The sequence below is a fragment of the Amycolatopsis jejuensis genome, assembly GCF_000717335.1.
Taxonomy (GTDB): domain Bacteria; phylum Actinomycetota; class Actinomycetes; order Mycobacteriales; family Pseudonocardiaceae; genus Amycolatopsis; species Amycolatopsis jejuensis.
Genome location: NZ_JNYZ01000001.1, coordinates 1 through 114460, shown reverse-complemented (window position 1 = coordinate 114460; position 114460 = coordinate 1). Strand labels below are relative to the sequence as shown.

Sequence of the window (114460 nt, the reverse complement as noted above, 5' to 3'; positions counted from 1 at the left end):
CGAGCGAGCCGTCGCGGGGCTCCGGCGGTGCGTTCGGGGCTGCTCCGGGTGCCCAGCCCGGCCCTGGCGACGGGGTGCACCGTCGCCCGGACTACCTCGTCGAGCCCGATCCGGAGGGCACGTTCGGCCCCGGCCCCGGCGCGACCCCGCCGGTACTCGGCGACGAGGGGGAGTAGCCGGTGGCGGATCCGGCGGGCCGGGTGGACGTCCCGGTCGAAGCGCTCGCGGCGCTGGCCGAACGCGAGCAGGTGGGCCGGCTGCACGTCACGCTGCGGCCCGATCCGCTGTGGCTGTCCGAAACCGAGCGGGACGAGGCCGCCAAACGGGTGGACGACGCGCTCGCCGTCGCCGGTCTCGTCGATGCCCGCGGCCGGGCGACCGTCGACTTCCTCGACTGGCTGCCACTGCTGGTTCGGCCGGTGGTCGAGTACTACGGCTGGGTCGCCACCGGTGATCGCACGTATGGCGTGCTGGCCGCGGCGAGCGGGTTGCAGGCGGTGCTCGCGGTGTCCGACGGCGAGCAGGTCGGCGTGCAGGAGATCGACCGCGGACGCGTACTGGAGACGCTGGTCGAGCAGCTGCCGGTGGTCGGCCCGGGCGGCGGGTTCGCCCGGAGCGTCCGGGTGGCGGACCTCGCCGACGCCGCCCGTCTGGGTGCATCGGCGTACCCGCTCGACCCGGTGCTGTCCGACGTGCTCACCCTGGTCCAACGGCCGGTACACGGCAGTGGCGAGCTGTACGCAGCCCGCCGTGACGAGGTCGGGCGGTATGTGCGGCTGGAGGAACCACTGCATTACGCGGACACGGATTGGGGCCGGTACTTGAGTTATACCGTCGGCGCCGGGCCGGACGCGGAAATCCGGATCGGTCCCGCCGGTCCGGCCGAGCTGTGCGGGGCGCTGCGGATGCTGGAGCGCACGCTGAACTGAAGGGGAAGCCTTGCGGTATCCGGAAATCGAGCCGTACGACCACGGCATGCTGGACGTCGGCGACGGGCACCGGGTGTACTGGGAGACGTGCGGTAATCCGGACGGGAAACCGGCGGTGGTGCTGCACGGCGGGCCGGGAAGCGGGTGCCGGCCGGGGATGCGGCAGTTCTTCGATCCTGCGCGGTATCGGGTGGTGCTGGTGGATCAGCGTGGTTCCGGGCGCAGTACTCCGCATGCGGGTGATTCCGTTGCCGGTCTTGCGGCCAATACCACGGCGCATGTGATCGGTGATCTGGAGTTGCTGCGTCGTGCGCTGGGGATCGGGAAGTGGCTGGTGTTCGGGGGGTCTTGGGGGACGGTGCTCGGGCTGGCCTATGCCGAGCGGTATCCGGAGCGGGTCAGTGAGCTGGTTCTGACGGGGTTGGCGACTGACCGCCGGGAGGAGATCGCGCTTCTGACGGGTGGGCTTGGGGGGATGTTTCCGGAGGCGTTCGCGGAGTTCCGCGAGGGGGTCCCGGTGGAGGAACGGGACGGTGATCTGGCGGCTGCGTATCATCGGCTGCTGATTGATCCGGACCCGGTGGTGCACACGGCGGCTGCGAAACGGTGGTGTGACTGGGAAACGGCGATGCAGCCGGGGGTTCCGCCGTTGCCGCGGTTCGAGGAGCCGCGGTTTCGGCTGGCGTTTGCGAGGATCGTGACCCATTACTTCTCGAATGGCTGTTTTCTGCCCGATGGGGGGATTCTGCGGGAGGCGCATCGGCTGGCGGGGATTCCGGCGGTTCTTGCGCAGGGTTTACTGGACTTGAGCAGTCTCGTTGGGACGCCTTGGCTGTTGGATGCTGCGTTGCCGGATGCTGAGTTGGTGCTGGTGGACGGTGTGGGGCATACGACTACGGCGTCTTCGATGGAGGATGTGCTGGTTGGTGCTACTGATCGGTTTGCCCGTGTTCCGTGAGGTTCTGTGGTGGCCGGAACTGTTGCGTGGGGGCACCCCGAAGGTGGAGTGTCACGACGGTCTGAACGGCTTGTCAAGGCGGGAAAGATGCCTTGACAAGCCGTTCAGGCCGTGTGCGGGCTTCGGATCGGGGTGCAGGGCGGGGGCTGGGTGCTCGGTCCCGGTGGGTGCGTCGGCTGCGGTGGGGTGGTGGGGGAAGTCCGTGAAGGGAACCTTCACGGAATGTAGGTCCGTGAAGGGAACCATGAGGGAATCTGCTTCCGTGAAGGTTCCCTTCACGGAATGGTTAGTGCGGGGGTGGTGCTGGCGACGTCCGACGTCGGCCGATTTTGGCTGGCCAAGTGTAGTGCGGTCAGTCGTGCGGGTACGCGGTCCAAGGTCCACGCTGCCAGTACCAAGGCGACTTTTGCCTGCATTTCCGTGCGGAGCCGCAAGAATGAGTCCGCTGGGTCTGCGCCGACTTCGCCCAGTAGCAGCCACCATGCCCAAGCGGCGGCTCCTGCATTCGCGATGAAGTCCGGGATCACTGCGACTCCACGGGCCGACAATGCAGCCTCTGCTTCCGGGGTCGTCGCCGCGTTGGCGGCCTCTACCACGACTTTTGCCTTCACCAGGTTCTCGTTGTCCACTCGCAGGGCATACGAAATCGCTGCAGGGACGAAGATGTCGGCGGCTGTCGAAACGATGGACTCCCGAGGCAAGAGCTGGATCCCGGTAGGCAAGCGGTCGCGGTCGATCTCTCCGAAGCGATCACGCAGGTCGAGGAGGGTAGGTACGTCGAGGCCGTCCGGGGCATAGAGAGTGCCCGCCGCATCTGCGACTGCTACGACCTTCATGCCTGCCTCATGCAGGTACCAGGCTGCTCCGCCGCCCATGGTGCCGATGCCTTGGATGGCGACGGTCGTCTCCGGGACCGTCCAGCCCCACGTGTTCGCTGCGCCCAGGCAGGCTTGCGCCACGCCGTATCCGCCGATCACGTCGCCGAGCAGCTGGCCGCCCGGTACCGGGGCGTTGAGTCCCGCCTGCACGCGCCGGAGTGTCCGCGCGGGATCGGCTGAGCGGTGGATTGCTGCGTGGTACGACTGTTCGAGGCCCAGCTGGGCGAAGACGTCGTCGACGAGGTGCTGCGGTACCCCGAGGTCCTCGGCGGTCACCCAGCTGTCTTCGAGCCACGGGCGGAGGAACTGGCAGAACCGGGTGAGGACGCCGGTGGCGCGCGGGTCCTTCGGGTCGAAGTCGAGGCCGCCCTTGGCGCCGCCGACCGGGAGGTTGAACGTGGCCGTCTTGTTCGCCATGCCGCGGGCGAGGTCGGCTACCTCGTCGATCGTGCAGCCGGCGCGCATCCGCGTGCCGCCGGTCGCGATGCCGGACACCAGGCTGTGCACGACCAGGTAGCCGTGCGCGCCCGTGACGGGGTCGGTCCACGTGAGCTTCATCAGCGGTTCGGCGTTGCGCGGGTCCATCGAGCCACTCACCTCCTCGGGTCTTGGGCGGCGCCGGTCGCCCCCTGCCTTCGAGAGTGCGGCCGGGGCCGGGTCCGCGTCCATTTACCGAACCTGCACGAAGTTGTTTAGGGTTCGTACATGGAGCTTTCGTTGCACCGCTTGCGGATGCTCCGCGAGCTGCGCCGCCGGGGCACGGTCACGGCGGCCGCCGCTGCGCTGCACTACACCGTGTCGGCCGTGTCGCAGCAGCTCGCGCAGCTCGAACGCGACGTCGGGGCGAAGCTGTTCGAACGGCTCGGCCGCCGCGTGCAGCTCACCGAGCTCGGCATCCTCCTCACCGAGCACGCCGAGGAAATCCTGGGCAGCGTCGAACGCGCGACGCTCGCCCTGGAGGAAGCACAGGGCACCATGTCCGCGCGGCTCACCGCGGGCGTGTGGGCGTCGGTCGCGTCCGGTCTGCTGCCGACCGCGCTCACGTCGCTGGCCGCGGACTACCCGGGAATCCAGGTCCGAACGAAGGAACTGGCGCCGGAGGCCACCGCGGACGCCGTGCGCGACGGTGCGCTCGACCTGTCCTTCGTCATCGACTACTCCGACGCGCCGATGGAGTGGGACCGCGGCCTGGAACGCGCGGTCGTGGCAGTGGAACGGATGCACGCGGCGGTGCCGGTGGGAGCGGTGCCGTCGACCGGGGTGTCGCTGGACGACCTCGCGGTGCACCCGTGGATCCTGGCGAGCCCGAAGTCCCACTTCGGCCGCGCGATCCGCACGGCCTGCCACCGGCACGGCTTCCAGCCGAAGATCAACCACGAGGTGGAGGAACAGTCGACGGCGATGGCGATGGTCGGTGCCGGGCTCGGGGTGACCTTGGTGTCGGACCTCGGCCTGCGCTTGCTGCGGCCCCCGGGGATCGACGTGGTGGCCCTGACGACGCCGTTGCTGCGAACGGTGTCGATCGCCTACCGCCGAACGGAGATCCGCCGTCCGGCGTTGCACCTGGTGATCGGGGCGGTGCAGGACGCGGCCGCTGAGCTCGGGCTGGGTACGGAGGCTGCGTTGCCGTGAGCTCGGCTCTGGCACAGCGGATTCGTTGCTGCTTGGAGTGTCGTGGCCGCAGCTGGTGCTTTCCCGCGTTCCGGTGCGCTGCCGTCGAAGTCCCCGTGCCCCGGATGGAGCAGCGCATCACCGTGTGTCGAATGCGTGAACTCCCAGGTCAGCGCACCTTACGAGGTTCTTATCGATCCCTGGCCGACGTTCGTAGCCCTGTTTTTGTCAGACCCCGCGTGTAGCGTCGCGAAGCGACGAGGTCCCGCCCCGGGAGCCTCCTGACGTGGACGGCGACAGATGACTGCAGTGCACGACTTTCCGGACAAATCCGGGAGTGCGGCGAACCTGTCCGCGCGGGTGCTTGCCGACCGCGCGGAAGGGGAACAGTACGTGGCTTCGGTGTGTTTCAAGCACGGGCCGCCGAGACTGCTCGGCGTGGAGCTCGAGTTCACCGTGCACCACGGCGACGACCCGGCTCGCCCGCTCGATCCCGATGTCCTGGCCACGGCGCTGGGTCCGCACACCCCGCGGACGCTGCGCCCCGACAGCCCCGCGGTCCCGCTCCCGGCCGGTGCGCCGGTGAGCCTCGAACCCGGGTGCCAGGTGGAGATTTCCGCTCTGCCACAGGCCTCGCTGCGTGTCCTGCACGCGGCTGTGGAGGCCGACCTCTCCCATCTCACTTCCCTCCTCTCCCGGCACGGGCTCGAACTGGGCACGGCGGGGATCGACGAGCACCGCCCGCCACGGCGGATCCTGCGCACGCCTCGCTACGCCGCGATGGAGCGCCGGTTCGCGCCGATCGGCGAGGGCGGCATCACGATGATGTGCAGTACCGCGGGCCTGCAGGTCTGCGTGGACGCGGGCGAACCCCACGAGGTCGCGGCGCGCTGGGCGGCCGCGCACGCGATGGGTCCGCCGCTGCTGGCTCTCTTTGCGAATTCGCGCGTCCATGCGGGTCGCGACACCGGATTCGAGTCGGCGCGGTGGCTTGCGGTGCTGGAAACCGAACCGGTGCGCTCGCAGTCGCCCCCTCCGAGGGGAGATCCGGCAGGCGAATGGGGCCGCCGGATGATGGACACGCCGCTCATGGTGCTGCCGCGCGGCGAGCGGCCGTGGGACGCGCCGGAGGGGCTCACGTTCGCCGACTGGATCGGCGGCCGCGGCGCGGCCGGGGTGCTGCGCCGTCCCACGGTCGCCGACCTCGACTACCACCTCACCACGATGTTCACCCCGGTGCGGCCACAGGGATACCTCGAGCTGAGGTACCTCGACGGCCAGCCGCCGGGGGAGTGGCTGCCGCCGGTCGCGCTGGTCACCGCGCTGCTGGCGAGTCCGTCCACAGTGGACGCTGTCCGGCGGGTGTGTGCGCCGGTCGCCGGGCGCTGGGCCGACGCGGCCCGGTGCGGCCTTGCCGATGCGGCGCTGGCCGCGACCGCGCGGGAGCTGGTGGAGCTCGGCATCGCCGCGCTCCCGGCCACCGGGCTGCCGGCGAGCACCGTCACGGACATCACCGCCGGGCTGCGGGCCCGCGTCACCGGATCGAGGAGTCTGCACCGATGACCACCGAGCACAACCCGTTGCTGGAGCTGAGCCCGCAGAACCTGCGGGCGCACGCCGCCGAAGCGCTCACCAGGGCCCGCGAGCGCAGCGTGGCCCTCACCGACGCGGTCGACGACGAGGACCTGGTGCGCCAGCATTCGAAACTGATGTCACCGCTGGTGTGGGACCTCGCGCACATCGGCAGCCAGGAGGAGCTGTGGCTGGTCCGCGACGTCGGCGGCCGGGAGCCGCTGCGCCCGGACATCGACGACCTGTACGACGCCTTCCAGCACCCGCGGGCCGACCGTCCGGCGCTGCCGTTGCTGGGGCCTGCCGAAGCGCGTGCGTACGTCAAAGAGGTCCGCGAGAAAGCGTTCGACGTCCTCGAAAAGGCGCCGCTGGAGGGACGGCGGCTCACCGAGAGCGCGTTCGCGTTCGGCATGATCACCCAGCACGAGCAGCAGCACGACGAGACCATGCTGGCCACGCACCAGCTCCGGCAGGGCGAACCGGTACTGCACGCGCCGGAGCCACCACGGGCGCCTGCCGTCCGGCTGCCTGCCGAGGTCCTCGTCCCCGGCGGCCGTTTCACCATGGGCACCACGGCGGAACCGTGGGCGCTGGACAACGAACGGCCCGCGCACGAGGTCGATGTACCCGCGTTCGTGCTCGACACCACCCCGGTCACCTGCGGCGCGTACGGGGAGTTCCTCGAATCCGGCGGCTACCAGGACCGGCGGTTCTGGAGCGAACCCGGCTGGGCGTACCGGCAGGAGCACGACATCACCGCGCCGCGGTTCTGGCACCGCGAGCCGGACGGCTGGTGGCGCACTCGGTTCGGCGTGCGGGAGCGGGTGCCGGAGCACGAGCCGGTGGTGCACGTGTCGTATTACGAAGCCGAGGCGTACACGCGCTGGGCGGGCAAGCGACTGCCCACCGAGGCGGAGTGGGAGAAGGCGGCCCGCCACGACCCGGCGAGCGGCCGATCCCGCCGGTTCCCGTGGGGTGACGAGGAACCGACTGCCGAGCACGCCAACCTGGGCCAGCGCCACCTGCGCCCGGCCGAGGCAGGCGCGTATCCGGCAGGCGCGTCGCCGCTGGGCGTGCACCAGCTGATCGGGGACGTCTGGGAGTGGACGAGCACCGACTTCCACGGCTACCCGGGGTTTTCCGCGTTCCCGTACCGGGAGTACTCGGAGGTGTTCTTCGGGCCGGAGTGCAAGGTGCTGCGCGGCGGGTCGTTCGGCACCGACGCGGCCGCCATCCGGGCCACGTTCCGCAACTGGGACTACCCGATCCGGCGGCAGATCTTCTCCGGTTTCCGGTGCGCGCGAGACCCGCGTCCGGGCGAGGCGGGGTAGCGGATGTGCCGTCACCTCGCCTATCTCGGCGCGCCGGTGTCCCCGGCGGAGCTGATGTTCGCCGCCCCGCATGCGCTGCTGGTGCAGTCGTACGCGCCGCTCGACATGCGCGGCGGCGGTTCGGTGAACGCCGACGGCTTCGGCCTCGGCTGGTATCCGGAGCCGGGTGCGCCGCCGCAGCGGTACCGGCGCCGCGAGCCACTGTGGACAGACCAGACGCTGCCCGCATTGGCCGCTTCGGCGCGCACCACGGCGTTCGTCGCGGCGGTGCGCAATGGCACCACCGGAATGCCGGTCACCGAAGCCGCGGCGGCGCCGTTCACCGACGGGCGCTGGCTGTTCAGCCACAACGGCGTCGTCCGCGGCTGGCCGGGTTCGATGCGCGGGCTCGCCGGCCGGGTCGACGTCACCGAGCTGCTCACGCTGGAGGCGCCCACGGATTCCGCGCTCCTGTGGGCGTTGCTCCGCGCGCGGCTGCGGGCGGGGGAGGAGCCGCTCGCCGCGGTCACCGCGCTCGTGCGTGAGGTCGAGGCGGTCGCCCCCGGCTCGCGGCTCAATTTCCTGCTCACCGACGGCGAAACGCTGGTCGGCACCACCTGGACGCACGCCTTGTCGTTGCGCCGCACCGAAACCGGCGTCGTACTGGCGTCGGAGCCGTGTGATCCGGACCCGGCGTGGACCGCCGTACCGGAGCACCACGCGGTGCACGTCACCGCGGCCGGCGTCGACGTCCTTCCCCTGAACCTGGAACGGAGCACCGCCCGATGACCGAAGCAGACCTGGAGAGCCATCGCAACGACGTCGCCGCCGAGCTGCGCGCCGACGTCCGCGAAGGGCTCACCGCGGCACAGAAGTGGCTGCCGCCCAAGTGGTTTTACGACGCCGAGGGCAGCGAGCTGTTCGAGAAGATCACCGTGCTGCCGGAGTACTACCCCACGCGCAGCGAGCGGGAGGTGCTGGCCGCGCGGGCAGTCGAGATCGCCGAGCTCACCGGCGCACACACGCTCGTCGAGCTGGGGTCGGGGTCGAGCGAGAAGACCCGGCTGCTGCTCAATGCGCTCACCGCGCACGGCACGCTCGAATCGTTCGTGCCGATGGACGTGTCGGAGACCGCGCTGGCAGAGGCGGCCTCGGCGATCTCGGCGGACTACCCGAAGCTCGAAGTCCGCGGGGTCGTCGGCGATTTCACCCGGCATCTGCAGCTGCTGCCGGGCACCGCGCCGCGGGTGGTCGCGTTCCTGGGCGGCACGATCGGGAACTTCCTGCCTGCCGAGCGCACGGAGTTTCTGCGGTCGGTACGGGAGGTGCTCGACGAGGGTGAATGGCTGCTGCTCGGCACGGATCTGGTGAAGGACCGCGAAATCCTGGAGCGCGCGTACGACGACGCGGCGGGGGTCACGGCGGCGTTCAACCGCAACGTGCTGCGGGTGATCAACGCCGAGCTGGGCGCGGACTTCGACCCGGACGCGTTCGAGCACGTCTCGTACTGGGACCCCGGCCACGAGTGGATCGAAATGCGGCTGCGCGCGCGGCGCCGGTTGGAGGTGCACATCCCGGGTGCGGATCTCGTGGTGTCGTTCGCCGAGGGCGAGCACATCCGCACCGAGGTGTCGGCGAAGTTCCGGCCGTCGGGGGTGGAAGCGGAACTGGCCGCGGCCGGATTCGAGGTCACGCGCTGGTGGACCGACTCGCAGCAGCGGTTCGGGGTGAGTTTGGCAAGATCAGTGCGTGCGTAACCCACTCGCGGCCCTCGCCCGCAAGCTCGGCACCCAGCCCCGGCTGATGGGCGCGTCGCGGGCCGTCATCGCCACCGACCGCAGGCTGCACCGGTGGTTCGGCGGCCGGATCAGCCTGGTCGGCCTTGCCGGGCTCCCCTCGCTGCGGCTCACCACCACCGGCCGCCGCAGTGGCCTGCCGCGGAGCACGAACTTGCTGTACTACCCACACGGCAGCGAGTTCGTGCTCACCGGCTCCAACTGGGGCCGCCCGCAGAACCCGGCCTGGACGTACAACCTGCGCGCGAACCCACAGGCAGTCGTCGCCCTGCGCGGCCGCGAGGTCGAGGTGAAGGCGCGCGAGCTGGAAGGCGACGAGTACGCCCGGATGTGGGCCGAACTGCTGGAATTCTGGCCGGGGTACGAGATGGAACGCGCTGCGGCCGGGCGCGAGCTACCGGTTTTCGTCCTCACTCTTCGCCTTGATGCCGAGTCCCGGTAGGGCGTCGGGCGGTGGCCGGTCTCGAATGCAGGCGGGATGCGAGCAGGTGACCTGTTCTCGGCTGGTGGGCTGGCCGGTCCGCCGGGGTGAGTCGTACGAGCGGGTCCTGCTCCGCGGAGAGATCCGGAAATCGTCGAGTGTTCACTCGATGAAGGCAGGCAGAGCCAGCAGATAGGTCATGGAAACCGCGGCGATGACGGCGTCGGGTCCGGCGACGTACGAGTGCGGGACGTCTGCCCGGTAGCTGATGAAGTCCCCGGCGGTCATTTCGTGCAGGTTGTCCGTCGGGCCGGTCTTCAGGGTTCCCGTGATCACGGTGATGTGCTCGGTGGTGCCGGTGGCGTGCGGCTGCCGGTCGAGGCGTTGTCCCGGGCCGAGGCGCAGGCGCCAGAACTCGGTCATCCCGCTGCCGCCGACGCGGGCGAGCAGGTGCTGGGTGGGCGTCGGGGCGGAGGCGGGCGGGCTGCGGTCGAGCCGGACGGCAGGCGTCGTCAGCTCGGCGAGCAGGTCGATGAGCGGCAGGCGGAGCGCGGCCGCGAGCGCACCGATCGTGTCCAGGGTGGGATTGCCCTGGCCTGCTTCGAGTTTCGACAGGGTCGCTCGCGCGACGCCGGACGCGCGGGCCAGCTCGGCGGCGTTCATCGCGCGTTCCTCGCGGAGCCGGCGGACCCGCTTGCCGAACGTCTCTTGCAAGTTCGAACCTTCCATGTGTCTACTATAGCGAACGTATGGTTCGTTAAAGTAGGCATCCGGGAGGATTCGTGGACGCTCTGACAGCGGCGGGGGCGACAGTCCGGGCGGCAGTCGCCCAGGCCACGCCCGTCATCTTCGATTCGGCGGCGACGCTCGACGTGGTGGCCGGCTGGTCGGCGCGGGCCGCCGAAGCCGGTGCCAGGCTGCTCGTGTTCCCGGAGGCGTTCGTCGGCGGCTACCCCAAGGGCAGTACCTTCGGCGGCGTCGTCGGGGACCGGACGACGGCCGGCCGCGACGCCTTCCGCCGCTACCTCCAGGCGGCCATCACCGTGCCTGGACCCGAGTGCGACCGGCTGGGTCAGCTGGCCCGGCAGTCCGGCCTGCACCTGGTCATCGGCATCGTCGAGCGCGATGGCGGAACTCTGTACTGCACCGTGCTCTTCTTCTCGCCCGGCGGTGACCTGCTGGGCAAGCGCCGCAAGCTGATGCCGACCGGCGCCGAGCGCATGATCTGGGGCTTCGGCGACGGCTCGACCATGGACGTCCACCCGACCCCGATCGGGCGGCTGGGTGCGGTGATCTGCTGGGAGAACCTGATGCCGGCGGCCCGGCTTGCCATGTACGCCAAGGGAATCGAGCTCTACTGCGCGCCGACCGCCGACGGACGCGAGAGCCACCACGCGACCATGCGTCACATCGCACAGGAAGGCAGGTGCTTCGTCTTGGCGGCGAACCAGGTCACCCGCGTGCGTGATTTCCCCGCCGACCATTTCGACAGTGCTGCCACCACCACGCCGGAGCAGGTCGTGTCCCGGGGCGGGAGCAGCATCATCGGTCCGCTCGGGCAGGTTCTCGCCGGGCCGGTGTACGACGAGGAAGCGCTGCTGGTCGCGGACCTCGACCTGGACGAGATCGCCAGGGCCAAGTACGACTTCGACGCCGTGGGCCACTATGCCCGCCCCGACGTCTTCCGCCTCCTCGTGGACGAAAGCCCGAAGCCGCCCGTCACGACGACAGCGGGCGACTGGCAACCGGCGGGGAGTGTCGCGTGATCCCCACCGGCGAAGACCTGACCCAGGCCCACGCCCGCCTGCGCCCCCACATCCGGCACACCCCGATCTTGTGCATCGACCAGGCGGACGTGGGCTCGGTTACCTTGAAACTGGAGCAACTGCAGCACACCGGCTCGTTCAAGGCCCGAGGCGCACTGAACGCCGTGCTGACCATGCCCGCCACGGCGACCTCCGTCACTGCGGCCTCCGGTGGAAACCACGGTGCCGCGGTCGCCTGGGCCGCCCGCCGGGCAGGCGTCCACGCGACCGTCTTCGTCCCGTCGTTCTCGCCGCAGATCAAGCAGGACGCCATCCGTCGGCACGGCGCGGACCTCCGCGTTGTCGACGGCTTCTACGCCGACGCGTTGGAAGCGAGCCAGAAGTTCGCGGCCGACCAGGGCGCGGTCCACATCGACGCCTACGACGACATCGCCACCGTCGCGGGGCAGTCGTCCGTCGGAGCCGAACTGGCCGAGCAAATCCCCGCCGGTGACGTCGTCATCGTCAGTTGCGGTGGAGGCAGCCTGTTCGCCGGTGTTTCCCTCGCCCTGCGTGGGCGCAACACCGTCATCGCCGCGGAACCCGAAACGGCGCCTTCGCTCGCCTCGGCAGTCGCCGCCGGTCGCCCGGTCGATATCGACGTCGACCGCACCGGTGTCGCCGTGGACAGCCTCGGTGCCCGCCGGGCCGGTGCCATCGCCACCGCAGTCGCGCTGGACCTGCGCTCCACGGTCCTGCTCGTTCCCGACCAGGCGATCCGCAATGCGCAAAAGCACCTGTGGGACAACCTCCGCCTCTCGGTCGAACCCGGCGGCGCCACCGCACTGGCGGCTGCCGTTCATCACGCTCGCGATTTGGCTGACCAGCGCATCACCGTGGTGATCAGCGGCGCGAACTCGTAGCCCGCACCGCGCACCTCGATGGCTCTGTCGATCTTCCTCCTTTCGGCCGGTGTCCGGGTTGGCGGGATTGTGCGAGTCTCGGTGACGCCCCGTGATCGGGCGGGTGCGCAAACAGGGGAGGTTCGACGTGCGGGGATCGAGAAGAACTAGCGGGGGTGTGCTGGTCACCGCGCTCGCGACGGCACTGGCCGGGCTGGCGGGCACAGCGTCGGCGGCACCAGCGGGGGCTGGGGAAGCCCAAGCTGCCGACATCGCACAGACGACACCCGTGAAATGGGCCGAGTGCAGTAAGGACCAGTTGAAGGGAGTACCGCCCGAACAGGCAACCCAGTACAGCTGCGCCCGGTACCGCGTCCCGATCGACCACGATGACGCGTCGCTCGGCACCATCGACATCGCGCTGATGAAGCGGGCGGCCAAGGTGCCCGGGCAGCGGATCGGGTCGCTGTTCCTCAACCCGGGCGGGCCGGGTGGCTCCGGGCTGCGGATGCCGATCGCGGGGGACCGGCTCTTCCGCCCGCAGGTGCTCGACCGCTTCGATCTCGTCGGGTTCGATCCGCGCGGGGTCGGCGACAGCAACCCGCTGCGCTGCTTCACCACCGCCGAGGACGCTCAGGACGTACAGAGCCAGCTGCTCCCGCTTCCGTTGTCCCGCAAGGAAATCTCCGGCACGCTCGCCGGGTACCGGGACTACGGGCAGTTCTGCCGCCGCAATGCCGGTGCGCTGCTCGACCACATGTCCACGCGCGACGTCGTCCGTGATCTCGACCAGCTGCGCGCCGCGGTCGGCGACCGGCAGCTCACCTACACCGGGTTCTCGTACGGCACCCTCGTCGGCTCGACCTACGCGGCGATGTTCCCGAAGCAGACGCGGGCGATCGTGATCGACGGGAACGTCGACCCGAAGCTGCGCACCAACGATGGCGTCAGCTACGACCTCCAGCGCGCGCAGGGCTTCGAAATCGCGCTCGACGCGTTCCTCAAACGTTGTGCCCAGGTCGGCGACAAGTGCGCGTTCAGCAAGGGCGGCGACCCGCGGGCGAAGTTCGACGAGCTGCGCGAGCACGTCCGCACCGAGCCGATCACGCTCCCCGGCGGCAGCCGCCTGGACCTCGCCTCGCTCACCAACGCGGTGTCGGGGGCGCTGTACTCGCCCGATGGGTTCGGTCAGCTGGCCAAGGGCCTGCAGCAGGCGTACGACGCGCTGCATCCGTCGGCGCAGAGCCAGTCGGCCGGGCCGTCTCTCCTTCGCCCCGGTCGCGGCGGGCTCGTGGACCTGCGGCCGGACAGCCCGTACACCGGCAACGACTCGTATCTCGGGGTGAACTGCGCGGACAAGCCGATGCGCATCGACCAGGCACAGGTACCGCGGATTGCCGCGGCGGCCGATCGGGAGTCGCCGACTTTCGGGCGCTACCAGGTGTTTTCCGACATTGCCGCGTGCCCGGTGTGGCCGGCGGCGAAGACGTCCGACCCGTACCGCGGGCCGTGGCGCGTGCGCACCGCGACGCCGGTGCTGGTGGTCAGCAACTTCTACGACCCGGCCACGCAGTACCGGTTCGGGCAGCGGATGGCCGACGAGCTCGGTAACGCGCGGCTGCTGTCGGTGGACGCGTTCGGCCACTGCATCCTCGGCGCCGCCCGAGGGGTGGACGACGCGGCGGCCGCGTACCTGATCGACCTGAAGGTGCCCGCAGACGGGCAGGTGTTCCAGCCCGACCGGCAGCCTTTCACCAATCCGGCACAGGGCTGAACCGGTTGATCTTGAGGTCGTAAACCGGGCATAACCGGACAGCGCTCTTGTCAGGTGTCGACGGATCCGTGAAAGTGTCCGCCAGATGTTCACCTGAGGGGAGTTGACGTGCGGCGCTGGGTGAGCGGCGTGGCGCTGGGCGTCGTGCTGGCCGGATGTGCTGCGCCGGCCGGCCCGGTTGCGGTGTCGCGCTCGGCCTGCGGGGACGGCTGGACCGCCCCGCCGGCCGGGCCGCAGACGCTGCAGATTCGCAACAACGCCGCGGTCACCATGGAGGTCGAGGTCGTCGACCCGGCCACCGGCACGGTGTTCGGCGAGCTGGAGGGCGTCGGCCCCGGCACGACGCGAGCGCTACCGGTGAACTTCGGCAACGGCGCGTATGCCCTGCGTTGCGCGCCCGAGGACGGTACGCCGTTCGTGGGACCGACAGTCCAGGTCACCGGCGGCACCGACCGTCCCGGACCCGCAGTGGTGCCGGTGACCAACGCCGACCTGTTGGGGCCACTGAAGCAGTACCACGCGTACGTCGCCGATGGGCTCGCCACGCTCACCGGCCAGACCGCGGCCTTGGCGCAGACGATTCACTCGGGCGATCGATCCGCGGCCCAGCAGGCTTGGCTCACCGCGCACCTCACGTACGAGCGGCTCGGCGCCGCCTACGACGCGTTCGGCGACTCCGACGGCGTGATCAACGGCACCACCGCGGGCCAGCCCGACACCGGCTTCCACCGGCTCGAAAACGGCTTGTGGCACAACGAATCGCTACCCGAATTGGAGCCGATCGCGGCCCAGCTCGACCAGGCGGTGCGGCAGCTGCGCACGTCGTTCGCCGACGCCCAGATCGACCAGAACGACCTCGGCCTGCGCGCACACGAGATCATGGAGAACACGCTGCAGTTCGAACTCACCGGACGTACTGACTACGGCAGCGGCTCCAACCTCGCGACCGCCGGAGCGAACCTCTCCGGTACCCGCGCGGTGCTCGACGTCCTGCGTCCGCTGCTGACCACTCGCTTCCCGGGGCTGCCGGACCTGGACGCGTGGATCACCCGCACCGAGCGGGACCTTCGTGCGGTGGCGGGCAAGCCGCTGTCCGCGCTGGATCGGCGGCAGCGGGAGCGCGTGAACGGCGATGTCGCGGAGCTGACCGAACGCCTGGCCCCGATCGCCGCCATCACGGAACCGAGGAGAATCTCTTGAGGCGGCGGGCATTCCTCCGGACTGCCGCGGCCGCTGGTGCCGGGGTAGCGGGTCTCGCCGGAAGTGCCGCCGCACCGCCACGGTACGAACGCACGGGAACCTTCCATGGCAGCAGGCAAACAGCCCTCCTGGCCGAACCCGCGAGACATTCCATCGTCGCAGCCTTCGACGTCATCGCCGAAAACCGCGCAGAACTCACCACCTTGCTCCGCGAGCTGACCGACCGCGCGAGATCGCTCACCACCGGCGGCGCGCCCGCGGCAGTGGGGATCACCGGCCCGCCCGCGGACTCCGGCGTGCTCGGGCCCGAGGTCCCGAAAGGACAGTTGTCCGTGCTGGTCGGCGCCGGGGCATCACTTTTCGACGAGCGGTACGGCCTCGCCGCACGCAAACCGGCCAAGCTCAAGCCGATGCCGACGTTCCCCGACGATGTACTCGATCCCGGATGGTGCCACGGAGATCTCAGCCTCGTCCTCAACGCGGCCGAGCCGGACACCGTGCTCCACGCGCTCCGCGACATCGCCCGCGCGACCAGGGGCGGGATGCAGCTGCGGTGGAAGATCGACGGCTTCAGCTCGCCACCGCGACCGGCCGGAACCCCGCGCAACCTCCTCGGCTTCAAGGATGGCACCGCGAATCCCGAACCGGACAGTCTCGTGTGGACGGACGACGGCGGCAGCTACCAGGTGATCCGGCTGATCCGGATGCTCGTGGAGTTCTGGGACCGGGTCTCGCTGTCCGAACAGGAGAACATGATCGGCCGCCGCCGCGACACCGGCGCACCGCTCGACGGCGCCGCCGAGCACGACGTACCCCGTTACGACGAGGACCCGGTCGGCACCGTCATCCCGCTGACCAGCCACATCCGGCTGGCCAACCCACGCACCCCGCAGACCGATGGCGAGCGGATCCTGCGCCGCGCGGTGAACTACGACCGCGGGGTCGATGCGAACGGGAACCTCGACATGGGCCTCGTCTTCACGTGTTACCAGCGCGACCTCGAGCGGCAGTTCGAAGCCGTGCAGAAGCGGCTCGCAGGGGAGCCGCTCACCGACTACGTCTCGCCGTTCGGGGGCGGGTACTTCCACCTGTTCCCCGGTGTGACGGACCCGGCCGACCACTACGGCCAGGCACTGCTGAACTGAAGGGAGCACGGGGTGGAGCGGACCAGGAGACGCGCAACCGGGGCGGTCGCGCTGGCAGCGACGGCAGCTTTGACGGCGGCGTGCGCGAGCAGTTCGGCGGCACCACCGCCGGCGGCATTGCCCGCACCCGACACCATCACCACGGCGACGCCGATCAAACACGTGGTGGTGCTCTTCGGCGAGAACATTTCCTTCGACCACTATTTCGGCACATATCCCCACGCCACCAACGAAAACGGCACCCCATTCCACGCCAAGCCGGACACGCCGAAGGTCAACGGCCTCACCCCCGAACTCCTGCAGCACAACCCGAACGCCTACAACCCGAAGCGGCTCAGCCCGGACCAGGCGCTCACCTGCGACCAGTCCCACGACTACAACAAAGAGCAAGCCGCATTCAACGGCGGCAAAATGGACAAGTTCGTCGAGAACACCGAGCGGGGCAAATGCACCGGGCAGCCCGTTCTCTTCGGCGAGCCGGGTCTGGTCATGGATTATTTCGACGGCAACACCGTCACCGCGATGTGGAATTACGCCCAGCATTACGCGCTCAACGACAATTCCTTCGACACCGTTTTCGGCCCGTCCAGCCCGGGCGCGATCAACCTCGTTTCCGGGCAGACCCACGGCCTCCAGCCGGTCGATTCGGTCACCGGGGAGCCGAAGGTCGACCCGCACACCGCGGCGTCGCCGGACTCCCGCGGCGTCGGCACGATGATCACCGACCCGGACCCGGCGTTCGACGACTGTTCCGGCAAGAACCACACCGCCACCGACAACCTGGGCGCGTTCGAGGGCCGCAACGTCGGCGACCTGCTGAACGCCCGCGGCGTCACGTGGGGCTGGTTCGAGGGCGGCTTCCGGCCGACCGGTGAGGCGAACGGGTACGCCGTCTGCGGCACGAAGCACCCGAACGTGGGCGGCCAGGCGTCGGTCGACTACAGCCCGCACCATCAGCCGTTCCAGTACTACCGATCGACTTCGAATGCCAAGCACCGGCCACCGTCGTCACTGCGCGCGGTGGGCCAGCACGACCAGGCGAACCACCAGTACGACGTGCGCGATTTCAACGACGCCCTCGCCGCGGGCACCATGCCGGCGGTGAGTTTCCTGAAGGCGCCGGAGTACCAGGACGGGCACGCCGGGTACTCCGACCCACTCGACGAGCAGGCGTTCGTGGCCGACGAGATCAACCGTATCCAGGCGTCGCCGCAGTGGCGGAACACCGCGATCATCCTGGCGTACGACGATTCCGACGGCTGGTACGACCACGTCCCGTCGACGATCGTCAACGGCTCGCACGACGCGCAGCAAGACTCGCCGGTGTGCAGTTCGCGCCCGGTGAAGCTGGGCGGTTCCGCCGACCGCTGCGGGTACGGCCCGCGCCTGCCGCTGCTGGTGATTTCGCCGTACAGCAAGGTGAACCACGTCGACCACACGCTGACCGACCAGACGTCGGTGCTCCGGTTCATCGAGGACAACTGGCACCTCGGCCGCATCGGCGGCGGATCGTACGACGCGCTGGCCGCGCCGATCACCGGAATGTTCGACTTCTCCCACCCGGCGGCGAAACCGCTGAAGCTCGACCCGAAAACCGGGGCGGTGATCGGCTAGGCTGACCGGATGGGGTCGGTGAGGCAAGTCCAGGTCACTTTCGATTGCGCGGAACCCGAGCGCGTCGCCCGGTTCTGGTGCGAGGTGCTCGGGTACGTCGTGCCGCCGCCCCCACCGGGCTTCGCCTCATGGGGTGACTTCGACCGCTCGCTGCCGCCCGAGCGCCAGGGTGCGGCATTCGCCTGCGTCGACCCGACGGGGGCCGGACCGCGGCTGTTCTTCCAGCGGGTGCCCGAGGGCAAGGTGGTGAAGAACCGGGTACACCTCGACGTGCGCGTCGGCACCGGGTTGGCGGGCGCGGAACGGGTCGCCGCGTTCGAAGCCGAATGCGCCCGGTTGGTCCAACTCGGTGCGACCCGCGTGCACCTGCTCGAGGCGGACGAGGAAAACGAGTCGTGCCTGGTGATGCAGGACGTCGAGGGCAACGAATTCTGCCTGGACTGAGTCCCCGCACCGGCCGGTCGGAGGTCCGTGAAGGGAACCATCACGGAATCAGATTCCCTCATGGTTCCCTTCACGGACTTCGGCAAGCAGGGTGCGCGAACGGGAAAGTCCGGGCGAAGGCCCTACCCCTGACCCAGCTGCCGGGCCACCGACTCGCGGTCGATCAGCGACCACACCTCCTCGATCCGCCCTTCCCGGAAGCGGTAGAACACGTTCTCCGCGAACGAGATCCGCTCTCCGGTCGGGGGGTGGCCGAAGAACGGGCGGGCCGGGGTGCAGTCGAACCACAGGCGGCAGGCCACGAGGTCGCCGTCGGTGGTCAGGAGCTGGGGGTCGAACCTGAGGTCCGGGATGGCTTGGCTGTCGCCGTCGATCATGGCTGCGTACTGCTGCCGCGTCAGGACCTCGCCGTTGTAGGTGACCTCGGCGTGCACGAAGTCGTCCAGGTCGCCGAAGCGGCGTTCGTTCAGGGCGGCCAGGTAGCCGAGGTAGATCGTCTTCAGGTCCACGGTTTCCTTCCCCGGTAAGCAAAAAGTGGCCCGCCCCGGGGATGCCGGGGCGGGCCACCAACCTGCGATCAGGAGCGGGTCATCTTGCGCAGCACGTACTGCAGGATGCCGCCGTTGCGGTAGTAGTCGGCCTCACCCGGGGTGTCGATCCGGACGACGCCGTCGAACTCCACGTTCGTGCCGTCCTCCTTCGTGGCGGTCACGCGCACCGTCCGCGGCGTCTCGCCATCGTTCAGCTTCGTGATGCCCGCGATCGCGAACGTCTCGGTGCCGTCCAGCTTCAGCGTCGACGCGGACTCGCCCTCCGGGAACTGCAGCGGGATCACGCCCATGCCGATCAGGTTCGACCGGTGGATCCGCTCGAACGACTCGGCGATCACCGCGCGCACCCCGAGCAGCGACGTGCCCTTCGCCGCCCAGTCCCGCGACGACCCGGAGCCGTACTCCTTGCCGCCCAGCACGACCAGCGGGGTGCCCGCCGCCGCGTAGTTCTGCGCCGCGTCGTAGATGAACGCCTGCGGGGCGCCCTCGACGGTGAAGTCGCGGGTGTAGCCGCCCTGCACGTCGTCCAGCAGCTGGTTGCGCAGCCGGATGTTCGCGAACGTCCCGCGGATCATCACCTCGTGGTTGCCGCGGCGCGAGCCGTAGGAGTTGAAGTCCTTGCGGTCGATGCCGTGCTCGGTGAGGTACCGGCCGGCGGGGGAGTCGGCCTTGATCGCGCCGGCGGGGGAGATGTGGTCGGTGGTGACCGAGTCGCCCAGCTTCGCCAGCACGCGTGCGCCCGCGATGTCCTCGACCGGTGACGGCTCGGCGGCCATCCCGTCGAAGTACGGTGGCTTGCGCACGTAGGTGGAGTCCGCGGCCCACTCGAAGGTCTTGCCGGTCGGCGTCGGCAGCGACTTCCAGCGCTCGCCGCCGTCGAACACGTCGGCGTAGTCCTTGGTGAACATCTCCTGCGTGATCGCCGAGTCGATGGTCTCCTGGATCTCCTGCGGCGACGGCCAGATGTCCTTCAGGAACACGTCGGTGCCGTCGGCGTCCTGCCCGAGCGGCTGGTTCTCGAAGTCGAAGTCCATCGTGCCGGCGAGCGCGTACGCGATCACCAGCGGCGGCGACGCCAGGTAGTTCATCTTGACGTCCGGGTTGATCCGGCCCTCGAAGTTCCGGTTGCCCGAGAGCACCGACACCACGGTGAGGTCGTTCTCCTGCACCGCGGCCGAGATCTCCTCGGGCAGCGGCCCGGAGTTGCCGATGCAGGTGGTGCAGCCGTAGCCGACCAGGTGGTAGCCCAGCTTCTCCAGGTACGGCCAGAGCCCGGCCTTCTCGTAGTAGTCGGTGACGACCTGCGAGCCCGGCGCCATCGACGTCTTGACCCACGGCTTCACCGACAGGCCCTTGTCCACCGCGTTGCGCGCGAGCAGCGCCGCGCCGAGCATCACCGACGGGTTGGACGTGTTGGTGCAGGACGTGATCGACGCGATCACCACGGCGCCGTGGTCGAGGATGAACTCGCCGCGCTCGGCACTCGTCACCTTCACCGGCTTGCTCGGCCGCCCGGTCGCGCCGTTGGCCGCGGACTGCAGCTCGACGGCGTCCTCGTCCTTGAACGACAGCGCCGCCGGGTCGGAAGCCGGGAACGTCTCCTCGACCGTCTCGTCGAGGTTCGTGTGCGGCGTGGGCAGCTCGTCCTCGGCGTAGTCGTGCACCGACTTGCGGAACGACGACTTCGCGTCCGACAGCTCGATCCGGTCCTGCGGGCGCTTCGGTCCGGCGATCGACGGGACGACCGTGGACAGGTCCAGCTCGATGTACTCGGAGTACTGCGCCTCGTGCGAGGGGTCGTGCCAGAGGCCCTGCTCCTTCGCATACGCCTCGACCAGCGCGACCTGCTCGGGCGAGCGGCCGGTGAGCTTGAGGTAGCGCACGGTCTCGTCGTCGATCGGGAAGATCGCCGCGGTGGAGCCGAATTCCGGGCTCATGTTGCCGATGGTGGCGCGGTTGGCCAGCGGCACCTGGGCGACGCTCTTGCCGTAGAACTCGACGAACTTGCCGACCACGCCGTGCCGGCGCAGCATCTCGGTGATCGTGAGGACGACGTCGGTGGCGGTGACGCCGGCCGGGATCTCGCCGGTGAGCTTGAAGCCCACGACGCGCGGGATGAGCATCGACACCGGCTGGCCCAGCATGGCCGCCTCGGCCTCGATGCCGCCGACGCCCCAGCCCAGCACGCCGAGCCCGTTGACCATGGTGGTGTGCGAGTCGGTGCCGACGCAGGAGTCGGGGTAGGCCTGCCCGTTCCGCGACATCACGGTGCGGGCGAGGTGCTCGATGTTGACCTGGTGCACGATGCCGGTGCCCGGCGGGACGACCTTGAACTCGTCGAAGGCGCCCTGGCCCCAGCGCAGGAACTGGTAGCGCTCGCGGTTGCGCTCGTACTCGATCTCCACGTTGCGCTCGAAGGCGTCCGCGCGGCCGAAGACGTCGATGATCACCGAGTGGTCGATGACCAGCTCGGCCGGCGCCAGCGGGTTGACCTTGTCCGGGTCGCCGCCGAGGTCGGTGACCGCCTCGCGCATCGTCGCCAGGTCCACGACGCAGGGCACGCCGGTGAAGTCCTGCATGATCACCCGGGCGGGCGTGAACTGGATTTCGATCGACGGGTCCGCGTTCGGATCCCAGCCGCCGAGCGCCCGGATGTGGCCGGCGGTGATGTTCGCGCCGTCCTCGGTGCGCAGCAGGTTTTCGAGCAGGATCTTCAAGCTGTAAGGCAGCCGCGCGGCGCCGTCGACCTTGCCGAGGCGGAAGATCTCGTACGAGTTCTCGCCCACCTTCAACGTGTCTTTGGCGCCGAAGCTGTCCTTGCTGGCAGGTGCAGTCACGTCCAACTCCAGTGGCATGGAATCCACGCCGCCTGGCGTGGCCTCCCGGGTCAGTTCGGTGTGTCGCTCTCGCCGCCGCGCACCGTCGGGCCGGGCGCGGCGGGGTTTTCTGCAGTGTCGCGCACCCTCACCGTAGGGCCGGAGCCGGGAGGGCACACCTCGTTCTTCGTCCCAAACAGTACGCGTGTCCTGTATTTCGTTCAAGCCGCCACGCGGGGTGACGTGGGCCATCCGGGACGCGCCGGGGCCCGCGGGTCCCCCGATCAGGGGAAATGATGTCTACGGTGTGTAAGTTCTTCCTGAGGCTTGTGATAGTGGTGTGACTACAGTGGCACGGGGTGTGACCGAGACCAGCCGGGACGGCAGGTGCCGGGCCGGGGGAGGGCCCGGAATGCGGGCCGGACCAGGGGACCCGGCAGGTCGCAGGCACACCGGTGAGCGGAGGTGGCGGGTCGTGAAGGTCCGGTGGGGACGGTCCGGTACGGCAGGCACGTCAGGCACGGCCGACCGGTCCGGCGCCGAAGGCACGGCAAGCACGTCCGGCTTGCCCGGTACCGAAGGTGCGTTCGGCGCCCAAGGCCAGTCCGGCGTTGACTGCGCGTTCGGCACCCGCGGCACGTCCGGCATCGACGGCATGGCGCGAACGGCTGACTGGTCGGTTCTCGACAGCGCGTCGGACATGGACGGCACACCCGGCACCGGACGCAGGGCGGCCTGGGCGCGGCGTGGTCTCACGGCCGCCGCGGTCACCCTGGTGGCGCTGCTCGGCATCACGAGCCCCGGGCTCGCCGTGCCCCCGCCGCCGCCCAACCCCAGCGACTCCGACCTCAGCTCCGCCAAGGGGGCCGCCGACGCGAAGGCCGGGGAGGTCGGCCGGCTCACCAACCAGCTCGCGCAGGCCGAGCAGAAGCTCGCGTCGCTGCAGGACACTGTCGAGCTCAAGCAGGAACAGGCCATGAAGGCGCTGGTCGACCTGCAGACCGCACAGGACGCCGCCACCCAGGCGGAGGGCGACGCGCAGTCGGCCCGCCGGGAAGCCGACGCCGCGGCGGGCGCGATCGAGCAGGCCCGTGCGGACGCCAAGAAGTTCGCCGCCGCCAGCTTCGAGCAGGGCAGCACCATCGGCTCCGTATCGGCGTACCTCACCTCCGACAGCCCGAAGGACCTGCTCGCGCGCGCTCAGCTGCTCGACGCCATCGGCGGGTCGCGGCTCAACGCGATGGAGCGGCTCGAACAGGCGCAGACCGAGAAGTCCAACAAGGACTCCGCGGCCCGCAAGGCGCTGGAAATCGCGGAGCAGAAGCAGGCCGCGGCCACCCGGGCGAAGGGCAGCGCCGACGCCGCGCAAGCTGCTGCGGTCTCCGCGCAGCAGACGCAGGCCGCGCAGAACACCCAGCTCGAAGCCAGCAAGAGCTCCGTCGAACAGCAGCTGTACGCCGCGCAGTCGAAGGTCAGCGGGCTTCAGGGACAGCGCCAGCGGTACCAGGACTGGCTCGCGCAGAAGCAACGTGAGGACGAGGAACGCGCCCGCCAGGCCGCGCTGAAGGCGAGCGGCGGCGGAGATGGCCCAGGGGACAACGGCGGGGGCCGGGCGCGTCCGTCCCCGGCGGCGGGCAGCTCCATCGAGGCCGTGATCGCGCGGGCTTTGGCGCAGCGCGGCATGCCCTACGCGTGGGGCGGCGGCAACGGCAGCGGCCCGACCCGCGGTATCCGCGACGGCGGCGTGGCCGACAGCTACGGCGACTACCGCAAGATCGGCTTCGACTGCTCCGGCCTGATGATCTACGCCTTCGCGGGAGTGAAGTCGCTGCCGCACTACAGCGGGTACCAGTACACGTCCGGCCGCCGTGTGCCGCTGTCGCAGATGCGCCGCGGGGACATGCTCTTCTGGGGCGGCTCGGGCGGGATCCACCACGTCGCGCTGTACCTGGGCAACGGCCAGATGGTCGAGGCACCGCAGTCGGGTTCGTTCGTGCGGGTGACGTCGGTCCGCTACGGCGGGATCATGCCGTACGCGACCCGGTTGATCGGCTGACCGGGCGCCACACGTACGGCGTCGTTCCGGTCACCGGCGTGAAGCCGAGCCGTTCGAGAATCGGGCGGCTCGTCGGCAGGGCGTCCACCTGCAGGTAGGCGACTCCGCGGGTCCGCGCGGCTTCGACCCGGCGGGCGACCAGCGCCCGGTACAGGCCCCGGCCGCGCCAGGCGGGAAGCGTTGCGCCGCCCCACAAACCGGCGAACGACGTGCCGGGGACCAGCTCCAGCCGCGAAGCCGCGACGAACCGGCCGTCCGCTTCGGCGACGACGTGCGTGGTCGTGCCGGGGTCGGCCCTCGCCCGGGCGAGCAGGTCCGAGGCGACGGCGGCCTCGTCACTCCCGAAAACCGCCGCGCTGAGGGTCGCGATGCGCAGCAGATCGTCGTGCCCGGCGGCCTCCCGGACGACGACCTCCCCAGCTGGTGGCGGCGGAACGGCGATCGCACCGACCTGCCCGAGCGGCGCGACCAGCACGGTTTCGGGGTCCTCCGCGGTGAATCCGGCGGCGAGCAGCCGCTCGGGCAGGTCGGCGGGACGGTCGTGGCTGCGGGTCTTCCACTCGAACTCCTCGCCCCTGGCGGCGAAGAACGCCGTCTGCCGGGCGATGAGCGCGTCGAGGACGGGACCGGTCACGCCCAGGTCCGGCGGGCCGGAGACGAATCCGCGGCGGCCGCCGGTGGCGCGTGTGAGCGGTGGGTCGGTGGTCAGGTGCTGCCCCGGTTCGGGGCTGGTGAGCTCGGCGTGACGGACTTCGCGGTCGTAGGCGGCCAGCAGCCGCTCGGCGTCGGGCACCCCGGAAACCTAACCCGCGCGACCCCGATGCGCGCGCGGGTTCCGCGGCGGGCATCCTGGGCCGATGAGCGGGTTCGCGGGGATCGTGCTGGCCGGCGGCTCCGCGCGGCGGCTGTCCGGAGTGGACAAGCCGGAGCTGCGGGTCGGCGGGATTTCCTTGCTGGGGCGGGCGGTCGAGGCACTGGCCGGGGCAAGTCCGGTCGTGGTGTGCGGGCCGGAGCGGCCGGGGTACGACGGGGTCGTCTGGACGCGGGAAGCAGTGCCCGGCACGGGTCCGGTCGCCGGGCTGGCAGCCGGGCTGGCGGCAATCGAGCAGGACACCGTCGTGGTGCTGGCCGCGGATCTGCCCGGGATCCGGCAGTCCACAGTGGACCGGCTGCGCGCCGCGGTGACCGAGGAGATCGACGGCGCGGTGCTCGTGGACGACACCGGGCACCGGCAGTGGCTCGTCGGCGCGTGGCGTACCGCGGCCTTGCGCGCGGCGATGCCGTCCAGTCCCGAGAACGCGTCGCTACGGCGCACCCTGGGCGGTCTGCGCATTGCCGAGGTCCCCTCGGAGCCTGGCGAAAGCGCGGATATCGACACACCTGACGACCTCGAAAAGCACCGTAAGCACTACTGACAACGGCTTCACAGCTGTCACACCGGTGATGGGGTTGGCTACCGTGCGGGACGCTGGTGACCCAGTAGGGTCGTGGGGCAGCCCGCAGACGTGCGACCACTGGAGGAAAGAGTGACCGAGCCCGGCTTCGCCGAGGGCGCGAACGGGCAGCAGCCCGGCACCCCGGCGCGGGACGCCCAGCTGCTGGAACGCACCGTGTTCGAGGTGAAGCGCGTCATCGTCGGGCAGGACCGGCTGGTGGAGCGCATGCTCGTCGGGCTGCTGGCGAAGGGGCACCTGCTGCTCGAGGGCGTGCCCGGGGTCGCGAAGACGCTGGCGGTCGAGACGTTCGCGCGGGTCGTCGGCGGATCGTTCTCCCGGGTGCAGTTCACTCCCGACCTGGTGCCCGCCGACATCCTCGGTACGCGCATCTACCGCCAGGGTGCCGAGCGCTTCGACGTCGAGCTGGGTCCGGTGGTGGCCAACTTCGTGCTCGCCGACGAGATCAACCGGGCACCGGCGAAGGTGCAGTCGGCGATGCTCGAGGTGATGGCCGAGCGGCACGTGTCGATCGGCGGCCAGACCTTCCCGATGCCCGACCCGTTCCTCGTGCTCGCCACGCAGAACCCGATCGAGAACGAGGGCGTGTACCCGCTGCCGGAGGCGCAGCGCGACCGGTTCCTGTTCAAGATCGTGGTCGAGTACCCCACCGCCGAAGAAGAGCGCGAGATCATCTACCGGATGGGCGTCACGCCGCCGAGCCCGCACGAGGTGCTGAGCCCGGGCGAGCTGGTGCGGCTGCAGGGGGTCGCGGCGCAGGTGTTCGTGCACCACGCGCTGGTCGACTACGTCGTGCGGCTCGTGCTCACCACGCGGACGCCGAACGACCACGGCCTCGCCGACGTGGCCGGGTGGGTGTCCTACGGCGCCTCGCCCCGCGCGAGCCTCGGCATCATCGCCGCGGCGCGGGCGCTCGCTCTCGTGCGCGGCCGGGATTACGTGCTCCCGCAGGACGTGGTCGACGTGGTGCCGGACGTGCTGCGACACCGGCTCGTGCTGTCCTACGACGCGCTCGCCGACGGCGTCCCGGTGGACCACATCATCACCCGCGTGCTGCAGACCGTGCCGCTGCCGCAGGTTTCGGCCCGGCCGCAGGGCGGCACCGGTCCGGTGCCCGCGGGCGCGCCCGTCAGGTAGCGGCGTGGCCGGCAAAACCTCGCGCGACGGGCGCCCGGGCTGGGCGCCGCCGATCCTCCGCGGCGACCGGATGGAAGCGGGACTGCGCACGCTCGAACTCGACGTCCGGCGCCGTCTCGACGGGCTCCTGCAGGGCAACCACCTCGGTCTCGTGCCAGGTCCGGGTTCCGAACCCGGCGAGGCGCGGCCGTACCAGCCGGGCGACGACGTGCGCCGGATGGACTGGGCGGTCACCGCGCGCACCACCACGCCGCACATTCGCGAGACGGTGGCCGATCGCGAGCTCGAAACCTGGGTCGTCGCAGACCTGTCGGCGAGCCTCGATTTCGGCACTGCGCTCTGCGAGAAGCGTGACCTGGTGGTGTGTGCAACCGCTGCGGTCGCGCACCTGACCGGTGGCGGTGGCAACCGGATCGGCGCGCTGGTGTCGAACGGGCAGGGCATCACGCGGCTACCGGCTCGCGGCGGTCTCGCGCACGCCCGCGGGCTGGTCCGGCGGCTGGCCGAAACGCCGCGCGCGCCGGAGGGCGTCCGCGGCGATTTCTCCGGTGCGCTGGAAAAACTGCGCCGTCCGCCGCGGCGGCGCGGCCTGGCCGTGGCGATCTCGGACTTCCTCGGCCCGCTGGACTGGGAACGTCCGCTGCGGGCACTGGGCGGGCAGCACGAGCTGATCGCCATCGAGATCCTCGACCCGCGGGACGTCGACCTGCCGGACGTCGGCACGGTCGTGCTGGCCGACCCGGAGACCGGACGGCAGCGCGAGGTCCACGCGTCGGCATTGCTGCGCAAGGAATTCGGTGCCGCGGCGAACGCGCACCGGCAGGCCGTCGCGTCCGGTTTGCGCCGGGCCGGGGCGGCGCATCTGGTGCTGCGCACGGATTCCGACTGGATCGCCGACGTGGTGCGGTTCGTCGTGGCCCGTAAGCGCCGCTGGTCGGGAGGTGCCGCGTGAGCCTCACCGGGTTCAGCTCGCCGTGGTGGTTCCTGCTGCTGATCGCGGTGGCCGCGGTGGCGGTGGCGTACGTGCTGGCGCAGCGGGCCCGCCGCCGCCGCGTGATGCGGTTCGCGAACCTCGAACTGCTGGACAAGATCGCCCCGAAGACCCAAGGCTGGGTCCGGCACCTGCCCGCGATGCTGATCGTGTTGTCGCTGCTGGTGCTTACGGTCTCGCTGGCGGGTCCGACAGCCGAGCAGAAGGTACCGCGCAACCGCGCGACGGTGATGCTGGTGATCGACGTTTCCCTGTCGATGGAGGCCACCGACGTCGCACCCACGCGGCTCAAGGCAGCGCAGGACGCGGCCAAGCAGTTCGCGCAGAACATGACGCCGGGGATCAACCTTGGCCTGATCTCGTTCGCGGGGACGGCAACGGTGCTGGTCAACCCGACCACGGACCGCGCAGGCGTGACGAAGGCGATCGACAACCTGAAGCTGGCCCAGTCCACCGCCACCGGCGAAGGCATTTTCGCGGCCATGCAGTCGATCCAGAGCTTCTCCGCGGTAGTCGGCGGCGCAGAGGGACCACCACCGGCGCGGATCGTGCTGATGAGCGACGGAAAGCAAACGGTGCCGGAAGACCTGTACGCACCACGGGGCGCGTACACCGCAGCGCAGGCGGCGAAGCAGGCGCAAATGCCGATCTCGTCGATCTCCTTCGGCACCACGCACGGGTCGGTCGACATCGAGGGCAAACAGCAGGACGTCCGCGTGGACGACGAGTCCCTGCGCGAAATCGCCCGGCTGTCCGGCGGCGAGTTCTACAAGGCAGCAAGCGCGGACGAGCTGAAACGGGTGTACGCCGACCTCGGCGAGCAGATCGGCTTCGAGCTGAAGAACGCCGACGCAAGCAAACCGTGGGTGGTACTGGGCACGCTGGTCTTGATGGCGGGCGCGGCCACGGCGCTGTTGGTCGGCCAGAGACTTCCCTAGGTAACGTCCGTGAAGGGAACCATCACGGAGTCAGATTCCGTGATGGTTCCCTTCACGGACGGCCGAACCCGTTCTGCCGCCAAGCTTCGTACAGGGTGATTGCCGCAGTGTTGGCCAGGTTCAGCGACCGGCTGGTCGGCAGCATCGGCAGCCGGAGCCGGTCGGTGATCTCCGGAGCATGCTGGACCTCCTCGGGGAGGCCAGCGGATTCCGGCCCGAACATCAGCACGTCACCGGGGGCGTAGGACACCTCGGTGTACAGGCGGGTCGCCGACGCACTGAACGCATACACCGAGGCAGGCAGCAGAACCTCCCACGCAGCGGCGAGATCGGCGTGCACGTGGACCCGCGCAAGGTCGTGGTAATCGAGCCCGGCCCGGCGGAGCTGCTTGTCCGCCAAGGTGAATCCGAGCGGTTCGACCAAGTGCAGCTCGCAGCCGGTGTTCGCGGCCAGCCGGATCGCGTTGCCGGTGTTCGGCGGGATTTCGGGGTGGTAGAAGAGCACGCGGAACACGGACGGCCTCACTCCGGCTCGGGGAGGTACGCCGTGTAGGCCTTGCGGACTTCCGGCGGCGGCGCGGTTTTCCGCAGCGTGGCCGGGTCGATGAACACATAACGCATCCGGATTTCCGTGGTGACCACATCACCACATCGGATCTCGCAGTCGAACTGCATCGACGTCGTCCCGAAACGCACCAGATACATCGAGACCACCAGCTCGTCGTCGAACCGGCACGGCGCCAGGAACCGCAGGTTCGACTCGGCAACCACCAGGTCGACCCCGGTGGCGAGCATCGCCTCATGGGACCCGAACAGTGTTCTCTCGACCTCGAACGAGGCCATGTCCGCGTACGCCAGATAATGCGCGTTGAACACGATCCCCTGGGCATCGCATTCGTGGTAACGCACTCGCAGGGGCAGTTCGGCGACAGGTCGGCGGTCGGGCACGGGACCAATCCTAGAGATCACCCGTGCAGGGCCTGGTAGGTGGCTGCGGCGCCGGGATGCAGCGGGACGGGCTGGGTGCCGATCAGGGTGCGGACGTCGAGGAACTGCGTACCGACGGCTTGCGCGGGTACGAGCTGGGCAGCGCGTCCGGCGAGCACGCGCACCACGGCGGCGGCGACGTCGGTGGGCAGCGCGGGGGAGCAGACCAGCAGGTTCGCGACCCCGATGGTGCCGAGCGCGCCGACCCCGCGGTACGCCCCGGCCGGGACTTGCACCTGCTCGTACAGCGGTCCGTAGATCTTCCGCAGCTGAGGAAGCACCGACGTCAGCGGGATGAGCGCGAGCGGTGTGGTGCGGTTGAGGTCCGCGAGCGCGGGTGTCGGAATTCCGCCGGACCACAGGAAGGCGTCGATCCGCCGGTCGTGCAGCGCGGCGACTGCGTCGCCCAAGGGCAGGTGCAGCTGCTCGACCGGGACGTTGTTCACCGCAAACAGCCGTTCGCCCAGTTGCGCCGCCCCGGACCGCGCGGCGCCGACCGACACCGGACGTCCGGCGAGCGCTTGCAGGTCGCTGAGGTGGTCCTCGGCACGGACGACGAGCTGGAGGTAGTTCTCGTAAACGCGGCCGAGCGCCTGCAGCGGCACCGGTTTCCCGAACGGCGCACCACCGCTGAGTGCGGATTGCGCGATGTCGGCGAGCGCGAGGCCCAGGTCGGCCGTCCCGTCACGAACCCGCTGGACGTTCTCGACGCTCGCCTCGGTGCGCACTGCGGTGCAACGCAGCTGCGGCTCGGCGCGGGTCAGCTCCGCGGCCAGGACCTCGGCAAACGCCAGGTAGAAGCCACCGGGTTCCCCGGCCGCGATGGTGAGCGTGCGTTCCGGGCCGCGGTACGCGTCGTCGCATCCGGCGAGTGCGAAGGCGAGGCCGCCGAGAAGCGCGGTCCGACGGGTGATGGTCATGGGGCCACCGCCGGGAGCGTGATCCGCACCTGGAGCCCGTGCGGTTCGACGGCGCGTAGGTCCAGAATCCCGCCCCGGGCCCGGGTTTGCTCCCGAGCGATGGCGAGGCCGAGCCCGGTACCCCGAGGCGCACCGTCGCCGCCCGCACGCCAGAAACGCTCGGTGGCGCGGGTGAGGTCCTCGGGTCGCAGGCCGGGGCCGTCATCGGTGACGACCAGGGTGACCGTGCTCGGCGTGGACTCCCAGCTCGCGGTGATGGTCGCGCCGCGGCCGGCGTGGTGGACGGCGTTGTCCAGGAGGACGTCGAGAATCTGCGCGAGTTCGCCTTCCGGCGTGCGCACGAGCAGCGGTTCGGTGTGCCCGGCGCAGGGGAGGAGCGTCGCCCCGGCGTCTTCGGCGGACAACCGCCACGCATCAACACGTTCGGCGACGACGGCGGCAAGGTCGGCGGGTTCGTTGTCGGCCCGGGCGGCGAGCCGGGTCGACGTGCTTTCCGCGGTGGCGAGGGCGAGGAGACCGTCGAGAATCCGTTCCAGCCGTTCGACTTCCGCGACGGCCGCCTCGTACGCGGGCCGGTTTTCGACCTCCGTACCCAGCGAATCGAGCCGGAGCCGCAACGCCGCCATGGGGTTGCGCAGCTGGTGCGAGGTGTCCGCGACGAGCCGCTCCTGCTGGTTCGCCGACTCGACCACGGCGTCCGACATCCGGTTCACCGACGCGGCGAGCGACCGCAGCTCACGCGGCCCGGACCGCTCCGGTACCTGTGCCCGCCGCCCGCCCGCGACAGCCAGCACCCCGGTTTCCAGCTCCACCAGCGGCCGCACCATCCACCGCGCCAGCAACACCGCGAGCAGCACGAACAACGCCGCGACGACCAGCGCCCCCGCCGCGATCGCGCCCCACTCGGCGGCGACGTCCGAGGCCGCGGCCGCGACCGAAGCCCGCAGCAACACCACGCCGGACACCCGCGTACCCGTGCCGACCGGCCGCGAGAACAGCACCGGAGTGTCCGACCACGGCGTGATCGTTGCGACCTGCGGGCCGGGCTGGTTCCGCAGCGTCGCGTCGCTGAGGGTCCGCGCGCTGGGGTCGGCAGCGGTGAGACCGCCGGTTTGCACGAGCGGCGTGCCCTGCGCGTCCACGACCAGCACACTCTCGCTGTATAACGACGAATACCGCTGCGCATCGGCCGCGAGCGCGGCCGGGTCACCGGAATCGACGGCCTGCTGGGCCAGCACCACGAAGCGGTCGACGTCGCTGCTGCGCGAAATCACCAGCTCCTGGGTCCGCTGATCGGCGGTCGCAGACAGCAGCGGCACGGCGAACGCGGCCACGACGGCCAGCGCGAGCGTGACGAGAACGGCCAGCAGGCGGGTGCGCACCGGTCAGCCCCGGCCGAGCCGGTAACCGAACCCGCGGATCGTGGTGAGCAGCCCGGGCCGGTCGAGTTTCGCGCGCAGCTGGGTCATGTGGACGTCGAGCGACCGCGACACCGCGAGGTACGCGTCGCCCCAGACCTCGTCCATCAGCTGCTGGCGGCTCACCGCGGTCCCGGGCCGCGCGGCCAGCACCGCGAGCACCGCGAACTCCTTCGTGGTCAGCCCGGCATCCCGCCCGCCGACGAGCACGCGGCGGGCACCGAGGTCGATCTCGACGTCCTCGACGTGCACCACCTCGGGGGTGGTGGCGGGCGACCCGGCGCGCCGGGCGACCGCGTCCATCCGGGCCAGCAATTCGGCCAGCCGCACCGGTTTCGCGAGGTAGTCGTCGGCACCGAGGCGCAGCGCGCGGACGACCGACCGCTCGTCGTCGCGCGCGGTGAGCACGATCAACGGCACCCCGGACACCTGCCGGATCTTGCGCAGGACGTCCAGCCCGTCGAGGTCGGGCAGCCCGAGGTCGAGCAGCAGGAGGTCGGCGTCGCGATGCCGGGTGAGGGCATCGGCGCCGCGGCCGACCGCGGTGACGGAATGGCCGCGCGCGTCCAGCGTTTCGGCGAGCGCCCTGGCGACCCCGGTGTCGTCCTCCACCAGCAGCACGCGCACGGCCGTCCTCCAGATCAGTCCTCGCCGCGCTCGAGGGCGGACGAACGCGAAGTCTCCCGCATTGTGGCGTACACGACGAGCGACACGAGGACACAGCCCGCGACATACCAGAAGAACAGCGACTCGTGCCCGGCCTTCTTCAGCGCCTGGGCGATGAGCTCCGCGGTCCCGCCGAAGATCGCGACCGTGAGCGCGTACGGCAGCCCGACGCCGAGCGCACGGATCCGGGTGGGGAACAGCTCGGCCTTCACGATGGCGTTGATCGAGGTGTACCCGGTGACGATCACCAGTGCGCCGAGCAGCAGCAGGAACGCGAGGACCGGCTGGCTGGTGTGCGCGAGGAGGGTCATGATCGGCACGGTCAGCAAAGTGCCTGCGATGCCGAAGAACATCAGCAGCTTCCGGCGTCCGATGCGGTCCGAAAGCCGTCCGGCCAGCGGCTGCAGGATGGCGAAGACCAGCAGGGCCAGGAACATGATCACGGTGACTGTGCGGCGTGGGATACCGGCGGTGTTCTCCAGGAACTTCTGGGTGTAGGTGGCGTAGGTGTAGAAGGCGACGGTGCCGCCGAGCGTGAGGCCGACGACGAGCAGGATCTCCCGCGGGTACTTCACCAGCTGGCGCAGCGTGCCGCGTTCGTTCCCACTGCCTTCGGCGGCTCGCTCGTAGCTCTCGGACTCGTCCATCGACCGCCGCAGCACCATCACGACCACCGCCGCGACCGCGCCGACCACGAACGCGATCCGCCAGCCCCAGTCGCCCATCTGCTTGTCGGTGAGCACGCTCTGCAGGATCAGCTGCAGCCCGAGCGCGAGCAGCTGACCGCCGACGAGGGTCACGTACTGGAAGCTGGAGTAGAACCCGCGCTTGCCCGGAGTGGCCACTTCGGACAGATACGTCGCCGAGGTCGAGTACTCACCGCCGACGGAAAGACCTTGCAGCAGCCGGGAAAACACCAGCAGGATCGGGGCGGCGACGCCGATCGTGGCGTACCCCGGGGTCACCGCGATGAGCAGCGAACCGCACGCCATCATCGACACCGACAGCACGAGCGCGGACCGCCGTCCGTACCGGTCGGCGAACCGGCCGAGCAGCCACCCGCCGAGCGGCCGCATGAGGAACCCGACGGCGAACACCGCCGCGGTGTTGAGGAACTGCAGCGTGGCGTCGCCGCCGGGGAAGAACGACTTCGCGAAATAGACGGTGAACGCCGAATAGGCGTACCAGTCGTACCACTCGACGAGGTTGCCCACCGAGCCGCGCAGCACGTTGCCGACCACGCGCCGCTCGTCGCGTGCCGTGCTCTGTATCCGGGTAGTCATCCTTGACCTCCTGTGTTGCGACTCACGGTGACCAACCGGTGGGTAACCATCAAGGTCGAGGCGCGGTTCCTTACCGTCGCTTAGGACGGCAGTGCCGGATACATGCCGGATGCGCGCACCGGCTGCGCAGCCGATAGCCTCATGCGGGCGCGAACACCGAAGACGAGGAGAGTGGCAGTGGGACGGTCGGTCTTGGTCACCGGCGGCAACCGGGGCATCGGGCTGGCGATCGCCCGCGATCTCGCGGAGCAGGGGCACCAGGTCGCGGTCACGCACCGCGGATCGGGTGCGCCGGACGGGCTCTTCGGCGTCCAGGCGGACGTCACCGACTCCGAGCAGATCGACGCCGCGTTCAAGCTCGTCGAGGAGCACCAGGGGCCGGTCGAGGTGCTGGTGTCCAACGCCGGGCTCACCGACGACACGCTGCTGATGCGGATGTCGGAGGAGCAGTTCGAGCGGGTGCTGAACGCCAACCTCACCGGCGCGTTCCGCGTCGCGAAGCGGGCCTCGCGCGGGATGCTGCGCGCTCGCTGGGGACGGTTCGTGTTCATCTCGTCGGTGGTCGGGCTGTCGGGTTCGGCGGGCCAGACGAACTATGCGGCGTCGAAGGCGGGTCTCGTCGGGTTCGCGCGCTCGCTCGCGCGGGAGATGGGGTCGCGCAACATCACCGCGAACGTGGTCGCCCCCGGCTTCGTGCGCACCGACATGACCGACGTGCTGAGCGACGACCAGCGGAAGAAGATCCTCGCGAACGTGCCCGCCGGCCGTTACGCCGAACCGGCCGAAATCGCCGCCGCAGTGCGGTATCTGGCTTCCGATGACGCGGCCTACGTCAACGGCGCGGTGCTGCCCGTCGACGGCGGCCTCGGCCTCGGCCACTGACCCCCCCCGACCGATACCAGGACCTGGAGGACGCGTTGCCCGGACTGCTCGAAGGCAAGCGGCTGCTCATCACCGGCATCATCACCGACGCCTCGCTCGCGTTCCACGCGGCCCGCATCGCCCAGCAGGAGGGCGCGAAGGTCGTGCTCACCGGGTTCGGGCGGCTGTCGCTCGTGGAGCGGATCGCGAAGCGGCTGCCGGAACCGGCGCCGGTGCTCGAACTGGACGTGACGAACCAGGAGCACCTCGACTCGCTCGCCGACCGCGTACGCGAACACGTCGACGGCCTCGACGGCGTCGTGCACTCGATCGGCTTCGCGCCGCAGAGCTGCCTCGGCGCGCCATTCCTGGACGCCCCAAGCGAGGACGTGAAGGTCGCCGTCGACGTTTCGGCGTTCTCGTTCAAGTCGCTCGCCGTCGCCACGCTGCCGCTGCTGGACCGTGGCGCGTCGATCGTCGGGATGGACTTCGACGCGCGTGTGGCGTGGCCGGTCTACAACTGGATGGGCGTTGCGAAGGCGGCGCTGGAGTCGGTGAACCGGTACCTGGCCAAGGAACTCGGGCCGCGCGGCATCCGGGTCAACCTGGTCAGCGCCGGTCCGGGCAAGACGATGGCCGCGAAGTCGATCCCCGGCTTCGAGGAGCTGGAAAGCGGCTGGGACGCCCGCGCGCCGCTCGGCTGGGACTCGTCGGACCCGGAGCCGACCGCGAAGACGGTGTGCGCGGTGCTGTCCGACTGGCTGCCCGCCACCACCGGGTCGATGATCATGGTCGACGGTGGGGTGCACGCGCTCGGGGTGTGATGGCGGTGCGCCGGTCGCTGTGGTGGAGGCTGAGCGCGAAGGTGAGCGCGGCGAGGGCGGCTGCCCCGAGCCCGACGCTCACCCACGCCACGCTTGAGAACCCGAGCCCGGCGCTGATCGTCGTCCCGCCGAGCCACGGGCCGACGGTGTTGCCGACGTTGAACGCAGACGTCGTACTCGCGCCGACGAGCGTCGAACTGCCTCCGGCGACGGCGTATGCGCGGACGTTGAGCGCCGGGTTCGCGGCGAATCCGGCTGCGCCCAGGACGAGCACCGCGGTCACGGCCACGACGGGGTCGCTCGCGAAGGCCAGCGCGACGAGCGCGGCGACGGCGATGCCGAGGCTGCCGTAGAGGGTCGCGAAGGGATGGGCGTCGGCGAGTTTCCCGCCGGTGAAGATGCCGATCATCGCGCCGCCGCCGAACAACGCGAGCACCACCGGTACGGCGGATTCGGGCAGCCCGGCGACCTCGACGAGCAGGGGAGCGAGGTAGCTGAACGTCGCGAAGACCATGGCCTGCAGCAGTGCGATCACGCCGAGCGCGAGCCACAACCGGTTGCGGCGGAACACTTTCAGCTCCTCGGCGATTCTTGGTGGTGCTGCGTTTTCTGCTGTGCGCGGTACGGACAGCAGGACTCCCACCGCCGCGACGAGGGTCAGCGCGGCGACCGCCCAGAACGCGCTCCGCCATCCCGCGTGCTGCCCGAGGAAGGTCCCCGCGGGCACCCCGACGACGTTCGCAACCGTGAGCCCGCCGACGAGTACCGCCAGTGCCCGCCCGCGTTGTTCTGCGCTGACCATGCTGACGGTGGCCGCCGCCGCGACGGCCCAGAAGCCAGCGCAGGCGAGCGCACTCACGACCCGGGTGGCGAAGAGGAGCGGGTACCCGGTGCCGGTGGCGCCGACGACGTGCGCGGCGGCGAACACTGTGAGCAATCCGAGCAGGGTGGCCCTTCGGGGAAGCTTCAGCGTGGCGACGGCCAGCACCGGCGCCCCGACCACCATGCCGACGGCGAAGGCGGAGATGAGCAACCCGGCGTCGGGGATGGTGACCCCGAGGTCGGCAGCCATCCCGGGGAGGAGGCCGGTGATCATGAACTCGGAGGTCCCGAGCGCGAAGATACTGAGCCCGAGAACCCAGACAGCGAGGGGCATGGATGGTCTCCTTTTGTAACGTTCGGTCCAAAATGTGGGCGAGTGGGTGGTTGGTGTGTGCAGGGCGCCGCTCGTAGCTTCACGGGTGCGTTGACGCTGTTGCCCACCCCGGCTGACCTCTGGCCCAGCGACCCCGCGACCTGTCGGGCCGCTGTAGCGAATCGTGCGGGGCCCGTGACCCGGCAACTCGCAACTCGTGACCCGGCGGCCCGTGACTCGGCACCTCGCAACCCGGCACCGCGCGACGCGCGACGTGGCGGCTTAAGGCTGCCGCTGCGAATCGCCCTCCCGCGAGCCCGCTTGCCACGTCACCCGGCGACCCTTGGGCGACCCGCTGCGCGGCGGCCCAAGCCGCTGCTGTGAATCGTGCAGCCCGCGAGGTCACGCCGCCCGCGACTTCGCCGCTCGGCAACACTCGGCGGCCCAGCGTCTCAACCCACGGCTCGGCTCAACCCGCAGCCCTGCTCAACCCGCAGCCCGTGCCAGCCGCCGACCAAATCCGCAGCCGCAGCCCCGGTTCACCGGCGCGCAACCGCCGCGATCGCGATCTCCGCCACCCCGTTCAGCGCGGCCCGCTCGGCTCCCCTCCGGGACATCACCCGCAACCCCGAAATCGTGCTGTGGATGAAGTCCGCGATCTCCCCCGCATCGCGGTCGCGGGTCACGCTGCCGTCGGCCTGGCCGGTTCGGGCGACGTGCGCCAGTTCGGACAAATGTGCCTCCGTATCGACCCTGACCTGCGCGGACACCTCCGGATCGCTCGTCCCGAACTCGGCGATCGTGTTCACCACCAGACATCCCCGGCGGTGGTGGCCGAGTTCGTCGTCGATCGTTGCGGTGAGGAGCAGGCGGAGGGCGCCGAGGCCGTCCGGCGCACGGCCGACGACGGCCGACCGTTGCCGTACTCCTCGTTCCGTGTAATGGCCCAACGCGCGCCGGAACAGTTCGTGCTTGCTGCTGAACGTGTTGTAGATACTGCTGCGCCCGAGACCGGTGGCAGCACACAACTCCTCAGTGGACGTCGCCTCATACCCCCGTGCCCAGAAGGCGTTCATCGCTCCTTCGAGGGCTTCGGTTTCGTCGAACTCCCGTGGTCTCGGCATGCCGGTCACGCTACCATGTTTTGGACAGGTCGATCCAGAATGAGGCCGCTGCCGCGTGGGAAGCGCCACAGGGGCAGGATGAGCCCGTGGGTTACGACGCGTTGCTGTGGCTTTCCTTCGGCGGTCCCGAGGGGCCGGACGAGGTGATGCCGTTCCTGGAGAACGTCACCCGCGGCCGGGGCGTGCCGCGCGAGCGGCTGCTCGAGGTCGCCGAGCATTACCAGCACTTCGGCGGGGTGTCGCCGATCAACCGGCTCAACCGGGTGGCGATCGCGGCGGTCGAGAAGCAGCTCGCCGCCGAGGGGATCGACCTTCCGGTGCACTTCGGCAACCGCAACTGGACGCCGATGGTCGAGGACACCCTCGCCGGGATGAAGGACGCGGGCGTGCGCCGGGCGCTGGTGTTCCCGACGAGCGCGTACGGCGGGTATTCCGCCTGCCGCCAGTACGACGAGGACATCGTGCGCGCCCGCGCCGCGCTGGGCGACGACGCGCCGGACCTGGTGAAGCTGCGGCAGTTCTTCGATCACCCGTTGTTCGTGTCCGCGGTCGCCGACGCCGTCCGCGCGGCCCACGCCGAGCTCGGCAACCGGCCGGGTACCCGGACCGTTTTCACCGCCCACTCCATCCCGGAGAGTGCCGACCTCGCGTCCGGCCCCCCGGATGAAGGTGGCCGCCGGTATTCGCACCAGATTGCCGAGGCCGCGCGGCTGGTGGCAGCTGAGGCGGGGGTCGCGGAGTACGACGTGGTGTGGCAGTCACGGTCGGGTCCGCCGCAGATCCCGTGGCTGGAGCCGGACATCGTCGACCATCTCGATGCCCTGCACGCGCAGGGCGTGGAATCCGTGGTGGTGAGCCCGATCGGCTTCGTCGCGGACCATCTCGAGGTGATCTGGGACCTCGACAACGAGGCTGCCGAACGCGCCGCCGAGCACGGCATGGCCTTCGCCCGCGCCGCGACCCCGGACGCCGACCCGCGGTTCGCCGAGCTGGTGGTGGAACTGGTCCGCGAGCACCTCGAAGACGTCCCGCCGCGCAAGCTGTCCCCGTTCCCGGCCGCGGGCTGCACGCTCAACGGCGCGCCGTGCGCCGTCGCCTGCTGCGAACCCCCACGCCGCCCCGGCGCCTGACCAAGTCCGTGAAGGGAACCATGAGGGAATCTGATTCCGTGATGGTTCCCTTCACGGACCTCACGGCTGCCGGTCGGCCTGCTCGGCGAAAACCCGTACCGCCTCGTTGACCGAGGCGGTACGGGCGATTCGGACCGCTTCCGCGAGCGGGCGCAGCGCCTCGGCCCGCTGGTTCGCCGCAGACGCCGACAGCGCGCCGCCGGGATCGTCCGTCTCGGCGATGGCCAGGATCGCCGAGATCTCCTCGGCCCGCTGCAGTACCCGCAGTGCCCGGGTGGGCATCCCGGACGGCCATTCGACCTGCGGCCGCGACCGCAAATGCGCGGACAGCTCGGCGCGCACCCCCGGCCGGTCGCTCGCCACATCCAGCGCCTGCAACGCCCCTGCGCTCGACCGGATCGCGTCGGTGAGTCCGTGCTCGGCGTCCGGCAATGGCTGGTACTCCAGCGAAACCGGCGCGGGCAGCGAGTACACCGTCCAGCGCATCAAGCCCTCGGCGATCGGCTCGGGCACCAGGCCGAATCCGAGCCCGGACCCAAGCCCGGTGAGCACCGCCGCGTCGCCGCAGCGCAGTGCTGCCTCCGCGAAGGGACCGCCACCGCCGAGGCCCCGCACGTCGCCGGGTACCGGCAGCACCAGCTGGACGCTCACCGCTCCCTGCGCCCGCAGCGCGAGCAGCAGCTGCACCGGCGTAGCGGCGCGGTGGAAGGCGAGCGGGAGGTCGAACGCGTCGGCGGCGGCCGGGTCGGCCGCGACGACGTCGTGGGCCTCGGCCCAGGCTTGCAGGGCATCGAGGACGTCGTCGGACGCCGCGGTTCCGTTCAGCCACGCGGAGGACCAGACGGCGAGGGTCGCACTGGGTCGGCACACGACCGCCGATTTTACCGGTTCCGCGCGGCTTCGCCGACCACCGCCCGGGCTGGAGCCGCTCCACATCGACGGATGCCGGAACGGTCAGTAGCGTCGTTGGAGTGAACGCAGTTCCCGACGCTCTTCCCCGCACTGCCGGCGAGCTCCGCGCCGCCGGATACTCCCCGCGCCCGATCGCGCGCGAAATCCACGACAACCTCCTCGCCGCCCTGCGCGAGGGCCGCGACGCGTGGCCCGGCATCGTCGGCTTCTCCCGCACCGTGCTGCCCCAGCTCGAACGCGCCCTGCTCGCCGGGCACGACGTCGTCCTGCTCGGCGAACGCGGCCAGGGCAAAACCCGTCTCCTGCGCACGCTGGCCGGTCTGCTCGACGAGTGGACGCCCGTCATCGAGGGCTCCGAGCTGGGCGAACATCCGCTCGAGCCGATCACGCCCGCGTCGATCCGCCGTGCCGCCGAGCTGGGCGACGACCTGCCGGTCGCCTGGCGCCACCGCAGTGAGCGCTACACGGAGAAGCTCGCCACGCCGGACACGAGCGTCGGCGACCTGATCGGCGACGTCGACCCGGTCAAGGTCGCCGAAGGCCGCAGCCTCGGCGACCCGGAGACCATCCACTTCGGGCTCGTGCCCCGCGCGCACCGCGGCATCGTGGCGATCAACGAGCTGCCCGACCTCGCCGAGCGGATCCAGGTCGCGCTGCTCAACGTGATGGAGGAGCGCGACATCCAGGTCCGCGGCTACACGCTGCGGCTGCCGCTCGACGTCCTGCTCGTGGCCACCGCCAACCCCGAGGACTACACGAACCGCGGCCGCATCATCACGCCGCTCAAGGACCGCTTCGGCGCGGAGATCCGCACGCACTACCCGCTGGACGTCGAGTCCGAGGTCGCGGTCGTGCGGCAGGAGGCGGACCTCGTCGCGGAGGTCGGCGAGCCGTTGCTGGAGGTGCTGGCGCGGTTCGTCCGCAACCTGCGGGAGTCGCCGGTGATCGACCAGCGTTCCGGTGTTTCCGCCCGGTTTGCCGTGGCAGCGGCGGAAACCGTGGCCGCGGCCGCGCTGCGCCGGGCCGCCATCACGGGCGAGGACCCGGCGGTCGCGCGTCCGGTCGACCTCGACGCGGTACCCGCGGTGCTGCGCGGCAAGGTCGAGTTCGAGCCGGGGGAGGAGGGCCGCGAGGTCGAGCACCTCGTGCACCTGATGCGCCGCGCGATCGCGGAGACGGCGCGCGAGCGGTTCGCCGGGCTGGACCTGCGGCCGCTGTCCGACGCGGTCGCCGACGGCCACCTGGTCGCCACCGGCGAGCGCGTACCCGGCGCCGAGGTGCTCGCGGCGCTGCCCGAACTGCCGGTGCTGCACGAGGTCGCCCAGCGTGCCGGGGTGTCCGCGGACGAGCCGGCTGGCCGGATCGCGGCGGCGGTCGAGCTGGCGCTGGAGTCGCTGTTCCTCGCCCGCAAGCTGGCCAAGGACTCCGACGAGCACACGACGGTGTACGGCCAGTAATGCCGCTCCTTCCGGAGGGATACTCCTACGGTCCGTGGCACGACGGGCCGGACCCGCTGGCGCCGCCCGCCGACCTGCGGGACGCGCTCGACGAGATCGGCCGCGAGGTGATGGGCGGTTCGTCACCCCGATCGGCGCTGGAGGAACTGCTGCGCCGCGGCACTGAGCGAACCGCCGGTCTCGACGAGCTCACCCGGCAGCTGTGGCAGCGCCGCTCACAGATCCAGCGTCGGCACCGCCTCGACGGCACCCTGCAGGAAGTCCAGCAGCTGCTGGAGGAAGCGCTCGAAGCCGAACGCCGCGAGCTGTTCCCCGACCCGGACGACGAGGCCCGTTTCCGCGAGGCCCAGCTCGACGCGCTGCCCCCGGGCACGGCTGCGGCCGTGCGCGAGCTGAGCGAGTACGACTGGCGTTCGGGCGAGGCACGGCAGAAGTACGAGCAGATCCGCGACCTGCTGGGCCGCGAAATGCTCGACGCGCGGTTCCAGGGCATGAAGCAGGCGTTGCAGAATGCCGGCCCGGAGGACGTCGAGCAGATCAACCAGATGCTGTCCGACCTGAATGCGCTGCTGTCCGCGCACGCACAGGGCGCGAGCGACGTCGACGAACGGTTCGCCGAATTCATGCGGCGGCACGGCGACTTCTTCCCGGAGAACCCGCAGAACGTCGACGAGCTGATCGACGTGCTGGCGGCCCGGTCGGCGGCCGCGCAGCGGATGCTGAACTCGATGTCGGAGGAGCAGCGCGCCGAACTGGCCGAGCTGTCGCAACAGGCATTCGGTGACCCGAGGCTGGCCGCGCAACTGTCCGCGTTGGACTCCCAGCTGCGCGCGCTGCGGCCGGGGGAGGACTGGACGTCGTCCGAGCGCTTCCGCGGCCAGGACCCGCTGGGCCTCGGCGAAGGCGCACAAGCGATGGCCGACCTCGCCGAGCTGGACGCGCTCGCCGAGCAGCTGGGCCAGTCGTATCCGGGCGCCCGCCTGGAGGACATCGACCTGGAAGCACTGGAGCGCCAGCTCGGTCCGGATGCAGGCGTCGACGCGAGACGACTGTCCGAATTGGAGCGTGAACTACGTAAGCAAGGCCTGTTCGAACGCGCTGCTGACGGCACGTTGCGGTTGTCGCCCAAGGCTTTGCGCCGGTTGGGCGAAACCGCACTGTCCGATGTGGTCAATGCGCTGCGCGGCAAAACCGGCGAACGGGAAACGGAATCAGCAGGCGCCGCAGGCGAACCGACCGGCGCGAGCAGGCCATGGCGCTTCGGGGACATGCAACCGTGGGACGTCCCGCGCACCGTACGCAACGCCGTGTTGCGCTCGACCGCGGTGTCCGGCTCGGTCCGCCTGGAAGTCGAAGATGTCGAGGTGGTGGAAACCGAGCACCGCTCGCGCGCCGCGGTAGCGCTCCTGGTGGACACCTCGTGGTCGATGATCCAGGAGGGCCGCTGGCTGCCGATGAAGCGCACCGCACTGGCCCTGCACCAGCTGATCAGCACGAGATTCCGCAACGACGCCCTGCAGCTGATCACCTTCGGCCGCTACGCCATGCCGGTGGAACTACCGGAACTGGTCGGCCTCGAAGGCACGTGGGAACAGGGCACGAACGCCCACCACGCGTTACTACTGGCCGGGCAGCACCTGCGCCGCCACCCGGACGCGCAACCGGTGGTCCTGATGGTCACCGACGGCGAGCCGACCGCGCACCTGGAACCTGATGGGGAAGCGGAATTCTCTTACCCACCGGAACCGGCAACCATCTACAAGACACTGTCCGAAGTGGACAGAATAGCCAAGCTGGGCGCCACCGTGACCGTCTTCCGCCTTGGCGACGACCCACGGCTGGAGGCCTTCGTGGACACCATCGCGCGCCGCTCCGGGGGCCGCGTGGTGGCACCCGATCTGGACGGTCTGGGCGCCGCGGTGGTCGGTGACTACCTACGTTCCCGCCGCCGCTGACCGCCGCCGCACCACGATCCGCGCCCCGTCCCCGGGTACCAGCGTAATGTGCCGATTCCGCGTCCTTTCCGGGCGCGAATCCACCGCACTGACGGAATACCGCCGGAAAACCTCCCCCACCACGACCGTCGCTTCCAGCAGCGAAAACCCGGCCCCCAAGCATCTCCGTGCCCCGCCGCCGAACGGAAACCACGTTCCCGTGGCAAATTCCCGGGACGGATCGAACACCTCCGGCAAGGGGTGATACCGGCCATTCCCATGCACCAAAGAAATCGACGGCAACACCGTAAACCCCGCCGGAACCACGTATGGCCCGACCGCAACATCCTCGGTCACCCGCCGTGCCACTTCGGAAATGATCGGATGCCGCCGCATCGCCTCCTTCGCGACGGCCTCCAGGTACTTCTCATCTCCGTCATCCGCCGCCCGTGCCGTTTCCGCCGCCACCGCCGGATTCCGGGCCAGCTCATGAAACGCCCAGGCCAGCGCTGTAGCCGTGGTCTCATGCCCGGCCAGCAGCAACGTCACCAGCTGGTCGCGCAACTCCGCGTCCGTGAGCTGGTCGTCCCCAGGCACGGTCAGCAACCGGGACAGCACATCCGAACGGCCGGACAGATCCGCCGCCGCCCGCCGGTCGGCAATCTCGGCATACAGCAGCTCGTCCACCCGATCCTGCCGTTCCCGCGCCCGCCGCCACGGCCCGTACTTCTGCAGCCGGGGACTGTGCCACCCGAAGATGTCGAGCGCGTTCACCTCGACGACGTGCCCGAGCAGCCTCCGCAGCTCTGCCAGCCGGGGTCCGTCGCTCACCCCGAACACCACGCGCAGGATGATCTCGAGCGTGAGCGCCTGCATCCGGTCGTGCACCCGGAACGGCCGCCCGACCGGCCATCGCTCGACCTCCGCCACGGTCAGCTCGGTGACGAGGTCGCGGTACCCGCGCAGCGCCGCCCCGTGGAATGCGGGCATCAGCAGCTTCCGGGCCCGGCGGTGCTCCTCCTCGTCGGTGAGCAGCACGGAATGCTCGCCCATCACGGGTTTGAGCACGACGTTGCCCTCGCCCGCGTGGAACGTCTCGACGGGACCGGAGAACACCTCGCGGATCAGGTCGACGTCACCGATCAGCACGACCGAGCGCTCCGGATACAGCCGCAGCCGGATGACGTTGCCGTACCGCCGCTGCAGCCGGGGGAGCAGGGCGTGCCGGAACACACCGAAGAGAATCGTCTGCACGGCCATGGGCAGCCGCGGTCCGGGTGGCAGGGAGGTGCGGGTCGGCGTGCGGAGGGCCATACCGTCGTTCCTACTCGCGCGTAAACCTCGTGTCCACCACCATGGGCTCCCACCGGGTGGGAAAGCGGACGGGTGTCACGCTTACAGTCGGGGGTATGCAGACTTGGTCCTCCGTCGCCGTGCCCCGGCTGTCCGGCACGCCCCGCCCCCTCCGGCTCCACGACACTGCGACCGGGCAGGTCCGCCCGACGGCTCCCGGCGGCACCGCCCGGATGTACGTCTGCGGCATCACCCCCTACGACGCCACGCACCTCGGCCACGCCGCCACGTATCTTGCGTTCGACCTGGTCAACCGCATCTGGCGGGACAACGGCCACGACGTGCACTACGTGCAGAACGTCACCGACATCGACGAGCCGCTGCTCGAGCGCGCGGAACGCGATTCGGACGACTGGATCGTGCTCGGCATGCGCGAGACGGCGCTGTTCCGCGAGGACATGGAGGCGCTGCGGGTGATCCCGCCGCGGCAGTTCGTTGGCGCGGTGGAGGCGATCCCGGAGATCGTCGAGGTGATCGCGAAGCTGCTGGCCGACGGAAGCGCGTACCGGGCCGACGACGCCGAGTTCCCGGACGTCTACTTCGACCACACCGCCACCGGCCGCTTCGGCTACGAGTCGAACTACGACGCCGAGACGATGGCGAAGTTCTTCGCCGAACGCGGGGGCGACCCGGACCGCCCCGGCAAGCGGCACCCGCTCGACGCACTGCTGTGGCGTGTCGCGCGCGAGGGTGAACCGTCGTGGGAGTCCGAGCTGGGTGCTGGACGTCCCGGCTGGCACATCGAGTGCAGCGCGATCGCGGCCAACCGCCTGGGCCTGGGCTTCGACGTGCAGGGTGGCGGGTCCGACCTGATCTTCCCGCACCACGAGTACAGCGCAGCCCACGCCGAGGCAGTCGCGGGCGCGCACCCGTTCGCCCGGCACTACGTCCACGCCGGCATGATCGGCCTGGACGGCGAGAAGATGTCCAAGTCGCGCGGAAACCTGGTGTTCGTGTCGCGCCTCCGCGCCGACGGCGTCGACCCGGGCGCGATCCGGCTGGCCCTTTTCGCCGGCCACTACCGCTCGGACCGCCCGTGGACGCCGTCGCTGTTCGCCGACGCCGAGACCCGCCTGGCCCGCTGGCGCGAGGCTGTCGCCGTCGATGCCGGGCCGTCGGCGGAGGACACGGTGACCCGCCTGCGCGACCACCTGTCCGACGACCTGGACACCCCGAAGGCGCTGGCCGCGGTCGACGCCTGGGCCACGGCAGCCCTCCGCCGGGATGGGACGGACAAGGCAGCGCCTGGGGTGCTGAGGGAAGCGGTGGACGCTCTGCTGGGGATTGCACTCTGAGCGTTGCGGTAGTCCGGCGAGCCGCCTGCAGCCGACCAGGAAGGACCGGACGCGCACCTGAGATCGGCCGAAATGTGCAGTCGAGCGGGCATAGGTGCGGCCGATTTCCGACCGGACATTCGCCCTTTGGTGTCGCGCGGGGATTCGTTCCACGCAAGCTGGATCGAATCCCGCTACCATGGTCCCCGCTCGAGGTGAAGGAACCTGGAAACGAAGGCCTCATGAGGGATCGTTGTGGATGGATTTCAGCTTGATCCCGGTGCTTTGACGGCGGCCGCGGCCAGCGTCGGGCGGGTATCTGCCGACCAGGACAACTTTGCCCTGCGTGGACTGTGCGGCGACGTCGGCCTTTATGGGCACGCGTGGTTGCATGACGAGCTCATGGACTTTTGCGTTCGATGGAGTGACGGAATCGATCTTCTTGCGGCGGATGCGGAGAGCGTCGCCGACCTGCTCAGGGAAATAGCCGACGCGTACGCTGCCGTAGACGTCGAGAAGAAGAAATCCTTGACTGTCGAACGTTCGTGAGAAATAGTGCAAATGGCTGAATTGGGCGAATCCGGTGATCCACGCGAGCTTATTCGTGGTAACCCAGAGGCAATCGAAGAGAATGCCAGGGTGCTCCGCTCGCGTGCAGGCGCAATCAGTCGTGCTGCGGACGATCTGGAAACGATCGAACTTGCTGGGTGGCAAGGTAAGGCGGCTGATCGATTCAGGGACAAATTTGGGCGAGAGCCGCAAAAGTGGTACCGCGCTTCCGATTCCATGGAAGTGTCGGCGAGTGCACTGGAAGGCTATGCAGAGACCCTGAGGTGGGCGCAGGGGCGGGCTGAAGATGCGATTCGGCAATGGAACTCGGCCCAGGTGGCGAGTAGTGCCGCAAGAGAACAGCGTCAGGCGCAGGCGACTGGCGGCAACCCATCACTGCCAGGCAAGGATCCAGGTGAGGCGGGGAGGGCTGCTGCGGAGGCCACCCTCCGGCGCGCTCGGAGTCAGCTTGCGAGTGCCGGCGACGAAGCGGCTTCCATTGTGCAGGACGGAAAGGCGATGGCGCCGGAACGTCGCACCTGGTTGGCAAAGGTGGGCGATTTTCTGCTTGGTCCCGGAATGACAGCAGAAGACTACGGGAAACGTGGACCAGTTCTGATTTCTCGGGCGGACTGCCGATATCTCGAGATCAACTTTCAGCTGTGCAAAAGCTCAATCTGAAGCGGTTTGAGAAGAAGACGCCGGCGAATGCCGAGCCTACGCAGATTTTTCTGCTTCCGGACGGGTCGATTCAGTTATCGGCAAAGTCCTGGGGGCGGGTTCCGGGATCATATGCGATCTATCGCAAGGTTATGCGACAAAGAGGGTAACACGACAGGATACGTCAAGGAGACTATTACGCCGGACGGATCGCTAGCCCACGTCAAAGACAAGTACAATGACAGGGGGAACAAATGAACGGAAACCCCGAAGTGTTGCCATTCGAGCGGGAGCAGCGCCTTCGTGACCTGGTGCAGGTGCGGGTATCCCTCCAGGAAGCGGTCAGCGCACTTGCCGGCTTTTCCCCCTTCGATGGCGAGGAGGTCCTCGATCTGACGAGAGCCGACGCGCGGCTGGTTCTCAATCGGTACCTCGATGGATCGCTGTCCGCAGACGATCTCCACGAGTGGGCGGACGCGATCGAGGTCCGCGAGGATCTCGGGCGCGAGGAGGGCTGCGAAGAAGTCCTCGGCACACTTCTCTACCAGCTCGCCAATCCGGTACTGGAAGGCGAAATCACCCCCGAGCGGGTCAGGGCATGGCTCAGTTCGGTCGCCTGAGCGCAGGCTCAACCTGACTGTATAACGCCCTATACAGACCGTCGCCCATCCTCCAGCCCCAGCTCGTCGCCTGCCCACCGTCGTCGCAGCCAGCGGTCATGCGAAGCAACGACCACCGCACCGGGCGCGGTGTCCAAAGCGGCGGACAGTTCTTCGGCCAGGCTCAGGGACAGGTGGTTCGTCGGCTCGTCGAGGAGGAGGACGTCGGGCGGTTCGGCGAGCAGGACGGCCAGCGCGAGCCTCCGGCGTTGGCCCACCGAGAGTTCCCCGACCGGGCGGCTGTGCTCGCGCGGCGGCAGCAATCCGAGCGCCGACAGCGGGGGAGCCGTATCTCCCGCCGCGGTGTGGTAGATCTCGGCCGCGGTGCGTCGGGGGCGGGGGAATGTGACGTCCTGTTCCAGCAGACCAACCCGGACGCCCGGTCCGAAGTGGACAGTCCCGGTGCTGGGCGTGAGGTGCCCGGCGAGCACCGACAGAAGGGTGGACTTCCCGGCTCCGTTGCCGCCGGTCACGAGCAGGCGCGTGGTGTGGTCGACGTCGAGCCGGTCCAGCGTCACGCGGCCCGGTACGGCGATGCCGCGCAACGATACGGCCGGGCCTTCGCCATCCAAAACAGCGGTGAGGACGGCCCGAAACCGAAGGGGCGCAGGCGGTTTACGCACCTGCTCGCGCTCCAGCGTCTCCAGTCGCGCCTGCGCATTGCGTACGCGCCGCGAGATCTGCTTCTGCACCCGGCCGGTCTTGAAGTCGTACAGCATCTTCGCGTTGTCCCGCGGGGCGCGGTTGTGCGCGACCCGCCGCGCGGTCACGTCGACGGATTCCCGTAGCTGCTTGAGTTCCTCCTGCTCTTCGCCGTAGCGCTGCTCCCAACGGGCCCGTTCGGCCTTCTTTTGGCCGAGGTAGTCGGTGTAACTGCCGCCGTAGCGGGTGGCTCCGCCGACGCGGCGGTCGGCCGGAACCGGGTCCAGGTCGACGATGTCGGTGCAGACGGCGTCGAGGAACACCCGGTCGTGTGACGACAGCACGACGATCCCGGTCAGTTCCGCGAGGTGCCGTTCGAGGAACTCCATGGCGTTGTCGTCGAGGTGGTTGGTGGGCTCGTCGAGCAGCAGCGTGCCGGGGCGGCGGACGAGCAGCGCGGCGAGCCCGAGCCGCGACCGCTGCCCGCCGGACAACGTGTGCAGCGTCCGGTCGTGGCTGACATCGCCCAGTCCCAAACCGGTGAGGACCAGGTCCGCGCGCCGGTCCGCGTCCCACAGATCGTGCGCCTGCGCCCATTCCAGGACCTGGCCGTACTCGCTGAGCACTGCCGGATCCTCGGGACGTTCGGCGAGGACCGCGGCCAGTTTGTCCAGCTTCGCCGCTGCGGTGCGGATATCGGACAGCGCTTCGTCGAGGACGTCGGAAACCGTTGCGGTACCGCCAAATGGCAGCTCCTGGAACAGGAACCCGAGGTCGCCGCGGCGCACAATTTCCCCCGAGCGCGGCACTTCGAGACCCGCGAGCAGCCGCAGCAGCGTGGACTTTCCGACGCCATTTTCGCCGACAAGCCCGATCCGCCGTCCGGGCGACGCGGTGAGGGAAACGCCGTCGAGCACAGTCCGGGCGGCATAGCCGAAGACGAGGTCGGTGGCGTGGAGGACAGGAGACATGAGTGATCACCGGGCCAGAGGGTGGATGACAGTCCCCGGCGGGCGCACACAGGCCGCGGTACGGGGAAGGGCTCGGTTCAGCTGTCCATGATGCACGGAGCGTAACGCAGGCCCCGCCCAGCCCGTCAACCGATTTTCCGCGCACCCCGGTTGACAGCGGCAGCCCCGGCTGCAACTCTGAAAGAACAGTTTCGAAAGACTCCTTTCAGAAATGAGCCACCAATGCCCGACCTGCCCCCGCGGAAGCGGATCGACGACGCCGAGCTGCTGCGCGCCCTCGCCCATCCGCTGCGGTCGGCGCTGGTCCACCACCTGATGGCGCTCGGCCCGGCGACCGCCAGCGAGTGTGCGGAGGCAGTCGGGTCCACGGCGTCGAACTGCAGCTGGCATCTGCGCCGCCTGGCGGAGTACGGCCTGGTCGAGCGCGCGGAGAGCGGCGACGGACGGGAACGGCCGTGGCGCGCCTGCCAGGTCGGGCTCGACCTCGGCGAGTTCGGCGACGATCCCGTGCTCACGGCGGCCCAGCTGGCGGTCACCGGTACGGAGCTGGGCGAGGAACAGGAGCTGACCCAGCGGTACCTCGACACGGTCGAACAGCTCGACGAGGACTGGCGTCAGGCAGGCGGCTTCGCGTCGTACGGACTGAAGGCGTCGGCGGAGGAGCTCACCACGTTGCTGAAGGCGATCGACGACCTGGTCCGCCCGTACGTCAGCACTATCCGCACTGATGCCCCCGCCGACGCGCACGCCGCGTACCTGGGATTGCGCGCGTTCCGGCGGATCGGGCACGACGGAAAACCGGCGTCGTGAGACAGCTGCTGGCTGCCCCGGGCTTCGCGCGGCTCTGGGTGGCCGCGTTCTTCGGCGAGACGGCCGAATGGATGCTGCAGGTCGCGTTGCCGGTGTACCTGTTCGTCCGCACCGGCTCGGCGGTCACCACGGCGTTGAGCATTGTCCTCGGCCTGCTGCCTGCGGTGGTGCTGAGCCCGGTGGCCGGAGTGATCGCCGACCGCTGGGACCGGCGCGTGGTGATGGCGCTCGTCTGCGCCGGACAGGCGATCGCGGTGCTTCCGTTGCTGGCCGGGGACCTGCCGGTCGCCATGGTCTACGTCGTGATGGCCGCGCAGGCCGGGCTGGCGTCGGTGTTCGAACCGGCGAGAAACGCGCTGGTACCCGAGCTGGCCGGCGTCGAGGACGTCACCCCGGCGAACGGCCTGATGAGCGTCAACGGCAGCGTCGCGCGGCTCGCGGGCGGCTGGGCCGGGGGAGCGCTGCTCGGCTGGGGCGGCCTCGCGCAGGTGATCATCGGGTACCTCGGGGCGCTCGCGTTCGCCGGGCTGCTGCTCGCGCGCCCGTTCCGCCGGGCAGTCAGCCGGAGGACCGCACCCGCGCGGACCGAGTGGCTCGCCGGGATCCGCGACCTGATCAGCGAGCTGCGCGTCACCAGCCTCGCCACCCTGCTCACGTCTCTGGCGCAAGGGATGTTCCTGGTCCTGTTCGTGGTCTTCGTACTCGACCTGCTGGGCGGCAGCGAGGCCGACGCCGGGCTGCTGCGGGGCGTTCAGGCGATCGGCGGGCTCGCGGCCGGGTTCGCCGTGGCGACGCTGGCCCGCCGGGTCGCGCCGATGCTGCTGCAGGGCTGGGGTCTCGTCGGCGCCGGACTGCTGTCCGTGCTGATCTGGAACCTCCCCGGGGCGACGACGGCGCTGGGGGTTTACGTCGGGCTGTTCATGGCGGTCGGCGCGCCGGCAGTGGTCGCGGGTGCCGGGCTGCTGTCGCACGTGCAGGCGGTGACCGGCCCGGACCGCGCGGGCCGGGTCCTGAGCACGGTGTACGCGCTCATGGCGGCGGGCACTGCGGCCGGGTCGCTGCTCGCGGGCGCGCTCGTGGCGGTCACCGGGCCGGCGGTGCTGCTGAACGTACAGGCGAGCCTGCACGTCACGGCCGGTTTGCTCGTTCTGGGGTGGCTCCGGCGCTCCCGGCACCGGAAAGTCGTTACGGTGGACGGGTGCCGTCTCTCTTCGCCACCAGCGACCTCCATGTGACCCACGAGGGCAACGGCCCGGTCCTCGACCTCGTGGTCCCCGAAGAGCCGGACGACTGGCTGCTGGTGGTCGGCGACGTCGCCGAGCGCGCCACGGTCATCCGGGACACGCTCGCCACCCTGCGCGAGCGGTTCGCGAAGGTCGTCTGGGTCCCGGGCAACCACGAGCTGTGGACCACGCCGAACGACGAATGCCAGCTCCGCGGCCAGGCCCGCTACGAGTTCCTGGTGGAGCAGTGCCGCAGCATCGACGTGCGCACGCCGGAGGACGAGTTCCCGGCGTGGGGTGAGCTGACGATCGCGCCGCTGTTCGTGTTCTACGACTACAGCTGGCGCACCCCGGCCGCCGAAGGCAAGACCCGCGAGGAGGCGCTCGCCCAGGCCCGCGAGGCAGGTGTGGTCTGCACCGACGAGTACTACCTGCACCCCGACCCGCACCCGTCGCGCCAGGCCTGGTGCGAGGCGCGGCTCAAGATCAGCCGCGACCGTCTCGACGCCATCCCGGCCGACCGCCGCACCATCCTCGTTTCGCACTGGCCTCTGCATCGTCACCCGACGAAACCGTTGTACTACCCGGAGTTCGCGCTGTGGTGCGGCACCACGGAAACCGAGGACTGGCACGTCCGCTACCGCGCCGAGCTGGCGGTGTACGGGCACCTGCACATCCCGCGCACCACGTCCGCGGACGGCGTGCGCTTCGAAGAGGTGTCGCTGGGCTACCCGCGTGAGTGGCGTAAGCGGGCACGGGGCGCCGTGCCGCTGCGGAAGCTGCTCACCTCCTCGTAAGGGGGTCAGCGCAGGCCGAAGCCGCCACCTTCCTGACCGGGGCGCCGCCGCCGGAGGTACTTCTCGAACTCGGCGGCGATCTTGTCGCCGGAGACTTCTTCCATGGTGAAGTCGGTCTCCGCGTCGCCGCGTTCCTCCAGGCTGCGCACGTACTCGCTGATTTCCTCGTCCTCGTCGGCCATCTCGGTGACCGTGCGTTGCCACTCCTCGGCCTGCTCCGGCAGCGCGCCGAGCGGGATCTCGAGGTCGAGGACGTCCTCCAGCTTGTGCAGCAGCGCCAGCGTGGCCTTCGGCGACGGCGGATGCGACACGTAGTGCGGCACCGCGGCCCAGATCGACACGGCCGGGATACCCGCCTGCACGCAGTAGTCCTGCAGGATCCCGACGATCCCGGTGGGGCCCTGGTAGTTGTTGACCTCGAGCTGGTACTTGCTCGCGGTGTCCTTGTCGTAGGCCGACCCGGTGACCGGGACGGGCCGGGTGTGCGCGGTGTCCGCGAGCAGCGCCCCCAGCGCGACGACCATCGACACGTCCAGCTGCTGCACGTGCTCCACCAGCTCGGCGCAGAACTTCCGCCAGCGCATGTTCGGCTCCGGGCCCTGCACCAGCACGACGTCGTGGGCGAACCCGTCCGGACGGCACACCGAGAGCCGCGTGGTGGGCCATTCGACCCGGCGCGTGACGCCGTCGACCATGCGCACGGTGGGGCGGCTGACCTGGAAGTCGTAGTAGTCGTCCGGTTCCAGCTCGGCCAGCGGCGTGGCGTCCCAGGTGAGCTGGAGGTGCTCGACTGCCTGGCTCGCCGCGTCGCCGGCGTCGTTCCAGCCCTCGAAAGCCAAGATCATGATGGGACGATGGGCATCGGTGCCATCCGGGTCGCCGGGGCGCGGGGTGTCGTCGACGGGCTCACTCACCCGACCAGCCTACGACCTCCGGCACCTACGCTGCGCAGCGTGTCCGACCCCGCGTGTCACCTCGGACGTGGCCCCGGTCACGCCGGTGCCCATGGGACGCTGGTGCCGTCACCACCCGGGTCCGGCGCCGCACCCGGGTACCACGCCGGACAAGGAGAAACCGTGACTGCACCGTCCTCTTCGGACGGACTGGCCGCCGTCCTCTGGGACATGGACGGCACCCTCGTCGATTCCGAAAAACTGTGGGACGTCGCGCTGTACGAATGCGCCGAGGCGCTCGGCGGAACCCTTTCGGAGGAAATCCGGATGACGCTCGTGGGGTCCAACATGGACGCCACGGCGACGGTGCTGCTGGAGGTCACCGGACGCCCGGTCACCCCGGAAACCGTCGCGGAGACGGGGGAGTGGATCCGCCGCCGCACCGCCGGCTTGTTCGACGACGCCCTGCCCTGGCGGCCCGGCGCGCAGGAGGCGCTCGCCTCGGTACGGGCAGCCGGGCTGAAGTCCGCGCTGGTCACGTCCACCGAGCGGGCGCTGACCGAGCTGGCGCTGGACACGATCGGGCGGGAGTTCTTCGATGTCACCGTGTGCGGCGACGAGGTCGACGGGGAGAACAAGCCGCTGCCCCGGCCGTACCTGAAGGCCGCGGAACTGCTCGGAGTGGCGCCGGAGCGGTGCGTTGCGGTGGAGGACTCGCCGCCGGGCGCGGAGTCGGCCGAGCGGGCCGGGTGCACCGTGCTCGTCGTGCCGAACGACGTCGACGTCCCGGACGGGCCGCGGCGCGTGTTCCGCACGTCGCTGGCCGGGGTCGACGTCCCGGCGCTGGCCGCGCTGCTGCCGCCGTTGTGACATGGGCGGCTTCCCGGTCACCCGGGGCAGCGCAGGCGAGCGCGGGATGAAAGGATTCCGGACCGTGAAGACCTTCGATGAGCTGTTCGCGGAGCTTGCCGAGCGCGCGCGTACCCGTCCCGACGGGTCCGGCACCGTCGCCGCACTGGACGCCGGAGTGCACGCGCAGGGCAAGAAGGTGCTCGAAGAAGCGGGCGAGGTGTGGATCGCCGCCGAGCACGAGTCCGACGACCGGCTCGCCGAGGAGATTTCGCAACTGCTGTACCGGGTACAGGTGCTCATGCTCGGCCGGGGAATCTCGGCCGAGGACGTGTACCGCTACCTGTGACGCGCACCGGGTGATCAGAGGAGAGAACGAAATGCTGCGTGTTGCCGTGCCGAACAAGGGAGCCCTCGCCGCCGCGTCGGCGGAGATGCTTTCCGAGGCGGGCTACCGCAAGCGACATGACGGCAAGGACCTGACCGTGCTCGACCCGGTCAACGAGGTCGAGTTCTTCTTCCTGCGCCCGAAGGACATCGCGATCTACGTCGGGTCCGGCGAGCTCGACCTCGGCATCACCGGACGCGACCTCGCGCTCGACTCCGGCGCCCCGGTCGGGGAGGTGCTCGCGCTCGGCTTCGGCGCGTCCACCTTCCGCTACGCCGCACCCGCGGGCCGCGAATGGAAACCGGCGGACCTGCACGGCAAACGGCTGGCGACGTCGTACCCACGGCTCGTCCGCGACGACCTCGCCCGCCACGGCGTCGAGGCGGAAGTGATCCGGCTCGACGGCGCGGTGGAGATCTCGATCCAGCTGGGCGTCGCGGACGCGATCGCCGACGTGGTCGAATCGGGCCGGTCCCTGCGCCAGCACAACCTGGTCGCATTCGGCGACCCGATCTGCGTGTCCGAGGCAGTACTGCTGGAACGAGCCGGGAGCGACACGGCAAGGGACAAGGCGCAGCTGGCGGCGCGGCTGCGCGGGGTGGTTTTCGCGCAGCACTACATGATGCTGGACTACGACTGCCCGCGCACGTTGCTGGACAAGGCAATCGCCATCACGCCAGGCCTGGAGTCGCCGACGGTGGCACCACTGGCGGATGAGTCCTGGGCCGCGGTGCGGGCGATGGTGCCGCGCAAGGAAGTGAACCGGATCATGGACGAACTTGCCGAGGCAGGGGCGAAAGCCGTGCTGGCGTCGGATATCAGGTCCTGCCGGTTGTAAATGTGTCTTTGGCCTCGGCTTCGCCGAGGCGTGCGGGATCGCTTTTAGCCGAGGTTCGGACCGGACGGCGCACCCGGCCGGGGGCCGTGCACGCCGTCCGGTCCGAACCTCGGCGCGATCCCGCGGCTGGGTGCCGTTGGGTCTACAGTGGATGGTCGACTACCGTGGGCGATGCGGTCGTTTGGGCATTAAATCGTAAAGCTTCTTGCGGGCGCCGTTGTCGTTTGTGTTGCGGGCTACTGCTACTTCGGAAATGAAGTCTTCGAAGACGAATTCGTCGTCTGCTGGGATTTCGGCGGGGCCTGGGTTTTGTGCCAGGTGGCTGTCCAGGGTTTCGGCGATTTCGCGGAACGACACGGCCTGGATGGTTTCCGGCGCGAACGTGGTGACCGGGACGCCGTGCGCGGCGGCCTCGTTCATCACCACGCCGAGCGGGACGTGCGACAGCATCGGGACGCCGAACGAGTACATCTCCTGCAGGGCCGCGGCCGCGTAGTGCGAGATCGGCCTGCGGTAGAGGCCGGGGACGATGCCGTACCACGCGATCGGCGCGCGGCCGGTGGTCTGTTCCACGTAACGCACCTGGTCGCCCAGCAGCCGCAGCGCGCGGATGCTCGTCTTGTCCGGCTGGACCGGCACGAGGATGCCGTGCGACGCGGCGAGCGCGTTGTTGGTGAGCACGTCGAGCGCGGGCGGGCAGTCGATCACCACGTGGTCGTAGTGCGCGAACTGGATCACCCGGGCGAGCTGCCAGCCGGGCACGCGGAACTGGTCGAGCCTGCGGATGAGGTCGAACATCCCCGGCGAGGTGGGGACCACGTCGAGCGCGCCGCCGCGGCCCAGGTTGCTCCGCGGATGCGCGACGGCGAGTTCCTCGACCGGGCCCTTCCACAGCTTGGTGAGGGCTTTCGCCAGGCTGGGCGCGTCGGCCGGGGTCTCGGCGAGGCCGAGCATCTCGGTGGTGGCGTGGCCCTGCGGGTCGAGGTCGATGAGCAGCACCCGCCTGCCGCGTTCGGCCAGGGCCGCGGCCGCGCCCACGCTCAGCGAGGTCTTGCCCACCCCGCCCTTCTGGTTGACCACCGAGGTGATCTGCATGCCGGAGCGCTCCCTTGTCGGTCGTTCCGCGAAGGCTATCGGACTCACGCGCCGCCGCGCGCTCATCCGCCCCCGGCCTGTCGCGGCCGCACCAGCAGCGCCTGCGCGCCGGTACCGACCGGACCGGAACGATCGTGCAACGTGCTGGTGGCCGTGCCGACGCCGTGCGGCCCGACCAGGGTGACCGCGTCGAGGCCGATCCACTCGCCCTCGGGGATCCGGCGCAGGTGCACGGTGAGCTCCGAGTTGATGAACCACCATTCGGCGACGGGCAGGAAGTTCGACACGCCGTTGCCCGAGTCGGCGATCGTGAACAGCCGCTGCAGGCCGGTGGGCTCCTCACCGTCGACGAGCGGGTACCGCTGCCGCGCCCACACCGCCGCCGGACCGGGCGTGGTGACGGCGCCGCGGACTGCCCGCCACTCGATCGCTTCGAGGTAGCCGCCGTGCCAGCCGTCCGGGAAGGCCGCTTCGCTGCCCGCGTCGGCCGACGGCAGCAGCGGCCCGCCGTCGGTGGCGATCTCCGCCGTGTCGGACGTCGCGATCCGCCAGCCGGACGCCCGCGCGATCACCCGCCCGCCCGCGGACAGCTCGGACTGCAGCAGCTCGACCGTACGGCCGGGCCGTTCGATCCACGACCGCTGCTGCAGCTCGCCGACCGGCGCCGGGCCGAGGATTTCGACCGTGACCCGCGCGAGCTGCGCCGGGTGGGTGGCCTCGAGCCGTTCGAGGCCACGGACCAGCAGCGCGGACGGCGGCCCGAAGTGCTGCGACCCCGGGTTCCACGGCCCGTTGGTGTGCTCGGTGGCCTCGTACCGCTCGTCGCCGAGCGGGAGGTAGAAGGCGCCGGCCATCAGTCGGCCCGGTCCAGTGCCGATTCCTCGCCAGGGTCGGGTTCGGGCCAGCCCGGGTACTCCGGTGGCGTGCCGCCGAACTCGGGGCAGTGTGCCTGGTGGTCGCACCAGGCGCACAGTTTCCCTTTGTTCGGACGGAAATCGCCGGTTTTGCCCGCCTTGAGGATAGCCTGCCAGATCGCTTCGAGGGTGCGCTCGAAGCGGACCAGTTCGGCCTCGTCGGGGGTGTAGGCGAGTGATTGCCCGTCGGTGAGGTACATCAGCTTCAGCTGGCGCGGGACGACGCCGCGCAGCCGCCACAGCACGACGGCGTAGAACTTCATCTGGAAAAGCGCCTTCGCCTCGCCGATTTCCCGCGGCGCGGCGCCGGTTTTGTAGTCGACGACCCGGATTTCCCCGGTGGGCGCGACGTCGAGCCGGTCGATGTAGCCGCGCAGCAGCACCCCGGACCCCAGCTCGATTTCCACGTGCAGCTCGCACGCCTCGGGTTCCAGCCGCCGCGGATCCTCGAGCTCGAAGTAGGAGTCGAGGAGCTTTTCCGCCGACAGCAGCCACTTGTCTGTCTCGCCGGGTTCGCTGTCCGCGAACAGCTCCGTCCACTCCGGACTCTCACCGGACAGCTCCGTCCACGTGGGCGCAAGCAACTCCTTGGCCCGCGGCGCGACGCGCTCGGCGGCAGGCAGCGCGAAGAGCCGCTCGAGGACCGCGTGGACGAGCGTGCCGCGCAGCTGTGCCCGGGTGGGCACTTCCGGCAGCCGGTCGACCGCACGGAACCGGTAGAGCAGCGGGCACTGCTTGAAGTCGCTCGCCCGGGAGGGCGACAACGCAGGCCGCCTCCGGGCGGGCGCATCGGCCTCCGGTGGAGGGGTGGTGACTGTGGCGGTGTCGGGCATGGCCAGAGCGTAACGCCGGGCACCGACAGTTTCGGCCCCGCAACGCGCAGGGACCCGGCATGACCCCTGCCACCTGCGGTGATGGGGCGGGGTTTGGACGGCCGGGTTTGCTGCGGGATGGCTCGGGCCGTGGTGGTCGAGGGCATGCCTGCGGTCATTGCCAGCAGCCGGACCTGCACGCGGAATCTCGCTGAGCGAGTTTCGGTGGGCCTGGTCGGCTCGGCGGGTCCGTTGGGGTTGGTGGGGAGGCGCCGGGTTCGCCCGGCCCGGCTCGCGCAAACTGCCGCTGGGTGGCTCAGCTCGCGCGAACTGCCGCCACCGTTGCTGCCACCGTGCTACCGAGACTGCGCCACCCCTGCCACCGTCACTGCTGCTGTTACTGCCAATGCTGCCCGCGGATGCTGGACGCGCGACCGCCACTACCTGCACCGCTGCCGACGCTGCCGCCGCTCCTGGTGGGGCTGTTGCTGGGGCTGCGCCGAGATCGCCCCTCCAACTCACTGGCTACGCCGCACAGACTCCCGCCGCCGGACGCTGCCGCCACCACCAGCGGGCGGTCGGATGCCATCGCCGCGACCCGCCCCTGGACGCCCGCGCCGGACGCCGCTGCCGCGACAGGCTCCGCTGAAGCCACCGCCACCGCCACCGCCACCGCCGCCTCCGCCCGTCCGGGCTGGGCTGCCGGGCCCGGGCAGACCGCAGTTGCCGCGCTGGGGTGGCCGACTCCGCCTGTCCGGGCTGGGCTGCCGGGCCCGGGCAGACCGCAGTTGCCGCGCTGGGGTGGCCGACTCCGCCTGTCCGGGCTGGGCTGCCGGGGCCGGAAAGACCGCAGTTGCCGCGCTGCGGTCGCCGACTCCGCCCGTCGCGGCTCGGCACCCGGGCCCGGACAGGCCGCAGCTGCCATGCTGAGGTGGCCGACTCCGCCCGCCCTGGCCCCGCAACCGAGCCCGCACCGACCGCCGCCGCGCTCCCGCGCCGGGCTCGTGGGGCGAGCGACATCACCCGTCCGGGAAGGGCGGGTCACCCGGTTCCCACACCCGGCCCCCTACGCTGAGCCGTATGGCCGCGACCAGTCAGCACGGCGCCGGGCCCGCCCGGCGCGCTTCCGGTGGCGGGGACGGTGGCCTGCTGCTCTTCCGGGTCGGTGGGGTGCCCGTGCTGCTCGCACCGTCGTGGTGGATCGGGTCGCTGGTCATCGTGGTGCTCTACGCGCCGCTCGTCGGCCGGTTGCTGCCCGACGTCTCCACGCTGACCTCGTGGCTGCTCGCCGCGGCCTTCGCCGTGTTGCTCGGGCTGTCGGTGCTCGCGCACGAGCTGGGGCACTGTCTCGTCGCGCTGCGGCTCGGGATTCCGGTGCGGCGGTTGCGGCTCTTCCTGCTCGGCGGGCTGTCCGAGGTCGCCCGGTCGCCGCGGCGGCCGGCGCAGGAAGGGCTCGTCGCCGCGGCGGGGCCGGCGGTTTCGCTGGTGCTCGGCGGGTTCTGTGCGCTGCTGCTGTTCGCCGTGCCGCCGGACGGTGCCGTCTGGCTGCTGGTCGCCGAGTGCGCGGTCGCGAACTTCGCGGTCGGCCTGTTCAACCTCCTTCCCGGGCTGCCGCTCGACGGTGGACGGCTCGTCCGGGCCGGGGTCTGGGCGCTGACCGGCTTGCGCGCCAAGGGAACTCGGGCTGCAGTCGCAGGAGGGGCACTCGTTGCGACCGGGCTGATCGTGTGGGCGCTCGTGGGGCTCGCGATGGGGAGCCCGGACCGGTGGCTGCGGCTGGGCGTCTGCGTGGTCACCGCGTGGTTCGTGATCCTCGGTGCCCGGTCGGAGCTCGCCGCCGAGGCTCGCCGCGGCTGGCCTGCCGGGCTGGAGCTGAGCCAGCTCGTCCGCCCGGTGCTGCAGCTGCCCGCGGAGAGCCCGGTGTCCGACGCGCTGGCCGCTTCCGCCGGGCGCGGGGTCGTACTGGTGCGGGCGGACGGCGTCGCGGCCGGGCTGCTCGACGAACAGGCCGCCCAGCAGCTGGCGAGCACCAGCCCGCAAGCACCGGCCGAACTCGCCGCGGAGCCGATCCGCGCGGAGACCGTGCTGCTCGCGTCGGAGCCGGGGGAGGAGATCGCCGAACGCGTCCGCGAGACGCCGGCTTGGCAGTTCCTCGTGGTCGACGACGAGGGCCGCCCGGCCGGGGTGCTGCGCCGCGAAGACCTGCGTACCGCGCTGATGCACGGCCGCCGCACGGCGTGAGAGCCACCCGGGCACCGCGGGCGCGGGACGGCCTGAAAGGATTCGACGTCGGCGTCCGGGTTGCAGTGGAGGAAGAAGTTGTCGGTCAGCGGACCGTTTCGTGCAGGTGACCGGGTTCAGCTGACGGACTCGAAAGGCAGGCACTACACCCTCACCCTCGCCGACGGCGGGGAGTACCACACGCACCGCGGCGCCCTCGCGCACGACGACCTGATCGGCCGTCCGGAAGGCAGCGTCGTCACCTCCGCGGGGGGCAGCACGTATCTCGCGTTGCGGCCGCTGCTGCCGGACTACGTGCTCTCGATGCCGCGCGGCGCACAGGTCATCTACCCGAAGGACGCCGCGCAGATCGTGATGTGGGGCGACATCTTCCCCGGCGCGCGCGTGCTCGAAGCCGGGGCCGGGTCGGGAGCGCTGACGTGCTCGCTGCTCCGCGCGGTCGGCTCCGAGGGGCAGGTGTTCTCGTACGAGATCCGTGCCGACCACGCGGAACACGCCGAGCGCAACGTCGAGAAGTTCTTCGGCGAGAAGCCCGCCAACTGGACGCTGACCGTCGCCGACCTGGCCACCCACTCCGGCGAGGTCGACCGCGTGGTGCTGGACATGCTGGCGCCGTGGGAGCAGCTGCCGAACGTCGCCGAGCATCTCGTGCCCGGCGGGGTGCTCACGGTCTACGTAGCCACGGTCACCCAGCTCTCGCGGGTCACGGAATCGTTGCGGGAACAGCAATGCTGGACCGAGCCGGAGTCGTGGGAGACGCTGATGCGGCCCTGGCACGTCGTGGGTCTCGCCGTGCGGCCGGACCACCGGATGGTCGCGCACACCGCCTTCCTGCTCACTGCCCGCCGCCTCGCGGACGGCACGGTGTCCCCGCGCGTGTCGCGGCGGCCCAGCAAGGGGAAGGGCTGACCGGCTTACCCGTTCCTGACGGGTGACCTAACCGGGAACACACCAACGGCCGTTTTCGCGGTGCAGCGGGAAAGGCGTGTCCTTGTGGCCGCCGCGGCCTTCGACGCGGATGGTCACCGTCGCGTCGTCTCCGGCGACGATCGGTGGTCCCGCCGGGGATGCCCGCAGCGGTCCGGCCGCGGTCCACTTCTGCTGGAGCTCGGCCAGCGCGGCGGCGCTTTGCGGGCGGCAAGTGAGGGTACCGAACTCGGCGGAATCGCCGCGGGCGATCGCATCGGCGAGAGCGTGCGCGAGCGTGGTCGTGGCGACCTGGTCCGCCTGCGGTGCCGCGGACGGCGAAGGAGAGCGGGGTGCGGGCGGCGGTGGTGCCGGGGGAGCAGGCTCGGGTACGGCCACCAGCAGTACCCCGATCACCCCGCCCGCGACGAGCGCCCCGAGCAGCACGAGAACGGCGGTGAGCCGGCCGCTCACCGCCGTGGTCTCACTTGCTGTCGGCTTTCGCCTTCTGGAAGCACCAGACTCCGCCTTCGCGGATCGACGTCATGGTCCCGTCGGCCTGTTTGCTGCCGCTCGTGACGTGGTAGCGCTGCGTGGCCTTGTCGCCGGTCTCCTGCGCGGTGCCGCTGAGCGTGACATTGGTGCCGGACGGCAGGTCGACCTTCTCCCCGTGATACACGCTGCGGCACGCGATGGACACGAGACCGTCGTTGTCGGCCGTACTGTAAGCGGTGGCCGCAGCCTGGAACAGTTCCTGCGCCGACGATTTGCCCCCGGGCGCGGGTCCCGCGGAACCGGTGGACGCCCGCGGCGAGGACGACGACCCGCGGCTCGGCTCGGTGAACCGCGGAATGCCCGGGTTGTTCGACGGCCCCGCCGAACTCGACGGCGCCGGTGGCGCGGCGGTGGTGCCACCGTTGTCGTCACCGCTGGTGAGCCAGATGATCAACCCGGTCGCCCCACCCGCGACGACCACTGCCGCGGCCGCGATCGCGACGATCAGCCCGGTCTTTTTCTTCTTCGGCGGCTCCTGGCCGAAACCGCCGTACTGCGGCTGACCCGGTTGGCCTGGCTGACCCGGCTGACCTGGCTGGCCGAATTGGTCACCCGGCTGGCCGAATTGCGGGCCGGATTGGCCGAATTGCTGGGTGGCACCGAATTGTTCACCGGGCTGGCCGAAGTGCTGGGTCGCATCCGGCTGGCCGAATTGCGGGCCGGACTGGCCGAACTGCTGGGTTCCGCCGGGCTCGCCGAACTGTTGAGCGCCAGCGGACTGGCCGAACTGCTGGGTGCCGCCGGATTGCGGATAGCCGCCCTGGGATGGACCGCCGGGTGCGGCCGGGTATCCGCCGGACGGCGGACCTTGCGGCGCCTGCCCGGCCGGATTCCAGCCGCCCTGCTGAGGTTGCCCGCCTTGTGCCGCCTGGTCCCACCCGCCCTGCGGCTGGCCACCTTGTGCCGCCTGGTCCCAACCGCCTTGCGGTTGCCCACCCTGTGCTGCCTGGCCCCAGCCGCCTTGCGCCGCTTGGTCCCATCCGCCCTGCTGCGGTTGCCCGCCTTGCGGTTGCCCGCCCTGCCCAGCCTGGTTCCAGCCGGCCTGCTGGGCCTGTCCGGCCTGGTCCCAGCCACCTTGCGGCGGCTGGCCCTGCTGCGGTGCTCCGCCGGGCTGCTGCCCGTGTGGGTCCGGCTGCTGTCCGTAGCCGCCGGGCTGCTGCGGCGGATAAGTCATCTCGTTCCCCCTGCTGTGCGCACGCGAGTCCCTGGCCACCGCGTCGCCGGGGCCACTCCGGGATGCTAACCAGCGGCGCCGGAATCCGCGCAGCCAGGCCGGTTCGCGCCCTCGGTGACCTGGCCCGATTCCGGAACGGCAGAAACAGCAGGATGCAGACCGGCACCGGCGGTACGCAAGCCCCGGACCTGCCCGAACCCCGCCGTACCACGGTTAACCGCCGGCGCAACCGGGTAACCGGGAGACGCCCGTTTCCGCGCTGCGGAACCGCGAAGGGGCGAAATCCGGTCCGGGGCACCGAATCGGACGCTTGCGCTGCGGTCCCCGGCGTGCTGAGCGGGCACGAAATGCGCGACGCGCCGATCTTGTGATGCGGAAAGGCCTTTTCTTGTCGGTGATCGCCGGTACCGTGGAATGAAAAGCACTCCGAGGAGGTGCCCGATGCATCATGACCTTCCCGGAGGTCGGCGCGAGGAGGCCGACCCTTCAGAAACCAGCGGAGCTGGGCAGACGGCGGAAGAACAAGCCCGGCAGATCCGTTTTCTCGAGGAGGAAGTGGCGCTGCTGCGCCGTCGCCTCACCGATTCGCCGCGGCAGAACCGTGTTCTCGAACAACGTCTCGCCGAGGCGTCGGAACGGGTGAGTCAGCTCACCGAGCGAAACACGAAACTGGTCGAAACCCTGCGCGAGGCGCGGGGGCAGCTGCTCGCCCTCCGGGAAGAGGTCGACCGGCTGGCCCAGCCGCCGAGCGGGTACGGGGTGTTCGTCACCGCGTACGAGGACAACACGGTGGACGTGTACACCGCGGGCCGCAAGATGCGGGTCTCGGTGTCGCCCGCGGTGGAGATCTCGTCGCTGCGCCGTGGTCAGGCGCTGCGGCTCAACGAGGCGCTCACCGTCGTCGAGGGCGGTGACTTCGAGCGCACCGGCGAGGTGTGCGCGCTGCGCGAGGTGCTCGCCCCGGACGTCGAGGGCGGCAGCCTTCGCGCGCTGGTGGTCGGGCACGCGGACGAGGAGCGGGTGGTCCTGCTCTCCGATCCGCTCGCCGACCAGCCGCTCAAACCGGGCGATTCGCTGCTGGTCGACTCCAAGGCGGGCTACGCCTACGAGCGGGTGCCGAAGGCGGAGGTCGAGGACCTCGTGCTGGAGGAGGTGCCGGACGTCCGCTACGAGGACATCGGCGGCCTGTCCCGGCAGATCGAGCAGATCCGCGACGCCGTGGAGCTGCCGTTCCTGCACGCGGACCTGTACCAGGAATACCAGCTGCGCCCGCCGAAGGGCGTGCTGCTCTACGGTCCTCCCGGTTGCGGGAAGACGCTCATCGCGAAAGCGGTGGCCAACTCGCTGGCCAAGAAGGTCGCGCAGGCCAGGGGCGACGGTAACGGCGGGGACGACGGGAAGTCGTACTTCCTCAACATCAAGGGCCCGGAGCTGCTCAACAAGTTCGTCGGCGAGACCGAGCGGTCGATCCGGCTGATCTTCCAGCGGGCCCGCGAGAAGGCGTCCGAGGGCACCCCGGTGATCGTGTTCTTCGACGAGATGGACTCGATTTTCCGCACCCGCGGGTCGGGCGTGTCGTCGGACGTGGAGACCACGATCGTGCCGCAGCTGCTGTCGGAGATCGACGGCGTGGAGGGGCTGGAGAACGTCATCGTCATCGGCGCCTCCAACCGCGAGGACATGATCGACCCGGCGATCCTGCGGCCGGGCCGGCTCGACGTGAAGATCAAGATCGAGCGTCCGGACGCCGAAGGCGCGAAGGACATCTTCTCGAAGTACCTCGCCGAGGGCCTGCCGATCCACGCCGACGACCTGGCGGAGTTCGGCGGGGACCAGAAGGCCACGTTCGACGCGATGATCCAGCACACCGTCGAGCGGATGTACGAGGAGAGCGACGAAAACCGGTTCCTGGAGGTCACCTACGCCAACGGGGACAAGGAAGTCCTGTACTTCCGCGATTTCAACTCGGGCGCGATGATCCAGAACATCGTGGACCGGGCCAAGAAATCGGCGATCAAGTCGGTGCTCGAGACCGGCCAGCCCGGCCTGCGCGTGCAGCACCTGCTCGACGCGATCGTCGACGAGTTCGCGGAGAACGAGGACCTGCCCAACACCACCAACCCGGACGACTGGGCCCGGATCTCCGGCAAGAAGGGCGAGCGGATCGTCTACATCCGCACGCTCGTCACCGGCAAGAACCAGGAGTCGGGGCGGGCCATCGACACCGCCACCAACACCGGTCAGTACCTGTAATCACCGCACCACCCTGTGGGGCCGCCGGGACTCGTCCGGCGGCCCCACAGGCCGTTTCCGGGCCAGGGTGAGCCGCCCGTGCGACGCGAGGATGCCGAGGACCACGAGCAGCGCACCCACGGGTTCGTTCCAGCGCACCGGCTCGTCCAGCACGAGCACGCCGAGCACCACGCCCACCACGGGTGTGAGGTACGTCACTGCGGACGCGTTCGCGGCGCCCCAAGCTGTGGCGACGGAGGTGTTCCACACGTAAGCCACCCCGGTACCCAGCGCGCCGAGCGCGACCATGGACAGCACCACGGCGAGGCTCAGGTGCATCGGCTGCGCCGCCACCACCGGGGTCGCGAGCGCGAGGACGAGCGTCGCGAAGCCGGTCTGCCCGAACGCGACCACGACCGGGTCGGCCCCGCGGGGCGACACGAACTTGCGCAGGTACACGAAGGCCGCGCCGTAACAGGTGGTCGCGCCCAGGCAGGCGAGCTGTGCGGCGACCTCCTGGCCGAGGTCGATGCCCTGCCACACGCCGACCAGCGTCAGCACCCCCGCGAACCCGAGGACCAGCCCGGCCACCTTCGGCCGCGTGAGCCGTTCGGCGGGGAGCGCGGCGGCCGCGAAAAGCATCGTCAGCAGGGGAGTGGTGGCGTTGAAAATGCTGGCCAGCCCGGACGACACATACTGCTCCGCCCACGAGAACAACAGGAACGGCACCACGCAGAACAGCACGGACACGACGGCGAGATGCCCCCACAACGCCCGATCGCGGGGGAGCGGACGCCGGCGCAGCGCCAGGAACATGCCGAGCGCCAGTGCCCCCAGCGCGACCCGCGCGAGCGCTACCTGAGCCGGTGACAGACCCTGCAGACCCACTTTGATGAAAAGAAAGCTCGCCCCCCACACCACAGCGAGCGCCACGAACCGCGCAGCAATGCCGAACTTCACCGAACCTCCGTGGTCACTGCAGGAATCCCCGGACCAGTCAACGGGCCCGCCACGCCCGGAGTCCAGCGGGTTTCCGCCATCACACTCGACCCAGGTGTATAACGCCCTATACTTCGGCGCCGTGAGCACCGACGACCCGCGCCCCCGCCCGCCGATCACCGAAGCCGACGTCCTCGCCTGGCTCGAGACGACCGCAGCCGCCGTCCAAGCAGGGGAGCTCGGCGCCGACGACCTCATCGACCTGCTGGGGGAGCTGCGCCGCGCCTCCGCCGCCTGCGCCGACGCGTCCGACTGGGCCCTCCTCGCCGCCCGCGAAGAAGGCGCCAGCCTCCGTCAGATCGCCCCCGTCTTCGGCAAAGGCTACGTCCGAGCCCCCGCCGCCCGCCTCGAAAAACTCCACCGCCAAGCCCAGAACTCCAGCCAATGGCTCGCCATCCTCCGGCACAAACAATCTGTATAACGACCTATACGGCTGGTGTCGGATACCGGCTCCGCCGGTCCAAAGCCGAAAAACCCAGCAACGACAAGGGGATCCGATGGATCGCATCGCGGTAGGACTGGCCGCCCTCGGTCGTCCCGCATACCTCAATCTCGCCCGGGATCTACCGGAAAACCGGGATGTGGCGTCGATGCGCGCGGCAACCCATGCCGTTCTCGACGACGCTTACGCGGCGGGGGTGCGCTGGGTCGATATCGCGCGGTCCTACGGCCGTTCGGAGGAGTTCCTCGGCAGCTGGCTGGCCGACCGCGGGCACGCGGACGTGACGGTGTCGAGCAAATGGGGGTACCGGTACGTCGGCGAATGGCGGCTCGATGCGGAAGTCCACGAGGTCAAGGAACACACCCTCGCGCGGTTCCGGCAGCAGTGGGCGGAGACGCGAGAACTCCTGCCCGGCCACGTGAATCTGTACCAGGTCCATTCGCTCACAGTGGACAGTCCACTTTTCACTGATTCGCCGCTGATCGACGCGCTGGCGCAGCTTTCCGGCGACGGCGTCGAGGTCGGGTTCTCCACCTCGGGCCCGGCGCAGGCCGACGTCGTGCGCCGGGCGTTCGAGCTGGAAGTGGCCGGGCGGCCGGTGTTCACGTCGGTCCAGTCCACGTGGAATGTGCTGGAACCGTCGGCAGGTCCGGCCTTGGCGGAGGCCCGGGCGGCCGGAAAACGGGTACTGGTCAAGGAAACTCTCGCGAACGGTCGGCTCGTTGCCGAGGCGCCGGAACCACTGCGGCGAATCGCCGAGGCGCACGGAACAGGTCCGGACGCGGTCGCGATCGCTGCCGCGCTGGCGCAGGAGTGGGCCTCGGTGGCGGTGATCGGGCCGTCGAGCCCGGCGCAGCTGGCGGAAAATCTCGTCGCCCGGCAGGTCGTCTTGACCGATCCGGAGCGGGCCGCGCTGAGTGAACTGGCGGAGGACCCGCAGGAGTATTGGACGCACCGGTCCCACCTCCGGTGGAGCTGAGCGGCTGCATTACCCTCGGGCGCGTCACGCGGCGTGGAAGGTGCGGAGGGGCAGAGTGCGTCATCGGCAGGCGCTGGCAGTGCTGGTCGGCCTGGGGGCGATGGCCGGGCTCGCGGGATGCGGCAACCGGCCCAACAACCTCGAGACCTACTACGACGATCCCACCCCGGTGCACGACACGAGCGTGGCTGCGGCACCCCGGCCGGTCGCGCCCGTTTCTCCTTCCCCGGCCCCGGATCCGCGTCGCGCACAAGAGGCGCTGCTGTCCGATCCGGACGTTGCCGAGGAGGGCGTCGCCCCCGGGTCCGGCCGGGTCTCCGGCTGCCTGAACGGACTGGCGGCGGGCGAGCGCAAGTCGGTGAGCTGGGTGTATCCGAGCGGTTCGGCGCTGACCCACGAGGTGACGGTGTACGCCGACCGCTCCGGCGCGGACGTTGTTTCAGCCATGCACTGCGCAGGCACTGAGGTCTCGCTGCCGCCGCAGCCCGGGGTCACCGCACAGCGTGCCTGGTGCGACGGCGCGACGTGCGCGGTGCTGCTGGCAAAGGGAAACCTGGTCTCGGCGCTGAGCGTCGTCGCGAGCACCCCGGCCCGAGCCCAGGATGCCGCGAAGCGCTTGTTGCCGAAGCTCGTGGCGAAGCTGCCGCTTCAGCCGTAGCGACGGAACCATTCCCGGATCCCGGCGCGGCCGTCGGGGATGAACGGGCGGTCCGGGTCGTGGACCCAGTCGCGCAGCTCGGTAAGGGTGACCCAGCGGCCGTCGGCGATTTCTTCGGGCTGATGGCGAATGGGCCCGTCCCAGGAGACCTCGAACGCGAAGTTCTGGCAGCGATGGTGCCCTGCCGGTAGACCTGGGCGACAGACCTTCCAGTTCCACTCCGTGGACGCCGCGCTCCCCGCTTACCTCACGATTGGGCTTCGCCCCTGCCACCCGCTCAAGTGAACGGCGGGGTCGCGTCGGTGTCTGGAGGGCAGTGTGACCGCCCCCAGGCGGACGCACTGCCCTCCAGACACCGACTCAAAGGCGACCCCGCACGCGTCGGCGAAGCCGACGCCATCAACACAGCCGACGCCATCAAACACCCGGCAACGAGTTCGTCACTGCCTGGCATGGGGGCATCGTCGCACGGGGGTACCCCGTAGGGTGGTGGTATGCGTCGGATCATGGGAACCGAAGTCGAGTACGGCATCGCCGTGCCCGGGGATGCCACGGCGAACCCGGTGCTCACCTCGACTCAGGTGGTGCTTGCCTACGCGGCGGCGGCGGACATCCCGAGGGCCCGCCGGGCGCGGTGGGACTACGAGGTGGAGTCGCCGTTGCGTGATGCGCGCGGGTTCGACCTGACGGGGCCGGGCGGGCCGGGGCACGACCCGGACGTCGAGGACCTCGGTGCGGCGAACGTCATCCTCACCAACGGGGCGCGGTTGTATGTGGACCATGCGCATCCGGAGTACTCGGCGCCGGAGGTCACGAACGCGCGGGACGCGGTGATCTGGGACAAGGCGGGCGAGCGGGTGATGGAGGAGGCCGCGGTCAAGGCGGCCACCGTGCCCGGGCAGCCGCCGTTGCAGCTGTACAAGAACAACGTGGACGGCAAGGGCGCGAGTTACGGCACGCACGAGAACTACCTGATGGCGCGGTCGACGCCGTTCACCGCGGTGATTGCGGGGCTGACGCCGTTCTTCGTGTCGCGGCAGGTGATGTGCGGTTCGGGCCGGGTGGGGATCGGGCAGCAGAGCGAGGAGGCGGGTTTCCAGCTTTCGCAGCGGTCGGATTACATCGAGGTCGAGGTCGGGCTGGAGACCACGCTGAAGCGCGGGATCATCAACACGCGGGACGAGCCGCACGCGGATGCGGACAAGTACCGGCGGCTGCATGTGATCATCGGGGACGCGAATCTGGCGGAGTACTCGACGTATCTGAAGGTCGGAACGACGGCGCTGGTGCTGGACCTGATCGAGTCCGGGGTGCGGTTCGACGAGCTGAAGCTGGACGAGCCGGTGCGGGCGGTGCACAAGATCAGTCACGACCCGACGTTGAAGACGAAGGTGGAGCTGGCGAACGGGAAGAAGTTCACCGGGCTGGACCTGCAGTTCGCCTATCACGAGACGGTGTCGGCGAATCTCGAGCGCACGGGTGCGGACGAGGCGTCGAAGGAGGTGCTGCGGGTCTGGGGGGAGGTGCTGGACGCGCTGGCGCGGGATCCGCAGGAGTGTGCCGACCGGCTGGACTGGCCGGCGAAGCTGCGGCTGCTGGAGGGGTACCGGGAGCGGGACCAGCTGGCGTGGGGGGCACCGCGGCTGCGGCTGGTGGACCTGCAGTATTCGGACGTGCGGCTGGCGAAGGGCCTGTACAACCGGCTGGTCACGCGGGGTTCGATGAAGCGGCTGGTCACCGAGGAGGAGGTGCAGGCGGCGATCACCACGCCGCCGTCGGACACGCGGGCCTACTTCCGGGGACGGGCGCTGGAGAAGTATGCGGCGTCGATTGCGGCGGCGTCGTGGGATTCGGTGATTTTCGACGTGGGCCGGGAGTCTTTGGTGCGGATTCCGACGCTGGAGCCGCTGCGGGGCACGAAGGCGCACGTCGGGAAGCTGCTGGATGCGGCGGCGACGGCGGAGGAGCTGGTGGAGGCGATCACCGGTTCGGACTAGCGCGAGTCCGGCGTTTCGGGCCGGTTCGGGGCCCGTTTCGTCGGTACCGCTGGGTAGGCTAGGGGTTATCGGCCACACCGGGAGGCGACATGGCGCAGGAGAAGATCGAAAAGCACGGCGGTGGGGACTCCGACGAGGATCTGGAGGCCACCGGAGCGGCGGGCCAGGAGCGGCGCGAGAAGCTCGGCGAGGACGTGGACACGATCCTCGACGAGATCGACGACGTGCTGGAGGAGAACGCCGAGGACTTCGTCCGCGCCTACGTGCAGAAGGGCGGCGAGTAGCCGTTCTCCCGGGGGTGCCGTCCCGGCTGGGGCGGTGCCCGCGGGTGCGCGTGGCCGGAGGTTTTGCGCGGTGCGGGCGGTGGCCGGTGGGCTGCCGGTGGTGCCGGGCACGGGACAGATGGGAACCGAGAGCACGTATGGACAACACCTCCTCCGGGTCGGGTTTTTCCGGGCCCGGCCTGCCGTCGGCCTACTTTTCGCCGGCGTCGTCGTCGTTCGCGGATTTCGTGCGCGCGACCGCTCCTGACCTGCTGCCTGCGCGGCGGGTGCCGGCGGGTGAGCTGGACGTGCCGCACGGCACCACGATCGTGGCGCTCACGTTCGCCGGCGGGGTGCTGATCGCGGGGGACCGGCGGGCGACGACCGGGAACCTGGTGGCGAGCCGGGATGTCGAGAAGGTGCACGTCACGGACGAGTATTCGGCGGTGGGCATCGCGGGGACCGCGGGGCTGGCCGTGGAGATGGTCCGGTTGTACGGGGTGGAGCTGGCGCACTACGAGAAGATCGAGGGTGTGTCGCTGTCGCTGGACGGCAAGACGAACAAGCTGGCCGGGATGGTGAAGGCCAATCTGGAGATGGCGATGGCGGGGCTGGCCGTGGTGCCGTTGTTCGTGGGGTACGACCTGGAGGCCGAGGACGCGAAGCACGCGGGGCGGATCGTGTCGTACGACGCCGCGGGTGGCCGGTATGAGGAGTACGGCGGGTATGCGGCGGTGGGGTCGGGTTCGCTTTTCGCGAAGTCGGCGCTGAAGAAGCTGCACGACCCGGATGCGGACGCCGAGGCGGCGGTGCGCGCGGCCGTGGAGGCGCTGTACGACGCGGCGGACGACGATACCGCGAGCGGGCTGCCGGACATGGTGCGGCGGATTTTCCCGACCGCGATCACGATCACCGCGGAAGAGGGTGCGGTGCTGGTTCCCGCGGAGCGGATCGGTGCGGTGGCCGAGGCGGTGGTGGCCGGCCGTGCGGAGCGCAACCACTACCGGCGGGGCTGAGGCCGCCGATGCCCGTTGACCTGTTGATGGCCGAGATTTCGGAGAACGTGGAGCCGACACCGTGACGATGCCGTTGTATGCCTCTCCCGAGCAGTTGATGCGGGAGCGTTCCGAGCTGGCGCGCAAGGGGATTGCGCGGGGCCGGAGCGTGGTGGTGCTGAAGTATGCCGACGGGGTGTTGTTCGTGGCGGAGAATCCGTCGGCGACGCTGCACAAGGTGTCGGAGATCTATGACCGGATCGGGTTCGCTGCGGTGGGCCGGTTCTCGGAGTTCGAGAATCTGCGGGTGGCGGGGATCCGGCATGCGGATCTGAAGGGCTACCAGTACGACCGGCGGGATGTGAGTGCGCGGGCGCTGGCGAATGCGTACGCGGCGACGCTGGGCAGTATTTTCACCGAGCAGCTGAAGCCGTTCGAGGTCGAGGTCTGCGTGGCCCAGGTGGGGGCGACGGCGGCGGAGGACCAGCTGTTCCGGTTGACGTTCGACGGGGGCATTTTCGACGAGTCGCCGTTCGTGGTGATGGGTGGGCTGACGGAGCCGATCAGCACGAAGCTGAAGGACGTGGTGGATCAGGAGCACGATCTGCGGACGGCGCTGGCCACGGCGATCGAGGGGTTGCGGGCCACGGCGCCGTCGAACGGGAACGGGGCCGAGGCGGAGATCAAGCTCGAGGTGGCGGTGCTGGACCGGGCGCGGCCGCGGCGGGCGTTCCGGCGGTTGTCGGGGGCGGCGCTGGAGGCGTTGCTGCCGGCGAAGGAGGAGCCCGCGGACAAGCCGGACGAGGCGAAGGACGAGAAGCCGGGGGATTCGGCCGAGTGACGTGACATCAGCTGCGGGTCGCCGGTGGGTTTCGGCGGCCCGCAGCTGGTTTTCGCCGGTGGGGAACGCGAACCGGTGGCTGGTCGAGCATGCGCTGCTTATCCAGCCCAGCGGGCTGCTACCGGCTGTGCGACATGCGGGTGTACGTCCGGCGTCCCGGGGTGTGTCGCAGGGTTCGGCACCGCGCTTTGTGGCTGCCCGCCGCGGTTTGCGGTACCGGGGTTCGTGGACATCGTTGCCACAGATGACACTCCGGGCAGCGATGCCGAGCATGCCGGTCGGTCAGTGCGTTTCCAGTGTGCTCAGGCGGCGCCGGAGATGGGCTCGTTCCGGCTCGGTTCCCGCGGAGGCCAAGGCTTCCCGGTAGGCGGCTGCCGCTTCCTCGTGGCGGCCGAGGCGGTGCAGCAGGTCGCCGCGGGCTGCCGCGTACGGGTGGTAGCCGCGGAGGCGGGGTTCGTCGGCGAGGTCGTCGAGGAGTTTCAGCCCGGCTTCGGGTCCGTCGCGCATCGCGATGGCGGCTGCGCGGTTGAGCGCGACCACCGGTGTCGGGGTGAGGGTGAGCAGAACGTCATACAGGGCAACGATTTGCGGCCAGTCGGTGGTCGCTACGTCCGGGGCTTCGTCATGCAGCGCGGCGATCGCGGCCTGCACGCCGTACGGTCCCGGCGGGCCGCCGGTGAGCGCTTCCGGTACGAGGTCGCGGCCTTCGTCGATGAGGACGCTGTCCCAGCGCGCCCGGTCCTGGTCTTCCAGCAGGACGAACTCGCCGTCCGGGCCGGTGCGGGCGTCGCGGCGGGCGTGGACGAGCAGCATCAGCGCGAGCAGCCCGGTGGTTTCGCGCTCGGGCAGCAGGCGGTGCAGGAGCCGGGCCAGCCGGATGGCTTCGTCGGCCAGGTCCGGCCGCTGGATGTACGGGCCCGAGCTGGCCGCGTAGCCCTCGGTGAAGAGGGAGTACAGCACCTGCAGTACGCCGGGCAGCCGGGTGCGCAGCTCGTCGCCGGTGGGGACGCGGAAGGGGATGCGGTGGTCTCGGATCCGGTTTTTGGCTCGCACAATGCGTTTCGCCATCGTCGCGGTCGGCACCAGCAACGCCCGCGCGACTTCGGGTGTGGTGAGACCGGCGAGACAGCGCAGCGTGAGCGCGAGGCGATCCTCCGCGGCCAATGCCGGATGGGCGCAGGTGAAGAACAGCTCGAGCCGTTCGTCGGGCAGCTCACCGCCGCTGGCCGGGGGTGCGCTGCGGTCGATTTCCGCTTGCAGCACAGCGAGTTTCGCCGCGTACGTCTGGTCTCGGCGGAGCCGGTCGACGGCCTTGCGGCGCGCGGTGGTCATCAGCCAGGCCCCGGGCTTCGGCGGGACGCCGTCCACCGGCCAGCGCACCAGTGCGGCCTCGAGTGCTTCGGCGGCGACTTCCTCGGCCAGGTCCAGGTCGCCGAAGCGGCGGACGAGCGCGCCGAGCAGGCGGCCGTGCTCCTCGCGGAACACGGCCGCCACCGCACGGGCGGCGTCAGGCATCGAAATCGGCGATCGGCCGGACGACGACCGACCCGTCACGGGCACCCGGGCAGCGGGCCGCCCAGTCGAGCGCCGCGTCGAGGTCGGGCACGTCCAGCACGTAGAAACCGCCGAGCAGCTCGCGGGTTTCGGCGAACGGGCCGTCGGTGGTGATCGTCGCCGCCCCGTCCGCGGCGACCCGCACCGTGGTGGCGGTGACCAGGTCGGCGAGCGATTCCCCGCTCACGAACACGCCCGCGTCGCGGACTTCCTTGTCGTAGGCCATCCAGTCGGCCGGTTCGCAGCCGGGCGCGCCGCCCTGCTCGGTGACCGCGGACGCGTGCATCAGCAGCAGGTACTTCATGGTCGGGCTCCTTCGTCGTCGGGTGCGGCGCGGGCGCGCCGGCGACCACACCACGAACGGCGCCCGCCCGGATGGACAGGCCCGGCCGACATTTTCCCGGAAAGCCCGATCAGGCCGCAGGAGCGTTGCGGAAATTCTGGTCGGCGAAGGCGAGGAGATAGGGGAGGGTGGCGCGGGCGGTGTGCCAGGTGTGGTTGAACCCGCGTTCGGCGTGCACGACGACCTCCTGGCCGCGGCGCTGCAGTGACCCGGCGATCCGGTGCGCCGTGGAGACGTCGGTGGGCGCGCCGGTGCCGACGCTGAGCATCACCGCGATCTTGTGCGGGAACGGCATCGTCGGGATGTAGCGGCGCGGGGTGTTCGCGGCGATGGCGTCGCGGTTGCCGCCGAGGATGCCGGCGGAGTTGTTCAGGTCGTCGTACGGCAGCGCGATGAGCAGGGTGGAGAACTGGTCGACGTGGTGCAGGCCGATGTTGAGCGCGCCGAAACCGCCGCCGGACATGCCGCCGATGGCCCGGTGCCCGCGGTCGGCGACGGTGCGGAAATGCTTGTCGATCGCGGGTACGACGGTGCGGACGAGGTAGGTTTCGAGCTGCGGGCCGCCGGGGACGTCGAGGCATTCCCAGTCGGTGCTGGGCTGCCCGGCGGTGAGGTCGACGCTGACGATGATCATCGGCTCGATCACGTGGTTGTCTTCGAGGCTCTTCAGCGTCTGCGGCGCGGCGCCGGAGGTGAGCCAGTCGCGCGGCCCGCCGTAGGGGTAGCCGTGGATGAGGTACACGACCGGGTAGCGGCGGCCGGCCTGCGCCGGATCGTGGTAGCCGGCCGGGAGGAGCACGTAGTTCTGGCCGGCGGGGACCCCGTTGGCCGGGTCCGGCACGTTCAGCACTTCCGTGGTCTCGCCGGTGGTCACCTTCGGCGCGGGACGTCCGGCGGCCGGGGGACTGCCGCTGTCGGCTGCATCGGCGCTGTCGTCGGCGGTTCCCTCGCCGGTGCCGTTGCGCAGGAGCGTGCCCGCGACGTTCATCGCGCCGGAGCCGCGCTGCAGCAGCCGTCCGAGGTCGCCGGGTGTGCGGACGTACCCGACGTAGCTGTTGACCGCGGTGACGGCGGCGATCAGGAACAGTGCGATGGACCCGCTGACTCCCCAGCGTCGCGCGCGGCGGTTGTGCGCGAGCGCGATCGTGACGGCGAGGACGGCGGCGGCCGCACCGGCCGCGGTGAGCCAGACCAGGGGGGATTCGAGGGGGCCGAGGTCGCGCGCCTGCGCGGTGACCCCCGGGGGCAGCACCGGGTCGACTACCTGCGGGATCATGCCTGACCTGCCGGACGCGGGCAGCGGGCACCGCCGCGGGAATCGAAACGCACTCTGTCCCCTGTGTGACCGGGTGCGGGCACGACTGCCCGCACCTCCATGATCACGCTAGGGATTTCATGCTGTGGATTCGTTGAGAAAGGGTAAAGAAATGATCAAGAGGGGTCGTCCGGGTTGCGGTACACGGTGAGCGCGCTCGGGCGGGACCGGAACCGGAACTCGCGCCCGAGCGGGCCGACCTCGCCGTCGGTCGCGACCCGGCGGTTGCCGTCCAGGAGCCGGACGTGCAGCTCCGGCAGGTCCCGCTGGCGGTAGACGTGGCTCGCGTGCAGGCTGTTCGTGATCATCGCGAGCAGGAACCGGGCGCGGGAGTACGGCACGTCGGCCCGCAGATAGCGGACGTCGAGCAGGCCCGTGTCGAGCGCGGGGCGGCGCGACGGGGCGAAGCCCTTGGGCGCGTAGGTGCCGTTGCCGACGAAGATCAGCCACACTTCCGCTGGCTCGCCGTTGAGCAGGATCCGCAGCGGCTTCGCGCGGCGCAGGACGCGGGTGAGCGCGATCGCCGCGGACGGCCACTTCGGATGCCGCTGCTGCAGCTTTTCCCGCAACCGCACCATTTCCGGGTATCCGCCGAGGCTGGCGGTGTTCACGAACCAGCGGTGGCCGGGCCCGCTGGTCCCGGAGATCTCGACCTCGCCGAGGTCGATGCCGACTGCGTGACCGCGTTCGGTCGCCTCGTCCGCGTCCGGCATGGAACGGACGCCGACGTCGCGGGCGAAGTGGTTGAGCGTCCCCGCCGGGATGAGCGCGAGCGGGAGCCCGCGTTCGGCGGCGACGGACGCGACCGCGGCGACCGTCCCGTCGCCGCCCGCCACGCCGAGCGCACGGACCGTGCCGCCGCGCGCGTCGATCTCCTGCGCCAGCTGGTCACGGAGATCCTGTGCGGGGTCCGGGTAGATCAGGGTGGCTTTGGGCCAGGCGTAGCGGACGTCGTCGGTGGGGTCCTGGCCGTTGACGCCGGAATGCGGGTTGACCAGCGCGAGCATGTCCTCGCCGTCGACCATCTCGGGGGCTTCGGCCGTGTGCGCGGTGCGGGCGCGGGCGTCGGGGTGCAGCGGCCACCAGTGCCTGGTCAGCGCGGCGACGCCAACGCCGACCGCCATGCCCGCGGCGACGTCGCTGGGCCAGTGCACCCCGGTGTGTACCCGCGAGTACGCGACCGCCCCGGCCAGCGGCGCGACGACCAGCCCGGCGCGCGGCGACTCCATCGCGACCGCCGTCGCGAAAGCCGCCGCCGAAGCCGCATGGCCGGACGGGAACGACGACGACGTCGGACGGCTGCGCAGCTGCCGATACCCGGGTACCTCCTCCTCAGCCGGGCGGCGGCGCGGGAACAACGGCTTCCCGACCAGGTTCGCGGCCGCACTCGCGCCGGCGATGGCGGCGATCCCGCGCAGCGCCGCGCGGCGGGTGGAGCCCTTCCGGGCCGCGAGCACAGCCGCCACGCCCCACCAGAGACGCGATTTGTCCGCACTGCGGGACAACGCCGTGAGCACGCCGTCGGCCCGCGTCCGCGGCAGTGCCGCACTGCGCCGCACCAGCGCCCGGTCACGGTGCCCCACCTGCCGGAATGCCCGGCCGAGCTGCTGGAACACGCTCCGTCCACCTCCGCTCGCCGAGCGGGTCCGGGCGGCCGGTCTCCCGCGAGTTGTCACCACTTGCAACGTACCGACCGCGTGTCGACGCCCGAACGGCGCACCTCCGGCGGGGGTGCAGCGCCTACTCTGGTGGAATGCAGCGGCGGATCTTTGGCATCGAGACCGAGTTCGGGGTCACGTGCACCTTTCACGGCCAGCGCAGGCTCTCCCCTGACGAGGTCGCGCGCTATCTGTTCCGTCGGGTGGTCTCGTGGGGCCGCTCGTCGAACGTGTTCCTGTCCAACGGCTCGAGGCTGTACCTCGACGTCGGCTCGCACCCCGAGTACGCGACGGCCGAATGTGACGACCTCACCCAGCTCGTCACGCACGACAAAGCAGGCGAACGGATCCTCGAGGACCTGCTCGTGGACGCCGAGCGCCGGCTCGCCGACGAGGGCATCGGCGGCGACATCTTCCTGTTCAAGAACAACACCGACTCCGCGGGCAACTCCTACGGCTGCCACGAGAACTACCTCGTGACCCGCGCCGGGGAATTCTCCCGGATCGCCGACGTGCTGCTGCCGTTCCTGGTCACCCGCCAGCTCATCTGCGGCGCGGGCAAGGTCCTGCAGACCCCGCGCGGCGCGGTGTACTGCCTGTCGCAGCGCGCGGAGCACATCTGGGAAGGCGTTTCGAGCGCCACCACCCGGTCGCGCCCGATCATCAACACCCGCGACGAGCCCCACGCCGACGCCGAGCGTTACCGGCGGCTGCACGTGATCGTGGGCGACTCCAACATGGCCGAGCCCACCACGATGCTCAAGATCGGGTCCGCGAACCTGGTACTGGAGATGATCGAGGCCGGCGTGCAGTTCCGCGATTTCACGCTGGACAACCCGATCCGCGCGATCCGCGAGATCAGCCACGACCTCACCGGCCGCCGCCAGGTCCGCCTCGCGGGCGGCCGCGAGGCCTCGGCGCTGGACATCCAGCGCGAGTACCACGCGAGGGCCGTGCAGCACCTCAAGGAAAACGGCTCCAGCCCGGCCAACGAACGCGTGGTCGAGCTGTGGGGCCGCGCGCTGGAGGCGGTCGAGCAGCAGGACTTCAGCAAGATCGACACCGAGATCGACTGGGCCATCAAGCACCGCCTGGTCGAGCGGTACCGGGCCAAGCACGACCTGGACCTGTCGAGCCCGCGGGTCGCGCAGCTGGACCTGGCGTACCACGACATCCGCCGCGGCCGCGGCATCTTCGACCTGCTGCAACGGAAAGGCCTGGTCCGCCGGGTCACCGACGACGGCGAGATCGAGGTCGCGAAGGACACTCCGCCGCAGACCACGCGGGCGAAGCTGCGGGGCGATTTCATCGCGGCCGCGCAGGCGGCCGGGCGTGATTTCACGGTGGACTGGGTGCATTTGAAGCTGAACGACCAAGCGCAGCGGACGGTGCTGTGCAAGGACCCGTTCCGGTCGGTGGACGAGCGGGTGGAGAGGCTGATCGGGTCGCTGTAGTTCTTGAGGTCCGGCTGGTTGCTCCGGTGGCCGGGAGCGCGGCTTGACGAACCCGACGAAAGTCGCCTTCCGGGTGCGGGAGGATCGGCGCATGCGGGTGGTTCTGGTGTTGCTGGCGGTGCTGTCGGTGTCGCTGGGCGGGGTCGCCGCGGCGTCCGGGCTGCCGTCGTGGCGGTTGCTGCCCACGGGCGTCACGGCGCAGTTCCGCGGGCTGTCGGCGGTGGACGACCGGGTCGCGTGGGTCAGCGGTACCGAGGGCACGGTGCTGCGGACTGTCGACGGCGGGCGGCACTGGAGTTCGGTGGGTCCGCCGGGTACCGGAGCGCTGCAGTTTCGCGATATCGAGGCGTTCGACGCCGATCATGCGGTGGTGCTGTCGATCGGTGCCGGGACGGACTCTCGCATTTACCGCACTGACGATGGCGGGCAGCATTGGCGGCAGACCTTCGGCAACACGGACCCTGCCGCGTTCTATGACTGTCTTGCGTTCTTCGACCCCTGGCGTGGGCTGGCGATGAGCGACCCGGTCGACGGCCGCTTCCGGGTCCAGAGCACGGTCGACGGCGGACGCCACTGGCGGCAGCTCCCTGATGCCGCGTTCCCGCCCGCGCTGCCTGGTGAGGCCGGGTTTGCGGCGAGTGGTCAGTGCGTTACGACGGCCGGGCCGTTCGACGCTTGGCTCGCTACTGGCGGTGGTTCGCGGGGCCGGGTCTTGCATTCCGCGGACGGTGGGCTGCACTGGCGGGCTGCCGAGACACCGTTGCCGGGGAGCGCGTCGGCCGGGGTGTTCGCGGTTGCGTTTCGGACGCCCTGGCAGGGGATTGTCATCGGTGGTGACTACGCCCATCCGGATGCGGCTGGTCCGGCTGTCGCGTTGAGTCGCAATGGTGGGCGGACGTGGCGGACGCCGTCGGAGTATCCGGCGGGTTACCGGTCCGGGCTGGCTTGGCGTGGCGGGTCGGTTCTCGCTGTCGGGCCGGGTGGTAGCGACCTGAGCCCCGACGGTGGGCGCCATTGGTCCCGGCTGGGCGTCGGCGGGTTCGACACGGTCGACTGCGGTCGGATGGGGGCGTGCTGGGCCAGCGGTTCGTCGGGGCGGGTTGCTCGGTTGACGTTCTGACCGCGTTGCGGTGGGGGCACCCCGAAGCCGGAATTGTGACGACGGGCGGAGGGTGCTTGTCAAGGCGGGAAAGATGCCTTGACAAGCACCCTCCGCCCGTGTTTTTGGCTTCGTATCGGGGTGCAGGGCCGGGTCTGGGTGCCCGGGTCCCGGTGGGTGCGCGGGTGCGGCCTGGGTGGTGATAGGGCTGTGAAGGGAACCATGAGGGAATCAGATTCCGGACTCAGATTCCGTGAAGGTGGCCTTCACGGACGTCCCGCCGCGGGGAAGGCAAAGCCCCGAGCGGCGGTGGCGTTGGTGACACGATCCGGCTTGCCGAAGCGGTGAAAATCGACGGCGGGGAGCGGGGTTTTCCCACGCTCAGTGATCATCCGTGCGGGATCCGTCCCCTCGCGCCAAGAGAAGCGACGCGCGCACCCCACACCTGACAATCCCGGTGGCGGACGCGAGCTAGAGTCGTCTGGTGTCCACCGCACGTGCCGAACGGCTGGTCAACCTTGTGCTGGCCCTGCTTTCCACCCGGCAGTACCTCACTGCCGAGCGGATTCGCGGGATCGTGCCCGGGTATGCCGACGCGGCCAGCGACGACGCCTTCTTCCGGACGTTCGAACGCGACAAGACCGAGCTGCGGGAGCTCGGCATCCCGCTGGAGACCGGCCGTAACTCCGCCTTCGACGCGGTCGAGGGGTACCGCATTGCGCGCCGCGACTACGAGCTCGGCGAGATCGACCTTGCTCCGGACGAGGCCGCCGCTGTCGGGCTCGCGGTGCGGCTCTGGGACTCTCCCGAGCTCACCGGGCAGGCCCAGGGCGCGCTCGTGAAGCTACGCGCTGCCGGGGTCGAGGTCGACGACCAGGCACCCACCGTCATCGAGCCGCGGGTGCGGGCCGAACCGGCGTTCGCGCCGATGCTTGCCGCTGTGCAGGCCGGGCAGGTCGTCCGGTTCGAATATCGGCGGAGCGGGTCGCCGGAGCGCCGGATTCGCACGCTCGAGCCGTGGGGCGTCGTGTCTTGGCGGGCTCGCTGGTACGTCGTCGGGCATGACCGGGACCGGGACGCGTCCCGCTGTTTCCGGCTTTCGCGCGTCACCGGCAAGGTCACCACTGTCGGCAAGCCCGGCGCGGTGATCCGGCCCGAGGGGGTCAACCTGCTGCAGCTCGTATCCGTCACCGGGGGTGACGACCCGTCGCCGGTCACCACCGCGCGGATCTGGGTCGCTGACGGGCGGGCCGCCGGGGTCCGGCGCCGCGGTGAGGTCGTCGGGCGGGAGACGGTCGGTGGCGAAGCGGGTGACGTCATCGAGATCGGCCTGTATTTCCCGGAATCGGCCGCGGATTGGCTGGCCGCCCAAGGTCCCGACGTTCTCGTGCTGGAGCCGGACGTCCTTGCCAAATCGGTGCAGCACCGGCTCGAAGCCGTCCTCGCGCGCGCCGGGGGGAGGGTGCCGTGACCGGGTCCGGCGAACGCATGCCGCGGCTGCTCGCGCTGGTCCCGTACCTGCTGGCCCGCCCGGGCATCCGCATCGACGAGGCCGCCCACGACTTCGACGTCAGCCCCCGCCAGCTGCGCAAAGACCTCGAACTGCTGTGGATGTGCGGCCTCCCCGGCTACGGCCCCGGCGACCTCATCGACCTGTCCTTCGAGGGTGACACCATCGTCGTCACCCACGACGCGGGCATGAGCCGTCCGCTGCGGCTCACCGGCGGCGAAGCCACCGCGCTGCTCGTCGCGCTCCGGGCACTCGCCGAAACCCCCGGGGTGGCCGACGGAGACGCCGTCCGCCGCGCCATCGCCAAAATCGAGGACGCCGCCGGACAAGCCCGCCCGGCCGGAGTCGTCGTCGGGGGAGGAGTCCGCGAAGGCGCCCGCGCCGCCCGCAACCGCGAAACCGTCGCCGGGGCCCTGCAACGCGGCCGCGCGCTGCGGATCCGGTACTACACGGCGTCGCGCGACCAGATCACCGAACGCACCGTCGACCCGATGCGGCTCGTGATCGTCCAAGGCGTCGGGTACCTCGAAGCGTGGTGCCGCCGCGTCGAGGGTGTCCGGCTGTTCCGCCTCGACCGCATCGACGAGCTCACCGTCCTCGACGAACCCGCCACACCTCCCGCGCACGCTCGGCCCACCGACCTGTCCGACGGCGTCTTCTCCGCCCGTCCCGACCAGCGGATCGCGCAGCTCGTGCTCGACCAGGACGCCCGCTGGGTCGCCGAGTACTACCCGTGCGACGAGCTGGCCGAGCTCGACGGCGGCCGGCTGCGCATCGCGATGCGCTACAGCGACGAGCCCTGGATGGTGCGTCTCGTGCTCAGCCTGGGCGGCGAAGCGCAGGTCGAGAGCCCGGAAACGCTCGCGGAGGCAGTCCGATGCCGAGCCGCCGGCGCGGTGGCCCGAGCCCGTCATCTGACGGCAACCTGCGACCGTTAAGGTGACTCCGTGCCGTACCTGCCCGCTTACGTGCTGCTCGCGGCCGGCCTCGTCGTCCTGGCCCTCCTGCTGGTACGGATCGCCGGAGTCTTGCGCCGTTTCCGCCGCACCGTGAGCATGGTGAGTACCCACACCCAGGACCGCACCGGCCTGCTCCGGGCCCGGTCCGCGGCACTGCGCGTGGCCGTGGCCGAACGCCGCAGCAAGCCCGCGAACAAGTACCATCAGCACTGACCCCAGACAAGGAGGGCAGACGACCATGAACGCGCTGCAGCCGTGGCACATCATCGTTCTGGTGATCGTGGTGGTTCTGCTGTTCGGAGCGAAGCGGCTCCCGGACGCCGCCCGGTCCATCGGCAAATCCATGAAGATCTTCAAGGCCGAGACCAAGGACCTCTCCGGCGAGAACAAGGCGAACGCCGACGCCGAACCGGCCGAAACCCGCCAGATCCCGCCCGCGGCCACCACCCCCACCCAAGCTGCCGCGGCGAGCACGCCGGGCACCGCGCAGGACCAGCAGGTCGCCGACCTCCAGCGCCAGCTCGACGAGCTCAAGAAGCAGCAGGCCGCCGACCAGGCGCAGAAGAACGCGAGCTGACCTCCGCGCGCACCACCCGGTCCCCGGTCCACGGGCGCGCGCCGGTCCGGCACGTCCCGCAGGGCTTTCACGAGAACGGAACGACCAGTGGCGGAAGCCGCCAACGGCAACGGAAGCCGGTCCGGCAAACGGCGACGGCGCAGCCGCCGGGCCAACCCCGACGGAACGATGACGCTCATCGAGCACATCTACGAGTTCCGCCGCAGGCTCGGCTGGGCGCTCTTCTTCGTCGTCGTGGGCGGCATCTTCGGGTTCATCTGGTTCGAGCAGCGCCTCGGCCCGATCCCGTCGCTCGGCAACATCATGACCGACCCGTACTGCGCGATCCCGGCCTCGCAACGCTTCGCCGGTGACCAGCCCGGCTGCCGCCTGCTGCAGACGGTCCCGTTCGAAGCGTTCATGATCCGCCTCAAAGTCGGTGTCGCCGCCGGTGCGGTCCTGCTGTCCCCGGCCTGGCTGTACCAGCTGTGGGCGTTCATCGCGCCCGGCCTCTACGCCAAGGAACGCCGGTACGCGCTCATCTTCGTCAGCTTCGCCTCGGCGCTCTTCGCCGCCGGTGCCGTGCTCGCGTACCTGCTGGTCCCGCACGCGCTGGCGCTGCTCGCCGGGTTCGGCCAGGAACAGTTCGTCACCGCGCTCACCGCGGACAAGTACATCTCGTTCATCCTCTCCCTGCTGGTGATCTTCGGGGTCAGCTTCGAACTGCCGCTGCTCGTGGTGATGCTCAACCGCGTCGGCGTGCTCAAGTACCAGCAGCTGAAGCGGTGGCGCCGCGGCATCGTGTTCGGGCTGTTCGTGTTCGCCGCGTTCGCCACCCCCGGGTCGGACCCGTTCTCCATGCTCGGCCTCGCCGCCGCGCTCACCCTGCTCTTCGAGATCTCGATCCAGATCGCCCGGTTCCACGACCGCAAGCTCGACCGCGTCCGCCAGGACGAGGGCTGGGACAAGCTCGCCGACGACGAAGCCGCGCCCTTCGACTACACGCCCAGCACCGCCGACGACGCACCCGCGGCCCCGCGCGCCACCGGCCGGTCCACCGACGACATCACCTGACCCGTGGGCCTCAACGCGGCGCTGGCCGTCCACCCGGCCTCGGGCCACGGCGCCGCCGCCCGCATCGCCGAAGCCGTCGCCGCGCGGCTGCGGCCCGCGGTCGACCGGCTCGACGTCCTCACCGCCACCAGCGTCGCGGAATCCCGCGCCTTGATGCAGTCCTCGCACGCCGAAGGCCTCGACGTGCTGATCGTGCTCGGCGGCGACGGCGCCGCCCACCAAGGCGTCCAGTTCTGCGCCGACCACGGAGTCGCGCTCGGGCTCGTCCCGTCCGGCACCGGCAACGACTTCGCCCGCGCCCTCGGCATCCCCGCCGACCCGCGCGCCGCCACCAACGCCCTCGCGAACGCGCTCCGGGACGGCGCCCGCCGCCGCGTCGACCTCGGCCGCCTCGACGACACCTGGTTCGCCACCGTGCTCTGCAGCGGGTTCGACGCCGCCGTGAACGCCCGCGCCAACGCGATGCGCTGGCCCGCCGGACCCCGCCGCTACGACCTGGCCATCCTCGCCGAGCTCGCCGCGTTCCGGCCCCGCCCGATCGTCCTGCACACCGACGACGGCACCCTCGAACTCGACGCCACCCTGGTCGCCGCAGGCAACACGCCGTACTACGGCGGCGGAGTGCCGATCTGCCCTGCCGCAACCCCTGATGACGGCCTCTTCGACGTCACTGTCATCGGCTCCGCGAGCCGCTTCGAGCTCCTTCGGCTGCTGCCCGGCCTGCGCACCGGCTCCCACGTCGACCACCCGGCAGTCCGGACCCTCCGCACCCGCACCCTGCGGATCGAAGCGCCCGGCTGGCCCGCCTACGCCGACGGCGAAGACCAGGGCCGCACCCCGGTCGAAGCGACCTGCGTCCCGGCCGCCCTCACCGTCGTGGCGTCGGGCACGCGGCGTGCGGACCGTCCGGGACGTGTGAAACCCTGACCGGGTGGCCACTAGCCCTTCACCATCACCGGCCGAGGCCTACGCGAGCTCGCGGCGCCGCGGAAAACACCCCCAGCTGACCCGGTTCGCCGGCGAGGTCTCCTTCGACTTCGACGACTTCCAGGTCCGCGGCTGCCAGGCCCTCGAGGACGGCCACGGCGTCCTCGTCTGCGCCCCCACCGGCGCCGGCAAGACCGTGGTCGGCGAGTTCGCCGTCCACCTCGCGCTCGCCGAGGGCCGCAAATGCTTCTACACCACACCGATCAAGGCCCTGTCCAACCAGAAGTACGCCGACCTCGCCGACCGCTACGGCACCGACACGGTCGGCCTGCTCACCGGGGACACCTCGATCAACGGCAACGCCCAGGTCGTCGTCATGACCACCGAGGTCCTGCGGAACATGCTCTACGCAGGCAGCTCCGCGATCCCCGAACTCGGGTACGTCGTGATGGACGAGGTGCACTACCTCGCCGACCGGTTCCGCGGCGCGGTCTGGGAGGAAGTGATCCTCCACCTGCCCGAGCACGTCCGCGTCGTCGGCCTCTCCGCCACGGTCAGCAACGCCGAGGAGTTCGGCGAATGGCTCGTCGAGGTCCGCGGCGACACCACGGTCGTCGTCGACGAGCACCGGCCCGTCCCGCTGTGGCAGCACATGCTCGTCGGCAACCACCTGCTCGACCTCTTCGCCGGCCAGAACGAGGCCGACCCGGGGGAGCAGCTCCGGATCAACCCCACCCTGCTGCGCCGCACCGAAGACCTCGGCCGCTTCGCCCCCGCCGGCTTCCGCGGCCCACGCGGCGGACGGCGCGGCGCACCCCCACGCGGGCCCCGGTTCCGGCCCCCATCACGCGTCGACGTCGTCGACCGGCTCGACACCGCCGGGCTGCTTCCCGCGATCGTGTTCATCTTCTCCCGCGCCGGCTGTGACGCCGCGGTCGCCCAATGCGTCCGCTCCGGCCTGCGGCTCAACGGCCCCGAACAGGTCGAGGAAATCCGCCGGATCGTCGACGAACGCACCGCCGACCTGCCCGAGGGCGACCTCGGCGTCCTCGGCTACTGGGAATGGCGCGAGGCGCTCGAACGCGGCATCGCCGGCCACCATGCCGGGCTGCTGCCCGCGTTCAAGGAAACCGTGGAGGAACTGTTCGTCCGCGGCCTGGTGAAGGTCGTGTTCGCCACCGAAACCCTCGCGCTCGGCATCAACATGCCCGCCCGCACCGTCGTCCTCGAACGCCTCGTGAAATACAACGGCGAGGCCCACGTCGACCTCACCCCGGGCGAATACACCCAGCTCACCGGCCGCGCCGGCCGCCGCGGCATCGACATCGAGGGCCACGCCGTCGTCGCCTGGCAGCCCGGGGTCGACCCGAAAGCCGTCGCCGGGCTCGCCTCCACCCGCACGTACCCGCTGCGGTCGTCGTTCCGCCCCGGCTACAACATGGCCGTGAACCTGGTCGCCCAGGTCGGCGCCGACGCCGCCCGTGACCTGCTGGAACAGTCGTTCGCGCAGTTCCAGGCCGACCGGTCGGTGGTCGGCACCGCCCGCCGGATCGAACGCAACAAGGAAGCCCTCGACGGCTACACCGAGGCGGTCACCGGCGATTTCGACCAGATGCTCGAGTACGTCGAACTGCGCGCGAAAATCTCCGCCCGCGAGAAAACCCTGTCCCGGCAGAACACCGCGGCCCGCCGCGCCGGAACCGCCGAATCGCTCGAGAAACTGCGCAAAGGCGACGTCATCGCCGTCCCGGCCGGACGGCGCGCCGGGCTCGCCGTGGTCGTCGACCCCGGACTCGACCCGATCCGCGAACCCCGCCCCGTGGTCGTCACCGAGGACCGCTGGTCCGGGCCCCTGTCGGCCGCCGACTTCCCGGCCCCGGTCGAAGCACTCGGCCGGATCAAGCTGCCCAAGCACATCGAGCTGCGCTCACCCAAAACCCGCCGCGACATCGCCTCGTCACTGCGCAACGCCGGGATCGCCCTGCCCGGCAGGCAACGCCGCCGCACCAGCGCCGGGGACGACGCCGAACTGGCCGCGCTCCGCCGCGCCCTGCGCGCCCACCCGTGCCACGGGCTCGCCGAACGCGAAGCCAACCTCCGCTGGGTCGAGCGCTACCAGCGGCTCGCGGCGGAAACCGAGCAGCTGGAACGGAAAGTCGCGGCCACCACGCACTCGCTGGCCCGCGCGTTCGACCGGATCCTGCGGCTGCTCGGCGAACGCGGCTATCTCGGCCCGGGGACCGGTGAAAACCGGGTCACCGAACACGGCCACCGGCTCGCCCGCCTCTACAGCGAGTCCGACCTGCTCGCCGCCGAATGCATCCGGCACGGCGTCTGGGAAGGCCTCGGCCCGGCCGAACTGGCCGCGGTCGTGTCCACGCTCGTCTTCGAAGCCCGCCGCGACACCGCGGGCGAACCCCGGCTGCCCGGCGGCGCGGTGCCGGTGGCGTGGCAGGAAACGAGCCGCCTGTGGGTCGAGCTCACCGAGGACGAACGCCGCCACCGGCTCGACCGCACCCGCGAACCGGACGCCGGTTTCGCCTGGCCGGTCTACCGCTGGGCCCGCGGCGAATCCCTCGAAAAAGTGCTCACCGCCGCGGAAACCAACGGCCAGGAACTGTCCGCGGGCGACTTCGTCCGCTGGTGCCGCCAGGTCATCGACCTGCTCGACCAGATCCGCGAGGTACTCGGCAAGACCGACCCGGTCGGGGCCGCCGCGAAACAGGCCGTGCGGGCCCTGCGCCGCGGCGTCGTGGCGGCCGGCGGTGCCTGACCGGCCGGGCACCCGGACGTAACGGACGGACAACCTGCGCGTGGTCGCGTGTGCTCCGCCCCGAGCTGTGGTTGGATCGCGCTCGACACCGTGCGCAGGTAACCCGTCCGGGGGCACACGGATGCACACGAGTGAAGGCGGAGGCGAACGATGAGCACGCCGTATGGCGGCAACGACCCAGGGCAGCAGCCGCAGTACGGGCAGCAGCCCTACGGCCAGGACCCGCAGCAGTACGGGCAGCAGCCGGGAGGCGCCTACCCGCCGAGCGGGCCCCAGCAGCAGCCGTACCCGCCGCAGCAGTATGGACAGCAACCCCAGTACGGCCAGCAGCCCGGCGGTTACCCGCAGCAACAGCAGCAGTGGGGACAGCAGCCACCGCCCCAGCAGCAGCAATACGGCCAGCCCTACGGCGGCCAGCAGCAGGGGTACCCGCAGCAGGGCGCGCAACCGCAGCAGTACGGCGGCCAGCAGCCCGGCCAGTACGACTACGCCCAGCCCGCACCCGAGCCGGGCGGTTCCTCCGGCGGGTCGAAGAAGGGCCTGTTCATCGGGATCGGGGCGCTCGTGGTCGTGGTGGCCGTGGTCGCGATCCTCGGGTTCGTGGCGCCCGGGTTCTTCAAGACCCAGGTCTTCAACAACACCCAGATGCAGACCGACGTCGCGAAGCTGCTCACCGACACATACAAGATCCAGGGCGTCAGCGGCGTCACCTGCCCGGCCGAGCAGAAGGTGTCCGACGGCGCGAAGTTCGAGTGCACCGCCACCATCAACGGCAAACCGCAGCAGGTCCCGATCACGGTGAAGGGCACCGACGGCAACTACGAGGTGTCACCGCCCGCCGCGAAGTGACGCAAACCGGTGGCACCGAGGCGGGCGCGCCGACGATGATCGGAGCATGACCGACCACACCGTCCGGCTCCTGCGCACCGACGAGCACCGCGCGGCCTGGAACCTGTTCCGGGCCGCGCTGCACGTCCCGCCCGGGACCGACGAGGAATGGGACCGCAGCGGCCCCGGGCACCAGGACAGCCGCTGCTTCGGCGCATTCGGGCCGGACCTGATCGGCACGGCCCAATCTTTCGACGCCGAGATGGTCGTGCCCGGCGGCGCCCGGCTGTCCACCGGCGCGGTCACCGGCGTCGGCGTGCGGGCCGGACGCACCCGGCGAGGAGTGCTGAGCGCACTCCAGTACGCGCAACTGGCCGACTTCACCGAACGCGGCGTGACCCTCGCGCTGCTGCACGCGACCGAAGGCGCCATCTACGGCCGCTACGGCTACGGGGTCGCGACGCTCGCACACCAGGTCGTGGTGAACCGGGCCCGCGCTCAGCTGCGTCCCGAGGTCCCGGCCGGTGGCGAGGTCACGGTGTCCGGGATCGAGGAAGCCGCCCCGCGCTGGCCCGGACTGCATGCCGCGACCGGCGTGGGCCGCCTGGCCGCGATGATCCGGCCCGCGCTGTACTGGCCGGGGTTCGAATCCTTCCTGCACCGGCAGTCGAAGCTGGTCCAGACCGCCGTGCACCGCGGCCCGGACGGCGAAGACGGCTACCTCCTGTACCACGTCGACCGAGACGCCGGGAAACTGCAGGTCATGGCGTTCCACTACGCCAACCCGGCCGCGTTCGCCGGCCTGTGGCGGTTCCTGCTGTCGGTCGACCTCGTCGACGAGATCGTGCTCCCGATGCGCCCGCTCGACGAACCGACGCCGCTGCTGTTCACCGACCCGCGGATGGCGAAAACCGAAAACAGCGGCGACGAAAGCTGGCTGCGGCTGGTCGACGTGCCCGCGGCGTTGGCCGGCCGCACGTACGCGGCGGCCGAACCGGTGGTCCTCGAAGTCCACGACCGTGCGTTGCCCGGCAACGACGGCCGCTACCGCGTCGGCCCGCACGGCGCCGAACGCACCGAAGAAGCGCCGGCGCTACGGCTGTCCGTCGACACCCTCGCAATGCTCTACTTCGGAACGTGGCGTGCGTCGGCCCTGGCCTCGACCGGCCGGATCGAGGTGCTCGACCCCGCGGCGTCGGCCCCCGCCGACGTCCTGTTCAGCACGCGCGAATCAGCCTGGTGCGGTACTTTCTTCTGACCGTGACCAGAGGTTTCGCGCAGAGGGGCGGAAAGATGCGCGCCGTGCGGGTGCTGCTGCTGTGCGGCATGGGTTTGCTGGGAGCCGCCGGCTGCGACAGCGGGACCCCGCCGCCGGTGGTCCAGACCGTCACCGTCACCCCCAGTAGCAGCCCGGCCTCCACTTCGGCACCGGTCACCAGAGCCTCGGAACCCGCGCGGGTGTTCGACGCCCGCGCGATGGCCTCCGCGGTCACCCGGATCCTCACCACCACGTACAAGCTCCAGCACGTCGGGACCGTGTCGTGCCCGGACCGCCAGCCGGTCGCCGACGGATCGCAGTTCCAGTGCACTGTGGACATCGGGGGCACGAAGAAACGCGTGCCGATCACGGTCACCGGCACCGGCGGCGAGTACCGGGTGGACGCACCGCAGTAAAAGCAATGGCACCGGACCGGCCTCGTTGGTTGGATCGGGGCATGAGCGACTACGTGGTACGCCCGATCACCGACCCCGAGCGGCGGTCCACTTTCGACCTGCTCCTGCGCTCACTGCACGGCGACCCGATCCCGGACGAGCGCTGGGGCCCGATGGCCGATTCCTGGGCGGCCGACGGCAAAACCGGCGCCTTCCACGGCGACGACCCGATCGGTATCGCCAGCTCGTTCCCCACCACGCTCACCGTGCCCGGCGGCGGGAGGGTGCCGATGGCCGCGGTCGACGGCGTCGGTGTGCGAGCCGACTGGACCCGCCGCGGCGTCCTCACCGCGATGATGGACACGCAGCTGCACGACTTCGTCAACCGCGGCTACGTCGCCGCCGGCCTGCACGCCAGCGAGGCAGTGATCTACGGGCGGTTCGGCTACGGCGCCGCGACGTCGTCGGCCACCTTCCGGGTCAGCCATCCCGCGCGGCTGCGCGAGGGCGTCACCGCACCCGGTCACGTCCGGCTGCTCACCACCGACGAGGCCATCGCGACGATTCCCGCGCTGTACCAACGCATCGGCACGAGTCGCGCGGGACGGCTCGCCCGCCCGGACCGCTGGTGGCCCATCGCGTTCCACTGGCACCTCGGCAAAGACGGCGGCAACCACCGCGTCGCCGTCCACACCGGACCCGACGGCGACGACGGGTACGTCGAATTCCGCACCACCCGGCAGATGCACCGCGACGACCCGGAACGCGGCGCGCTCCTCGACGTCCGCGACCTCCAGGCAGCCGGCCCGGAAGCAGTCGCCGGGCTGTGGCGGTTCCTGCTGTCGGTGGACCTGGTCGAGGCAGTGCACGTCCGCGGCCGACCGGTGGACGAACCGGTGAGCCTGCTGCTGGCCGACCCCCGCCGCGCCCGCACCACCGACATCGAGGACGAGCTGTGGCTGCGGCTGGTCGACGTGCCCGGTGCGCTCGCGGCCCGCACGTACGGCCCGGCGGAGCCGGTGGTGATGGAGGTGCACGACCGCATGCTGCCGGACAACCGCGGCCGCTACCGGGTCGGGCCGGACGGGGTCACCCGCACCGATGAGGCTGCCGACCTGGAACTGGACGTGGACACCCTGGCGATGCTCTACCTCGGCGAGTGGCAGGCCGGTCCGCTGGCACTGGCCGGGCGGATCACCGGCGCCGACGACCGGACGCTGGCGCAGGTGGACACGTTGTTCGGCACAGCGGAACGGCCTTGGTCGGGCACGCACTTCTGAGCGCGGGGGTGCGCTGGGCGCGGCTCGGTGATCCTTCTCGAGGTGCGTGGTCGCGGCGGACCGGTGGCTCCTGTGCTGCGCGAGCGCAGGCCCGCCGGTGTTCTCTCAGGCTCCCGGAAGGGCCGCCAGCAACCGTTCCACCGAGCGGCCCAGGTTCCAGCGCTCGGCCAGTTCCGCGACCCGCTCCGGGTCGGCGGGCGCAGCAGGCACGGTGTCGGGCCCGGACTGCTCGACCGGCGCGTCCACTGCCACCCGGACCACCGTCGGGGCCACCGCGAGGTAGTCCGCGGCCTCGGACAGCCGCAGCCGGGTCTTGAGCGGCACCCGCGAATCGCCCGCCGACGACGCGGCCACCAGCTCCTCCAGCGACCCGAACTGGGTGATCAGCTTCGCCGCGGTCTTTTCGCCGATTCCGGCCACGCCCGGCAGCCCGTCGGACGGGTCGCCGCGCAGGGCGGCCATGTCGGCGTACGCGGGTCCGGCGTGGTCGGCCGGCACGCCGTACTTTTCGGCGATTTCGCGCTGTCCCAGCACTTCCGCCTTCGCCCAGCCCTTGCCGACGTACACCACCGACGTCGGCGTCGGCTCCGTGCGGACCAGCTGGAACAGGTCACGGTCGCCGGTGATCACCTCGACCGGCGCGTCCTGCTCGCGGGTCGCGAGCGCGCCGATGACGTCGTCGGCCTCGTAACCGGCCGCCTCGGCGGTGGCGAACCCGAAGGCCGCCAGCACTTCGAGGATCACCGGGACCTGCGGGGTCAGCGTGTCCGGCACCTCCTCGACGTCGGCCTCGCCGTGCCCGGGCACCGCGACCCGGTGCGCTTTGTAGCTCGGCAGCAGGTCGGTGCGGAACTTCGGCCGCCAGTCCGCGTCGAGGCACGCGACGAGCCGCGACGGGCGGCGGTCGGTGAGGATGCGGGCGAGCGTGTCGGTGAACCCGCGCACGGCGTTGACCGGCGTCCCGTCGGGCGCGGTCATCGAGTCGGGCAGCGCGTAGAACGAGCGGAAGTAGAGGCTCGCGGAATCGAGGAGAGCGAGTGGTCCGGTCACCCGCACAGCCTGCCACGCCCGGCCCGCACCACCCCAATGTGGCATTGGGTGCATCTGACGCAGCGAATGTGGCGTTGGGTGCGTGGGATGCAGCGAATGTGGCATTGGGGGAGTACGGGCGGGCTCTGCCGGGGTGCCGGTACTAGGCTCGGCCCCATGTCGCGCCGATCCCTCCACACGCCTGCCCCCGATGCTGCCGCACTGCGCGCCCGTCTCCACCGTGCCGCGAAAGCCGCCGCGGCCGCGGACACCGACGCGCTGCTCGTCGCCCCGGGGTCCGACCTGCGGTACCTGCTCGGCCAAGCAGGCGGGTCGTTCGAGCGGCTGACCACGCTGGTCGTGCCCGCCGAGGGGACGCCCGCGCTCGTGGTCCCGAAGCTGGAAGCACCCGGGTACGCCGACGTCCCCACCGACGAGCTCGGCATCGAGGTGCTGACCTGGGTCGACGGCGACGACGCGTACCGGCTGGTGGCCGACCGGCTCGGCAAGCCCGGCCGCGTCGCGGTCAGCGACTTCACCCCGGCGCTGCACGTCCTGGCCCTGCGCACGGCCCTCGGCGACGCCGAGCAGACCCTCGCCGGGCCGATCGTGCGCGAGCTGCGGACGCGCAAGGATGCCGCGGAAATCGACGCCCTCCGCGCCGCTGGTGCGGCCATCGACCGCGTGCACGCGCGGGTCGGGGAGTGGCTGCGCGCGGGCCGTACCGAGGCGGAGGTCGGGGCCGACATCGCCGCCGCGATCGTCGAGGAAGGCCACGACCACGCGGACTTCGTGATCGTCGGGTCCGGCCCGAACGGCGCCAGCCCGCACCACGACGTGTCCGGCCGCGTGATCGAACGCGGCGACGTGGTGGTGGTCGACATCGGCGGCCCGCTGCCCGACGGGTACAACTCCGACTCCACCCGCACCTACACGATCGGCGAACCCCGCGACGCCGACGTCGCGGACACCTATGCAGTGCTGCAGCGTGCCCAGCAGGCGGCGGTCGACGCGGTACGCCCGGGCGTCACGGCCGAGCAGGTCGACGCCGCCGCACGCGACGTGATCGAAGCCGCCGGGTTCGGCGAGTACTTCATCCACCGCACCGGCCACGGCATCGGCCTCGACGTGCACGAGGAGCCCTACATCATCGCGGGTAACACGCTGCCGCTGGAGGCGGGAATGGCGTTCAGCGTCGAGCCGGGCATCTACCAGCCGGGCCGCTGGGGTGCGCGGATCGAGGACATCGTGGTCGTCACCGGGAACGGCGTGGAGGCGGTGAACACGCGGCCGCACGAGCTCGTCGTGCTGGACGCATGAGCGCCGCTTGCCAGCGAATCATGGTCATTCATGCCGTCGCCTCCCGATCGACCAGCGTGCAACTCCTCAAGGAGGCGACGGCATGAGCGGGCCCTTGGAGCCGCTCGACCAGTCGATCGTGCAGGAGCTCGCGGCCGACGGGCGGCGTAGCTTCACCGATCTCGCCGAACGGGTCGGGCTGTCGGTGTCGGCCGTGCACCAGCGGGTGCGGCGGCTCGAACAGCGCGGCGTGATCCTCGGCTACACCGCCCGGCTCGACGGCGAGCAGATCGGCCTGCCCCTCACCGCGCTGATCTCGCTCACCCCGAACGACCCCGCCGCGCCGGACGACTACCCGCAGCGCATCCAGCACATCACCGAAATCGAGTCCTGCTACTCGGTGGCGGGCGACGAGTCCTACATCCTGCTGGTGCGGGTCGCGTCGCCCCTCGGCCTGGAGGACCTGCTCCGGCGCATCCGCGAGGCGGCGAAGGTGTCCACGCGCACGACGGTCGTCCTGTCCACCCCGTTCGAAGGACGCTCGCCGACGCTGTGATGGTGGTACGGTAAAAGGTATGGCAACGCGTAAGGTGACTCTCTCACTCGACAGCGGTGCGCTCGAGTTCGCCGAGCGGGCCGCGAAGGCACACGGCATCTCGGTCTCGTCCTGGCTGTCGAAAGCGGCCCGGCGCGAGGCAGTCCGCACCGGCTACACCCCGCAGCGGCCCTCCGCGGAGCCGGAGCCGGCGGCGGAGGCCGACGAGACGGAACGGGCAACGGCGGAAAAGGACATGCGTGCACAGGGGTGAAGTCTGGACGTACCACCCGCCGACCGATCCGGCCCGGCAACGCACGGTAGTCCTGCTGTCCTCGGACGGCGTGAACGAATCCGAACGCCCCTGGCTGCTCGGCACGGAACTACTCGACCGCGACCCGCAGGACATCCTGGGGGTCGCGGTCGATGCGCGCTATTGGGTGTCCACGCTCAACCTGACCAGGCTGTACCGGCCCTGGCTGACCGAGCGCATCGCCGAGATCGACCAGGATGTGCAGGAGCAGATCGACGTCGCCCTCCGCGCCGCCCTGGATCTCTGACCGCCTTCACCGCCCGCTTGAAGTCCGTGAAGGGAACCATCACGGAATCAGATTCCCTCATGGTTCCCTTCACGGACTTCAGCCAACGGGCTCCGGAACGGCGTGGAGCTTGCCGTCCGGGCCGGAAATGCAGGCGCCGTTTCCGCCACGCGCAGCGAGGAACTCCGACAGGCAATCCGCGATCGCGGCATGCCCGGCAGCATTGGGGTGAAAGGACTCCTGCAATGCGTGCCGCGCACGATCCTCCTGCGTGAGGTCGTTCAAATGCAGCGTCAGCCGGGTGAACCACTCCGACGCCGCCAACGCCCCGCCGGAACAAGCCTCATGACGCTCCCCGGCCCGCGCCAGGTCCAGGAACCGCGCACCGGACTGCTGCGCCGCCTGCTTGACCCCCGCCGCCAGCGTGCTGATCCCCGCGGTGGAGATCCACTGCAGGTCGTCCGTGCGGAACGGGCAGCCGTTGAGACTCTGCAGGTCCGGCGGAATGTCCGGGCCGACCGGGGTGGCGTAGGACTGCAGCACGAGCTGGTAATCCGCCGGGACATACCCCGCCTGCGCCAGCACCTTCTTCACATCGCCGACCGCATTCGCCACCTTCGGCACCATCGCGTCCACTTTGGACTGCCAGGTGCGCTTCAGCTCGACATTGCACGACGGCCCGTCAGCCGAAAACCAAGCCCGGAAACACGAATTCACCTGCGCGGAGAACTTCGGATCGTCATTCGCCCCGACCGCAATCACGACGACCGCCACCCGGTGATCCTTCACGACGTCGGCCAGCTGCGCCGCTTGTGACCGCTCCCCCCACTGCTTCGCATCCCCGAGCGCAACCTGCGCAGCCGGCGCGCCCGAACAGGCAAGATTGACCCGCGCCGTCACCTCGGCGACGCGCACCTTCTGCACGAACGCATTGGTGGAGCGGTGGCACCAGTCACCATTCCGGCCGTCGGTGTCCGGCGTATAGGCACCGGCGCCCTCGCCGGACACCGTGCTGTCGCCCATCGCCACCACGGTGAGCGGCCCGGTCCCCGGCGGCCCACGCCGAGGCAACGGCCGCCCGGGCTGGCTCTCGGTGCCGAAGAAGACGAAAAAGCTCGCGAGCGCCGCCACACAGGCCAGGACCAGCGCCCCCCACCACCACCGGAATCGTCGCATCGCCACCCGATTCTAGCGAGAACCGGAGTCCGGAGGCGGGGACGGCCGACCGCCGGGGAGGGGAGGCGGTGACGACCAAGCGAGAACCGGAGCGGGGAGGCGATGCCGAACCGACTGCCGGGGATGGGCACCAGGTTCGGCGAAGGGCGTCGCTCGCCGGACCGGGCCGCACGGCTTGCTGGGGTTGGACCGGTGAGGCGTGACCTTCGCCCTGCCGCGTCGCGGGCTGCGTGACCCATCGCCGCCGTGGTGGTCGGGGTGGATCACTGCGGAGCAGGACGGCTGCCCCCGGTCATCCTGTGCGTCGCGGGGCGGTGAGACCTATCGGACTCGTCCCGAGCGGGAGCCGACGGCGCTGAGACCGATGCCAGGTGAGGTCCGGGTGGACTGCAGCATCACGGGATCCACCGGAACTCCAGCCGGGAATCGAACGTCCACAGTGGACTCCCGGATCGGATCACTCACCCGCCCACACCGCCGGGGTCCGGTGGCGCCACGGGGACGCTTCCTCCAGCTGTCCGGCGAGGCGGAACAGGACGTCCTCCCGGCCGGAGGCGGCCGTGAACTGCAGGCCGATCGGCAGGCCGGTCGGCGTGTCGTGGGCCAGCGGGACCGACATCGACGGGACACCGGCCACATTGGCGGCTGCGGTGAAGGGGGAGCGGTCGAAGAGGCGGTCCAGCCAGCCCAGGCCGTCCAGGTCCTCGGCACCGTCCGCGTGGGTACCCAGCGGGACGGGCAGTTCGGGCAGCGTGGGGGAGAGCAGGACGTCATGGGTACCGAAGTGGCCCGCCATGGTGCGCGCGACCTGGTTGCGCATCGCCAAAGCGCGGACGAATTCGTCGCCGGTCACGGTGTGGCCGTAGTGGTAGCCGGTCAGCACGACCGGCTCCAGCGTGGTCAGGTCGACCGGCCGGTGGTGGGCTGCGGCGAGGTCGTCGATCCACGTCGCGAGGTTGGCCGTCCACAGGCGGGCGTTGCCCAGGACGAATTCCTCCCACGGGACACCGAGGTCCAGCAGCGGTGCGGAGACGTCGTGGCCCAGGGATTCCAGCAGGCGCACGGTGCCGGACAGGGCGGCCGACACCGGGGCGGTCAAGGCGCGGCCACCCCACGGCGCAGAGAGCACGGCGATGCGCAGGCGGCCCGGGGCACGCGTGACTTCGGACGCGTAGGAACGTTCGGGCGGTGCGGCGAAGTACGGGTCGCCCGGTTCCGCGCCCTGGATCTGGTCGAGCAGCACCGCACTGTCGCGTACGGTCCGGCTGAGGCAGCCCTGCACGGCCAGGCCGTTGAAGATCTCGTCGACGTCCGGGCCCATCGACACTCGGCCGCGGGTCGGCTTCAGGCCGAACAAACCGTTGCAGGAAGCGGGAATCCGGATGGAACCCGCGGCATCGGTGGCGTGCGCGACGGGGACGATCCCGGCGGCGACAGCTGCTCCGGACCCACCGCTGGACCCACCAGCACTGCGATCCGGGGACCACGGGTTGCGGGTCGCGCCGTAGTGCACCGGTTCGGTGGTGGTGCTGTAGGCCATCTCGGGGGTCGTGGTGCGGCCGATCGTCACCAGGCCCGCGCGCCGGAAGCGGCGCATCAGGAACGAATCGGCCGCGGCGACCGCTCCCGCCGCCAGCCGGCTGCCCAGCTCCGATCGCTTGCCCGCCATGGTGATCCCCAGGTCCTTGATCAGGAACGGCACCCCGGCCAGCGGGCCCGGCTCCGGAACGTCCTCCGCCGGCCATGTCTCGACCACCGCGTTGATCCGCGGGTTCACCGCCTCGACCGCCCGCCCGGCCGCGCCGGCGACCTCGGCGGGCGTCACCTCGCGCCGGGCCACCAGTTCGGCCAGGCCCACCGCGTCACAGCTCACGTACTCGGAGATCTTCATCGCACACCTTTACTGGCAAGTCTCGAATGAGACCGAGCGGTATCGTCAGGTACGATTGTGTACCGTAGCCGGGGCAGCAGCCTGGCGCCAGCCCCCTCCGCCGACCCGAGGACGACCCGATGACCAGCACCTCCGCCCGCCGCCCGACCCGGGTCGCGAAGCTGCCGCCCCGCGAGCGCATCCTCGACGCGGCCGAGGAGCTCTTCCTCGCCGAGGGCATCGGGCACGTCGGCGTGCAGGCGATCGCGGAGCGCGCCGGAACCACGAAAATGGCCATCTACCGGCACTTCGAGACCAAGGACGCGCTCATCACCGAGTGGCTGCGCATCGTCGCGCACGACTACTCCAGTGCGTTCGACCGCGCCGAACAGGCCCATCCCGGCGACCTGGCGGACCAGATCCGGGCGGTCGCGCGGTTCATCGCCGACGGCCTCCCCGCGATCTCGCACCGCGGCTGCCCGTTCACGAACTCGATCGCCGAACTCCCCGCCCCGGACCACCCGGCACGGCGCCTGATCCACGAGCACAAAACCCGCCAGCTCGCCCGGCTCACCGCGATGTGCGCCGGTCTGCCGGACCCGGAACAGCGCGCCGCGGAGCTGACGTTCCTGATGGAAGGGGCACAGGTCAGCGTGCAGAACGGCAGCGTGGAAGATGCGGGGCCGCGGTTGCTGAGGATGGTCGAGACGATCCTCCGCCGCTAAAGAGCCGCGCGCTTCCGGGTCAGCAAACGACGTTCGGCGTCGTTGACCACAAGCCGCAGAGCCTCGTCGTACGCGGCGGCAGCGGCGGTGGTCCGGCCGAGGCGGGCGAGCAGGTCGGCCCGGATGGCGTGGAACAGGTGCCTGGTCCGGAGGTCGAGGGCGTCGACGAGAGCCAGCGCGGCGGCGGGACCCTCGACCTCGGCGACCGCGACTGCCCGGTTGAGGGCGACGACCGGCGTCGGCGTGAAGGTGAGCAATTGGTCGTACAAAGCCAAAATCTGCACCCAATCGGTGCCATCGCTGTGGACGGCGTTGATCGCGGCCTGGATCTGGTACGGCCCCGGCCGATCCAGCCGCAGGCACTGCCGGACGAGGTGCTGGCCTTCCGCGATCAGTGCCCGATCCCACCGGCTGCGGTCCTGGTCGGGCAGCAGGACCGGGACCCCGTCGGCGCCGAGCCGGGCCGCGCGCCGGGACTCGGTGAGCAGCAGCAAAGCCAGCAGCCCCAGTACTTCCGGCTCGCCGGGCAGCAGCGTCACCAGCACGCGGGCGAGCCGGATTGCCTCGGCGGCGAGGTCCGGCCGTCCGAGTTCTCCGCCGCCGCTTGCGGTGTGGCCTTCGGTGAAAATCAGGTACAGCACCGCGAGAACGGCGTCGAGCCGCGCCGGGAGATCGGACTCGTCCGGCACCCGGTAAGGGATCCGGGCATCGCGGATCTTGGCCTTCGCGCGCACGAGCCGCTGCGCCATCGTCGGCTCCGGGACGAGGAACGCGTGCGCGATCTCGCCCGTGGTCAGCCCGCCCAGCAGCCGCAACGTGAGCGCGACCCGGGCGGCCGTACCCAGCGCCGGGTGGCAGCAGGTGAAGATCAGCCGCAGCCGCTCGTCGGGTACCGCGCCTTCGTCGAACGGTTCATCCGCGTACAGCAAAGCGGCCTGCGCATACCGGTCGGCGCGGCTGGATTCCCGGCGCAGACGGTCGATTCCGCGGTTGCGCGCGGTGGTCACGAGCCAGCCCGCCGGGCTCGGCGGAAGACCCTCCGACGGCCACTTCGCCGTGGCGATCGCGCACGCCTCCTGCACGGCGTCCTCGGCGAGGTCGAGATCCCCGAACACCTTGGCCAGCACGGACACCGCGCGGCCGTGCTCGGCGCGGAACACCCGCTCGAGCACGGCCGCATCGACCGTCACCGGAACTGCCGGACTTCCACCGGCAGGGTGGTGATCTCGGAAATCCGGCGCGCCCATTCCGTCGCCGCGTCCAGGTCCGGCGCGGTCACGATGGTGAACCCGCCGAGATGTTCCTTGCCCTCGGCGAACGGCCCGTCGGTGTGCAGCACACCCGGCCGGACGACCCGCGCCTGGTCCGGTGGCGCCAGCCCGCCGGAGAACACCCAGGCCCCGGCCGCCTTCATCTCGCCGGCGACCGCGTCCAGCCGCTCGACGATGTCCGCCAGCACGTCCACCGCCGGGGCGCCGCCGTCGGGCTGCTGGATCCCGAGCAGGTACTGCGGCATGGACCACCTCTCACCTCTGCCGGGCCGGCCGCACGATCATCTCGTTCACGTCCACCTCGGCCGGCTGAGCGAGAGCGTAGGCGATGGCACCGGAGATCGCCGACGGTTCGATCGCGTTCTTGCGGTAGCTCTGCATGAACTCGCGCGTGTCCGGATCGCTGATCGTGTCGGCCAGCTCGGAGGTGACGACGCCGGGGGAGATGGTGGTGACGCGAATGCCCGGATCGCACTCCAGCCGCAGCCCCTCGGTGATCGCCCATGCCGCGTACTTCGTGCCGCAGTACACCGACGCGGTCGGCGTGACCTGGTGCGCGCCGATCGACGCGACCGTCACGAAATGCCCCGAACCTTGCCGGGTGAAATGCGGTAGCGCGGCGGCAATTCCGTTGAGCAGGCCCCGGATGTTCACGTCGATCATCCGGTCCCATTCGTCGACGAGCCCGGCGTCCAACCGCGACAGCGGCATCACGCCCGCGTTCGCGACGAGCGCATCGACCCGGCCGTGGTCGCGCACCGCGCGGTCGACGAACTCCGCAACATCCGCCCGGTCGGTCACATCAAGCCGGTGGACCTCGATGCTGCCACCGGCCGCGCGGACGGTTTCGGCGAGTGAGCCCAGCCGGTCCTCACGGCGGGCCCCGGCGACGACGTGCCATCCGTCGGCCGCAAGCCTTCGGGCGGTGGCGTCACCGATCCCGCTGCTGGCCCCGGTGATCAGGGCGACCCTGCTCATGCCGTCTCCGCAGGGAAATCGGCGGAAAGGGTGACATCACGCCAGTCGTCGAAACCCTTGCGGAGGGTGTCGAGGCGGGCGGTGGCGATGTCGTAGGCCGCGCGACCCAGCAGCAGCCGCAGCGGCGGTTCGGCCGAGGTCACGGCGTCGATCACCGCGGTGGCGGCGCGGGCGGGGTCGCCGGGCTGCTTGCCGTAGGTGGCGAGGGTCGAGGTGCGGCGTGCGCCTGCGGTGTCGGCGTAGTCGTCGATCCGGATCGCGGACTCCCGCATCGACGGGCCCGACCAGTTCGTGCGGAACGCCGCCGGTTCCACGATCGTGACCCCGATGCCGAGCGGCCCGACCTCCGCGGAAAGGGATTCGGTGAAACCTTCCACCGCGAATTTCGTGGCGTGGTAATAGCCGGTCGCACCGAAGGCCGCCAGCCCGCCGAGCGACGACACCGACACGACGTGCCCGCTCCGCCGCGCTCGCATACCCGGCAGCACGGCGCGGGTGAGCGCCATCAAGCCGAACACATTGGCCTCGAACAACGCCCGGATCTCGGCGTCCTCACCTTCTTCGGCTGCGGCGAGGTAGCCGTACCCGGCGTTGTTGACCAGCACGTCGATCCGGCCGAACGCGCGTTCCGCCTCGACGACCGCGGTGGTGATCTGCCGCGGATCGGTCACGTCGAGCGCGACCGCCACCGCGCGCCCGGGATACGCGGCGACCAGGCCGGCGACGCGTTCCGGATCACGAGCGGTGACCACGGCACGCAGGCCGCGCTCCAGGACGGCGGTCGCGAGCGCGCGGCCGAGTCCGGTGGAACACCCGGTGATGAACCAGACGGGTGCAGGCATGTTTTCCGGCAAGTTTTCGGACACAGAGGTACCCCTGAACGAATTGTCGAATTGTCGAATGGGAGAAAGGGAAATCAGCGGTCCGGCGGGGCGTCCGCGGCGAGGCTGCCGAGCAGTCCCAGCGCGGCTTCCGACGGGCTGCCCGGATCCGCTTGGTACACCACGAGCTGCTGACCGGGTGCGCTGTTCACGGTCATCGATTCGTAGTGCAGGGTGAGCAGGCCGGCCAGCGGATGCCGGAACCGCTTGGTCTCGTGGGTTTTCTGCCGGATGTCGTGGCGCGCCCACAACCGGCGGAAATCGGCGCTCTTGAGCGAAAGCTCGCCGACCGCCTCGATCAGCAGCGGATCGTCGAGATCGGTCCCGGCCGCCGACCGCAGCCCGCCGACGGTGTTCACCGCGACGCGTTCCCAGTCCGGATAGAAGTCCCGGGCATCGGGGTCGAGGAACACCAGCCGCAGCAGGTCACCGCTGTGCGCGTGCCCGGCGAACAGCGCCTCGCCGAGCAGGTTGGCGGCGAGCACCGTCATGCACCGGCCGAGCACCACCGCAGGAGTCTGCGGCCAGGCGTCGAGCATCTGCACCAGCCGCGGGCTGACCCGTTCCCGCTGCACCCGCCGCCGCGGACGAACCGGCCGGGCGAGCGAATGCAGGTGCGAGAGCGCCTCGTCGTCGAGCCGCAGCGCCCGGCCGAGCGCGTCCACGACCTGCGTCGACGGGGTTCGCTCCCGGCCCTGTTCGAGCCGCACGTAGTAGTCGGTGCTCACCCCGGCGAGCCGGGCGACCTCCTCCCGGCGCAGGCCGCTGACCCGCCGCCGCGGCCCGGCAGGGACGTCCACGTCCGCCGGGCCGGTGACCTCGCGCCGTGCCCGCAGGAACTCGCCGAGGAGGTTGCCGTCGCTCATGGGACCAGGCTAGAACGCCCGCGCCGGGCGTGGGGCGGGCAAAGGGGGTGCGGTACTCCTCCCTTCGCCGCCTTACCCCGTCGCGCAGTGGTTTAAACCTTTCCGGCCCTGTGCTGCCCGCGTGTGCCCGAGTCCGCCGGACCGGCAGGCAGAGCGTTTTGACTGGTCCGCGCCGGTGCCGGAGTCTGCAAAGACTCCCCGGACCCACGAAAGGCGAATCATGCGACGAAGCGGAACGCGCCTCCTCCGAGCTGCCCTCGTGCTCGCTGCGGCCCTCCCGATGGCCGCAGTCCCCGCACAGGCCGCCGAAACCTGGACGACGGTCTTCGAGGACACCTTCGACGGACCCGCCGGAACCGGACTGGACCAGCAGAACTGGCTCTACGACAAGGGAACCGGCTATCCCGGCGGCGCCGCGAACTGGGGTACCGGCGAGATCGAGACGATGACCGACTCCACCGCGAACGTGTACCATGACGGCGCCGGGCACCTCGTGATCAAACCGCTGCGCGACGGCAACGGCGCGTGGACGTCCGGGCGGATCGAAACCCAGCGCACCGATTTCGGCGCCCCGGCGGGCGGGCAGATGGAGATGAGCGCGACCATCCGGCAGCCCGACCCCGAACACGGCCTCGGGTACTGGCCCGCGTTCTGGGCGATGGGTGCCGACGCCCGGCCGGTCGGCGCGACGAACTGGCCCAGCATCGGCGAGCTGGACATCATGGAGAACGTCAACGCCCTCGACAAGCACTCCGCCACCTTCCACTGCGGAAAGTGGGCGGGCGAATGCCACGACCCCGACGGCATCAGCAGCGACCTGCAGGACTGCGCGGGCTGCAAAACCGGGTACCACACGTATTCCGTGGTGGTCGACCGCCGCAACGCTGCCGCCGAGGAGCTGCGGTTCGCCCTCGACGGCAGGCAGACCTTCGCGGTGAAGCAGAACCAGGTATCCGACGCGACCTGGAAAGCGGCCGTCGACCACGGGTTCTTCGCGATCTTCGACGTCGCGATCGGCGGCTCGTACCCGAACAAGGTGTGCAGCTGCACGAGCCCGGGCGCGGACATCACCCCCGGCGCCGGGATGAGCATCGACAGCTTCTCGGTGAAGGTCAGCGGCGCCACGACCGGGTGACCTGGCATTCGCGGACCCGGCCCGGCGCAGGCACGATGATCACCGGACGTGCCGCCGCCCGAGATCGGAGCCTCGATGAACCGCATGACGCAGGGACTGGTGCTCGCCGCCGCGGCCCTCGTGCTGCCGTGGACGCTGGCGCAGCCCGCGCAAGCCGCCGACTACTCGGAGGCAGCCGAAACGGTCGCGGGTTCGCAGATCGCGATCCACGAAGGCGTACACGGCAGCCCGGACCTGGCCCGCGCGGAGACGGCACAGACCCTCGGCCACGACGTCAGCGGGCACCAGGGCCCGGTCGACTGGGGCAAGGCCACCGACGCGGGCGCGCGGTTCACCTACGTCAAGGCGACCGAAGGCACCGGGTTCGTGAACCCGCAGTTTTCCCAGCAGTACAACGGTGCGCACGACGCCGGGCTGATCCGCGGCGCCTACCACTTCGCCCGCCCGGACAACTCCAGCGGCGCCGCGCAAGCCGAGTACTTCATCGCGCACGGAGGCGCCTGGCACGGCGACGGCAAGACGCTGCCGGGCGCGCTCGACGTCGAGTACAACCCGTACGGCGACGACGCCTGCTACGGCAAAAGCCCGGCCGACATGACTGCGTGGATCGCCGACTTCACCCGCACCTACCTGGCGAAAGAGCGGCGCAGCACGGTGATCTACACCTCGACGTCGTGGTGGAAACGCTGCACCGGCAACGCAGGCGGGTTCGGCGACACCAACCCGCTCTGGCTCGCCCGCTACGCCCCGGAGATCGGCGAACTCCCGGCCGGATGGGACAAACAGAGCATCTGGCAGTTCGCCCGCAGCGGCGGCCTGCCGGGGGACCAGAACTTCTACAACGGCCCGATGAAACGCGTCCAGGCGCTCGCCCGTGGCGGCTCCTCGACGGCGTGATCACCCGATCAGCTGTGCCGTCCGGCCGGGTGCACAGCGTCGGATCGGCGGGTGACTTTCGCGGTCGGGCTGTTCGACCTGTTCACCTACGCCATCCCGGGCGCTCTGCACCTCGCCGCGGCGCTCGGCGCGGGCCGCACGATGGCTCCCGCGGCGGCGGGCCCGGAATGTGCGGCACGAATTCCTCACGCCAGCCGCCGATGGGGGTTCGGGTTCGTCTGGAGCTCGCCTTCTGACTCCCGGACGTCGACGAGCAGGTCAGCGCCGGAGCAGCCCGGCCAGCGGGGACCGGCGGGCCCGCACCGGAAGGCGGCCCGACGTGATGTCGTCGAGCAGGGTCGCGACCGTTTCCTTCGCGCACGTCCGGTTCGCGCCGATCCCGCCCGATGGGCCACGCTTGATCCAGCCCACCACGTAGCTCCCGGTCCGGCCGTCGATGCGGCCTGCGGTGTTCGGGATGGTCCCGGCCGCCTCGTCGAACGGCAGGCCCGGCACCGGGCGCCCGCGATAACCCACCGCACGCACGACCTGACCTGCGGCGATCTCGACCGGGCCGGTCACCCGGAGCCCGCGCACCTGGTGGTCGCCGGTGATCTCCAGCGGGGCGGAGTGGAACCGCAGCACGATCCGGCGCAGGCCGTCGGCGGGCGGCGCGGTCCAGTCGACCATCTCCCGGTCCAGTCCGCGCAGCAGGGCGGCTTTGCCTTCGCCCGCGTCGATCGCTGCGGCAGTGCGCGGGTCTGCGGTGTCGACGACGAGGGGAACGTCCGTGCGCTGGGCGAGCGCGATCAGCTCCGGCGACGTGTACGCGGCGTCTTCCGGACCGCGCCGCGCGAGCAGTACGACCTCGCGGATCTTGCTGGAGCGCAAGCGTTCCAGCGCATGCGGGGCAATCGTCGTACCGGCGAGATCGTCGGGGTCGGCGGTGAGGATCCGGGCGACGTCGAGGGCGACGTTTCCGGTGCCGACCAGCACCACCCGTTCCGCGGACAGGTCGACCGCATTCGCGGGCACGTCCGGATGGCCGTTGTACCAGGCGACCACGGTGGTCGCCGCGATGCTGCCGGGCAGATCCTCGCCGGACACCCCGAGACTCCGCGCCGAGGATGCGCCGACGGCATAGATCACCGCATCGTGGCGCGCGGCCAGCTCGTCGGCCGTGACGTGTCGACCGACCTCGACGCCGAGCCGCATCTTCAGCCGCGGATGGCTGTGGAAGCGGGCGAACGTCTCGCCGATGCCTTTCGTGGCCGGGTGGTCCGGGGCGACACCGTAACGCACGAGCCCACCCGCGACCGGTAGCCGGTCGATCAGCGTCACCCGCGCATTGGTGTGCAGCAACAGGTCTTCCACCGCGTACATCCCCGCCGGGCCGGTGCCGACCACCGCGATGTCCGGCGGCGCGAAGTCGCTCGGGATGTCGCGGCCGAACGCGGGCGGACCCCACTGGTGGAAGTTCGGCGCCGGACTCGCCGCGGCAGGTGCGCGATCGGCGTAGAAGTCCGCGTTGATCCCCGCGTAGACCTGCAGTGGCCCGGTCAGCAGGTCGGCCGGGAAGATCGCGTCGACCGGGCACGCGTCGGCGCAGGCACCGCAGTCGATGCAGGTCTCCGGGTCGACGTAGAGCATTTCAGTGGTGCCGAAATCGGGCTCGTCCGGCGTCGGATGGATGCAGTTGACCGGGCAGACCGACACGCACGTCGCGTCGTTGCAGCAGGTCTGGGTGATCGCGAAGGCCATGTCAGATCAGGTTCGCTCGCTGATAGAACACCATCGCCGGACGGGTCAGCAGCCCGCACGAGCCGAGGAACTCCATCAGGCCCGCGCAGCTCGACCGCATCATCGACTTGTGGTGCTCGTTCGCCTTCGCCTCCCGCACCGCGCGCTCGGTGTCCAGCCCGGCGTTCCGGTACACGTCGCGGTTCACCATGCTGCTCACGATGAAGTACGACGCAATGGCGACCACCAGCGCGTTGTACTGACGGCGCAGCTTGCCCGCGCCCTCCAGCCGCGCCCGCGTCTCCTCACGGGCGAACTTCATGTGCCGCGATTCCTCGACGACGTGAATGTTGTTGATAGTGCGCACGAAAGGCACGACGCGCTCGTCGCGCATCCAGTCGCGCTGCATCACGTCGAGAACCTCTTCAGCCACCAGGATGGCTGCGTACGCAGCTTCGCCGCCCGCAGTGGCCTTGAAGACGCGACCCAGCTCGACAGCGAGCTTGCGCGGCCGGTACGGGGGAGCGCCGAGCTTCGCGGCACCGCGGGCGAACATGATCGAGTGGCGGCACTCGTCGGCGATCTCGGTGAGCGCCCACTGGAACGCCGGGTCGGTGGGGTCCTTCGCGTAGAAGTCCCGAAGCACCATCTGCTGCAGGATCATCTCGAACCAGATCCCGGTGCTCGCGACCGACGCCGCCTCCTGCCGGGTGAGCTCCTTCTGCTGCTCCGGCGTCATCTCGGCCCAGTAGCGGGTGCCATACAGCGTGCTCCACTCCGGGCTGGCCCCGTGGAAGTCCAGGTCGAGCGGGGTTTCCCAGTCGACCTCGTGCACCGGGTCGTAAGACAGCGTCTCGGCCGAGTCGAGCAGCCGGCGCGCCGTCTCCTGGCGGCCGGACGGGGCTGCTTCCGGTGCGCGCTGCACGTCGGCGCTGGTCATACGGTCCTCCCTGGAGCGACACTGATTAGGCGTTACCGCGATTCACTGTTACCTAAGGTAACACCTATCTGGCCGAATCGCGAGAGGGGTAGCACGGTCAGCCACAGCAAGACCGTCGCGGAGCCGTAGGCCACCGTCATCGTGAGGCTCATCGACAACGGCGTCGTGCCGCCCAGCGACACCAGCGGCGCGACGATCGGGCCGATCGCGAACGAGGACGTACCCAGCAACGCGGCCGCGGTCCCGGCGCGGCGGCCGTGGTCGGCGAGGGCGAGGGCGTTCCCGTTGGCCTGTGTGGTCCCGCCCGCGAACATGAGCAGCGCCAACGGGATCAGCACCGTGATCAGCCCGGCGCCGAGCAGCACCGACACCAGCATCGTCGCCGCCGCGATCGCCGCGAAGGTGGTGCCGAGGACGTACATCCGGATCGGTCCCGCCCGGCGGACAGCGGCGCGGTTGACCTGCGCGCCGAGCACCGCCATCACTGCGTTCGCCGCGAAACAGACGCTGAACAGCTGCGGCGACAGCGAAAACCCGTCTTGAAGCACGAAACTGATCGACGCGAGGTAGGTGAAGAAGGCCGCCCCGCTGCAGGTGCTGACCAGCAGAAACCGCAGGAACAGCCGGTCTTTCAGGAGTACCCGGAACTCTCGGCCGCCGCGGCCGGGACGGCGGGCTTCCGGGGGCAGGCTTTCCGGCAGCGCCGTCGCGGCGACGAGCAGCAGGACCGCGCCGACTCCGGCCAGCACACCGAAAATGCCGCGCCATCCGACGATTGCCGCGAGCTGTCCGCCCACCACCGGCGCGACGATCGGCGCGAGCGCCCCGACGGTGGTCAGCAACGCCAGCAGCCGGACCAGCTCGACACCCTCGGCAAGGTCCCGCGCGACGGCCAGCGAAAGCACAATCCCGGCCGACCCGCACAAGCCCTGCAGGAACCGCGCCGCCAGCAGCACTTCGATCGACGGCGCGACCGCGCACACCACCGACAGCACGGTGAACAACCCGATCCCGGCCAGCAACGGACGCCGCCGTCCGAGCCGGTCGCTCAGCGGGCCCACCACCAGCTGCCCGAAGGCGAGCCCGAGCATGCAGACCGACATCGTCGCCTGAGCGAGACTTTGCCCGGCCCGGAGGTCCTCGGCGAGCCTGGGCAGCGCAGGCAGGTAGAGGTCCATCGAAATCGGGCCGAAGACCTCCAGCAACCCGAGCACGACCGCGATCCGCCGTGGACCGGGCCGTCGGCTTGCGGGTTCGACCGGTACCGAAGGCTTCACCCGGCCCGCAGAACCCGGCGCAGCCACGACAGCCGCGCTGCCGCCGCCGCGTGCGAGACCTCCGCGTCCGGGGAGAAACCGGCGAATCCGTGGTAGCCGCCTGCCCACACGTGCAGCTCGGCCGGTCCGCCGGTGGCCCAGATCCGCAGCGCGTACTCGGTCGTCTCGTCGCGGAAGATCTCGGCCGCGCCGACGTCCAGGTACGCGGGCGGCAAGCCGGACAGATCGGGCATCCGGGCCGGAACCGCGTACGGCGAGACTCCGGCGGTGCCGCGGGCCGCGCCGAGGAGGGCGTTCCAGCCGGTGTCGTTGTTGTTGCGGTCCCAGGCGCCGAGACCGTCGTACTGGCGGGTGGACACCGTCTCGTTCCGGTCGTCCAGCATCGGGCACTGCAGCAGCTGCCCGGCCAGCGCCGGACCACCACGGTCCCGGGCCAGCAACGCCACGCCCGCGGCCAGGCCGCCGCCCGCACTCGCTCCGGTGACGACAATGCGCGCCGGGTCGATGCCGAGCTCATCGGCATGCGCGACAGTCCACAGTAGACCGGCGTAGCAGTCCTCGACCGCGGCCGGTGCCGGGTTTTCGGGCGCCAGCCGGTATTCCACCGAGAGCCCGACCGCGCCGAACCGCAGGACGTCGTCGATCAGCCCGTCCAGCCCGAAGAATCGGTTGCCCAGCACCATCCCACCGCCGTGGATGCTGTACAGCGCGGGCGCGCCGGTCACGCCGGACTGCGGCCGCACGACGGTGAGCACGAGGTCCGGTGCGCCGTCCGGCCCGGGGACGGAGTGCTCGGTCAGCTTCACCGGACGGTCGCCGACCATCTGCTCGACGGGCGGGATGATGGTCGCGAAATGCGCCCGGTTGGCGAGGATCGTGTCGGCGCGCAGCGGGATTCGCTCGACCAGGTCGAGGAACGCGGCGAGGCCGGGTTGCAGCTCGGGGTCGTAGGGCACCGGCGGGGGTACGGCGGTCATCGGGCCGTTCCGAGGATCCGGCGCAGCCACGAGGTGCGGGTGGCGAGGGCGGCTTTGCTGATCGGCCAGTCCGGGACGTACATGTCGAAGCCGTGGAACGCCCCTCCCCACACATGGAGTTCCGCCTGACCGCCGGTCGCCCAGATGCGCAGGGCGTACTCGGTGTCCTCGTCGCGGAACGGCTCTGCGCTGCCTACCTCGATGAACGCTGGTGGCAGCCCGGAAAGGTCGGCCGCGCGCGCAGGTGCGGCGTAGGGGGAGACGTCGTCGGTACCGGCGGCGTCGCCGAGGAGCGACGTCCATCCGGCGAGGTTCGCTTCGCGGGTCCAGGTGCCGAGGCCCGGGTACTGACGGCTCGCGACGGTGGTGTTGCGGTCGTCGATCATCGGGCACAACAGGAGCTGCCCGGCCAGTGCGGGACCGCCGCGGTCGCGGGCCAGGAGCGCGACGGCAGCTGCCAGCCCGCCACCGGCGCTGCCGCCCATGACCACGATGCGCGCTGGGTCGATCCGGAGTTCGGCGGCGTTTGCGACCGTCCACAGTAGACCCGCATAGCAGTCCTCGACCGGTGCGGGATGCGGGTGTTCGGGCGCGAGCCGGTACTCGACGTTCACCGCGACCACAGCCAGTTCCAGCACCAGCGCGAGCAGCCTGGGTACGTCCATGTTGCGGTGGCCGACCATCATGCCGCCGCCGTGGATGTTGTAGAGCACGGGAACGGGACCGGTGAACTCGCGCGGCGCGAGGACGGTGATCTCCAGGTCCGGCGCGCCGGACGGGCCGGGGATGATTCGTTCGGTCACGGTGACCGGCGCGTCGCCGACCGCCGCTGCGGCAGGCGGGAACATCTCCGCCATGGCGCGGCGCAGGCCGGGGATCGTCTCGGGGGTGAAGGGCGGGGCGTCGGCGGGGATGAGGTCGGCGAGTGCGGGCGCGATCTCGGGGTCGAACGGAACGGGGGGATGGGTCACGGAAGCCTCCTCGGGCGGGACGGAATTCGAGGGCAGGTCAGGGGCCTTCGGGGTCGACGGCGTCGCGGTCCGCCCAGAACGGCTCAACCAGCGCACGCAGCTGCGCGGCGCCCACCTGGTCGACCAGCTGTACCGCGGCCAGGTTGTCTTCCAGCTGCGCCATCCGCGTGGCCCCGAACAGGGTCGTGACGTTCGCCGGATGTGTCAGCGTGAACGCCACGGCCAGGCGGGCGGCGGTGGTTCCCAGTTCCTCGGCCACCGCGACGACCCCGGCGGCGTTGCGGATGATCGCCGCCCGGACCTCTCCCGGGTCGCGGCCGATTTCGCGGGTCAGTTCGGTGCGGCCGGCGAGGATGCCGCCCTCCAGGACGTCCGAGGACTGCATCGTGAACCCGTCGGCGAAGAGGCGGGCGAACGGCGCACCGTCCGGAATGGACCGGCGGCCGATGCTGTACTTCAGCTGCGCGATCTGCGGCCCCGGCACCCCGCGCGCGGCGGCGATCTCGCGTAGCCGGGTGATGTTTGCGGCCGACCAGTTGTTGACGCCCCAGGCTCGGATCAACCCCGCCCGGGTGAGGCCGGTGAGGTCGTCGACCAGGTCTTCCAGGGTGACGTCTTCGCGGCGGAGGTCGCCGAGGATCACCAGGTCGGCCACGTCGAAACCACCGCGCAGGAAGGCGTTCTCCAGCTGTGGGCGGAATCCCTGCTCGCCGAATCCTTCGAGCCACAGTTTCGCCGACACCAGGTACTCCTCGCGCGGGATGCGGGCGGCTCGCATGATCGCGCTCCACAGCACGTCGGTGAACACCGGCGGGTGGCCGGGCATGCCGTAGACGCCGACGTCGAACAGGTTCACCCCGGCGGTCACCGCGGCGCGGATCATGGCGACCGCGTCGGCGAAGTCCATCCGGTCGTAGGTGTGCCACGAACCGAGCGACAGCAGCGAAACGTCCAAACCGGACTCGCCGACCGCGCGGCGGGGCAGGGGAGCTGGGGCAGACACGAAACCTCCTTGGCAGGCACGGAAATCAGGGAAGACGGGGGTCGACGACGGCTTTCGTCTCGTCGAGCCGGTGCATGGCTTCGATCCGCTCACTCGCGCCGGACAGGCCGACCGGGGTGCCGAACAACCGGTCCCACGGCATTCTCGCGCCGAACGAACCGAAGAACTCGATGGCGTGGTGGTAGTCGGCGATGTCGCCGTTCAGCGACCCGACGACGGTGAGCTCCTTGCCCATCACCGTGCCCAGCGGCACCGGCGTCGGTTCCGGCCCGGTGCTGCCGACGACCACCACCCGACCGCGCTGCGCGGCCATCCCGACCGCTTCTTGCCCGATGGAGGGCGCGCCCGCGAAGTCGAGCACGAGGTCGCCGCCGTGCCCGCCGGTCAGTTCGGTGACACGCTCGACGATGTTGCCCGAACCGACGTCGACGGTTGCGTCGGCGCCGAACTCCGCCGCCAGCGCCAGCCGGGACGCGGGAGCGCCGACGGTGATCACCGTGCCCGCTCCGGCCAGCCGCGCCACCGCGGTCGCGAACAGGCCCAGCGCGCCGGAGCCCTGTACCACCACGCGCGAGCCGGGCCGGACGCCGCCGACCCGGTCGAATGCCCGTAGCACCGTCTTCGCCGCGCATCCGGCCATGGCCGCCCAGGTGTCCGGGACCTCGTCCGGCAGCAGCAGCTTCGCCGCGCCCGGCACGACGTAGGCGTACTCGCAGAGCCCAGCGGTGGCGAACGGCGCGACGTCCGAGCGCTGCAGAAACCCGTACCCGCGCTTGCTGCACGCCACCGGCTCGCGCAGCACCGTGCAGCCATAGCACTCGCCGCAGGTGGATTCCGACCACCCGATCCGCGCGCCGGGCCGGATCTCGCGGCCGAGCGCGTCGCGAGTGTCCGGCCCGGTGGCGACGACCTCACCGGTCATCTCGTGGCCGAGCACCATCGGCAGCATGCCGGGGAAGCTCATCTTCCCGGACCAGATCTCCACGTCCGTGCCGCACAGCGTCGCGCACGAGACCCGCACCAGCGCCGCACCGGGGTCCAGTGCGGCGGGCAGCGGCAGTTCGGTCAGCTCCAGCGGGGCGCCGTGCTCGGTCAGCACCGCGGCGCGGGTGGCAGTCGGGACGGTCATCACAAACCTTTCCGGGACGGGCCGCATGATGGGTTAGTCTACGGGCGTCGACAAAAATGTCGAGACCCCGGATCACCCAGGAGTGCCTGTGCCGACCTCAGTTGCGGATCTCGTCCTGCGGGCAGCGGCGGTGCACCCGATGACCGGTGCCGCGCCGTCGAGAGCGCTGGCCGTACGGGACGGGCGCGTGCTGCGGGTCGGTTCCGACCGGGATCTGCAAGACGTGATCGGGCCGCGGACTTCGGTCCTGGATCTCGGTGACCGGGCGGTCTTGCCCGGGATCAATGACGGGCATCTGCATGCGGCCTGGCTGGGGGCGTTGTGGCCGGATACGTTGTTCGCCGATCGGGGGGCACCCGGGCCGGGGCCGGACCGTCCGCTGCGGACGGATGCGGAGCGGCGGTCTGCGATTCTGCGGGCCGGGGACGTGCTGGCCGGGTTGGGGATCACGAGCTACACCGAGCCTGGGCTTGGACCAGGGGAGGACGACGGGCGGATCGGGGCGTTCGGGATGTCCGTGGTCGAGCAGTATCGGGAGCTGGCTGCTGAGGGGTTGCTGCGGGCGCGCGTGACTGCGTTGTGGCTTTACGGCGAGTTGGACGGGCCCAGCACGGTCGATGCGTTTCGGGCTGGGTTGTCCACAATGGACGGGCCGGAGGCCGATCCGGCTTGGGTGAACTTCCGGGGCGTGAAGATCTTCGCCGATGGGATTCCGCCAATGCGGTCTGCGTATACCCATCATTGTTATGCCGATGGCAGCCGGGCCGAGCTGCTCGTCGGGGGTGGGACGGATGGTGAGCGGGAGGCGAACCTGACCTGGATGATCCTCGCCGCGCATCGGGCCGGGTTGCAGGTGGGGGTCCACGCGACCGGGGATCGGGCGATCGAGGTGGTGCTCGACGCGGTGGAGCTGGCGCGGGGCGAGCGGGACCTTGATCTCGGGGATCTCGGGCATTACGTGATCCACGGTGATCTGGTGAGTGGTGCGCAGGTCAAGCGGATGGCCCGGCTGGGGGTCGGGCTGGCTGCGCAGGCTGGGATTGCGGTGCGGACTGCCGGGGTGGTCGATGCCGCGATGGGGGCGGGCAGTGCGGCGCGTGCTTGGCCGTTGCGGGAGGTGCTGGACGCGGGGATTCCGTTGTGCCTGACGTCTGACGCGCCGGTGCTGTCCCCGGACTGGCGGCGGGAGATCGCCGCCGCGGACGCGTGGATGGGTCCGGCGGAGGATGTACGGGGGCGGATGGGGGAGTTGCTTCGTTGTTACACGGTGCATCCGGCCCGGCAGGATGGTGCTGCGGGGTGGAAGGGCACGCTGGAGCCGGGCATGGTGGCAGACCTGTGTGTGCTGGCCGCGGACCCGTTCACGGTGACCCCGGCCGAGCTGCCCGACCTGGACGTCGACCTCACCGTCCTCGGTGGACAGATCGTGCACGAACGCTCCGCCGGGACGCTCACCTGACGTCCGTCCGGAAAGTCCGTGAAGGGAACCATGAGGGAATTCCCGTGATGGTTCCCTTCACGGACGTGGCCTCAGGTGAGCAGCTGGCCGCCGTCTACCGGGAGGGTGGTGCCGGTGATGTGGGCGGCGGACGGGCCCGCCAGGAAGACCACCGCGGCGGCGACCTCCTCTACGGAAGCCATTCGGCCGTCCGGGATGCGTTGGACCCAGGCGTCGTAGGCGGGGGAGCCGGGCGGCATGGCGGCGGTGAGCATCGGGGTGGCGACCGGGCCGGGGGCTACTGCGTTCACCCGGATGTTGTGTTCGGCCAGTTCGATTGCCGCCCAGCGGGTCAGGGCGTCCACAGCGGCTTTGCTGCTTTCGTAGCCGCCCATCCCCGGGGTGGGTTGCCGCGCGCCGATGGAGGACAGGTTCACTATCGCGCCGCCGGTGCCGCGTTCGGCCATTCGGCGGGCGACCTGCTGGGTCATCAGGAAAGTGCCGTGGACGTTGGTTGCGAGAATGCGGAGCAGGTCCGTTCCCGGCAGGTCCAGCAGGCGGCCGTGGACGGTCAGCAGTCCGGCGTTGTTGACCAGTACGTCGATCGGGCCCGTCTCGTCCAGTGCGGTGGTGATCGCGGCCTCGTCGGTGATGTCCAGGCGGATTCCGCGGGCGCCCAGGGGTTTCGCGACCTCTTCGGAGCCGTCGAGGTCGGCCAGTACGACGGTGTCACCGGTGGCGGCGAATGCCGTGGCGATGGCGCGGCCGATGCCGCCGGAGGCTCCGGTGATCAGGACGGTACGGGCAGCGGGCATCGTCGATCCCTAAGGTTGATGTTGTTCGGGGCGAGTGCCCTGGATGCCCAGGGCGATGGGGTGTGGCTGATCGTTGGTTGCCGCACGGTGGCTCGGAAGGAATGG

The 114460-nt window shown here is 70.5% G+C and carries 112 protein-coding genes (1 of these 112 cut by a window edge); 69 read left to right on the top strand and 43 right to left on the bottom strand.

Features of this window, described 5'->3' with window-relative positions:
- The 3 genes in view from OO71_RS46900 to pip are tightly spaced (at most 10 nt apart) and all read left to right on the top strand, a layout consistent with a single transcriptional unit that may run on beyond the window.
- On the top strand, positions 1-176 hold the 3' end of the coding sequence (locus tag OO71_RS46900) for a PPE domain-containing protein (RefSeq protein ID WP_051790855.1). 607 nt of this gene lie to the left of the window's left edge; 176 of the gene's 783 nt are visible here — the last part of the coding sequence; the start codon falls outside the window, past its left edge; the stop codon is at positions 174-176.
- A gap of 3 nt (positions 177-179) precedes the next feature.
- Complete coding sequence (locus tag OO71_RS00540) at positions 180-929, top strand: ESX secretion-associated protein EspG (protein ID WP_033287571.1); 750 nt, start codon at positions 180-182, stop codon at positions 927-929.
- A gap of 10 nt (positions 930-939) precedes the next feature.
- Positions 940-1887, top strand: coding sequence for a prolyl aminopeptidase (pip, locus tag OO71_RS00535; RefSeq protein ID WP_033287570.1), 948 nt, complete (start codon positions 940-942; stop codon positions 1885-1887).
- A gap of 275 nt (positions 1888-2162) precedes the next feature.
- Here pip and OO71_RS00530 read toward each other — a convergent pair whose 3' ends face one another.
- On the bottom strand, positions 2163-3350 hold the full coding sequence (locus tag OO71_RS00530; RefSeq protein WP_033287569.1) for a Glu/Leu/Phe/Val dehydrogenase dimerization domain-containing protein: 1188 nt from the start codon (positions 3348-3350) through the stop codon (positions 2163-2165).
- A 120-nt stretch (positions 3351-3470) separates the two neighbouring features.
- Here OO71_RS00530 and OO71_RS00525 point away from each other — a divergent pair, with 120 nt between their 5' ends.
- The 6 genes from OO71_RS00525 to OO71_RS00500 all read left to right on the top strand — a co-directional run bounded on the left by OO71_RS00525 (position 3471) and on the right by OO71_RS00500 (position 9496).
- A complete protein-coding gene (locus OO71_RS00525; protein WP_033287568.1) occupies positions 3471-4397 on the top strand; it encodes a LysR family transcriptional regulator in 927 nt (308 codons plus the stop codon).
- A gap of 279 nt (positions 4398-4676) precedes the next feature.
- On the top strand, positions 4677-5939 hold the full coding sequence (locus OO71_RS00520) for a glutamate-cysteine ligase family protein (protein ID WP_033287567.1): 1263 nt from the start codon (positions 4677-4679) through the stop codon (positions 5937-5939).
- On the top strand, positions 5936-7279 hold the full coding sequence (egtB, locus tag OO71_RS00515) for an ergothioneine biosynthesis protein EgtB (protein WP_033287566.1): 1344 nt from the start codon (positions 5936-5938) through the stop codon (positions 7277-7279). Before OO71_RS00520 ends, egtB begins: the two co-directional genes overlap by 4 nt.
- Positions 7280-7282: 3 nt before the next feature.
- Positions 7283-8047 carry an ergothioneine biosynthesis protein EgtC gene (egtC, locus tag OO71_RS00510; RefSeq protein ID WP_033287565.1) on the top strand — a complete coding sequence of 255 codons (765 nt, stop codon included), beginning with the start codon at positions 7283-7285 and terminating at the stop codon, positions 8045-8047.
- Positions 8044-9015: an L-histidine N(alpha)-methyltransferase gene (gene egtD / locus OO71_RS00505; RefSeq protein WP_033287564.1), complete on the top strand. Its 972-nt coding sequence runs from the start codon at positions 8044-8046 to the stop codon at positions 9013-9015. The genes egtC and egtD overlap by 4 nt, the downstream gene beginning before the upstream one ends.
- A 46-nt stretch (positions 9016-9061) precedes the next feature.
- Positions 9062-9496, top strand: a complete 435-nt coding sequence (locus OO71_RS00500; protein ID WP_033287732.1) for a nitroreductase family deazaflavin-dependent oxidoreductase — start codon at positions 9062-9064, stop codon at positions 9494-9496.
- Positions 9497-9637: 141 nt separating this feature from the next.
- Here OO71_RS00500 and OO71_RS00495 read toward each other — a convergent pair whose 3' ends face one another.
- Entirely contained in the window at positions 9638-10204 is a 567-nt protein-coding gene (locus OO71_RS00495) for a helix-turn-helix domain-containing protein (protein ID WP_033287563.1), read from the bottom strand.
- 53 nt (positions 10205-10257) lie between these two features.
- Here OO71_RS00495 and OO71_RS00490 point away from each other — a divergent pair, with 53 nt between their 5' ends.
- From OO71_RS00490 to OO71_RS00460, 7 genes are all read left to right on the top strand, one after another.
- Entirely contained in the window at positions 10258-11241 is a 984-nt protein-coding gene (locus OO71_RS00490; RefSeq protein WP_051790854.1) for a nitrilase-related carbon-nitrogen hydrolase, read from the top strand.
- Positions 11238-12143, top strand: coding sequence for a serine/threonine dehydratase (locus OO71_RS00485; protein WP_051790853.1), 906 nt, complete (start codon positions 11238-11240; stop codon positions 12141-12143). Before OO71_RS00490 ends, OO71_RS00485 begins: the two co-directional genes overlap by 4 nt.
- Positions 12144-12270: 127 nt before the next feature.
- Positions 12271-13896, top strand: a complete 1626-nt coding sequence (locus tag OO71_RS00480; protein WP_245633529.1) for an alpha/beta hydrolase — start codon at positions 12271-12273, stop codon at positions 13894-13896.
- A gap of 108 nt (positions 13897-14004) precedes the next feature.
- Positions 14005-15096: an EfeM/EfeO family lipoprotein gene (locus OO71_RS00475; RefSeq protein ID WP_033287561.1), complete on the top strand. Its 1092-nt coding sequence runs from the start codon at positions 14005-14007 to the stop codon at positions 15094-15096.
- Positions 15093-16241: a Dyp-type peroxidase gene (locus OO71_RS00470; RefSeq protein WP_033287560.1), complete on the top strand. Its 1149-nt coding sequence runs from the start codon at positions 15093-15095 to the stop codon at positions 16239-16241. Before OO71_RS00475 ends, OO71_RS00470 begins: the two co-directional genes overlap by 4 nt.
- 12 nt (positions 16242-16253) lie before the next feature.
- Positions 16254-17855: a phospholipase C gene (locus tag OO71_RS00465; protein WP_033287559.1), complete on the top strand. Its 1602-nt coding sequence runs from the start codon at positions 16254-16256 to the stop codon at positions 17853-17855.
- Positions 17856-17864: 9 nt separating this feature from the next.
- The gene (locus tag OO71_RS00460; RefSeq protein WP_033287558.1) at positions 17865-18299 is read left to right on the top strand and encodes a VOC family protein; all 435 of its coding nucleotides are present in this window, start codon (positions 17865-17867) and stop codon (positions 18297-18299) included.
- 122 nt (positions 18300-18421) lie between these two features.
- Here the strand turns inward: OO71_RS00460 and OO71_RS00455 are convergent, their stop codons facing one another.
- Positions 18422-18808: an ester cyclase gene (locus tag OO71_RS00455; protein WP_033287557.1), complete on the bottom strand. Its 387-nt coding sequence runs from the start codon at positions 18806-18808 to the stop codon at positions 18422-18424.
- Positions 18809-18876: 68 nt separating this feature from the next.
- Positions 18877-21705 (bottom strand): aconitate hydratase, encoded by a 2829-nt coding sequence (locus tag OO71_RS00450; RefSeq protein ID WP_211260412.1) that lies wholly within the window; start codon positions 21703-21705, stop codon positions 18877-18879.
- Positions 21706-22366: 661 nt separating this feature from the next.
- Between OO71_RS00450 and OO71_RS00445 the strand changes: the two genes are divergently transcribed.
- Entirely contained in the window at positions 22367-23722 is a 1356-nt protein-coding gene (locus tag OO71_RS00445) for an NlpC/P60 family protein (protein ID WP_033287728.1), read from the top strand.
- Here the strand turns inward: OO71_RS00445 and OO71_RS00440 are convergent.
- Positions 23691-24515 carry a GNAT family N-acetyltransferase gene (locus OO71_RS00440; RefSeq protein ID WP_033287556.1) on the bottom strand — a complete coding sequence of 275 codons (825 nt, stop codon included), beginning with the start codon at positions 24513-24515 and terminating at the stop codon, positions 23691-23693. The genes OO71_RS00445 and OO71_RS00440 overlap by 32 nt on opposite strands.
- Before the next feature lie 64 nt (positions 24516-24579).
- On the opposite strand from OO71_RS00440, the gene mobA reads away from it, so the two are divergent.
- From mobA to OO71_RS00420, 4 genes are all read left to right on the top strand, one after another.
- On the top strand, positions 24580-25137 hold the full coding sequence (gene mobA, locus OO71_RS00435; protein WP_033287555.1) for a molybdenum cofactor guanylyltransferase: 558 nt from the start codon (positions 24580-24582) through the stop codon (positions 25135-25137).
- Between the two features lie 111 nt (positions 25138-25248).
- Complete coding sequence (locus tag OO71_RS00430; protein WP_033287554.1) at positions 25249-26313, top strand: AAA family ATPase; 1065 nt, start codon at positions 25249-25251, stop codon at positions 26311-26313.
- A gap of 70 nt (positions 26314-26383) precedes the next feature.
- Positions 26384-27265: a DUF58 domain-containing protein gene (locus OO71_RS00425; protein WP_245633536.1), complete on the top strand. Its 882-nt coding sequence runs from the start codon at positions 26384-26386 to the stop codon at positions 27263-27265.
- The gene (locus OO71_RS00420) at positions 27262-28242 is read left to right on the top strand and encodes a VWA domain-containing protein (RefSeq protein WP_033287552.1); all 981 of its coding nucleotides are present in this window, start codon (positions 27262-27264) and stop codon (positions 28240-28242) included. The genes OO71_RS00425 and OO71_RS00420 overlap by 4 nt, the downstream gene beginning before the upstream one ends.
- A 52-nt stretch (positions 28243-28294) precedes the next feature.
- Here the strand turns inward: OO71_RS00420 and OO71_RS00415 are convergent, their stop codons facing one another.
- The 6 genes from OO71_RS00415 to OO71_RS00390 are packed head-to-tail and all read right to left on the bottom strand — an operon-like array spanning position 28295 to position 33516.
- Entirely contained in the window at positions 28295-28756 is a 462-nt protein-coding gene (locus OO71_RS00415; protein WP_033287551.1) for a tRNA (cytidine(34)-2'-O)-methyltransferase, read from the bottom strand.
- A gap of 8 nt (positions 28757-28764) precedes the next feature.
- Positions 28765-29190, bottom strand: a complete 426-nt coding sequence (locus tag OO71_RS00410; protein WP_033287550.1) for an acyl-CoA thioesterase — start codon at positions 29188-29190, stop codon at positions 28765-28767.
- Between the two features lie 17 nt (positions 29191-29207).
- Positions 29208-30149, bottom strand: coding sequence for a TAXI family TRAP transporter solute-binding subunit (locus OO71_RS00405; protein ID WP_033287549.1), 942 nt, complete (start codon positions 30147-30149; stop codon positions 29208-29210).
- A complete protein-coding gene (locus OO71_RS00400) occupies positions 30146-31531 on the bottom strand; it encodes a sensor histidine kinase (RefSeq protein ID WP_033287548.1) in 1386 nt (461 codons plus the stop codon). The genes OO71_RS00405 and OO71_RS00400 overlap by 4 nt, the downstream gene beginning before the upstream one ends.
- A 3-nt stretch (positions 31532-31534) precedes the next feature.
- Positions 31535-32194, bottom strand: a complete 660-nt coding sequence (locus tag OO71_RS00395; RefSeq protein ID WP_033287547.1) for a response regulator transcription factor — start codon at positions 32192-32194, stop codon at positions 31535-31537.
- Between the two features lie 14 nt (positions 32195-32208).
- Positions 32209-33516, bottom strand: coding sequence for an MFS transporter (locus tag OO71_RS00390; RefSeq protein WP_033287546.1), 1308 nt, complete (start codon positions 33514-33516; stop codon positions 32209-32211).
- A 177-nt stretch (positions 33517-33693) separates the two neighbouring features.
- On the opposite strand from OO71_RS00390, the gene fabG reads away from it, so the two are divergent.
- Complete coding sequence (gene fabG, locus OO71_RS00385) at positions 33694-34398, top strand: beta-ketoacyl-ACP reductase (protein ID WP_033287545.1); 705 nt, start codon at positions 33694-33696, stop codon at positions 34396-34398.
- A gap of 35 nt (positions 34399-34433) precedes the next feature.
- On the top strand, positions 34434-35201 hold the full coding sequence (gene fabI, locus OO71_RS00380; protein ID WP_033287544.1) for an enoyl-ACP reductase FabI: 768 nt from the start codon (positions 34434-34436) through the stop codon (positions 35199-35201).
- Here the strand turns inward: fabI and OO71_RS00375 are convergent.
- Together OO71_RS00375 and OO71_RS00370 are read right to left on the bottom strand one after the other, a co-directional pair.
- A complete protein-coding gene (locus OO71_RS00375) occupies positions 35164-36357 on the bottom strand; it encodes a Cmx/CmrA family chloramphenicol efflux MFS transporter (RefSeq protein ID WP_033287543.1) in 1194 nt (397 codons plus the stop codon). The two genes, fabI and OO71_RS00375, sit on opposite strands and share 38 nt — an antisense overlap.
- Before the next feature lie 518 nt (positions 36358-36875).
- On the bottom strand, positions 36876-37460 hold the full coding sequence (locus OO71_RS00370) for a TetR/AcrR family transcriptional regulator (protein WP_033287542.1): 585 nt from the start codon (positions 37458-37460) through the stop codon (positions 36876-36878).
- An 86-nt stretch (positions 37461-37546) separates the two neighbouring features.
- Between OO71_RS00370 and OO71_RS00365 the strand changes: the two genes are divergently transcribed.
- Positions 37547-38590 (top strand): ferrochelatase, encoded by a 1044-nt coding sequence (locus tag OO71_RS00365; protein ID WP_033287541.1) that lies wholly within the window; start codon positions 37547-37549, stop codon positions 38588-38590.
- 60 nt (positions 38591-38650) lie between these two features.
- Here the strand turns inward: OO71_RS00365 and OO71_RS00360 are convergent, their stop codons facing one another.
- Positions 38651-39460, bottom strand: coding sequence for a hypothetical protein (locus OO71_RS00360; RefSeq protein WP_033287540.1), 810 nt, complete (start codon positions 39458-39460; stop codon positions 38651-38653).
- 101 nt (positions 39461-39561) lie between these two features.
- On the opposite strand from OO71_RS00360, the gene OO71_RS00355 reads away from it, so the two are divergent.
- Positions 39562-40959 carry an ATP-binding protein gene (locus OO71_RS00355; protein ID WP_033287539.1) on the top strand — a complete coding sequence of 466 codons (1398 nt, stop codon included), beginning with the start codon at positions 39562-39564 and terminating at the stop codon, positions 40957-40959.
- Positions 40959-42914, top strand: a complete 1956-nt coding sequence (locus OO71_RS00350) for a VWA domain-containing protein (protein WP_033287538.1) — start codon at positions 40959-40961, stop codon at positions 42912-42914. Before OO71_RS00355 ends, OO71_RS00350 begins: the two co-directional genes overlap by 1 nt.
- Here OO71_RS00350 and OO71_RS00345 read toward each other — a convergent pair.
- Positions 42894-44207 (bottom strand): cytochrome P450, encoded by a 1314-nt coding sequence (locus tag OO71_RS00345; RefSeq protein WP_033287537.1) that lies wholly within the window; start codon positions 44205-44207, stop codon positions 42894-42896. The two genes, OO71_RS00350 and OO71_RS00345, sit on opposite strands and share 21 nt — an antisense overlap.
- A gap of 95 nt (positions 44208-44302) precedes the next feature.
- On the opposite strand from OO71_RS00345, the gene mshC reads away from it, so the two are divergent.
- From mshC to OO71_RS00330, 4 genes are all read left to right on the top strand, one after another.
- Entirely contained in the window at positions 44303-45541 is a 1239-nt protein-coding gene (gene mshC, locus OO71_RS00340) for a cysteine--1-D-myo-inosityl 2-amino-2-deoxy-alpha-D-glucopyranoside ligase (protein ID WP_033287536.1), read from the top strand.
- A gap of 234 nt (positions 45542-45775) precedes the next feature.
- Positions 45776-46069, top strand: a complete 294-nt coding sequence (locus tag OO71_RS00335) for a hypothetical protein (RefSeq protein WP_033287535.1) — start codon at positions 45776-45778, stop codon at positions 46067-46069.
- A gap of 12 nt (positions 46070-46081) precedes the next feature.
- Complete coding sequence (locus OO71_RS49820; protein ID WP_156096098.1) at positions 46082-46750, top strand: WXG100 family type VII secretion target; 669 nt, start codon at positions 46082-46084, stop codon at positions 46748-46750.
- Positions 46751-46983: 233 nt separating this feature from the next.
- Entirely contained in the window at positions 46984-47349 is a 366-nt protein-coding gene (locus OO71_RS00330) for a hypothetical protein (protein ID WP_033287534.1), read from the top strand.
- Between the two features lie 29 nt (positions 47350-47378).
- Here the strand turns inward: OO71_RS00330 and OO71_RS00325 are convergent, their stop codons facing one another.
- Positions 47379-49001 (bottom strand): ABC-F family ATP-binding cassette domain-containing protein, encoded by a 1623-nt coding sequence (locus OO71_RS00325; RefSeq protein WP_033287533.1) that lies wholly within the window; start codon positions 48999-49001, stop codon positions 47379-47381.
- A gap of 222 nt (positions 49002-49223) precedes the next feature.
- Here OO71_RS00325 and OO71_RS00320 point away from each other — a divergent pair, with 222 nt between their 5' ends.
- Genes OO71_RS00320 through OO71_RS00310 form a run of 3 tightly spaced genes read left to right on the top strand, consistent with a single transcriptional unit; the run spans position 49224 to position 51831 of the window.
- Complete coding sequence (locus OO71_RS00320) at positions 49224-49811, top strand: helix-turn-helix domain-containing protein (protein WP_033287532.1); 588 nt, start codon at positions 49224-49226, stop codon at positions 49809-49811.
- Complete coding sequence (locus tag OO71_RS00315; RefSeq protein WP_033287531.1) at positions 49808-51046, top strand: MFS transporter; 1239 nt, start codon at positions 49808-49810, stop codon at positions 51044-51046. The genes OO71_RS00320 and OO71_RS00315 overlap by 4 nt, the downstream gene beginning before the upstream one ends.
- Positions 51010-51831, top strand: a complete 822-nt coding sequence (locus OO71_RS00310; RefSeq protein ID WP_033287530.1) for a metallophosphoesterase family protein — start codon at positions 51010-51012, stop codon at positions 51829-51831. The genes OO71_RS00315 and OO71_RS00310 overlap by 37 nt, the downstream gene beginning before the upstream one ends.
- 5 nt (positions 51832-51836) lie before the next feature.
- Here the strand turns inward: OO71_RS00310 and OO71_RS00305 are convergent, their stop codons facing one another.
- Positions 51837-52745: a PAC2 family protein gene (locus OO71_RS00305; RefSeq protein WP_033287529.1), complete on the bottom strand. Its 909-nt coding sequence runs from the start codon at positions 52743-52745 to the stop codon at positions 51837-51839.
- Positions 52746-52907: 162 nt separating this feature from the next.
- On the opposite strand from OO71_RS00305, the gene OO71_RS00300 reads away from it, so the two are divergent.
- The 3 genes from OO71_RS00300 to hisG all read left to right on the top strand — a co-directional run bounded on the left by OO71_RS00300 (position 52908) and on the right by hisG (position 54799).
- Positions 52908-53594 (top strand): HAD family hydrolase, encoded by a 687-nt coding sequence (locus OO71_RS00300; protein ID WP_281178377.1) that lies wholly within the window; start codon positions 52908-52910, stop codon positions 53592-53594.
- 64 nt (positions 53595-53658) lie between these two features.
- Positions 53659-53922 (top strand): phosphoribosyl-ATP diphosphatase, encoded by a 264-nt coding sequence (locus tag OO71_RS00295; RefSeq protein WP_033287726.1) that lies wholly within the window; start codon positions 53659-53661, stop codon positions 53920-53922.
- Positions 53923-53953: 31 nt separating this feature from the next.
- Positions 53954-54799: an ATP phosphoribosyltransferase gene (hisG, locus tag OO71_RS00290; RefSeq protein WP_033287528.1), complete on the top strand. Its 846-nt coding sequence runs from the start codon at positions 53954-53956 to the stop codon at positions 54797-54799.
- Between the two features lie 159 nt (positions 54800-54958).
- Here the strand turns inward: hisG and OO71_RS00285 are convergent, their stop codons facing one another.
- From OO71_RS00285 to OO71_RS00275, 3 genes are all read right to left on the bottom strand, one after another.
- Positions 54959-55894 carry a ParA family protein gene (locus OO71_RS00285; protein ID WP_033287527.1) on the bottom strand — a complete coding sequence of 312 codons (936 nt, stop codon included), beginning with the start codon at positions 55892-55894 and terminating at the stop codon, positions 54959-54961.
- 62 nt (positions 55895-55956) lie between these two features.
- Positions 55957-56748, bottom strand: a complete 792-nt coding sequence (locus OO71_RS00280) for a thioesterase family protein (RefSeq protein WP_033287526.1) — start codon at positions 56746-56748, stop codon at positions 55957-55959.
- On the bottom strand, positions 56748-57641 hold the full coding sequence (locus OO71_RS00275; protein ID WP_033287525.1) for a RecB family exonuclease: 894 nt from the start codon (positions 57639-57641) through the stop codon (positions 56748-56750). The genes OO71_RS00280 and OO71_RS00275 overlap by 1 nt, the downstream gene beginning before the upstream one ends.
- Positions 57642-58700: 1059 nt before the next feature.
- Here OO71_RS00275 and OO71_RS00270 point away from each other — a divergent pair.
- Positions 58701-59861, top strand: coding sequence for a M50 family metallopeptidase (locus OO71_RS00270; protein ID WP_084144615.1), 1161 nt, complete (start codon positions 58701-58703; stop codon positions 59859-59861).
- Positions 59862-59939: 78 nt separating this feature from the next.
- A complete protein-coding gene (locus OO71_RS00265; RefSeq protein WP_033287524.1) occupies positions 59940-60770 on the top strand; it encodes a tRNA (adenine-N1)-methyltransferase in 831 nt (276 codons plus the stop codon).
- Between the two features lie 27 nt (positions 60771-60797).
- Here the strand turns inward: OO71_RS00265 and OO71_RS00260 are convergent, their stop codons facing one another.
- Positions 60798-61241 carry a hypothetical protein gene (locus OO71_RS00260; protein ID WP_033287523.1) on the bottom strand — a complete coding sequence of 148 codons (444 nt, stop codon included), beginning with the start codon at positions 61239-61241 and terminating at the stop codon, positions 60798-60800.
- 10 nt (positions 61242-61251) lie between these two features.
- Positions 61252-61467: a hypothetical protein gene (locus OO71_RS51445; RefSeq protein ID WP_051790851.1), complete on the bottom strand. Its 216-nt coding sequence runs from the start codon at positions 61465-61467 to the stop codon at positions 61252-61254.
- Between the two features lie 31 nt (positions 61468-61498).
- On the opposite strand from OO71_RS51445, the gene OO71_RS51440 reads away from it, so the two are divergent.
- The 3 genes from OO71_RS51440 (at position 61499) to arc (ending at position 64749) form a co-directional block, all read left to right on the top strand.
- Positions 61499-61825: a hypothetical protein gene (locus OO71_RS51440; protein WP_051790850.1), complete on the top strand. Its 327-nt coding sequence runs from the start codon at positions 61499-61501 to the stop codon at positions 61823-61825.
- Positions 61826-61830: 5 nt separating this feature from the next.
- Positions 61831-62565 (top strand): hypothetical protein, encoded by a 735-nt coding sequence (locus tag OO71_RS51435; RefSeq protein WP_051790849.1) that lies wholly within the window; start codon positions 61831-61833, stop codon positions 62563-62565.
- Positions 62566-62937: 372 nt separating this feature from the next.
- The gene (gene arc / locus OO71_RS00250) at positions 62938-64749 is read left to right on the top strand and encodes a proteasome ATPase (protein ID WP_033287522.1); all 1812 of its coding nucleotides are present in this window, start codon (positions 62938-62940) and stop codon (positions 64747-64749) included.
- Here the strand turns inward: arc and OO71_RS00245 are convergent, their stop codons facing one another.
- Complete coding sequence (locus OO71_RS00245; RefSeq protein ID WP_051790848.1) at positions 64750-65688, bottom strand: DMT family transporter; 939 nt, start codon at positions 65686-65688, stop codon at positions 64750-64752.
- Positions 65689-65809: 121 nt separating this feature from the next.
- Here OO71_RS00245 and OO71_RS00240 point away from each other — a divergent pair, with 121 nt between their 5' ends.
- From OO71_RS00240 to prcA, 7 genes are all read left to right on the top strand, one after another.
- The gene (locus OO71_RS00240) at positions 65810-66148 is read left to right on the top strand and encodes a hypothetical protein (RefSeq protein ID WP_033287722.1); all 339 of its coding nucleotides are present in this window, start codon (positions 65810-65812) and stop codon (positions 66146-66148) included.
- 76 nt (positions 66149-66224) lie between these two features.
- On the top strand, positions 66225-67148 hold the full coding sequence (locus OO71_RS00235) for an aldo/keto reductase (RefSeq protein WP_033287521.1): 924 nt from the start codon (positions 66225-66227) through the stop codon (positions 67146-67148).
- 55 nt (positions 67149-67203) lie between these two features.
- Positions 67204-67806 (top strand): hypothetical protein, encoded by a 603-nt coding sequence (locus OO71_RS00230; protein ID WP_051790847.1) that lies wholly within the window; start codon positions 67204-67206, stop codon positions 67804-67806.
- A gap of 494 nt (positions 67807-68300) precedes the next feature.
- Entirely contained in the window at positions 68301-69803 is a 1503-nt protein-coding gene (gene dop / locus OO71_RS00225) for a depupylase/deamidase Dop (protein ID WP_033287520.1), read from the top strand.
- An 89-nt stretch (positions 69804-69892) separates the two neighbouring features.
- The gene (locus OO71_RS00220; RefSeq protein WP_033287519.1) at positions 69893-70087 is read left to right on the top strand and encodes a ubiquitin-like protein Pup; all 195 of its coding nucleotides are present in this window, start codon (positions 69893-69895) and stop codon (positions 70085-70087) included.
- 137 nt (positions 70088-70224) lie between these two features.
- Positions 70225-71082: a proteasome subunit beta gene (gene prcB, locus OO71_RS00215; protein WP_033287518.1), complete on the top strand. Its 858-nt coding sequence runs from the start codon at positions 70225-70227 to the stop codon at positions 71080-71082.
- A gap of 61 nt (positions 71083-71143) precedes the next feature.
- A complete protein-coding gene (gene prcA, locus OO71_RS00210; RefSeq protein WP_033287517.1) occupies positions 71144-71902 on the top strand; it encodes a proteasome subunit alpha in 759 nt (252 codons plus the stop codon).
- A gap of 282 nt (positions 71903-72184) precedes the next feature.
- Here the strand turns inward: prcA and OO71_RS00205 are convergent, their stop codons facing one another.
- The 4 genes from OO71_RS00205 to OO71_RS00190 all read right to left on the bottom strand — a co-directional run bounded on the left by OO71_RS00205 (position 72185) and on the right by OO71_RS00190 (position 76730).
- On the bottom strand, positions 72185-73417 hold the full coding sequence (locus tag OO71_RS00205) for an RNA polymerase sigma factor (RefSeq protein WP_033287516.1): 1233 nt from the start codon (positions 73415-73417) through the stop codon (positions 72185-72187).
- Positions 73410-73760: a YciI family protein gene (locus tag OO71_RS00200; protein WP_033287515.1), complete on the bottom strand. Its 351-nt coding sequence runs from the start codon at positions 73758-73760 to the stop codon at positions 73410-73412. Before OO71_RS00200 ends, OO71_RS00205 begins: the two co-directional genes overlap by 8 nt.
- 109 nt (positions 73761-73869) lie before the next feature.
- On the bottom strand, positions 73870-75075 hold the full coding sequence (locus OO71_RS00195) for an alpha/beta hydrolase (protein ID WP_033287514.1): 1206 nt from the start codon (positions 75073-75075) through the stop codon (positions 73870-73872).
- A gap of 155 nt (positions 75076-75230) precedes the next feature.
- Entirely contained in the window at positions 75231-76730 is a 1500-nt protein-coding gene (locus tag OO71_RS00190; protein ID WP_033287513.1) for a bifunctional phosphatase PAP2/diacylglycerol kinase family protein, read from the bottom strand.
- Between the two features lie 137 nt (positions 76731-76867).
- Between OO71_RS00190 and pafA the strand changes: the two genes are divergently transcribed.
- The 13 genes from pafA to OO71_RS00125 all read left to right on the top strand — a co-directional run bounded on the left by pafA (position 76868) and on the right by OO71_RS00125 (position 90885).
- Positions 76868-78226: a Pup--protein ligase gene (gene pafA, locus OO71_RS00185; RefSeq protein ID WP_033287512.1), complete on the top strand. Its 1359-nt coding sequence runs from the start codon at positions 76868-76870 to the stop codon at positions 78224-78226.
- A gap of 91 nt (positions 78227-78317) precedes the next feature.
- Positions 78318-79346, top strand: coding sequence for a WD40/YVTN/BNR-like repeat-containing protein (locus tag OO71_RS00180; RefSeq protein ID WP_033287511.1), 1029 nt, complete (start codon positions 78318-78320; stop codon positions 79344-79346).
- A gap of 463 nt (positions 79347-79809) precedes the next feature.
- Entirely contained in the window at positions 79810-80796 is a 987-nt protein-coding gene (locus tag OO71_RS00175; RefSeq protein ID WP_033287510.1) for a helix-turn-helix transcriptional regulator, read from the top strand.
- Entirely contained in the window at positions 80793-81773 is a 981-nt protein-coding gene (locus tag OO71_RS00170) for a helix-turn-helix transcriptional regulator (RefSeq protein WP_033287509.1), read from the top strand. Before OO71_RS00175 ends, OO71_RS00170 begins: the two co-directional genes overlap by 4 nt.
- A 9-nt stretch (positions 81774-81782) precedes the next feature.
- Complete coding sequence (locus tag OO71_RS00165) at positions 81783-82007, top strand: bacteriophage holin (protein ID WP_033287508.1); 225 nt, start codon at positions 81783-81785, stop codon at positions 82005-82007.
- A 25-nt stretch (positions 82008-82032) separates the two neighbouring features.
- Positions 82033-82371, top strand: coding sequence for a Sec-independent protein translocase subunit TatA (gene tatA / locus OO71_RS00160; RefSeq protein ID WP_033287507.1), 339 nt, complete (start codon positions 82033-82035; stop codon positions 82369-82371).
- Positions 82372-82458: 87 nt separating this feature from the next.
- The gene (tatC, locus tag OO71_RS00155; protein ID WP_033287506.1) at positions 82459-83424 is read left to right on the top strand and encodes a twin-arginine translocase subunit TatC; all 966 of its coding nucleotides are present in this window, start codon (positions 82459-82461) and stop codon (positions 83422-83424) included.
- A gap of 3 nt (positions 83425-83427) precedes the next feature.
- Positions 83428-84351 carry a diacylglycerol/lipid kinase family protein gene (locus OO71_RS00150; RefSeq protein WP_051790846.1) on the top strand — a complete coding sequence of 308 codons (924 nt, stop codon included), beginning with the start codon at positions 83428-83430 and terminating at the stop codon, positions 84349-84351.
- A 4-nt stretch (positions 84352-84355) separates the two neighbouring features.
- The gene (locus tag OO71_RS00145) at positions 84356-87124 is read left to right on the top strand and encodes a DEAD/DEAH box helicase (RefSeq protein WP_033287505.1); all 2769 of its coding nucleotides are present in this window, start codon (positions 84356-84358) and stop codon (positions 87122-87124) included.
- A 150-nt stretch (positions 87125-87274) separates the two neighbouring features.
- Positions 87275-87973, top strand: coding sequence for a DUF4333 domain-containing protein (locus OO71_RS00140; protein ID WP_033287504.1), 699 nt, complete (start codon positions 87275-87277; stop codon positions 87971-87973).
- A gap of 46 nt (positions 87974-88019) precedes the next feature.
- On the top strand, positions 88020-89210 hold the full coding sequence (locus OO71_RS00135; protein ID WP_033287503.1) for a GNAT family N-acetyltransferase: 1191 nt from the start codon (positions 88020-88022) through the stop codon (positions 89208-89210).
- 35 nt (positions 89211-89245) lie between these two features.
- Positions 89246-89626, top strand: a complete 381-nt coding sequence (locus tag OO71_RS48150; RefSeq protein WP_063739982.1) for a DUF4333 domain-containing protein — start codon at positions 89246-89248, stop codon at positions 89624-89626.
- Between the two features lie 41 nt (positions 89627-89667).
- A complete protein-coding gene (locus OO71_RS00125) occupies positions 89668-90885 on the top strand; it encodes a GNAT family N-acetyltransferase (RefSeq protein WP_033287502.1) in 1218 nt (405 codons plus the stop codon).
- Positions 90886-90990: 105 nt separating this feature from the next.
- Here the strand turns inward: OO71_RS00125 and OO71_RS00120 are convergent, their stop codons facing one another.
- On the bottom strand, positions 90991-91935 hold the full coding sequence (locus OO71_RS00120; RefSeq protein WP_033287718.1) for a 5'-3' exonuclease: 945 nt from the start codon (positions 91933-91935) through the stop codon (positions 90991-90993).
- Between the two features lie 156 nt (positions 91936-92091).
- On the opposite strand from OO71_RS00120, the gene OO71_RS00115 reads away from it, so the two are divergent.
- The 4 genes from OO71_RS00115 to OO71_RS00100 all read left to right on the top strand — a co-directional run bounded on the left by OO71_RS00115 (position 92092) and on the right by OO71_RS00100 (position 94308).
- Positions 92092-93234 carry a M24 family metallopeptidase gene (locus OO71_RS00115; protein ID WP_033287501.1) on the top strand — a complete coding sequence of 381 codons (1143 nt, stop codon included), beginning with the start codon at positions 92092-92094 and terminating at the stop codon, positions 93232-93234.
- 82 nt (positions 93235-93316) lie between these two features.
- Positions 93317-93769 (top strand): Lrp/AsnC family transcriptional regulator, encoded by a 453-nt coding sequence (locus OO71_RS00110; protein WP_033287500.1) that lies wholly within the window; start codon positions 93317-93319, stop codon positions 93767-93769.
- Between the two features lie 19 nt (positions 93770-93788).
- Complete coding sequence (locus OO71_RS00105) at positions 93789-94022, top strand: hypothetical protein (protein WP_033287499.1); 234 nt, start codon at positions 93789-93791, stop codon at positions 94020-94022.
- A complete protein-coding gene (locus OO71_RS00100) occupies positions 94009-94308 on the top strand; it encodes a hypothetical protein (RefSeq protein WP_033287498.1) in 300 nt (99 codons plus the stop codon). Before OO71_RS00105 ends, OO71_RS00100 begins: the two co-directional genes overlap by 14 nt.
- 78 nt (positions 94309-94386) lie before the next feature.
- On the opposite strand, the gene OO71_RS00095 is transcribed toward OO71_RS00100, so the two are convergent.
- Both OO71_RS00095 and OO71_RS00090 read right to left on the bottom strand, forming a co-directional pair.
- Positions 94387-95463 (bottom strand): GDSL-type esterase/lipase family protein, encoded by a 1077-nt coding sequence (locus OO71_RS00095; protein WP_156096097.1) that lies wholly within the window; start codon positions 95461-95463, stop codon positions 94387-94389.
- A 457-nt stretch (positions 95464-95920) separates the two neighbouring features.
- On the bottom strand, positions 95921-97354 hold the full coding sequence (locus OO71_RS00090; RefSeq protein WP_033287497.1) for an amidase: 1434 nt from the start codon (positions 97352-97354) through the stop codon (positions 95921-95923).
- Positions 97355-97473: 119 nt separating this feature from the next.
- Between OO71_RS00090 and OO71_RS00085 the strand changes: the two genes are divergently transcribed.
- The gene (locus tag OO71_RS00085) at positions 97474-98058 is read left to right on the top strand and encodes a TetR/AcrR family transcriptional regulator (protein ID WP_033287496.1); all 585 of its coding nucleotides are present in this window, start codon (positions 97474-97476) and stop codon (positions 98056-98058) included.
- Here the strand turns inward: OO71_RS00085 and OO71_RS00080 are convergent.
- From OO71_RS00080 to OO71_RS00060, 5 genes are all read right to left on the bottom strand, one after another.
- Positions 98055-99248, bottom strand: coding sequence for an RNA polymerase sigma factor (locus tag OO71_RS00080; protein WP_033287495.1), 1194 nt, complete (start codon positions 99246-99248; stop codon positions 98055-98057). The two genes, OO71_RS00085 and OO71_RS00080, sit on opposite strands and share 4 nt — an antisense overlap.
- Entirely contained in the window at positions 99245-99574 is a 330-nt protein-coding gene (locus OO71_RS00075; RefSeq protein ID WP_033287494.1) for a YciI family protein, read from the bottom strand. Before OO71_RS00075 ends, OO71_RS00080 begins: the two co-directional genes overlap by 4 nt.
- A gap of 10 nt (positions 99575-99584) precedes the next feature.
- Positions 99585-100307 carry an SDR family oxidoreductase gene (locus tag OO71_RS00070; RefSeq protein ID WP_033287493.1) on the bottom strand — a complete coding sequence of 241 codons (723 nt, stop codon included), beginning with the start codon at positions 100305-100307 and terminating at the stop codon, positions 99585-99587.
- Positions 100304-101149: an oxidoreductase gene (locus tag OO71_RS00065; protein ID WP_033287716.1), complete on the bottom strand. Its 846-nt coding sequence runs from the start codon at positions 101147-101149 to the stop codon at positions 100304-100306. Before OO71_RS00065 ends, OO71_RS00070 begins: the two co-directional genes overlap by 4 nt.
- A gap of 74 nt (positions 101150-101223) precedes the next feature.
- Positions 101224-102054, bottom strand: a complete 831-nt coding sequence (locus OO71_RS00060; RefSeq protein WP_033287492.1) for a helix-turn-helix transcriptional regulator — start codon at positions 102052-102054, stop codon at positions 101224-101226.
- Positions 102055-102313: 259 nt separating this feature from the next.
- Between OO71_RS00060 and OO71_RS00055 the strand changes: the two genes are divergently transcribed.
- Positions 102314-103189, top strand: coding sequence for a glycoside hydrolase family 16 protein (locus tag OO71_RS00055; protein ID WP_033287715.1), 876 nt, complete (start codon positions 102314-102316; stop codon positions 103187-103189).
- A 75-nt stretch (positions 103190-103264) separates the two neighbouring features.
- The gene (locus OO71_RS00050; protein ID WP_033287714.1) at positions 103265-104086 is read left to right on the top strand and encodes a lysozyme; all 822 of its coding nucleotides are present in this window, start codon (positions 103265-103267) and stop codon (positions 104084-104086) included.
- Between the two features lie 258 nt (positions 104087-104344).
- Here the strand turns inward: OO71_RS00050 and OO71_RS00045 are convergent, their stop codons facing one another.
- Genes OO71_RS00045 through OO71_RS00015 form a run of 7 tightly spaced genes read right to left on the bottom strand, consistent with a single transcriptional unit; the run spans position 104345 to position 112102 of the window.
- Positions 104345-105826, bottom strand: coding sequence for an FAD-dependent oxidoreductase (locus OO71_RS00045; protein ID WP_033287491.1), 1482 nt, complete (start codon positions 105824-105826; stop codon positions 104345-104347).
- A 1-nt stretch (position 105827) separates the two neighbouring features.
- A complete protein-coding gene (locus OO71_RS00040) occupies positions 105828-106745 on the bottom strand; it encodes an AurF N-oxygenase family protein (protein WP_033287490.1) in 918 nt (305 codons plus the stop codon).
- Positions 106746-106777: 32 nt separating this feature from the next.
- Entirely contained in the window at positions 106778-107959 is a 1182-nt protein-coding gene (locus OO71_RS00035; RefSeq protein ID WP_245633528.1) for a multidrug effflux MFS transporter, read from the bottom strand.
- Between the two features lie 59 nt (positions 107960-108018).
- A complete protein-coding gene (locus tag OO71_RS00030; protein WP_033287489.1) occupies positions 108019-108999 on the bottom strand; it encodes an alpha/beta hydrolase fold domain-containing protein in 981 nt (326 codons plus the stop codon).
- Positions 108996-109970: an alpha/beta hydrolase gene (locus OO71_RS00025; RefSeq protein ID WP_033287488.1), complete on the bottom strand. Its 975-nt coding sequence runs from the start codon at positions 109968-109970 to the stop codon at positions 108996-108998. Before OO71_RS00025 ends, OO71_RS00030 begins: the two co-directional genes overlap by 4 nt.
- Before the next feature lie 37 nt (positions 109971-110007).
- The gene (locus OO71_RS00020) at positions 110008-110973 is read right to left on the bottom strand and encodes an aldo/keto reductase (RefSeq protein ID WP_033287487.1); all 966 of its coding nucleotides are present in this window, start codon (positions 110971-110973) and stop codon (positions 110008-110010) included.
- Positions 110974-110998: 25 nt separating this feature from the next.
- Positions 110999-112102 carry a zinc-binding dehydrogenase gene (locus tag OO71_RS00015; protein ID WP_033287486.1) on the bottom strand — a complete coding sequence of 368 codons (1104 nt, stop codon included), beginning with the start codon at positions 112100-112102 and terminating at the stop codon, positions 110999-111001.
- An 88-nt stretch (positions 112103-112190) separates the two neighbouring features.
- On the opposite strand from OO71_RS00015, the gene OO71_RS00010 reads away from it, so the two are divergent.
- Positions 112191-113561, top strand: coding sequence for an amidohydrolase (locus OO71_RS00010; protein ID WP_051790845.1), 1371 nt, complete (start codon positions 112191-112193; stop codon positions 113559-113561).
- Between the two features lie 71 nt (positions 113562-113632).
- On the opposite strand, the gene OO71_RS00005 is transcribed toward OO71_RS00010, so the two are convergent.
- Positions 113633-114355 (bottom strand): SDR family NAD(P)-dependent oxidoreductase, encoded by a 723-nt coding sequence (locus OO71_RS00005; protein WP_084144611.1) that lies wholly within the window; start codon positions 114353-114355, stop codon positions 113633-113635.
- Positions 114356-114460 lie beyond the last annotated feature (105 nt).

What these genes read in the sequence shown, in the direction of transcription:
- OO71_RS00530 (WP_033287569.1), bottom strand. Translation starts at nt 3,350, where the DNA reads ATGGACCCGCGCAACGCCGAACCGCTGATGAAGCTCACGTGGACCGAC.
- OO71_RS00525 (WP_033287568.1), top strand. Translation starts at nt 3,471, where the DNA reads ATGGAGCTTTCGTTGCACCGCTTGCGGATGCTCCGCGAGCTGCGCCGC.
- OO71_RS00520 (WP_033287567.1), top strand. Translation starts at nt 4,677, where the DNA reads ATGACTGCAGTGCACGACTTTCCGGACAAATCCGGGAGTGCGGCGAAC.
- egtB (WP_033287566.1), top strand. Translation starts at nt 5,936, where the DNA reads ATGACCACCGAGCACAACCCGTTGCTGGAGCTGAGCCCGCAGAACCTG.
- egtC (WP_033287565.1), top strand. Translation starts at nt 7,283, where the DNA reads ATGTGCCGTCACCTCGCCTATCTCGGCGCGCCGGTGTCCCCGGCGGAG.
- egtD (WP_033287564.1), top strand. Translation starts at nt 8,044, where the DNA reads ATGACCGAAGCAGACCTGGAGAGCCATCGCAACGACGTCGCCGCCGAG.
- OO71_RS00500 (WP_033287732.1), top strand. Translation starts at nt 9,062, where the DNA reads ATGGGCGCGTCGCGGGCCGTCATCGCCACCGACCGCAGGCTGCACCGG.
- OO71_RS00495 (WP_033287563.1), bottom strand. Translation starts at nt 10,204, where the DNA reads ATGGAAGGTTCGAACTTGCAAGAGACGTTCGGCAAGCGGGTCCGCCGG.
- OO71_RS00460 (WP_033287558.1), top strand. Translation starts at nt 17,865, where the DNA reads ATGGGGTCGGTGAGGCAAGTCCAGGTCACTTTCGATTGCGCGGAACCC.
- OO71_RS00450 (WP_211260412.1), bottom strand. Translation starts at nt 21,705, where the DNA reads ATGCCACTGGAGTTGGACGTGACTGCACCTGCCAGCAAGGACAGCTTC.
- OO71_RS00445 (WP_033287728.1), top strand. Translation starts at nt 22,367, where the DNA reads ATGGACGGCACACCCGGCACCGGACGCAGGGCGGCCTGGGCGCGGCGT.
- mobA (WP_033287555.1), top strand. Translation starts at nt 24,580, where the DNA reads ATGAGCGGGTTCGCGGGGATCGTGCTGGCCGGCGGCTCCGCGCGGCGG.
- OO71_RS00425 (WP_245633536.1), top strand. Translation starts at nt 26,384, where the DNA reads ATGGAAGCGGGACTGCGCACGCTCGAACTCGACGTCCGGCGCCGTCTC.
- OO71_RS00405 (WP_033287549.1), bottom strand. Translation starts at nt 30,149, where the DNA reads ATGACCATCACCCGTCGGACCGCGCTTCTCGGCGGCCTCGCCTTCGCA.
- OO71_RS00390 (WP_033287546.1), bottom strand. Translation starts at nt 33,516, where the DNA reads ATGACTACCCGGATACAGAGCACGGCACGCGACGAGCGGCGCGTGGTC.
- OO71_RS00375 (WP_033287543.1), bottom strand. Translation starts at nt 36,357, where the DNA reads ATGCCCCTCGCTGTCTGGGTTCTCGGGCTCAGTATCTTCGCGCTCGGG.
- OO71_RS00370 (WP_033287542.1), bottom strand. Translation starts at nt 37,460, where the DNA reads ATGCCGAGACCACGGGAGTTCGACGAAACCGAAGCCCTCGAAGGAGCG.
- OO71_RS00350 (WP_033287538.1), top strand. Translation starts at nt 40,959, where the DNA reads ATGCCGCTCCTTCCGGAGGGATACTCCTACGGTCCGTGGCACGACGGG.
- OO71_RS00345 (WP_033287537.1), bottom strand. Translation starts at nt 44,207, where the DNA reads ATGGCCCTCCGCACGCCGACCCGCACCTCCCTGCCACCCGGACCGCGG.
- mshC (WP_033287536.1), top strand. Translation starts at nt 44,303, where the DNA reads ATGCAGACTTGGTCCTCCGTCGCCGTGCCCCGGCTGTCCGGCACGCCC.
- OO71_RS49820 (WP_156096098.1), top strand. Translation starts at nt 46,082, where the DNA reads ATGGCTGAATTGGGCGAATCCGGTGATCCACGCGAGCTTATTCGTGGT.
- OO71_RS00330 (WP_033287534.1), top strand. Translation starts at nt 46,984, where the DNA reads ATGAACGGAAACCCCGAAGTGTTGCCATTCGAGCGGGAGCAGCGCCTT.
- OO71_RS00325 (WP_033287533.1), bottom strand. Translation starts at nt 49,001, where the DNA reads ATGTCTCCTGTCCTCCACGCCACCGACCTCGTCTTCGGCTATGCCGCC.
- OO71_RS00320 (WP_033287532.1), top strand. Translation starts at nt 49,224, where the DNA reads ATGCCCGACCTGCCCCCGCGGAAGCGGATCGACGACGCCGAGCTGCTG.
- hisG (WP_033287528.1), top strand. Translation starts at nt 53,954, where the DNA reads ATGCTGCGTGTTGCCGTGCCGAACAAGGGAGCCCTCGCCGCCGCGTCG.
- OO71_RS00285 (WP_033287527.1), bottom strand. Translation starts at nt 55,894, where the DNA reads ATGCAGATCACCTCGGTGGTCAACCAGAAGGGCGGGGTGGGCAAGACC.
- OO71_RS00280 (WP_033287526.1), bottom strand. Translation starts at nt 56,748, where the DNA reads ATGGCCGGCGCCTTCTACCTCCCGCTCGGCGACGAGCGGTACGAGGCC.
- OO71_RS00275 (WP_033287525.1), bottom strand. Translation starts at nt 57,641, where the DNA reads ATGCCCGACACCGCCACAGTCACCACCCCTCCACCGGAGGCCGATGCG.
- OO71_RS00270 (WP_084144615.1), top strand. Translation starts at nt 58,701, where the DNA reads ATGGCCGCGACCAGTCAGCACGGCGCCGGGCCCGCCCGGCGCGCTTCC.
- arc (WP_033287522.1), top strand. Translation starts at nt 62,938, where the DNA reads ATGCATCATGACCTTCCCGGAGGTCGGCGCGAGGAGGCCGACCCTTCA.
- OO71_RS00235 (WP_033287521.1), top strand. Translation starts at nt 66,225, where the DNA reads ATGGATCGCATCGCGGTAGGACTGGCCGCCCTCGGTCGTCCCGCATAC.
- dop (WP_033287520.1), top strand. Translation starts at nt 68,301, where the DNA reads ATGCGTCGGATCATGGGAACCGAAGTCGAGTACGGCATCGCCGTGCCC.
- OO71_RS00220 (WP_033287519.1), top strand. Translation starts at nt 69,893, where the DNA reads ATGGCGCAGGAGAAGATCGAAAAGCACGGCGGTGGGGACTCCGACGAG.
- prcB (WP_033287518.1), top strand. Translation starts at nt 70,225, where the DNA reads ATGGACAACACCTCCTCCGGGTCGGGTTTTTCCGGGCCCGGCCTGCCG.
- OO71_RS00205 (WP_033287516.1), bottom strand. Translation starts at nt 73,417, where the DNA reads ATGCCTGACGCCGCCCGTGCGGTGGCGGCCGTGTTCCGCGAGGAGCAC.
- OO71_RS00200 (WP_033287515.1), bottom strand. Translation starts at nt 73,760, where the DNA reads ATGAAGTACCTGCTGCTGATGCACGCGTCCGCGGTCACCGAGCAGGGC.
- OO71_RS00195 (WP_033287514.1), bottom strand. Translation starts at nt 75,075, where the DNA reads ATGATCCCGCAGGTAGTCGACCCGGTGCTGCCCCCGGGGGTCACCGCG.
- pafA (WP_033287512.1), top strand. Translation starts at nt 76,868, where the DNA reads ATGCAGCGGCGGATCTTTGGCATCGAGACCGAGTTCGGGGTCACGTGC.
- OO71_RS00180 (WP_033287511.1), top strand. Translation starts at nt 78,318, where the DNA reads ATGCGGGTGGTTCTGGTGTTGCTGGCGGTGCTGTCGGTGTCGCTGGGC.
- tatA (WP_033287507.1), top strand. Translation starts at nt 82,033, where the DNA reads ATGAACGCGCTGCAGCCGTGGCACATCATCGTTCTGGTGATCGTGGTG.
- OO71_RS00140 (WP_033287504.1), top strand. Translation starts at nt 87,275, where the DNA reads ATGAGCACGCCGTATGGCGGCAACGACCCAGGGCAGCAGCCGCAGTAC.
- OO71_RS00135 (WP_033287503.1), top strand. Translation starts at nt 88,020, where the DNA reads ATGACCGACCACACCGTCCGGCTCCTGCGCACCGACGAGCACCGCGCG.
- OO71_RS48150 (WP_063739982.1), top strand. Translation starts at nt 89,246, where the DNA reads ATGCGCGCCGTGCGGGTGCTGCTGCTGTGCGGCATGGGTTTGCTGGGA.
- OO71_RS00125 (WP_033287502.1), top strand. Translation starts at nt 89,668, where the DNA reads ATGAGCGACTACGTGGTACGCCCGATCACCGACCCCGAGCGGCGGTCC.
- OO71_RS00115 (WP_033287501.1), top strand. Translation starts at nt 92,092, where the DNA reads ATGTCGCGCCGATCCCTCCACACGCCTGCCCCCGATGCTGCCGCACTG.
- OO71_RS00110 (WP_033287500.1), top strand. Translation starts at nt 93,317, where the DNA reads ATGAGCGGGCCCTTGGAGCCGCTCGACCAGTCGATCGTGCAGGAGCTC.
- OO71_RS00105 (WP_033287499.1), top strand. Translation starts at nt 93,789, where the DNA reads ATGGCAACGCGTAAGGTGACTCTCTCACTCGACAGCGGTGCGCTCGAG.
- OO71_RS00095 (WP_156096097.1), bottom strand. Translation starts at nt 95,463, where the DNA reads ATGCGACGATTCCGGTGGTGGTGGGGGGCGCTGGTCCTGGCCTGTGTG.
- OO71_RS00090 (WP_033287497.1), bottom strand. Translation starts at nt 97,354, where the DNA reads ATGAAGATCTCCGAGTACGTGAGCTGTGACGCGGTGGGCCTGGCCGAA.
- OO71_RS00085 (WP_033287496.1), top strand. Translation starts at nt 97,474, where the DNA reads ATGACCAGCACCTCCGCCCGCCGCCCGACCCGGGTCGCGAAGCTGCCG.
- OO71_RS00075 (WP_033287494.1), bottom strand. Translation starts at nt 99,574, where the DNA reads ATGCCGCAGTACCTGCTCGGGATCCAGCAGCCCGACGGCGGCGCCCCG.
- OO71_RS00070 (WP_033287493.1), bottom strand. Translation starts at nt 100,307, where the DNA reads ATGAGCAGGGTCGCCCTGATCACCGGGGCCAGCAGCGGGATCGGTGAC.
- OO71_RS00065 (WP_033287716.1), bottom strand. Translation starts at nt 101,149, where the DNA reads ATGCCTGCACCCGTCTGGTTCATCACCGGGTGTTCCACCGGACTCGGC.
- OO71_RS00060 (WP_033287492.1), bottom strand. Translation starts at nt 102,054, where the DNA reads ATGAGCGACGGCAACCTCCTCGGCGAGTTCCTGCGGGCACGGCGCGAG.
- OO71_RS00050 (WP_033287714.1), top strand. Translation starts at nt 103,265, where the DNA reads ATGAACCGCATGACGCAGGGACTGGTGCTCGCCGCCGCGGCCCTCGTG.
- OO71_RS00045 (WP_033287491.1), bottom strand. Translation starts at nt 105,826, where the DNA reads ATGGCCTTCGCGATCACCCAGACCTGCTGCAACGACGCGACGTGCGTG.
- OO71_RS00040 (WP_033287490.1), bottom strand. Translation starts at nt 106,745, where the DNA reads ATGACCAGCGCCGACGTGCAGCGCGCACCGGAAGCAGCCCCGTCCGGC.
- OO71_RS00030 (WP_033287489.1), bottom strand. Translation starts at nt 108,999, where the DNA reads ATGACCGCCGTACCCCCGCCGGTGCCCTACGACCCCGAGCTGCAACCC.
- OO71_RS00015 (WP_033287486.1), bottom strand. Translation starts at nt 112,102, where the DNA reads ATGACCGTCCCGACTGCCACCCGCGCCGCGGTGCTGACCGAGCACGGC.
- OO71_RS00005 (WP_084144611.1), bottom strand. Translation starts at nt 114,355, where the DNA reads ATGCCCGCTGCCCGTACCGTCCTGATCACCGGAGCCTCCGGCGGCATC.